At 56.2% G+C, this 84,143-nt stretch carries 77 protein-coding genes, 1 rRNA gene, 2 pseudogenes and 1 riboswitch (1 of these 81 only partly in view); of the genes and pseudogenes, 52 read left to right on the top strand and 28 right to left on the bottom strand.

The window, feature by feature from the left end; all coding sequences use genetic code 11:
* Positions 1-6 precede the first annotated feature (6 nt).
* Positions 7-123: ribosomal RNA gene (gene rrf / locus O9H32_RS24165) — 5S ribosomal RNA — on the top strand.
* 294 nt (positions 124-417) lie between these two features.
* Here the strand turns inward: rrf and O9H32_RS24160 are convergent.
* The 3 genes from O9H32_RS24160 to O9H32_RS24150 all read right to left on the bottom strand — a co-directional run bounded on the left by O9H32_RS24160 (position 418) and on the right by O9H32_RS24150 (position 3,210).
* Positions 418-1,446 carry an LLM class flavin-dependent oxidoreductase gene (locus tag O9H32_RS24160; protein WP_269868680.1) on the bottom strand — a complete coding sequence of 343 codons (1,029 nt, stop codon included), beginning with the start codon at positions 1,444-1,446 and terminating at the stop codon, positions 418-420.
* Positions 1,447-1,654: 208 nt separating this feature from the next.
* Positions 1,655-2,857 carry an MFS transporter gene (locus O9H32_RS24155; RefSeq protein ID WP_269868679.1) on the bottom strand — a complete coding sequence of 401 codons (1,203 nt, stop codon included), beginning with the start codon at positions 2,855-2,857 and terminating at the stop codon, positions 1,655-1,657.
* Between the two features lie 71 nt (positions 2,858-2,928).
* The gene (locus O9H32_RS24150; RefSeq protein WP_269868678.1) at positions 2,929-3,210 is read right to left on the bottom strand and encodes an ArsR/SmtB family transcription factor; all 282 of its coding nucleotides are present in this window, start codon (positions 3,208-3,210) and stop codon (positions 2,929-2,931) included.
* Positions 3,211-3,515: 305 nt separating this feature from the next.
* Between O9H32_RS24150 and trhA the strand changes: the two genes are divergently transcribed.
* The 6 genes from trhA to O9H32_RS24120 all read left to right on the top strand — a co-directional run bounded on the left by trhA (position 3,516) and on the right by O9H32_RS24120 (position 7,368).
* Positions 3,516-4,163: a PAQR family membrane homeostasis protein TrhA gene (gene trhA / locus O9H32_RS24145; protein ID WP_269868677.1), complete on the top strand. Its 648-nt coding sequence runs from the start codon at positions 3,516-3,518 to the stop codon at positions 4,161-4,163.
* Positions 4,164-4,333: 170 nt separating this feature from the next.
* Positions 4,334-4,798 carry a hypothetical protein gene (locus O9H32_RS24140; RefSeq protein WP_269868676.1) on the top strand — a complete coding sequence of 155 codons (465 nt, stop codon included), beginning with the start codon at positions 4,334-4,336 and terminating at the stop codon, positions 4,796-4,798.
* A gap of 235 nt (positions 4,799-5,033) precedes the next feature.
* Positions 5,034-5,225, top strand: coding sequence for a hypothetical protein (locus tag O9H32_RS24135; protein WP_269868675.1), 192 nt, complete (start codon positions 5,034-5,036; stop codon positions 5,223-5,225).
* Positions 5,222-5,380 (top strand): hypothetical protein, encoded by a 159-nt coding sequence (locus tag O9H32_RS24130; protein WP_269868674.1) that lies wholly within the window; start codon positions 5,222-5,224, stop codon positions 5,378-5,380. The genes O9H32_RS24135 and O9H32_RS24130 overlap by 4 nt, the downstream gene beginning before the upstream one ends.
* Before the next feature lie 273 nt (positions 5,381-5,653).
* On the top strand, positions 5,654-6,685 hold the full coding sequence (locus tag O9H32_RS24125) for a hypothetical protein (RefSeq protein ID WP_269868673.1): 1,032 nt from the start codon (positions 5,654-5,656) through the stop codon (positions 6,683-6,685).
* Positions 6,686-6,723: 38 nt separating this feature from the next.
* Positions 6,724-7,368 carry a carbohydrate-binding family 9-like protein gene (locus O9H32_RS24120; RefSeq protein ID WP_269868672.1) on the top strand — a complete coding sequence of 215 codons (645 nt, stop codon included), beginning with the start codon at positions 6,724-6,726 and terminating at the stop codon, positions 7,366-7,368.
* A gap of 72 nt (positions 7,369-7,440) precedes the next feature.
* Here the strand turns inward: O9H32_RS24120 and O9H32_RS24115 are convergent, their stop codons facing one another.
* Complete coding sequence (locus O9H32_RS24115) at positions 7,441-7,572, bottom strand: hypothetical protein (protein WP_269868671.1); 132 nt, start codon at positions 7,570-7,572, stop codon at positions 7,441-7,443.
* 306 nt (positions 7,573-7,878) lie between these two features.
* Here O9H32_RS24115 and O9H32_RS24110 point away from each other — a divergent pair, with 306 nt between their 5' ends.
* The 9 genes from O9H32_RS24110 to O9H32_RS24070 all read left to right on the top strand — a co-directional run bounded on the left by O9H32_RS24110 (position 7,879) and on the right by O9H32_RS24070 (position 18,505).
* On the top strand, positions 7,879-8,259 hold the full coding sequence (locus O9H32_RS24110) for a glyoxalase superfamily protein (protein ID WP_269868670.1): 381 nt from the start codon (positions 7,879-7,881) through the stop codon (positions 8,257-8,259).
* Positions 8,260-8,479: 220 nt separating this feature from the next.
* Positions 8,480-9,319, top strand: a complete 840-nt coding sequence (locus O9H32_RS24105; RefSeq protein ID WP_269868669.1) for a MerR family transcriptional regulator — start codon at positions 8,480-8,482, stop codon at positions 9,317-9,319.
* Positions 9,316-10,086, top strand: a complete 771-nt coding sequence (locus O9H32_RS24100) for an SDR family oxidoreductase (RefSeq protein ID WP_269868668.1) — start codon at positions 9,316-9,318, stop codon at positions 10,084-10,086. Before O9H32_RS24105 ends, O9H32_RS24100 begins: the two co-directional genes overlap by 4 nt.
* A 351-nt stretch (positions 10,087-10,437) precedes the next feature.
* Positions 10,438-12,732: an AraC family transcriptional regulator gene (locus O9H32_RS24095; RefSeq protein ID WP_269868667.1), complete on the top strand. Its 2,295-nt coding sequence runs from the start codon at positions 10,438-10,440 to the stop codon at positions 12,730-12,732.
* A gap of 55 nt (positions 12,733-12,787) precedes the next feature.
* Positions 12,788-14,299, top strand: coding sequence for an extracellular solute-binding protein (locus tag O9H32_RS24090; RefSeq protein ID WP_269868666.1), 1,512 nt, complete (start codon positions 12,788-12,790; stop codon positions 14,297-14,299).
* 566 nt (positions 14,300-14,865) lie between these two features.
* Positions 14,866-15,672, top strand: a complete 807-nt coding sequence (locus tag O9H32_RS24085; protein ID WP_269868665.1) for a DeoR/GlpR family DNA-binding transcription regulator — start codon at positions 14,866-14,868, stop codon at positions 15,670-15,672.
* Positions 15,673-15,675: 3 nt separating this feature from the next.
* Positions 15,676-16,617, top strand: a complete 942-nt coding sequence (pfkB, locus tag O9H32_RS24080; RefSeq protein ID WP_269868664.1) for a 1-phosphofructokinase — start codon at positions 15,676-15,678, stop codon at positions 16,615-16,617.
* A gap of 27 nt (positions 16,618-16,644) precedes the next feature.
* Positions 16,645-18,030 (top strand): PTS fructose transporter subunit IIC, encoded by a 1,386-nt coding sequence (locus O9H32_RS24075; RefSeq protein WP_269868663.1) that lies wholly within the window; start codon positions 16,645-16,647, stop codon positions 18,028-18,030.
* A 25-nt stretch (positions 18,031-18,055) separates the two neighbouring features.
* Positions 18,056-18,505, top strand: a complete 450-nt coding sequence (locus tag O9H32_RS24070) for a PTS sugar transporter subunit IIA (protein WP_269868662.1) — start codon at positions 18,056-18,058, stop codon at positions 18,503-18,505.
* A gap of 67 nt (positions 18,506-18,572) precedes the next feature.
* On the opposite strand, the gene O9H32_RS24065 is transcribed toward O9H32_RS24070, so the two are convergent.
* A complete protein-coding gene (locus O9H32_RS24065; RefSeq protein WP_269868661.1) occupies positions 18,573-18,920 on the bottom strand; it encodes a helix-turn-helix transcriptional regulator in 348 nt (115 codons plus the stop codon).
* A 29-nt stretch (positions 18,921-18,949) separates the two neighbouring features.
* On the bottom strand, positions 18,950-20,626 hold the full coding sequence (locus O9H32_RS24060; protein ID WP_269868660.1) for a rhamnogalacturonan acetylesterase: 1,677 nt from the start codon (positions 20,624-20,626) through the stop codon (positions 18,950-18,952).
* 366 nt (positions 20,627-20,992) lie between these two features.
* On the opposite strand from O9H32_RS24060, the gene O9H32_RS24055 reads away from it, so the two are divergent.
* On the top strand, positions 20,993-22,369 hold the full coding sequence (locus tag O9H32_RS24055; protein ID WP_269868659.1) for an aldehyde dehydrogenase: 1,377 nt from the start codon (positions 20,993-20,995) through the stop codon (positions 22,367-22,369).
* Positions 22,370-22,618: 249 nt separating this feature from the next.
* On the opposite strand, the gene O9H32_RS24050 is transcribed toward O9H32_RS24055, so the two are convergent.
* Positions 22,619-23,284, bottom strand: coding sequence for a glycoside hydrolase family 73 protein (locus tag O9H32_RS24050; RefSeq protein WP_269868658.1), 666 nt, complete (start codon positions 23,282-23,284; stop codon positions 22,619-22,621).
* Between the two features lie 512 nt (positions 23,285-23,796).
* Between O9H32_RS24050 and O9H32_RS24045 the strand changes: the two genes are divergently transcribed.
* Positions 23,797-25,311, top strand: a complete 1,515-nt coding sequence (locus tag O9H32_RS24045) for an extracellular solute-binding protein (protein ID WP_269868657.1) — start codon at positions 23,797-23,799, stop codon at positions 25,309-25,311.
* A gap of 247 nt (positions 25,312-25,558) precedes the next feature.
* Here O9H32_RS24045 and O9H32_RS24040 read toward each other — a convergent pair whose 3' ends face one another.
* The gene (locus O9H32_RS24040) at positions 25,559-27,205 is read right to left on the bottom strand and encodes a hypothetical protein (RefSeq protein WP_269868656.1); all 1,647 of its coding nucleotides are present in this window, start codon (positions 27,203-27,205) and stop codon (positions 25,559-25,561) included.
* Between the two features lie 213 nt (positions 27,206-27,418).
* Here O9H32_RS24040 and O9H32_RS24035 point away from each other — a divergent pair, with 213 nt between their 5' ends.
* Positions 27,419-27,736 carry a hypothetical protein gene (locus O9H32_RS24035; RefSeq protein WP_269868655.1) on the top strand — a complete coding sequence of 106 codons (318 nt, stop codon included), beginning with the start codon at positions 27,419-27,421 and terminating at the stop codon, positions 27,734-27,736.
* A 214-nt stretch (positions 27,737-27,950) separates the two neighbouring features.
* Here O9H32_RS24035 and O9H32_RS24030 read toward each other — a convergent pair whose 3' ends face one another.
* The 3 genes from O9H32_RS24030 to O9H32_RS24020 are packed head-to-tail and all read right to left on the bottom strand — an operon-like array spanning position 27,951 to position 32,366.
* Complete coding sequence (locus tag O9H32_RS24030) at positions 27,951-28,937, bottom strand: sugar ABC transporter substrate-binding protein (protein WP_269868654.1); 987 nt, start codon at positions 28,935-28,937, stop codon at positions 27,951-27,953.
* On the bottom strand, positions 28,921-30,561 hold the full coding sequence (locus tag O9H32_RS24025) for a response regulator (protein ID WP_269868653.1): 1,641 nt from the start codon (positions 30,559-30,561) through the stop codon (positions 28,921-28,923). The genes O9H32_RS24030 and O9H32_RS24025 overlap by 17 nt, the downstream gene beginning before the upstream one ends.
* Before the next feature lie 8 nt (positions 30,562-30,569).
* The gene (locus tag O9H32_RS24020) at positions 30,570-32,366 is read right to left on the bottom strand and encodes a cache domain-containing sensor histidine kinase (RefSeq protein ID WP_269868652.1); all 1,797 of its coding nucleotides are present in this window, start codon (positions 32,364-32,366) and stop codon (positions 30,570-30,572) included.
* Positions 32,367-32,644: 278 nt separating this feature from the next.
* On the opposite strand from O9H32_RS24020, the gene O9H32_RS24015 reads away from it, so the two are divergent.
* The 4 genes from O9H32_RS24015 to yjfF all read left to right on the top strand — a co-directional run bounded on the left by O9H32_RS24015 (position 32,645) and on the right by yjfF (position 37,427).
* The gene (locus O9H32_RS24015) at positions 32,645-33,694 is read left to right on the top strand and encodes an ABC transporter substrate-binding protein (RefSeq protein WP_269868651.1); all 1,050 of its coding nucleotides are present in this window, start codon (positions 32,645-32,647) and stop codon (positions 33,692-33,694) included.
* Positions 33,695-33,913: 219 nt separating this feature from the next.
* Positions 33,914-35,431: a sugar ABC transporter ATP-binding protein gene (locus O9H32_RS24010; RefSeq protein WP_269868650.1), complete on the top strand. Its 1,518-nt coding sequence runs from the start codon at positions 33,914-33,916 to the stop codon at positions 35,429-35,431.
* A 5-nt stretch (positions 35,432-35,436) separates the two neighbouring features.
* Positions 35,437-36,453, top strand: a complete 1,017-nt coding sequence (locus O9H32_RS24005) for an ABC transporter permease (protein ID WP_269868649.1) — start codon at positions 35,437-35,439, stop codon at positions 36,451-36,453.
* Positions 36,450-37,427, top strand: a complete 978-nt coding sequence (gene yjfF, locus O9H32_RS24000; RefSeq protein WP_269868648.1) for a galactofuranose ABC transporter, permease protein YjfF — start codon at positions 36,450-36,452, stop codon at positions 37,425-37,427. Before O9H32_RS24005 ends, yjfF begins: the two co-directional genes overlap by 4 nt.
* Before the next feature lie 230 nt (positions 37,428-37,657).
* On the opposite strand, the gene O9H32_RS23995 is transcribed toward yjfF, so the two are convergent.
* Positions 37,658-38,227: a DJ-1/PfpI family protein gene (locus tag O9H32_RS23995; protein WP_269868647.1), complete on the bottom strand. Its 570-nt coding sequence runs from the start codon at positions 38,225-38,227 to the stop codon at positions 37,658-37,660.
* Positions 38,228-38,758: 531 nt separating this feature from the next.
* On the opposite strand from O9H32_RS23995, the gene O9H32_RS23990 reads away from it, so the two are divergent.
* From O9H32_RS23990 to O9H32_RS23965, 7 genes and pseudogenes are all read left to right on the top strand, one after another.
* The gene (locus O9H32_RS23990; protein WP_269868646.1) at positions 38,759-40,420 is read left to right on the top strand and encodes an asparagine synthase-related protein; all 1,662 of its coding nucleotides are present in this window, start codon (positions 38,759-38,761) and stop codon (positions 40,418-40,420) included.
* Positions 40,421-40,432: 12 nt separating this feature from the next.
* Complete coding sequence (locus O9H32_RS23985) at positions 40,433-41,653, top strand: MFS transporter (protein ID WP_269868645.1); 1,221 nt, start codon at positions 40,433-40,435, stop codon at positions 41,651-41,653.
* 113 nt (positions 41,654-41,766) lie between these two features.
* Positions 41,767-41,880: pseudogene (locus O9H32_RS32950) on the top strand (hypothetical protein); the annotation flags it as partial.
* Between the two features lie 19 nt (positions 41,881-41,899).
* Entirely contained in the window at positions 41,900-42,049 is a 150-nt protein-coding gene (locus O9H32_RS23980; RefSeq protein WP_269868644.1) for a hypothetical protein, read from the top strand.
* Positions 42,050-42,099: 50 nt separating this feature from the next.
* Positions 42,100-42,468 (top strand): hypothetical protein, encoded by a 369-nt coding sequence (locus O9H32_RS23975; RefSeq protein WP_269868643.1) that lies wholly within the window; start codon positions 42,100-42,102, stop codon positions 42,466-42,468.
* 219 nt (positions 42,469-42,687) lie between these two features.
* A complete protein-coding gene (locus tag O9H32_RS23970; RefSeq protein ID WP_269868642.1) occupies positions 42,688-43,389 on the top strand; it encodes a YesU family protein in 702 nt (233 codons plus the stop codon).
* Positions 43,390-43,527: 138 nt separating this feature from the next.
* Entirely contained in the window at positions 43,528-44,151 is a 624-nt protein-coding gene (locus tag O9H32_RS23965) for a CBO0543 family protein (RefSeq protein ID WP_269868641.1), read from the top strand.
* Positions 44,152-44,227: 76 nt separating this feature from the next.
* Here the strand turns inward: O9H32_RS23965 and O9H32_RS23960 are convergent, their stop codons facing one another.
* A complete protein-coding gene (locus O9H32_RS23960) occupies positions 44,228-45,250 on the bottom strand; it encodes a Gfo/Idh/MocA family protein (RefSeq protein ID WP_269868640.1) in 1,023 nt (340 codons plus the stop codon).
* A 306-nt stretch (positions 45,251-45,556) separates the two neighbouring features.
* On the opposite strand from O9H32_RS23960, the gene O9H32_RS23955 reads away from it, so the two are divergent.
* Together O9H32_RS23955 and O9H32_RS23950 are read left to right on the top strand one after the other, a co-directional pair.
* Positions 45,557-45,862 carry a DUF5658 family protein gene (locus O9H32_RS23955; RefSeq protein ID WP_269868639.1) on the top strand — a complete coding sequence of 102 codons (306 nt, stop codon included), beginning with the start codon at positions 45,557-45,559 and terminating at the stop codon, positions 45,860-45,862.
* A gap of 246 nt (positions 45,863-46,108) precedes the next feature.
* Entirely contained in the window at positions 46,109-48,769 is a 2,661-nt protein-coding gene (locus O9H32_RS23950; RefSeq protein WP_269868638.1) for a metallophosphoesterase, read from the top strand.
* Positions 48,770-48,853: 84 nt separating this feature from the next.
* On the opposite strand, the gene O9H32_RS23945 is transcribed toward O9H32_RS23950, so the two are convergent.
* A complete protein-coding gene (locus O9H32_RS23945; protein ID WP_269868637.1) occupies positions 48,854-49,738 on the bottom strand; it encodes a LysR family transcriptional regulator in 885 nt (294 codons plus the stop codon).
* 169 nt (positions 49,739-49,907) lie between these two features.
* Here O9H32_RS23945 and O9H32_RS23940 point away from each other — a divergent pair, with 169 nt between their 5' ends.
* The 4 genes from O9H32_RS23940 to O9H32_RS23925 all read left to right on the top strand — a co-directional run bounded on the left by O9H32_RS23940 (position 49,908) and on the right by O9H32_RS23925 (position 54,044).
* Positions 49,908-50,825: an NADP-dependent oxidoreductase gene (locus O9H32_RS23940; protein ID WP_269868636.1), complete on the top strand. Its 918-nt coding sequence runs from the start codon at positions 49,908-49,910 to the stop codon at positions 50,823-50,825.
* 830 nt (positions 50,826-51,655) lie between these two features.
* On the top strand, positions 51,656-52,051 hold the full coding sequence (locus O9H32_RS23935) for a hypothetical protein (RefSeq protein ID WP_269868635.1): 396 nt from the start codon (positions 51,656-51,658) through the stop codon (positions 52,049-52,051).
* Positions 52,052-52,302: 251 nt separating this feature from the next.
* Positions 52,303-52,854 (top strand): dihydrofolate reductase family protein, encoded by a 552-nt coding sequence (locus O9H32_RS23930; RefSeq protein ID WP_269868634.1) that lies wholly within the window; start codon positions 52,303-52,305, stop codon positions 52,852-52,854.
* A 47-nt stretch (positions 52,855-52,901) separates the two neighbouring features.
* Positions 52,902-54,044: a flagellar hook assembly protein FlgD gene (locus tag O9H32_RS23925; protein ID WP_269868633.1), complete on the top strand. Its 1,143-nt coding sequence runs from the start codon at positions 52,902-52,904 to the stop codon at positions 54,042-54,044.
* Positions 54,045-54,200: 156 nt separating this feature from the next.
* Here O9H32_RS23925 and O9H32_RS23920 read toward each other — a convergent pair whose 3' ends face one another.
* Positions 54,201-55,256, bottom strand: a complete 1,056-nt coding sequence (locus tag O9H32_RS23920) for a phosphatidylinositol-specific phospholipase C/glycerophosphodiester phosphodiesterase family protein (RefSeq protein WP_269868632.1) — start codon at positions 55,254-55,256, stop codon at positions 54,201-54,203.
* A 271-nt stretch (positions 55,257-55,527) separates the two neighbouring features.
* Between O9H32_RS23920 and O9H32_RS23915 the strand changes: the two genes are divergently transcribed.
* From O9H32_RS23915 to O9H32_RS23895, 5 genes are all read left to right on the top strand, one after another.
* On the top strand, positions 55,528-56,583 hold the full coding sequence (locus O9H32_RS23915) for a metallophosphoesterase family protein (RefSeq protein WP_269868631.1): 1,056 nt from the start codon (positions 55,528-55,530) through the stop codon (positions 56,581-56,583).
* A gap of 39 nt (positions 56,584-56,622) precedes the next feature.
* Positions 56,623-57,186 carry a hypothetical protein gene (locus tag O9H32_RS23910; RefSeq protein WP_269868630.1) on the top strand — a complete coding sequence of 188 codons (564 nt, stop codon included), beginning with the start codon at positions 56,623-56,625 and terminating at the stop codon, positions 57,184-57,186.
* 149 nt (positions 57,187-57,335) lie between these two features.
* Positions 57,336-57,809 carry a hypothetical protein gene (locus O9H32_RS23905; RefSeq protein WP_269868629.1) on the top strand — a complete coding sequence of 158 codons (474 nt, stop codon included), beginning with the start codon at positions 57,336-57,338 and terminating at the stop codon, positions 57,807-57,809.
* Between the two features lie 43 nt (positions 57,810-57,852).
* Entirely contained in the window at positions 57,853-59,667 is a 1,815-nt protein-coding gene (locus O9H32_RS23900) for a hypothetical protein (protein WP_269868628.1), read from the top strand.
* Positions 59,664-60,161 (top strand): hypothetical protein, encoded by a 498-nt coding sequence (locus O9H32_RS23895; RefSeq protein ID WP_269868627.1) that lies wholly within the window; start codon positions 59,664-59,666, stop codon positions 60,159-60,161. The genes O9H32_RS23900 and O9H32_RS23895 overlap by 4 nt, the downstream gene beginning before the upstream one ends.
* Positions 60,162-60,283: 122 nt before the next feature.
* On the opposite strand, the gene O9H32_RS23890 is transcribed toward O9H32_RS23895, so the two are convergent.
* The 3 genes from O9H32_RS23890 to O9H32_RS23880 are packed head-to-tail and all read right to left on the bottom strand — an operon-like array spanning position 60,284 to position 62,867.
* Positions 60,284-61,132, bottom strand: coding sequence for a MetQ/NlpA family ABC transporter substrate-binding protein (locus tag O9H32_RS23890; protein ID WP_269868626.1), 849 nt, complete (start codon positions 61,130-61,132; stop codon positions 60,284-60,286).
* Between the two features lie 57 nt (positions 61,133-61,189).
* On the bottom strand, positions 61,190-61,855 hold the full coding sequence (locus O9H32_RS23885) for a methionine ABC transporter permease (protein ID WP_269868625.1): 666 nt from the start codon (positions 61,853-61,855) through the stop codon (positions 61,190-61,192).
* On the bottom strand, positions 61,848-62,867 hold the full coding sequence (locus O9H32_RS23880) for a methionine ABC transporter ATP-binding protein (RefSeq protein WP_269868624.1): 1,020 nt from the start codon (positions 62,865-62,867) through the stop codon (positions 61,848-61,850). The genes O9H32_RS23885 and O9H32_RS23880 overlap by 8 nt, the downstream gene beginning before the upstream one ends.
* 220 nt (positions 62,868-63,087) lie before the next feature.
* Positions 63,088-63,232: riboswitch (SAM riboswitch) on the bottom strand.
* A gap of 420 nt (positions 63,233-63,652) precedes the next feature.
* Here O9H32_RS23880 and rbsK point away from each other — a divergent pair.
* A complete protein-coding gene (rbsK, locus tag O9H32_RS23875) occupies positions 63,653-64,561 on the top strand; it encodes a ribokinase (protein ID WP_269868623.1) in 909 nt (302 codons plus the stop codon).
* Between the two features lie 63 nt (positions 64,562-64,624).
* Here rbsK and O9H32_RS23870 read toward each other — a convergent pair whose 3' ends face one another.
* A complete protein-coding gene (locus tag O9H32_RS23870; RefSeq protein WP_269868622.1) occupies positions 64,625-65,041 on the bottom strand; it encodes a TIR domain-containing protein in 417 nt (138 codons plus the stop codon).
* Between the two features lie 315 nt (positions 65,042-65,356).
* Here O9H32_RS23870 and O9H32_RS23865 point away from each other — a divergent pair, with 315 nt between their 5' ends.
* The 4 genes from O9H32_RS23865 to O9H32_RS23850 all read left to right on the top strand — a co-directional run bounded on the left by O9H32_RS23865 (position 65,357) and on the right by O9H32_RS23850 (position 70,993).
* Positions 65,357-65,935 carry a TetR/AcrR family transcriptional regulator gene (locus O9H32_RS23865; RefSeq protein WP_269868621.1) on the top strand — a complete coding sequence of 193 codons (579 nt, stop codon included), beginning with the start codon at positions 65,357-65,359 and terminating at the stop codon, positions 65,933-65,935.
* 227 nt (positions 65,936-66,162) lie between these two features.
* Positions 66,163-69,348, top strand: a complete 3,186-nt coding sequence (locus O9H32_RS23860) for a bifunctional cytochrome P450/NADPH--P450 reductase (protein WP_269868620.1) — start codon at positions 66,163-66,165, stop codon at positions 69,346-69,348.
* 323 nt (positions 69,349-69,671) lie between these two features.
* On the top strand, positions 69,672-70,124 hold the full coding sequence (locus O9H32_RS23855) for a nuclear transport factor 2 family protein (protein WP_269868619.1): 453 nt from the start codon (positions 69,672-69,674) through the stop codon (positions 70,122-70,124).
* The gene (locus O9H32_RS23850) at positions 70,121-70,993 is read left to right on the top strand and encodes an NmrA family NAD(P)-binding protein (protein WP_269868618.1); all 873 of its coding nucleotides are present in this window, start codon (positions 70,121-70,123) and stop codon (positions 70,991-70,993) included. The genes O9H32_RS23855 and O9H32_RS23850 overlap by 4 nt, the downstream gene beginning before the upstream one ends.
* Before the next feature lie 100 nt (positions 70,994-71,093).
* Here the strand turns inward: O9H32_RS23850 and O9H32_RS23845 are convergent, their stop codons facing one another.
* The 4 genes and pseudogenes from O9H32_RS23845 to O9H32_RS32945 form a co-directional block, all read right to left on the bottom strand.
* Positions 71,094-71,696 carry a TetR/AcrR family transcriptional regulator gene (locus O9H32_RS23845; protein WP_269868617.1) on the bottom strand — a complete coding sequence of 201 codons (603 nt, stop codon included), beginning with the start codon at positions 71,694-71,696 and terminating at the stop codon, positions 71,094-71,096.
* Positions 71,697-72,797: 1,101 nt separating this feature from the next.
* On the bottom strand, positions 72,798-73,460 hold the full coding sequence (locus tag O9H32_RS23840) for an NADPH-dependent F420 reductase (RefSeq protein ID WP_269868616.1): 663 nt from the start codon (positions 73,458-73,460) through the stop codon (positions 72,798-72,800).
* Positions 73,461-73,604: 144 nt separating this feature from the next.
* Positions 73,605-74,144: a sensor histidine kinase gene (locus O9H32_RS23835; protein WP_269868615.1), complete on the bottom strand. Its 540-nt coding sequence runs from the start codon at positions 74,142-74,144 to the stop codon at positions 73,605-73,607.
* 12 nt (positions 74,145-74,156) lie between these two features.
* Positions 74,157-74,213 (bottom strand): annotated as a pseudogene (locus O9H32_RS32945) (hypothetical protein); the annotation flags it as partial.
* A gap of 12 nt (positions 74,214-74,225) precedes the next feature.
* On the opposite strand from O9H32_RS32945, the gene O9H32_RS23830 reads away from it, so the two are divergent.
* Positions 74,226-74,438, top strand: coding sequence for a hypothetical protein (locus O9H32_RS23830; RefSeq protein ID WP_269868614.1), 213 nt, complete (start codon positions 74,226-74,228; stop codon positions 74,436-74,438).
* 964 nt (positions 74,439-75,402) lie between these two features.
* Here O9H32_RS23830 and O9H32_RS23825 read toward each other — a convergent pair.
* From O9H32_RS23825 to O9H32_RS23815, 3 genes are all read right to left on the bottom strand, one after another.
* Entirely contained in the window at positions 75,403-75,996 is a 594-nt protein-coding gene (locus O9H32_RS23825) for a YdeI/OmpD-associated family protein (protein WP_269868613.1), read from the bottom strand.
* A gap of 62 nt (positions 75,997-76,058) precedes the next feature.
* Complete coding sequence (locus tag O9H32_RS23820; RefSeq protein ID WP_269868612.1) at positions 76,059-76,826, bottom strand: isocitrate lyase/PEP mutase family protein; 768 nt, start codon at positions 76,824-76,826, stop codon at positions 76,059-76,061.
* Between the two features lie 234 nt (positions 76,827-77,060).
* On the bottom strand, positions 77,061-78,410 hold the full coding sequence (locus tag O9H32_RS23815) for an aminotransferase-like domain-containing protein (protein WP_269868686.1): 1,350 nt from the start codon (positions 78,408-78,410) through the stop codon (positions 77,061-77,063).
* Between the two features lie 146 nt (positions 78,411-78,556).
* Between O9H32_RS23815 and O9H32_RS23810 the strand changes: the two genes are divergently transcribed.
* Together O9H32_RS23810 and O9H32_RS23805 are read left to right on the top strand one after the other, a co-directional pair.
* Positions 78,557-79,477: a DMT family transporter gene (locus O9H32_RS23810; protein WP_269868611.1), complete on the top strand. Its 921-nt coding sequence runs from the start codon at positions 78,557-78,559 to the stop codon at positions 79,475-79,477.
* Positions 79,474-80,355, top strand: coding sequence for an NAD-dependent epimerase/dehydratase family protein (locus O9H32_RS23805; RefSeq protein ID WP_269868610.1), 882 nt, complete (start codon positions 79,474-79,476; stop codon positions 80,353-80,355). The genes O9H32_RS23810 and O9H32_RS23805 overlap by 4 nt, the downstream gene beginning before the upstream one ends.
* Positions 80,356-80,359: 4 nt before the next feature.
* Here the strand turns inward: O9H32_RS23805 and O9H32_RS23800 are convergent, their stop codons facing one another.
* Positions 80,360-81,034 (bottom strand): hypothetical protein, encoded by a 675-nt coding sequence (locus O9H32_RS23800; RefSeq protein WP_269868609.1) that lies wholly within the window; start codon positions 81,032-81,034, stop codon positions 80,360-80,362.
* Positions 80,992-81,228: a copper amine oxidase N-terminal domain-containing protein gene (locus tag O9H32_RS23795; RefSeq protein ID WP_269868685.1), complete on the bottom strand. Its 237-nt coding sequence runs from the start codon at positions 81,226-81,228 to the stop codon at positions 80,992-80,994. The genes O9H32_RS23800 and O9H32_RS23795 overlap by 43 nt, the downstream gene beginning before the upstream one ends.
* 325 nt (positions 81,229-81,553) lie before the next feature.
* On the opposite strand from O9H32_RS23795, the gene O9H32_RS23790 reads away from it, so the two are divergent.
* The 3 genes from O9H32_RS23790 to O9H32_RS23780 all read left to right on the top strand — a co-directional run.
* Complete coding sequence (locus O9H32_RS23790) at positions 81,554-82,144, top strand: GNAT family N-acetyltransferase (protein ID WP_269868608.1); 591 nt, start codon at positions 81,554-81,556, stop codon at positions 82,142-82,144.
* A 124-nt stretch (positions 82,145-82,268) separates the two neighbouring features.
* Complete coding sequence (locus tag O9H32_RS23785) at positions 82,269-83,135, top strand: helix-turn-helix transcriptional regulator (RefSeq protein ID WP_269868607.1); 867 nt, start codon at positions 82,269-82,271, stop codon at positions 83,133-83,135.
* 199 nt (positions 83,136-83,334) lie between these two features.
* Positions 83,335-84,143, top strand: the 5' end (the start) of a protein-coding gene (locus O9H32_RS23780; RefSeq protein ID WP_269868606.1) for a GDSL-type esterase/lipase family protein. It continues 1,309 nt past the right edge of the window; the window shows 809 of its 2,118 coding nt (coding positions 1-809); its start codon is at positions 83,335-83,337; the stop codon falls past the right edge of the window.

Raw genomic sequence — 84,143 nt, 5'->3', positions numbered from 1 at the left:
AAACCGTTTGGTGATGATGGCGGAAGGGAACCACGCGTACCCATCCCGAACACGAACGTTAAGCCTTCCAGCGTCGATGGTACTTGGACCGCAGGGTCCTGGGAGAGTAGAACGTCGCCAAGCCAAATGAAAGTCTACCGTCAGGTGGGCTTTTTTTTGTTAACCCGGTGGGCCTGGGAAGGGCTGATCTCTATGCAATTGAAAGGTTAACAGACGACTCTGTCAGCCTGCCTCTGAGAGGGGGTCCCACGGATCTGATGAGGCTCAAGGAAGAACGATGGAACCTAGGCGCATGGAATCGGAGTTAGCTGGGAGTTATTGTATTGTTCGTCCCTCGCGAAAGCTCCAAAACCGTATTAAAAAGCCAAGCGAATGCAGCCCGGGGGCTGGTTCACTTGGCTTTTGTTATATTGCCGCTTACTGACCTTTAACGGCCTCGGCTAGCAGCTGGTAGGAGCGCAGGCGGGCCTGATGATCGTATACCTGGCCGGTGACGATAAGTTCGTCCGCACCGGTTTCCTGGAGGAACCGCGGGAGTTTCTCGCGAATCGTTGCTTTGCTGCCCGCAATGGAGTAGCCGAGCTGCTTGAGCACAATGGCTTTCTCCTGCTCGTTCCACAGCGTATCCATGCTGTCCACTGGAGGGTTCAACTGCCCGGTACGGCCTCTAATGATGTTGAGGAAGGCCTGCTGGTGCGAGGTCGCGAGACGCTGGGCTTCTTCGTCAGTATCAGCAGCCACGATGTTCATGCCGACGATGACATAAGGTTTGTCGAGCACGGGCGACGGACGGAAGTTGCTCCGATACAGATCGAGCGCGGGCAGCAGATACTCAGGGGCGAAGTGACTCGCAAAAGCGAATGGCAGCCCGAGCTGGCCGGCAAGCTGGGCACTGAAGCCGCTGGAGCCGAGCAGGTAGATTGGGATGTCGAGGCCTTCCCCTGGTACGGCACGCACGCCCATCGGACGGGAGTCGGAATCCCCGCTGAGATACGCACGGAGCTCGCTGAGCTGCTCGGGGAAGTCGCTTCCGTCGCTTCCTAGTCCACGGCGAAGCGCACGGGCTGTATATTGGTCCGAGCCCGGAGCACGGCCAAGGCCCAAGTCGATCCGGCCCGGGTACATGGATTCGAGGGTGCCGAATTGCTCGGCGATCATCAGCGGCGCGTGGTTCGGCAGCATGATGCCGCCGGAGCCGACACGGATCTTCTCGGTGCCCCCGGCGACGTAGCCGATGACTACAGAGGTAGCCGAGCTGGCAATCCCGGGCATGCTATGGTGCTCAGCGAGCCAGTAACGGTGATAGCCCCACTGCTCCGCGTGGCGAGCCAAGTCTAGGGTGTGGCGGAATGTATCGGCCGCGGTACTGCCGGAGATGATGGGAGCCAGATCTAGGACGGACAGGGTGACTTGGTGCAGCAGGTCGTTTGTATGGTTGTCGATCATTGATGCTTCTACCTCCTAAGGTCATTGCAAACTGGGAATAGGGAGGCAGACCTGCCGGTAAAGGAGGGCTGCCCATAGGATTGGATGCCTGCAACTGTTACTATTATAATAACAGAAATTGCAGGCAAACGACAACCCTTAGGATAGCCTGCTTACCGTGAGATGATTCAACGCCACGCGAGAGTAGGCATAGGGCCTGCGCTTCCGGTCAGGTTCCCGCTTTTTGCAGCGCGATCTCTTGTGACTCCTGACGGGAGGCGCTAGAGGAACGAGTCCTACGGAGGGAAGCGGCGGCCATGAGGGCTGCGACGGCTACGCCGGCAGCACCAATCCAGGAGATGGCTGCGAGGGACGCCTGCTGGACAACGATCCCGCCGATCCCCGCCCCCGCGGCCATGGCCAACTGCAGTACGGAAGAGTTCAGGCTCAGCATAATCCCGGAAGCCTGAGGGGCGAGCAGGATCAGATTATACTGCTGGGTAGGGCCCGACGACCAGGCGGAGAAGGCCCACAGCATCAGCAGGGGGAACATCGCGGCGGGGGAGTGGGCGGCAAATGACAGGGCGAGGAGGGCAAGGGTATGGAGCAGCATCCCTCCAACGAGCGTCCGGGAAACGCCCCACCGGTCCGTACCGTAGCCGCCAAGCTTCGAACCGAGCAGGCTGGCAATGCCGAAGGCGAACAGGCCGGCACTGACTCCTTGCTCGCTCATGCCGGTAACGGTGAGGAGGAAGGGGGAGATGTACGTGTACGTGATCGAATATCCGGCGATCCAGAAGAAAGTGATAAGGAGGGCGGCGGCAATCTTCGGCTGCTTCAAGAGGGCGATCTGATCCCGAACGGGTACGGGCTGTTCACCTTCCGTCCGAGGAATGATCCAGGCTATAGCTAGCATGGCAAGAAGACCGAGAACACCGATGCCTCCGAAGATCATCTGCCAATCGTAAGCCGAGGCGATGACTCTTCCAAGAGGAACCCCGACGATCAGGGAGGTACTGAAGCCCATCACGAGTGTAGCGATGGCACTGCCCTGTTTATCGGGCGGAGCGAGCTTGGAGGCTACGGTGAGGGCGGTAACGACGAATACGCCGGTACTGAGAGCGAGGATGATACGAGATCCGATAAGGAAGGAATAGCCGGAAAGCGTGACGGCGAGCAGATTGCCGATGATGAACATGGCCAGGGAATAAAGCAGCAGCTTTCTGCGTTCCATCCTTGCCAAGGCTGCCATAATGACCGGTGTGCCGAAGGCATAGGCGAGTGAGAAGACCGTAATGAGCTGGCCGGCCGCGGAGACCGAGACACCGATATCCGCCGCCACCTTATCCAAAATGCCGGCAATAATGTTCTCCGACGTACCGACCAGAAAGCTGGCCACAGCGAGCAGATAAATTTTCCATGTATTTGACATAATGATCCTGGCTCCTTTCATATCCTTTATATTTTATATTTCTAAAAATACAGAAATAGTAAACAAAAAAATTATTGCAGCAGGTAAGGGGCGTATTTGGCCGCCATATTTCTGTTGACACTGTAATAGATGAATGTGCCGTCCTTGCGGAGATCGAGCAGTCCGCAGTCCGTCAGCTGCTTAAGGTGATGGGAAAGCGTCGAACCGGCAATGGATTCAAGTTTGCTCTTAATATCGGTGCAGCACAAATTCTTCTCCTCCGTGAGGAGCATGGCAATCCGCAGGCGGGTCGGCTCTCCGAGCGCTTTGTATACTTTGACGGCTTCACGCAGTTCTGCATTCTCTTGGACCATGAGGCGATCACCCTTGTTGTAATTTGATGTTTCTATAATTATGGAAATTAACTTACCACAAATTCCCTTGGATGTAAACCTGATTTTTCCAAGTAAGGGGGGAGTATTTGTCTGTTTCGGGGGAGGTAAGGCGGTGTCGCTTTATTTCTCGGGCGGATTCGGGAACGAGCGCTGGACTTCTTAGGGCCTTCCACCGCCTGGATCCACCTTTGCGAATGCTTCCCAACCTGCCCGGGAATCCTAGGAGGGATTGCCATCCGAATCGATTGCACAAGATCGGCAGGAAACGGAAGGAGGGGGATCCAATGGACCTTATGAGGCTCAAGGAAGAGCGGTGGAATGCATGGACGCATGGCATCGGAACACTGCTCAGCGCCGTAGGGCTGCTGCTGTTGGTAGAGCGGGCTGGAGTCTACCGCCATGCTGCTTATACAGTATCGAGCACCGTGTACGGGGCCTCGTTCATCTTGCTGTACATCTCCTCCACGCTGCTGCACAGCGCGCGCTCGGCGCGGTGGATCGAGAGGTTCGAACGGCTCGATCATGCGGCAATTTTCATTGCGATGGCCGGGTCCTATACGCCATTCCTGGTCTATGCCTTCCCTGGGCTGCCGGGCTATGCGATGCTGACCCTTGTCTGGGGGCTGGCCTTGACGGGCATCGGGCTCGTACGCTGGATCATCCGCCGCTTCATGCCCTGGGGCATGATCTACTACCTGCTGCTGGGCTGGCTCATCGTCTTCCTGATCGGGCCGCTGCAGAGCCTGCTGCCGCCTCAGGGCCTTGCATGGCTGCTCGCAGGCGGAATCCTCTACAGTACAGGGATCCTGTTCTTCGTCTGGCGATCTCTCCGATACCACCATGCTGTCTGGCATCTCTTCGTGCTGGCCGGCAGCGGCTGCCATTTCATTACGGTCTATGCCTACCTGGTTCCTGCAGCCCCGTCGCACTAAGAAAGAGTTGAAGCGAAGCTCTCCCGGCAGGAGGGCTTTTTTTGATAGGCTCCTGGGGGAATGGTAAGTTCTTGTGATGCAGGGTGTTTAGCAGCTATCCTTTCTTGGGTAAAAAAGGGTAACCGAAGCTCGTCCCTGAAGGGACAGCCAATCATGAAGGAGTGTTCCCTATGAGTATTCAAAGCCGCAATCCATCGTCTTCGTTCACGAAGCCATTTGCCCATGTGCATACGATCCTGACCGGACACGGATTCGACGAAGTGGCGGGTAAGGAGAACTCGTTCTACGAGCTGCCGATTCGTGTGGAAGGGGAGGAGAAGGGCTATCCGTTCCGGGTATACACCCGCCGGGCGGAGAACAATCAACTGGAGGTTGATCTCAGCCAAGCCCAATTTGCCGGTGAGGGCCAAGTGCCGGAGGCCGCATCCGCCCAAGCGGATAAGCTGCTGGGCACCCTCCGCGAGAAGCTGCAGGGCGAGTCCTACAAGAACGAGTCCACACCGATCGACGAAGCCCAGAACGGCCGGATGACGAGCAATGAGGAAGAAGTGAAGCAGCTCGGCAAGGCGATGTCGGATTACCCGACGAACAAAGAAGTGCGGGAGAGCGGCATGGTGCCGGATCCGATCCAATAAATAGAGGGCTGGAGATGGGAAGACTGCCTGTCCGGAAGCCCCCCGTCCAACGGGTACGTCATTGATCCTCCGGGATGAGTGACGTACCCTTTTGCTATGTCCGCCTACGATCACAGAAACCGGAAAAGTCATCGATCATCCGTTCACCCTGAAGTTTCCCTTCTCCAAGCATACAAACCATTGTCGCCAGCTTGAATCCGAAGGCTGTCAAAACGGCTGGAGATTGAGCTTCAACGTGAAAGAAGTGAAAGTCACCCCGGATACGACCAGCGTGACGCATTCGCTGGAGCAGTTCACTCCGAGCCAGCTCGTCGAGAAGCAGAAGCAGGAGCAGGAGTTCATCTACACGAAGGCTGCAGTGCACGAAGACCAGGGCCATCTCTTGGAGCGCCTGAGCGGCGAAGGGAAACGAAGGGCAGCCGGTTGAGAAATGAACGTTCATTATGCCAGCGCAGCGGGCCAGACGAAATACCTCATCTTGAAACCTTTCAAAACCAACAATGGGGATTTCCCGAAGGAATTGAGCAGAGCCAGCTGGTGGAGGGGCTTGATCTGCGTATCGACCTCCCTGAAAACGAATAAACAGCATTGAATGGATGAGGGGACTCCTGTGAGAAGGAGTTCTCTTTATTTGGGTTGATGATCGATCGCAGCTGCGGCGGCAGTCGGGTTCCCTGCGTCTCGGCCGGCTGCATTGCCTATGGGCCTCTTTGGAGTTAGTTGCATTCACACCATTCCTGGAGGAGGTCCGCCAGCTCGGCGGGATCGGGATAGCATTATTCCGTGACCTATTGTAAGTTTTATTATATCGTTACTAATGTCTGAAATTATAGAATCGGGGGGAGCAGGCAAGAGATGTTCAAACTAAGATTAGCTGTATGGACAGCGGCAGCGATGATATTCCTGTCCGTATCCACGTATTCGCACGCCGAACCGGAGGAGGGGACTCCGCCAAGCAGCATGCCGTGCCTTACCTTGTTCGACGAGTTTAAGCTGTATAAGAGCGAGAGGACAGGAAGCAGCGAGGTCATCGGATCACTCAGCGGAAACCAGACGGTTCAGCTGGCTCCGGTGGAGGCGGAACGGCTGGCGGGCCTATCCACGATGAGCAAAGTGCATGTAGTGACTTGGCTTGGCACCGCGTGGATCAACCTCAAAGAAGGTTCGTATAAGTACGGAGAGCTGGAGAGGAAGACCGAGACCTTGACCCTGCTTCAGCCGGAAACGGCGCTGTACGACTCGCCGCTGGCCGAAACGGCGTACAAACTGGCTCCGCAGCAGGTGGAAGCGGTGGCCTCGATGCCCGTATGCGACCCGTTCTATGCCTGTTGGTCGCAAGATAAGTGGTACTTAATCCGCACCTCCTGGCTCGGTGAGAAATGGATTCAGCCCTATCATTATGCAGAGAAGTATCAAGGGCGGACGGTGGAAGGGTATATCAGCATTGAAGAGGAGAGCGCCGTCTATTCATACCCCGAGGATGAGCCGCTGACTGGCGAGCCTAAGGTGCGTCCGCAGATCGTGAAATTCGTCGCCAAATATGTAACGACGGGGCGAATGGTTCCTCCGACTCTATGGTACCAGATCGATACACCGCAGGGGCTTCGCTGGATCTGCATGGGCTCCGAACATGGGCTGGGCTTTGAGAACATAGAGCCCGTCGATCTCAAGATCGACATGCCGGCCCCCTTCCATTACTACAGGTCCCCTTCTCCTTATGAAGAGCCTTCCGCAGCCCAGGAACCGCAGATCGTCCATGCCCTTGGTCGTCTCGGGGACTGGTACTTTGTTCTGACGGGGGATCAGGGTAGATGGATCAATCCAGTGATCAATCCGGATAAGGAGCCGGCAGTGCGGACAACCGGGGATCTCGGAGAGAACACTTAGCACCGCGCTGGATCCAGACGGAGAGAGGAGGCTGCAAGATGGTTGGTATTTCCTCGGGATACGCCAAGGTCTACCGGGCAAGGTTCGTTCCGCCAGAGGAGCACGGTAAGGGGAACGGACTGACGCTGCCTTGGCCCTGCATAGAGAGGGCGGGCTTGGTCGATGCGGTGACCGGGCTGCCGCCTGCCGAGCGGACAGAGATAAGCGTATGCTGGAATCCGGACCATGTCTATGTCCGGTTCTATTGCCAGGACCGGTATACGAAGTCAAGCTATACGCAGCGCGACGAGCCGTTGTACGAGCAGGATGTGGTCGAGCTGTTTATCGACGAGCAGGGCGAAGGGACCGAATATTTGGAGATTGAAGTGAGTCCGAATAATGTCATCTTCGATGCCATGATCCGCCACGACGGAATCGACCTCATGCTGGAGTGCAATACGGCGTGGAATATGGAGGGTCTGGTGACTTCCGTGTACCGCGAAGCCGAGGACCGGCTTGTATATGACATCCGGCTGCCGGCAGGAGCCTTCCTTCATCCACTGACGGCAGGGACCCGGTGGAGAGTCAATTTCTACCGGATCGACGAACAGCCGGACGGCAGACGGGAGTATCAGGCATGGAGTCCGACGGGAGCTGCCCAGTTTCACCGTCCGCTAGCCTTTGGCTGGCTGGTGCTGGGGTAGGCAGCAGCCCGGGCCTCCCTGTCAGCTGCGGAGTTTGGCTCATGGTTGTGCCCAGGCCGCCAGGGTATTCCGTCAGGTCCGGTTTCTTTTCTCGTAAGCTTTGACCAACCGGACCCACCAATACAGTGTAATCCAAGGTAAGATAACAGCCGATAATCGAATGGCCAGCTGAAAAAACTGGTCGAGCGCGATGGAAATCATCATACCGCCTCCTCTCATCATTCACGGGGGAAGGTTCTAGAGCCGCGTCTGCATAAGCTGATACAATAGATGATGCCAATGCAATAGATTAATTGATACAATAGATACAGCAGTACGTTGTACGGGATCAAAAACACGGGCAGCTCTGTGATGAATGGGTGCCGTTCCACATTGTATAAACGCGGTTCGGCTGCCGGATGTTACATTTATAAAACGGGAACTGGCCGAGGCACTACTAGGAGCCGAGGGGTATGGGGACCGTGAGCTGCCGAGAAGTGGATTCGACCATTCCGAGGGAGGAGCTCGAACATGACGGCGTACAAAGGAATCATTCCCCTGCTGCGAAGCTTCGACGAGGGAAAGGCCAAAGAATTCTATGCAGATTACCTGGGGGGCCGGGTGGACTGGGAACACCGTTTTGAAATGGAGAACCGTGAGAGCCCACTCTACATGCAGGTTTCCCTGGGGGATGTCCGTCTGCATCTAACCGAGCACTATGGAGACTGCTGTCCCGGGGCCTCGGTCCGGTTGGAAGTCGGGGACCTGGAAGTGCTCCACCGGAGGCTGCTGGGCCAAGCATACGCCTATTCCCGCCCCGGCATGGAGACGACTCCGTGGGGAACGCGGGAGGTTCGGGTGACCGATCCCTTTGGGAACCGGATCACCTTTTATGAAGAGCTGCCGGAGTAGGCGCCTATCACGAGTAAAGAGGCACAGGCTGGTCCTAACGGGCCGGATGTGCCTTTTTGGCGTACCCGGAGAAGGGGGCCCCGCAGGACCATAAATCCGGGTTGGGGTTATTTTTGCGAATCAGGGAATTGCCATTGACTCTCCCCTATAGGGGAAGGTATATAGTCAGTTCAGAGGCCTCGATATAACAGCAAAGGAGAACGGGAAGGGATGTGCGCGCATGTTCAAAATCAGTGATTTCTCCAAGCTCAGCCGGGTGTCCGTCAAGACGCTGAGGTATTATGACCAGATCGGTCTGCTGGAGCCTGCCCATACGGACAGGGATTCCGGATACCGTTATTATACCGCGGACCAGCTGTACCGCCTGCACCGTATATTGGCATTCAAGGATCTGGGGTTCACGCTGGAGCAGATCGGACCGATGCTGGATGAAGTATCCTGCGAGGAGATTAACGGCATGCTGCGGCTGAAGCAGGCGGAGCTGCAGCAGAAGGTGCTGGAGGAGCAGGCAAGGCTGGCAAGGATCGAAGCGCGGGTGCAGCAGATCCGCCTGGAGGAAGGGCAGGCGCCGGTAAGCGATCCGGTGGTCAAGACGGTCGAAGCCGAGCTTGCCGCCACCATTCGGGCACGGGTGCCGAGGTCCCATATCGGCCTGCTGGCCGAGGAGGCACGGCGGCATGTGAGAGGGCAGGGCCTGAAGCCCGGTACCCTGGTCATCCAGTGGCACGATTGGGGCCTGCCGGACGACCGGGTGGACATCGAAGTCGGCGTACTGCTCCCGCGGAGAATCGGAGCGAGCGGAACGCTGAACGTGGCATCCCTGCCGGAGATGCCGCTGGTGGCGTCGCTCCTGCACCGCTGCGACCCCCGGAGCGTATGCCGCGCCTCCTCGCAGCTCGCCGGCTGGATCGAAACGAACGGCTACCGGATTGCGGGCGATCTCCCGCAGCGGGAATTGTTCTTCCCAGAAGAGGAGTCAGCAGAAGAGGGCGGGCTGAGGCATGCGGAGCTGCTGATTCCTGTGGAACGGATCGACTATGAAGGAGGAGAAAGCAGATGAGCGGGTTGGCATTGAAAGGAAAAGCGGCCCTGGTGACGGGAGCGAGCCGGGGAATCGGCAGAGCGATTGCGGAGCGGCTGGCCCGGGACGGAGCAGTCGTTGCGGTCCATTACGGCAGCAGGCGGGAGGCCGCGGAGGAAGTCGCTGCCGGCATCAAGGCGCAGGGCGGGACCGCATTCACGGTCGGAGCGGATCTTGGGAGCCTGCAGGGCGTAGAAGGTCTGTGGACGGAGCTGGAGGCGAAGCTGGCGGAGCTTACGGGCGAAGCCCGGTTCGATATCCTGGTCAATAACGCTGGCATCGGGCTGCGGGGAAGGATCGGCGAGACGACCGAGAGCATGTTCGACGAGATGATGGCGGTGAATGTCAAAGCGCCGTTCTTCCTGATCCAGGGGGCGCTGCCCCGCATGCGCGACGGAGGCCGGATTATTAATATCTCGTCCGGCGTCACCCGGATCGCCTACCCCGAACTCACGGCATACAACATGACCAAGGGGGCGCTCGATACGCTGACGCTGACCTTGGCGAAGGACCTCGGTCCCCGGGGAATTACGGTCAATGCCATCATGCCGGGCATCGTAGATACCGAGATCAACGCCGGCTGGCTGCATGAGCCCGCAGCTTGGCAGTTCGCCTCGGAGATGTCGGCCCTGGGACGGGTGGGCGAGCCGGACGATATTGCGGATATCGCCGGATTCCTCGCTTCGGGCGACAGCCGCTGGGTGACGGGCCAGAGGGTGGACGCAACCGGTGGCTCGCATTTGTAAGCAGGGCTGGCAAGCCCGGATAGAAGTGAAGAAGCTCCTGGAAAGGGGCTTTTTCACTTGCCTATGTAAGTCGAAGGGAAGGGGGCTATGCCTGCCATCCTTGGCTGCATGTAACAAGCTCCCCGAGCTCGGTTCGTTGTGTTCCCCGGCTGACACAGCGACGCGCGGGGCTGTTCTCCTGGGCCAATCGCGGCGCTAGAGCTTGGCATTGGCCCTCAATGGTTGAGCCGTGCGGAGGACGGCACAGAGTTGGAACTAACGAAACCTAGTTATTTTATGGTATAGTATAACAATAAAGAGTTTGGGGAAAGAAAAGTCAGAATGCCAGAGTCATCGGGGGAGGGGCATCCATTGGCGAATTATTTAAAGCGCTTACTTCTATTCAGTTTCCTGCTCGGCACGCTTCCCGTCCTGGTTACGGGGTGGCTGTCCTATTCGGCGGCTTCCAGGGACATGGAAGAGAAAGTGAAGGAGGAGGGGGGGCATGTGCTGCTCCAGACGCAGATGCGGGTGGAGCAGGTGCTGAAGACCCTTGAGCTGTCGGCCATTCAATTCGTGAATTCCCCCGAATTCGTGGCTACGGCGAACCGGAAGCTGAGCGAAGAGAACTACGAAGAGATCCGTACGCTCTCCAAAGGGCTCTACCAGCTTCAGACGCTGACCGGCATCAACGATGCGTACCTGATCAATTTCAGGAACGATTGGCTGGTGAACTACCGGCTGTTCCGGACGCTCACTTCCGAGCCTCAGCGAGAGCGCTTTCTTGCTTATGCAGGCCATCCGGACAGCCTCTTCTGGGTCACTCCGGGACAAACGGATGCCCGGTCCGAGGAAGAGCGGGAGGCGGCGGACGGAGAGCCGATGATCCGCATGGTGCTCAAGATCCCTACGGTACCGGCAGTGAGGCCGGAGCAAATGCTCGTGATCGAACTCCCGGAGGGGGATATCGAAACGCTCCTTGGCGCGGGCGAAGGGTTCGGCACGCATTATGTGCTGGATCCGGGACGGGCTGAAGTCGTCGTCGGACAGGTGCCCGAAGGGGCGGCCGGGCGCAATTCCCTCATCGTACAGAAGGTGCTGGCGGGAGGTGCGGAGCAGGGATTCTTCCGGATGGAGGATGGGAACGGGGCGGAGCTTGGCGTGTCCTACCGCAAGTCGGCTTATAATAACTGGATCTACACCTCGGTCGTCTCCATGAAAGAGATGGGGGCTGCCTCGCGCAAAATTGCGGTGATTACGGGGCTGGTCTGTCTCGCCGTTGCCGCGGTGGTAGCCGTGCTGGCATTCTACGGAAGCCGGCGCATGTACACGCCGATCCGGCGGCTGTTCGATGCCACGCGAGCCATGGGGGGCGAAGGGGAGGCCGCGGCCGCACTGGACGAGTTCTCGTATATCGAGAGTCGGCTGCGGGACTTGTCGCTGACGGGGCGGGAGCTTCGGGATCAGCTCTCGAAGCATGCCGGTCAGCTCAAGGAACTGTACATGCTGAAGCTGTTCACCGGACAGACAGGTGAGAAAGATTACCATTATCAAGCGGAAAAATACGGATTTCCGTCGGGCTGGCATCGCTTGACCGTGCTCACGCTGCAGATCGATTCGCTTCGGGAAACCCGGTACAGGGAAGAGGATCAGGATCTGCTTTTGTTCGCAATCGGTAACATGGTCGGCGAACTGCTGCCGGAGCCGCAGTGCTTCCGCCCGGTTGTGCTCGACTCCTCCCAGGTAACTCTGCTGGCGAGCGCGCTGGAGGATCCCCAGGAGCTGAAGAACCAGGTGCACGGCATGGCGGAGGATATCCGGAGCAAGGTGGGCGAGTATCTGGGACTGAAGGTGAGCATCGGCATCTCCCGGCCGTTCGAGCGGATCGGGGAGACGGTGGAGGCTTACTCCGAGTCGCTGTACGCCCTGCGCAGCCGGCTCAGCCTAGGCAGCGATATCGTCGTGCATTACGGGGACATCGGGACGGGCGGGGGACTCAGCGCAGCCGGATCGCACCATCTCAGGCTGCTGGAGGACCAGATCGTCCACGCGCTGAAGATGAACCCCGAGCGGGTGCCCGATTTGTTCGAGGAGTATATGTGCTCCGTAGCGGACAAGGGCATGGGCTTCGGCGAGCATGCCGCCGTGATGATCCAGCTGGTGGCCAAGGTCTACGGCCTGGTGCAAGAGCAGGGGAACACGGTGGAGCATGTCTGCGGTCCCCGGGCTTCGATGGAAGTGTTCCTGAAGCTCCATACGCTGGAGCAGCTGAAGTCCTGGTTCACAGACGACCTGCTCGGACCAGCGGCGTCCCACCTCAATACCCAGGCGGATTCGCAGCACACGGATATCGCGGGCAGGATGCTGCGCATGATCCAGGAGCAGTACGATGAAGACTTGTCGCTCGATTCCTGCGCGTCGGCATTGAATTTCCATCCGGTCTATCTCAGCCGCGTCTTCAAGAAAGAGACCGGCGTCAATTTCAGCGAATATCTCATGGAATACCGGATGAAGGTGGCCAGACAGATGCTCGAGGAGTCGAATATCCGCATATCCGATATTGCGGATAAACTGCGGTATACGAACACGTCGGCCTTCATCCGGGTCTTCCGCAAGGTCGTCGGCATGACGCCGGGCAAATACCGGGAGCAGTGCGGGGGCAGGTAAGGCCGGCCTCAGCGGCCGGGGCGAAGCCGGGTAACGGAGGAAGAGGAGGATGCGAATGGCCGAAGGACAACGAAGGGCCGCGGGACTGGCGGCATGCTGCACCGTACTGCTGCTGGCAGGCTGCAGCGGCAAGGAGCATGGGAGCGGGGCGGAGGGGGCCCAGGCGGAACGCTTCCGGGTTACGATCGCGGCGGCCCAAGTAGGAGAAGCGCTGGCGGACGGCAACATCGTGGAACAGGAGATGGAAGCCTATACCGGTACACGCCTGGAGATTCAGTGGATCCCCAGCACGGCTTACGATGATAAGGTGAGCGTGATGATCGCATCGGGCAAGCTGCCGATGATGCTGCGGCTGAAGTCGACGTCGGAATCGGTACGGGCGATCCAGTCGGGGCTCTTCTGGGAGATTGGGCCTTACTTGAAGTCGTACGGCAACTTGTCGGAGCTTAGTCCGCAGTATTATGACAATATCCGGGTGGATGGCAAGCTCTACGGCATTCCGCTGTTCCGGGATATGGCCCGTTCGGCGGTCGTCTACCGGAAGGATTGGCTGGACAAGCTGGGCTTGGAGCCGCCCGCCTCGATCGAGGACTGGTATGAGCTCTGCCGCGCCATGGCGCAGGGGGATCCCGACGGGAACGGGCTGAACGACACATACGGCCTCATTCTGGGCAAAAAATATAACGATGGCTCCGCGGCTATCACGACGCGGATCGCCGTATCGCTCGGGGCGCCGAACAAATGGGGGGTGAATGAACAGGGGCAGTTCACGCCCGAGTTCATGACGGAGCCTTATCGGGATGTGCTGCGGCTGCTGCGGCGGCTCTACGCCGAGAGGCTGGTCAACCGGGACTTCGCCGTACTCGATGACGACGAGGCCGAGAAGCAGTATGACACCGGGCGCGGCGGTCTGCGGGTCGGCGTGGCGCAGAATGCCAAGGGCATGCAGGACCGGCTGGCCGCCTCGGGCATCAAGGGGGAGTACGATCTCGCCCCGATGACCGGGCCGTCGGGCATCCGGGCCACCGCCGAGCCGGGGAATAATGGCTTCTATGTGTTCCCTAAGTCTTCCGTGGCGGCCGAGGAAGATCTGAAGAAGGTCCTCGGCTTCATCGACCGGATGCTCGATGAAGAGATGGCGACGCTGCAGCTGCGCGGGGTGGAAGGAAGGCATTTTGTCCGCATAGAGGGCGGAAGTGCCATCTATAAGGACTTTGACCTCTTCCAGAAGGAGGTCAAGCCTTACCGCGACACATTCTTCAATCTGGAGGGCTATAAGGGGCTTCCCCTCAAGGATACGCCGCTCGGAGAGAAGGGCAAGCGGATTCCGAAGGAGAGCCTGGCTGCCGCCGTACGGAACCCGGCATCGGGTCTGCAGTCGAAGACCTATACGGAACGGGGCAAAGAACTGGAGGAGAGAATCGGCGATGCCCAGACGAAATTCATCATGGGGAAGATCGACGAGGCGGGCTGGCAGGCGGAGGTCGATGCCTGGCTGCAGGCAGGCGGCGGGCAGATGATCCGGGAATATGAGGAAGCCTACGCGAAGACCTCGCAGGCCCGCTGAAAAAGGGATAGGCTAGCTTGGGAAGGGCTCTCCGGGAGGAGGGCTTTTTTTTGATATCGCGCGCCTAGCCAAGCTAGACACAACGAGCCGGTGCAAGTCCGGTCGAGGTAAGAGCCAAGTCGCCTCGTAGCTGACCGGCAGCTGGTGGAGAGACCCTAAGGCTGAAGCCCTGTGACAAAATAACCCTGCAAAGGGAGCGAGCAAAAGGGCAGGCCGTAACATGAAGTGAATCCTGCCGCATCGTCCAAAAGCACCTGCAAAGGACAAGAAGGAGCCGAGCCCCGGGTATCTGGGTGGAGGTCATGGAACGCGTGAAGACCTTGGAATCGCAGCGCGGAAGAACCTTCCGGCGCAAGGGGAGCGGCATGTCGGGAATGTTGTGTCTGGAATCCGGAATGGGATGGCAGGCTTGCAGAGGAGTAGCCTCTATAATGCTCATATGTGATAGAACATGATGTAAAAAGATAGTTGACAACGATTACAAAAAGGATATAATCAAATTCAAGCAAACATAATCATAAATGAGCAAAGTGTGATCATAGAATGGGAGCAAGCGTGCAGAAGAGGTGACAGAGTACATGTTCGGAGAAGAACGAAAGACGAAGATTATGGAGCGATTGGAACTCGAGGAACGGGTCGATGTCGTGGAGCTGAGCCAGAAGCTTGAAGTCTCGGAATCTACGGTACGCCGGGATCTCCGCGAGCTCGAAGAGGCCGGGCTGCTGAAGCGCACGCACGGGGGCGCGGTCTCGAACAAGATCGCCTTGAAGAACGGCGTGAATCTGGAGCCGAGCTTCCGCGAGAAGGAAGTACAGTACCAGCGGGAGAAACAGGCGATCGCGCGCAAAGCGGCGGAGCTGATCCGCGAAGGAGACACCGTGCTGCTCGACTCGGGGACGACCACCTTGTATTTGCTGCAGGAATTGAAAGCGTTTCGACAACTGACGGTTGTCACGAACGCGGTGATCTCCCCCCTGCATCTCGACCACCATCCCGGGATCGAGCTCATCTTCCTGGGGGGCACGTTCCGGCCCCAGACCCAGTCGATGGTCGGACTGTTCACGGAGCAGAGTCTGGATCTCATCCGGGTCGATAAGTGCTTCATCGCCACCAACGGCGTGAATCTGGAGCAGGGACTGACGACGCCGACGATGGCAGAAGCGGCGATCAAGCGCAAGATGATCTCCTGCGCGCAGGAAGTGGTGCTAGTCACGGATTCGTCGAAGTTCGGACGGTCGCATTTTGCCAAGTTCGCCGGGCTCGATCAGATCCATACGTGCATCACGGACGGGGGCATCCCCCAGAATGATATCCAAAGCCTGCAGGACCGTGGAATCACGGTAGTGACGGCAGATACGGATAGGACGGAGTAGGGAATGAACAAAGAGAGAGTATTGACGGTAACGCTCAATCCGTCGCTGGATAAGACGATCGTACTACCCGAGCTGCGGGTCGGTTCGTTGAACCGGACAGCGGGCATACGGCTGGATCCGGGAGGCAAGGGGATTAACGTAGCGCGGCTGCTGCACGAGTTCGGCACCGGGGTCACCGCTGCCGGCTGGTGCGGGGGAGCCGAAGGCGAAGAGCTGATGAGGTATCTGAAGCGGGACGGCATTCCGGCGAGCTTCACCTCTGCGGTGGGCGCGACGCGGACGAACCTGAAGATCGTGGACAGCTCGAAAGAGCTCACCACGGAGATTAACGAACCGGGACCCGAAGTAACGGAAGCGGAGCTGGCGGCGTTCATCCGGGAATTCAGAGTCCTGCTGCACGACGTCTCGTATCTTGTGCTTGGCGGAAGCATTCCACCGGGAGTTCCTCCCACGGTCTATGCCCTGCTTACTGCCATCGCCCACGAGCACGGAGTGAAGACGGTGCTGGATGCGGACGGCGAAGCCTTGAGCGAAGGACTGCAAGCGGTACCCTTCGCGGTAAAGCCGAACATCCATGAACTGGAGAGGCTGCTTGGCCGGACGCTGGCGTCGGAGTCGGAGATCGCCGGCGCCGCCCGGGAGCTGCTCGGCCGGGGCGTCTCGCTCGTCATCGTGTCGATGGGCGAATCGGGCTCCCTGGTCGTCGGAGCGGAGGAGGCTTACCGGGTGACCCCCTTCCCGATCACGGCGAAGAGTACGGTCGGCGCGGGGGACTCGATGGTCGCCTGCCTCGTGTACTGCCTGCTTCAAGGCAAGACGCTGAAGGAAATCGCAGCCTGGACGTCTGCGGCCGGTACGCTGACCGCATCGAAGGAAGGCACACAGCTGTGTACGCTGGCTGAGGTGCAGGAACAGGTACATCTCGTAGAAGTGCATCCCTTGTAAGGCTACAATGTGACTGGAGGAACAACCATGGAGAAGAAACTATTGGCCGTAACGGCTTGCCCTACCGGGATCGCCCATACCTATATGTCCGCGGAAGCGCTGGAGCAGGCGGCGGGGGCCAGAGGCATCCTGCTCAAGGTGGAGAAGCGCGGGGCGATGGGGATCGAAGACGGCTTGACGGATGAAGAAATCAGAGACGCCCACGCCGTCATCATTGCGGCAGACACGGATGTGCAGGAGGCGCGGTTCGCGGGCAAAGCGATCGTGAAGGTAGCGGTAGCCGAAGCGATCAAGAATCCGAACGGGCTGCTCGACCAGGCGCTCGCGAAGGAAGCGAAGCCGGCAGCGGCAGACGCGATCGCCCAGGTGGAGCAGGCCAAAGCCGAGCGGAGCAAGCAGCGCTCTGGGGTCTACAAGCACCTGATGACCGGTGTCTCGAATATGCTGCCGCTTGTGGTGGCCGGCGGTCTGATCATTGCGCTGTCGTTCGTGTTCGGCATCGAAGCGTTCAAGCAGGAGGGGACGCTGGCAGCGGCACTGATGAGTATCGGCAGCGGGGCGGCCTTCACCCTGATGGTGCCGATCCTCTCCGGCTTCATTGCCTTCTCGATTGCCGACCGGGTCGGCTTGGCGCCGGGTCTGGTCGGCGGCATGCTCGCTTCGCAGCTTGGCGCGGGCTTCCTCGGCGGCATCATCTCCGGCTTCCTGGCCGGTTATATCGCCCAGGGCCTGAAGCAGTACCTCAAGCTGCCGAAGAACTTCGAGGGCCTGAAGCCGATTCTGCTCATCCCGCTGCTCTCCACGCTGACCGTCGGTCTGCTCATGGTCTATGTCATCGGCAGCCCGCTTAAGGCGGTCATGGACGCTCTGACGGCTTGGCTGACGGGCATGGGCTCGACGAACGCCATTCTGCTCGGTCTGATTCTCGGCGCGATGATGGCCTTCGATATGGGAGGCCCGGTGAACAAATCGGCCTACACCTTCGCGATCGGGCTGCTCGGCAGCTCCGTCTACGCGCCAATGGCGGCGGTCATGGCCGCTGGTATGACCGCTCCGCTCGGGCTGTGGCTCGCGACGATGCTCGCGCCGAACAAGTACACGAAGGAAGAACGGGAAGCGGGCAAGGCGGCTTCCATCCTCGGGATCTCGTTCATCACCGAAGGTGCCATTCCGTTCGCTGCGGGCGACCCGCTGCGCGTCATTCCAAGCATTGTGGCCGGTTCGGCGGTCACCGGGGCGCTGTCGATGGCGCTGGGCGTTACGCTGAAGGCGCCGCATGGCGGAATCTTCGTCATGGCGATCCCGCACGCTGTCGAGCATGTGATGTTCTACGCACTGGCCATTGCGGCTGGCATGGTAGTCACCGCCGTAACCGTGAACCTGCTCAAATCCAATAAAACGACCACAGCCTAAGGGCTTCCTAAGGAGAGAATAGAAGATGAATATTGCAAGCATTCTGCGCACCGAAACGATTGACCTTGCTATGACGGCAGCTACCAAAGAAGAGGCCATTGCGAAAATGGCCGCCCTGGTCGGCGGTGCGGGATTCCTCAGCGACCAAGAACAGTACGTGAAGGATGTGCTTATCCGCGAGAGCAGCTCGTCGACCGGGATCGGCTTCGGCGTAGCGATTCCGCACGGCAAATCGGCCGGCGTGAAGTCGCCGCTGCTGGCCTTCGCCAAGTTCACGGAGCCGGTCGAATGGGCGTCGATGGACGGCAGCCCGGTGACGATGGCGTTCCTGATCGGCGTGCCGGTCGAGCAGGCCGGGCAGGAGCATCTCAAGATTCTGACGACGCTGGCGCGCAAGCTCATTCATGAGTCGTTCCGCCAGACACTCATGGAGGCATCTTCCGCGGAAGACGTGCTGCAGGCGCTGGATTTTTAATAGCTGTGTTCGGGAAGGTCTGCGGCCGGTGGCTGCAGGCCTTTTGCTTGTTTTACTGCAGACCGGCCTACTCCATCATGAGGCGTGTGCGGTATTGCTTGGGGGATTCGCCCCTTTGTTTTCTGAACATTTTGGAGAACAAAAGAGGATCCTCGTAGCCGACGGAGCGGGAAATGTCACCAATAGAAAGCTCCCTCTGCTTCATAAGCTCACACGCTTTCTGCATTCGGTAATGAACCAGATAAGACTGAATGCTGGAGTGGCTGTGATCCTTAAACAAGGAGCACAGATAGCTTCGGTTCAATCCAACAAATTCGGCTATGTCGGTAACCGATATGTGATTTATTAAGGAAAATCCCCTCCTTATGCAGCAGCTTGCACAAAGAAATGATGGTACACAAAAGGCGCCTCCCATGGAAGCGCCTAATGCGGACAGTCCGTCCTCTACTTGATAAATGCCGCCATGCCAAGCTTCAAATCCCGGATCCCCTCGGTGACGAGGCGGGCGATCTGCACGGCCCCCTCTTCCTTGAAATGCGTGTTGTCCTGCACGCCGTTCGGGAAGTTCGGATACTGGCCGGGTTCAAGCCACAGGAACAGCGCTTTGGTCTCCTCGATGCCCACGGTGTTGTAATATTCGATGCTGCGGGCATTGAGGTCGATCAACTGCACATGCTGCTCTTCGGCCACCTGCTTCATGGCCGCGTAATGATCAGGGAAGTCGTTCTTGAAGAGGCCGTTCTCGTCCCAGCTGCGGCGTCCGACCGGGGTGACGAGCACCGGTGTTGCACCGCGCTGCTTCGCACCGACGATGTACATGGTCAAGTATTCCTTGTACGTCGTATAAGGGGCGGCATAACGCTCGGGATTGGACGATGCGTCGTTGTGTCCGAACTGCACGAACAGGTAGTCGCCCGGCCGGATCTCGTTCAAGATAGAGTCGAGGCGCCCATCATTCACGAAGCTCCGGGAGCTGCGGCCGCCGATGGCCCGGTTGGCGAACAGGACGCCATCCGTGAAGTATTCGCCGATCTTCTGCCCCCAGCCGGCTTGGGGATAGAACCGGGAGTTATAGGTCTGTACGGTGGAATCGCCGGCCAGGTAAGCCGTAGGCTTGTCCCCCTGAACCCGGCTCGGCCGCTTCTTGACGACGAGAGAGTTCAGTCTCGGCACGGCGCCGAGAATTTCGATGCTGAGCTGCCCGTCGATCACGGCCACATTGAAGGTGGAAGTGCTGAACTCACCTGCCGCGGCAGCGAGAGCCTTGGCTCTGTAGATGCCTTCTGCTTTGACATCGACGAGATTGGGCTCGGTCTGGTCGCCTGAGATCAGGCTGACTTCATAATCCCCATTGGGCAGGTCGAGCAGGAAGGGAATACCGCTGGCGCCGAGGTAATCGCCCCGCAGCGCATCCGGCGCACCGCGGTCAGCGCCGTAGGTCACCTTCGTGACGTCCGAGAAGCCGTAGCCCTTGGCCGGGCTGTAAGCGGACTTATCCGTTACGGGCGTATACCCCCGCTCAACCGCGCCCGGGCCGAAGTCGAACTTGTACACACGGGAGATCTCCAGGGCATTGATCCGGGGTGCCGAACCGCCGAACTCCAGGTCGAGCTTGCGGTCATTCACTGCGGCTGTGAGGGTCATCTGGTCGAACTGCCCGGCGGCGGCCGTAAGGCTGGCCGTGACGGAGCCTTCCGCGGTAACGGTCGTGGACGAAGCCTCGGTGCTGTCGCCCGAGAGGATCGTCACCTGGTATTCGCCGTTCGGCACATCGGCGCGCAGCGGGGTCTTCGGCACGCAGAAGTCTCCGCGGAGCGCATCGGGCTCGCCTCTGTCGTGGCCGGTGACCTTCTTGGGATTCAGGAAGCCGTAGCCTCCTGAAGAAGACTTATACGACGTCGACGGCAGAAGCTTCGAGTAGCCTGGGGCGACCGGACCGGGGCCGCAGTCGAGCAGAAGCGCGGACCGGGCCGCGGAGGAACCGGAATGGCCGCTGCCTGCGGCTTCTGCCGCACTTGCGGTCGGCAGCCCGGTCTGCAGGCTGCCGGCTCCGAACGCCGCGCCGAGCAGGACGGCGGTGACAGTTTTGAATAATTTATGCTGTGCAATCATGGCGAACATAAGAAGGAGGCTCCTCTCAGAATGGGGGTGGGCGGTAAACATCAGCGCTTCATCTCTCATGATGTAAGCGCATGCAATAGCGGTGGGTTCGGCTCCCTCCTTTGCCATAAGAATGAGTATCAGGTTCATGCGGCTTATCCCTACGGAATCTACTGTAATGGAAATGACGGGAGAGGGGAGTATAAAAAACAGTGTTTTTTCGCCAAAAATCAGGGAATATGTGGAACATGTGGCGGGGAATTGTAAGTGGGGGGCTTCTATGTGGTGGTTCATGCCGCTTGCGGGGCATCGGAACAGGGGGAGGTTTGACGAGGGGAGCCCCCTCGGATAAGGTAAGGGAAGAAGAAGTGAAGTGAGGTGAGAGGGATGGAGAAGGATCGGATCGGATCCGTGATCGCACAGCAAAAGGAATATTTCAACCGGGGCGAAACCCGTCCCCTGCCTGTCCGGCTGGCGCAGCTTGAAGCGCTCCGGCAGGCGGTGAAACGGTATGAGCCGGATATCATCGCCGCGCTGAAGGCGGACCTCGGCAAGTCGGAGCTCGAGGCCTATTCCACGGAAGTCGGCTTCCTGCTCGAGGAGATCCGCTTCGTGAGCAAGCGGCTTAAGGGGTGGGCGAAGCCGAGGAAGGTCCGGACGGCCCTTACGCATATCGGTTCCCGGGGCGTGATTGTCCCGGACCCCTACGGCGCAGCCCTCATCATCGCGCCGTGGAACTATCCGTTCCAGCTGGCGCTCTCGCCGCTGGTCGGTGCGATTGCAGCCGGCAATACGGCCGTGCTCAAGCCCTCCGAGCTGACGCCGGCCGTATCGGCGCTGCTCGCCCGGCTCGTGGCGGAGACGTTCCCGCCGGGCTGCGTCGCCGTGATCGAGGGCGGCGTGGAGGAGACGACGGAGCTGCTGCGGCAGAAGTTCGATTATATCTTCTTCACGGGCAGCGTGCCGGTCGGTCGCATCGTGATGGAAGCCGCCGCGAAGCAGCTCATTCCCGTCACGCTGGAGCTCGGGGGCAAGAGCCCCTGCATTGTGCACCGCGATGCGAAGCTGGAGCTGGCGGCGAAGCGGATCGCGTTCGGCAAGTTCACCAACAGCGGACAAACCTGCATTGCGCCCGACTATCTGCTCGTGCACGAGGAGGTCAAGGACGAGTTCCTCCGCCATCTGCACGGCGCGGTGGAGCAGTTCTATGGCAAGGACCCGGTACACCATCCGGACTACGGCCGGATTGTCTCGAAGCGGCATTATGACCGGCTCACGGGATTTCTTGGCGACGGGCATACGGTATTCGGCGGCCAGGCTAATGAGGAGACACTGCGCATTGCGCCTACGGTGCTCGACGGGGTAAATCCGGAAGCGCCCGTGATGCAGGAGGAGATCTTCGGTCCCATCCTCCCCGTGCTGACCTATAGGGAGATCGGGGAGACGGTCGCGGCCGTGAATGCGAAGCCGAAGCCGCTCGCCTTGTATCTCTTCTCGGAGGATGCCGCCATCCAGCGGGAGGTCGTGGAGAAGATTGCGTTCGGCGGAGGCTGTATCAACGATACGCTGATGCACATTGCCACGCCTTATCTGCCTTTTGGCGGGGTAGGGGAGAGCGGGATAGGGAGCTATCACGGCGAGAGCAGCTTCCAGGCATTCTCCCACTACAAGAGCGTACTGAAGCAGACGACCTTGTTCGATATTGCTTTCCGGTACCCTTCGGCGAAGAACGGGCTGAAGCTCATGCGGAGGCTGATGAAGTAACGAACGCATGGAGCTTGTCCCATGCCCATACATCCGTGATACACGGCTTCGCCGTCCTTTAAGGACGACGCGCGTTATAAGAAATACAAAGGTTAGAGGATCGAGCTCTGGTGAGAGATAAATTCTAGTATTTCAAAAAGTCTGCCGGCCCGTACAGGCTTTGGCAGACTTTTTTGAACAGGTGAAACGTTGTTCCCGTATGTGCGTCCAATTCTTTTCGCTGTCTCTTCCGCTGAACATGCGCCCCCCTTACACCTTCACGCCGCTCTGCCGGGCCAGGATGACGGCATTCAGCCAAGTCAGCTCCGTCAAGGTGAGCTGTTTGTTGTAAGCTTTCTGCGGCCAGGTCGTATCGGTAATGACGCCCTGGTCGAGCAGTCCCTGCAGGGCATCCCCAAGCTGTTTCCACTGCCAGTCATGCTGCAATCTCATCGGTATCCATCCCCCTTCTTCCGCTGCCTGAACGTCCCACTCCTGCAGCCCATACTGCTCGATGATCTGAATCAGCTTGTTCGCATACTGCGGATCGGTCGCATAGCCCGCGCTCTGCAGCGCCCTTGCGGTTCCCTTGTAGTCCAGCGCCCGTGAGCGGGCAAAGACGCCTGCCCTGGTATAGGTGGGATTCTCCAGCAGGAACTCGCTGTGGTCGCGGATGCTCTCAGCCCAGCTCCCGTAGACACGGAAGCTGTCGACAATTTGTCTCCACTCGCCGTTGATATACTCGCTGGTCGTCTGATTGGCGCTGTTCGCCGATCCTTTGGCCTTGATGCCGAACAGGTTGTTGCCCGCGGCATACGCGCCGTATCCGCTCTCCAGAGCGGCTTGGGCGAGCGTGATCGAGGCCAGCACGCCATGTTCTATCTGCTCCGCGGCAGCTGCCGGGCCTAGCAGAGCGAAGAATTCCTGCGGCTTCATTCTCCTCACCCCCTTGGTTGTGCAATGAAGCTGCCTTACTCTATCAGGATATGCAGGGACCGTCCTATTGGAAACAGCGGGTATGCGCATGCTTCCTCGAGTCATGCATCCTCTTGCCAGAAGGCGAGGGAGGATCGGCCGGAGCGCAGGTGATTCCACCGATAATCATTAGGATGGTACCTGCTTGTAACGATGCGGGCTGGAGGGACGGTGTTCACTTCTTATCGCTGAAGCGGAGCGGACCGCAGAGCAGAAGGGCGATAGACCGTGGAGGATGTGTGTGCGAAACTCACGTTATCCGGGCCGCCAAGAATGCGGCTGCGTTATCATTATGGAATCCCGGGCACGATAACGCATAATCATTCCCTCAGGTCCGCTGCCGGAAGCGCGGCCTGCCGCGGGTATACGCCAAGATATAATCCAGGGATTATGGATGTAATTCTGCACAGCGTTTACTATAAGAGACAGACAGACCCGGAAGCTAACCGTGAATCAGAGAGGAAGAGAGAGATATGACAACACAGCGTTTCAAACAAATTAGCGTGATCTGTGCGCTTACGTTAGCAGCTTCGGTATTCGCAGGCTGCGCCAATAAAAAGGATGAGGGTGCCGCGGCAGGCAAGGGAGCCGCTGACACGGGACCGGTCAAGATCACCATGATGGCCAACCTGCAGACGCCGGAGGTTCCATCCGATAAGATCGAGAAAGTGCTCGAAGAAAAGACGAACTCCCAGCTCGAAATCTCTTGGATTCCGGATGGTTCCTACGATGAGAAGTTCCAGGCTTCCTTCGCAACAGGTACGCTGCCGCAGGTGGTCTATCTCAAGAACCAGGCTTCCTTCATTCTCATGAGAGATGCGATGAAGGACGGCCAATTCTGGGAGGTCGGCCCTTACCTCAAGGATTATCCGAATCTGAAGAGCCTAAACCAGGAGACGCTCAATAATACGGCGGTCGCAGGCAAAATCTACTCGCTGTACCAAGAGAAGCAGCCGGCCCGTACCGGGATTATTTACCGTAAGGACTGGGCGGACAAGCTGGGCCTCGCGGCACCGCAGACCGCAGATGACATCTATAATATGCTGAAGAAATTCAAGGAATCCGACGTGGCCGGCAAAGGGAACACCATTCCGCTTGCCGACCGCAGCGATCTTGTATACGGCGCTTTCAAGACGGTCTCCATGTACTTCGGCACACCGAACAACTGGGGTGTAGTGGACGGCAAGCTCACACCTGAATTCGATACCAAAGGTTACATGGATACGATGAAATTCTTCCAGAAGCTGCACAAGGAAGGTCTGATCAACCAGGACTTCCTTGTAACGAGCAAGACCGACCAGCAGAACCTCGTATATTCGGGCAAATCGGGGATGTACATCGGGACGATGGGCGACGTGAAAACGATGTATGACAAGACGATCAAGAACGTACCGGGTGCCCAGTTTGACGTAACCAACGAAATCAAAGGCATCGACGGCAAGAATGTCGCTTGGGGCCTGCCGGGCTACGGCACAGTTGTCGTGTTCCCAAAATCGTCCGTCAAAGACGAGAACGAGCTGAAGCGTATTCTCGGCGTCATGGACAAATTCTACTCGCCGGAAGTGGCAGACCTGCTCCGTTATGGTCTCAAGGATGAGCACTATACCCTGGTGGACGGCAAAGTGGTGCCTAAGCCGGATCCGAAGCTGATCGAGAAGGAAGTCAGGCCTTACCTGAATATCGGCTTCTACGAAACAACGAACATCACGCCTTCCCAATATGCGCTTCCGGCTCACGAGAAAGCGAACACGCTCTCGATTGCGGCGGAGAAGTTCATGGTACAGGACCCGACGGCGGCGCTGGATTCTCCGACGTATAACTCGACGGGCTCCAGACTGCAGGATATCATCAAGGACGCTACGTACCAGTTCATCCTGGGCAAAATCGACGAGGCCGGCTTCCAGACGGCAGTGGCCAAGTGGAAGAAAGATGGCGGCCAGAAGATTATTGACGAGTACAACGAGCAGTACAAGAACGGCGGCAAGTAAGGAACGAGCGGCAGAATGACTGAGAATTTATTCAGTCATCCAATTGGAATGATCCCATGATTCCTACGGGTGCACAGGGGCATCCCCACTGTTATACAGCTCATCTCCTGGGAAAGCGTCCGTCATTTCCATACCAAACAGCGGCAGACCATGACTTGACAACAAGTCATGGTCTGCCGCTGTTTTTTTTGTCCGGCCTAGAACTCTAACACCTAAGCTGCTTAGGTTGCGTCTCTTGGAGAACGCCTTACTTGTTCACCGTCAGATTCGTCACTTTACTTGCCGTCACCACCAGCTCTTCCGTGTCCACATACTGCACTTGCACCCGGTCACCCGGTTGAAGGAAGCCGGCGTAGGGATACTGCGATTCCAGGACCACGAACACCTTGTCGGAGTTCTCCATCATCCACTTGACCCTCAGATCCGCCCCTTCGGAGGCATGGAATACGCGGACTATGCTGCCTTGGATCTCCTTCTGCTGCGCCGCGTTGGTCGGATCGGTCTGGCCGGATCCGGAGGAGACGAGCAGGTTCTTGTAGGAACCGAAGGCCGTGCTCTTGATCTTGTGGTGGGCCAGAATCTGCGGATTCCGGGCGTTGACCAGCGCGAGCTCGCGGAGCAGGCCGTTGCCGTCGATCACCGGGACGAACCAGGTGTCCTCGCCATAGATGTTATACAGCGTGGGACTCGTTCCGACCCACTGGTCTTTGAGGAATGTTTTGTTGACGCTGTTAATGGCCGCATTGCCGTTCGCCAGCCCGCTGGAGGAGACGTTCTTGCCACCGTAGTAAGTGAATTTCCCGGTCCTCGCGTTGATGAGAGAGTAGCCCACAAGGGACTTCGAGGTTTCATCCAGCGTCGTATGGTCGGTGAACCACGACATGTTCCCATCCTGGTCGAAGACCGCGACGACCTCGTCTCCGTCTTCCCAGGTGGTCGGCATGTGGAGGTCTCTTTTGCCGATGAGGGAATTCAGGAACCCGTGCTTGTATTTGCCGAAGTAAGTGTTGTAGGCGTCAGCGATAGCCACGGGCACGACCTGGTCCACGAAGGCCGGCACCCGGTCCATCGGATACTGCTCCACGGCGCCGCTCTCGGGGTCCACGAGGAATACGCCGTCGACGAGGGAAACTTGGCGGAACTTCTCATAATGCCCATAGGGCACTACATAGACCGGCGCTCCGTTGTCCTTGGGTTCGAAGGAAGCCTCGTACAGCACGGCATAAGGATAGTTCGCCCGGATGTGCCTGTAAATATTGCCCGAGAAATACCCGCTGGGTACATATTTCATCTCGTATCCCGACAGCAGCTCGGCAGGCGCGTTCTCGTCCTCCGCCGAAATTTTGACGTAGGCGGTGACGGCTCCCGCATTAATAGATTTGAAAAATCCGTTGTACTCGATCGGCGCGACCCAGACGAGCTCGTCATCGATCTTCTGGATGCTGTAATCCCCCATCTGGTAGAAGCTGAAGTTAGGCACCTGCCCGAGCATCTTATCGCCCTTGTATTTGGCGTAGGCTTTGGGGACCGAGGGAATATGCTTGATATCGATCTGTTCCATCTTCGCGTCCTTGACTTCCGCCTGTGCCGCCGCGAATTTATCATCTGCCGTGCCAATAGGGTAGAGGAAAACCATGAACAGCCAAGCGGCCATCAGGAGAGCCCCCGCCGCGCGTTCCCAGCGGCCCAGCGCCTTGGATGCATTCCCGGCGGGAATGAGGCCGGAGAGCAGAAGCAGCAGACCGAGCCAGAAGCCGCCCGTCTTGAAATAAGCGCTGAACGTGTGGTCGAGAATCTGCCACCAGAGATACAGCCAGGTGAGCCCGGCCGCCACGGCGACTATGCTGAGCAGTCTCCGTAAGGGGTTCGTGAACAAACTGTACAGTAATTTCATTAAGGGCCTCCCATATGCAGGAATCGGTATTTGATCCATGTAAAGGGATATACGTTGCCCAGGGTTCTTTTGTTTCTAAAAAAACGATGCAGCATGACAGGAAGCGGGACGTATAACGGATAAAATAGGGTCGGCTGGGCATCATGAGGGGATAAACGGTCTGTCGTCCGGGAAGGACGGTACGATTCATGACAAGGAAAGAGGAGGTTCGTCATGCTGAATTTAAAGGAGCTGGAGGAGCTTCACGCGGATATTCAGTCGGTTCATGAGGTCGTACAGAGTTTGAAGGCCCGGGTAGACGGCAAGGAGATCGGCATCCGCATCTGCCGGAACGCCGGCGGGCGCTACTTTTACGAGCTCAGCCACACGTACCGTGGGGCGGATGCGGCCGATCCCGCAGCAGCGGTGGTCAACTCCTTCTTTTCGGCCGAAGAAGCGGCGAAGGGGGCTCTGCGCTCGGCAGTTCTCTATTACCGCAGTACGGATGAAGGCGGACGGTGGCACCGCAACGAGTCGTTCCTGCTGCAATAAACTCTGTCGGACGCACAGAAGGGGACAGCAGGGCTTCCGGCAGCTCCATGGAAGCCGTGGTGAGCATAGATCCGTTGCGATACAGCAAGGTACGGCCACCGTCGTGTTCAAGCGAAGCCTCCCGGAACCTCCTGGCAAGTCCAGGTTCAGCCGCCCAGCAATGCCATACCGAAAGGCCCAGCCCCATCCTGCGAAGAAAGGGGCTGGGCTGCGTTTATTTCCACCCTTCGGCGTCCTTCACGTTCTCCGGCGTGACGACCAGGGTACCGGTTTCCTCGAACTCGGGGATCTCGAGTCCCCGGCTTGCCTGCAGCAGGCGGGTGACGATCAGGCGTCCCCATGTATGCTCCTGGCGGGAGAGTGCGGCAGACATCTGCCCGTTCTTGATGCCCTCGATGATCTTCGGCATGAGGTCGAAGGTGACTGCCGTTTGGTGAAGGCCCATGGCCTTCCAGACGAGGATCGAGGCCGGCCCCGAGACCGAATCGAGACCGATGAAGGCGTCGAAGTGCGGATGAGCTTCGATCATCTCTTCGAGCTGCTGGACGGCCAGATCCTCGGAGCCTTCATTCGCCCGGGTCTCCAGCACCTGGATATCCGTGTGCGAATGCAGATAATCGATCAGGCCATGCAGCCGCTGCTGCTGGCTCAGCATGCTCTCCATCCCGACGCCGACGAAGACCATGCCGCGGCCCTTCAGCATCCGGTCGATGGCGGCGCCCATCCGCTGGCCGGCGAGCGTGTTGTCGCTGCCGATGAAAGCGAGCCGCTTGCTCAGCGGGGCGTCCGAATCGAAGCAGACGACGGGGATACCGGCCTCGACGGCTTTGTCGATATAAGGCGTCAGCGTCTCGGCATCGACGGGGTCGATCGCGATGCCGTCGACCTTCTGCTTGATCGTCATCTCGAGCATGCGGATTTGCTGCTCGAGGTGGGCTTCATCGGGCGCTTTGACGAGCAGCGTCACGCCGGCTTCCTTGGCTGCCGCTTCGGTACTCTCCGTGATCCATTCGAAGTAAGGATGGCTCATCGGGTAGATCACGGCGAACGTCTTGGGTCCGCCGGCCGGGACCTGCTGCTGCTCCTGCACGGCGGGCGGCGGTTCGCTGGCCCAGGGCCGCATGCCGCGGCAGGAGACGAGCACCAGCGTCATCGCCGCGGCCAGCGAGAGGACGAGACCGAGCTTACGGGAGAGCTGCATGCCGGCCTCCTTCCCCGGCTGGCGCCGCGGGAGCCTGATTCCTGCGGAATTCCTTGGTCGTCATGCCGGTCGACTTCTTGAACAGGTTGGAGAAATAATGGGAGTCCTGGTATCCGACCTGGTAAGCGATCTCATAGGACTTCGCATGGGTGCAGCGCAGCAGCTCCATGGCCTTGCCGATCCGAAGGCCGGTCAAATATTCGGTGATCGTCTGCCCGGTCTCGCTGCTGAAGACCGAGGAAATATAGCTCGGACTCATGCTCACATGCTCGGCGATATGCTGGAGCGACAGCTCGGAGAGGCTGTAGTTCGAATGCATGTAATCCTTCACCCTGCGGATCAGGCCGCTGTACTTGTCGGCATTGCCGTCGCGAACCTGCAGGAAGACGCCGATCAGATCCTCCAGATAGCGGTAAGCCTCCTCGGCCCGCTGGATGAGACCGACCTGGCTCTGCAGCGCTTGGAGCATGTCTTCGATACGTTCATGCTCCGGATAGCTTTCCCGGGCGAGCTGGGATACCGTGGCCGTCATATCGTGAAGCAGATAGTAATAATAGAAAGAACGGCTGCCGTCCCAGCCTGACAGGCAGCCGGCATAGTCCCGCACGAAGGAGGGAATCTCTGCAGGAGCCCCGAGCTTCAAGAAGCGGATGAACGGGCTGCGGTCCAAATAGCGCAGAGGCCCGCCTTCTTCGCTTCCTTCCGGCCCTCCCGCAGCGGCGCCCTGCAGGCTGCCGCCGGGTGGCAGCTGCCCCTTCTTGTTCTCCTCCGCCTCCTGGAAGGAGGCGTACAGTCCCTGCAGCCGGTCCCGGGTGCTCCCGAGCCCGAAACGCACATGGGCGGAGAACAAGGACCGCGCCTCTTCGGCCAGAGGTTTCAGCAGCTGCTCTTCCAGCGCCTGGAGCTGCTCGGCCCGGTCCCCTTTGAGGATCCACACCGTTTCTTTCTTGCTGCGCTTGAAAGAGAGATAAGCAGCCTGCTCCCCGAAGCGGCGGTGGAGGAGCTCTTCGAGCCTCCGGGAGGATTCCACGGCTTCGGCAGCATCCGCGGCGGGCTCCTCTTGTTCGCTGAGGACGACCGCATAGAACTTCGAGACGAGATCCAGCTGCAGCTTCGCCGCCGTCTGCATCGCCTCCGAGGTGGAGACGAGCCCGCTGCACAGGTCGCTGAGCAGCTTCTCCTTGCTGTGCCGGACCCCGTCGCTGACGCGCTGCTTCAGGCGTTCCATCTCCTGGCGCTCCCGCTCTTCGCAGTCGATCAGGGCGCTCACGTCCTGGAGCAGCTTGACGAGATCGGCGGCGGAGACGGGCTTCAGGCAGTATTCGGTCACCCCGGTGCGCAGCGCCTCGCGAGCATATTCGAACTCGTCATGCCCGCTCAGGATGATGATCTTCATGGATGGGAACCGCTCGCGAAGGATACGGCTGAGCTCCAGGCCGTCCATGAACGGCATTTTGATGTCAGTGATGACAATATCCGGCTTCGTCTCTTCGATCAGGGGCAGAGCCAGCTCGCCGTCCGGGGCGTCCCCGCTGTATTCGAAGCCTTCCTCGTTCCAGGCTATGCGGTCCCGGATGCCTTCACGGATCACGATTTCATCATCCACCAGAAATACTTTTCTCATCGGGTCGTTTACCTCCAAGCGGCGGGAATCCGCACCGAAATGCAGGATCCTGCGCCGTATTCGCTTTCGATGCTGAGACCGTAAGGGGCACCATAGTGCAGCCGGATGCGCTGGTGGACATTGAGCAGACCGAACCCGCCGGAGGCAGTGTCCGTAGATGTATCCTCTTCGGCCTGCCCCCGCGCGAGCTGATCCCGCAGCTCTTCGAGCCTCGCCTCGGGGATGCCTGCGCCGTTATCTGTGACCATGATCCGGATATCCCCGTCCTCTGTGAAACCGCCGGTGATCCGGATCCGTCCCCGTCCGCGCTTGTTCTTGATGCCGTGGTACAGGGCGTTCTCGACGAGAGGCTGAAGGGTCATTTTGACGATAGGATACGGATTCAGCTCCTCTGGCAGATCCACCTCATAATCGAGAATATCGCGGTAGCGCATCTGCTGGATCACGAGATAGTTCGCCACATGGTCGAGCTCGCTCTTGATGTGGATCTGGTCGCGCCCCTTGCTGAGCGTGATGCGGAAGAACTGCGAGAGCGCCTTCACCAGGGCGATCACCTCGTCGTGTTTGCGGGTCTCCGCCATCCACATGATCGACTCCAGCGTATTATAGAGAAAATGCGGGTTGATCTGCGCCTGGAGCGTCCGCAGCTCCGCCTTCTTGATCTGCTCCTGCTCCAGCAGGCTCCGCTCCAGCAGCTGTTTGATCTGGCCCAGCATAATATTGAAGGAACGTCCCAGGTCCGCGATCTCGTCGGTGCCGGTATTGCGCGCCTTCGCATCCAGGTTGCCCGAGGCCGCCTGGCGCATCTTATTCTTGAGATACTGGACGGGGCGGATGAGCCGGTTCGTCAGGAAGAAATACAGGGAGACGGTGAACAGGATATTGAACAGCAGGGAGTATAAGGTGAGGCTCTTGATCTCATCGGCATCCCGCATGATCTCCTTCAGGGGAGCGCGGCCAACGATGCTCCATCCGGTCATCTCGGAGCGGGTGTGCACGAAGAAGAGCGGATCGCCGGAGGAACGGTCTGTCCGGCTGCCCTTCGCGGTATCCGGCATATATGCCAGGGCCGCGGGATCGATGCCCTCCACCCGGGACGGCAGGAAGATCGGGTTGCCCTGTTCGTCCACGACATAGAAGAAGCCGGTCTCCCCAATCCGGGTCGTGTTGCAGAAATTCTCGACCGTCCGGTCATCCATATCGATCAGGATGAAGCCGATGATCTCATGGGTCACCCGCTGGGTCACCGCCTTGGCTATGGAGATGACCCGGCGCCCCTCATAATCGGAGCCGTCCATCCGGTCCTCAGGCCTGGCCGCCTGGGGAGGAATGATCAGGGTCTGCTCCGGATTGTTCAGCAGCGTCAGGAAGTGGGGATTCTTCAGCGGATCGATATCCATCTGGAAGACTCCCTTTTTCTCCGAGATGCCCTTGCCGTACGTATTGACCATCGAGATGTTGACGATCTGCTCCCCAAGCTTGTAGGTCTCCCGGTAGAGCTCGAAGGTATGCAGAATCTCTTTGGCGTCCCCATACGTCTCGCTCTGGGTGGTCAGGAAGCGGAGTACCGGCGGACTCTTGCGGATCTGCAGGAAGCTTGTCGTATCCTGGAACAGAATATCAATATCACGGCGCAGCCCTTCGGCAATCAAGGCATTCGCCGCGTTGCTGTGCTCGGATACGGTCTGGTATGACTTCATATAAGAGATGAGTCCTTCCCCGATCAGGGGGATCATGGTAAGCAGCACGAAGATGGTAAGCAGCTTGGCCCGCAGGCTGGAGGTAATGCGCTGGACAAGGATCATGGGGGCAACCTTCTTCATTTTAAATGTATACGGTTTCAACTCAGTGTATCTCCATCATACCAAATATGAGGGGGGTTCACCATGTCGCGGAGCGGCCTCCCAAAAAATTTATACAAACACCTTAAGGAATTCCAATAAAAGGGGGACCGCAGCGGCAGATCCTCAAAATATTGAAAGAAACGCGAGAGAGAATCCATTCCTTGGCGGAAGAAAGCGTTTTATAATAAGCCTACACCACAAAGAACTGGTGACTGCAGACAAGGGGAGAGGATTAATCCATGAAACATTTCGCCAAAACGGGCGCCGTCCTGATGATGTCGGCGGTCCTGATGCTTACAGCAGCCTGCGGAGGCGGCGGTGCCAAGCCGGCAGCCGGGGACGCGAAGGGCGGGGCGGCAGCAGAGACGAATACGTCCACCGCCCAGAAGGACGGGGATAAGAAGCTCACGATGGGCTTCGCCCAGGTCGGTGCGGAGAGCGGCTGGAGAACGGCCAACACCAAGTCCATCCAGGAATCCGCGAAGGAAGCCGGTGTCGAGCTGAAATTCTCCGATGCGCAGCAGAAGCAGGAGAACCAGATCAAGGCGATCCGGTCCTACATCGCACAGAAGGTGGATGTTATCGCCTTCTCGCCAGTCGTGGAATCCGGCTGGGAGACCGTATTGAAGGAAGCGAAGGACGCGGGCATCCCGGTCATCCTGACCGACCGTGCCGTAGACGTTAAGGACACTTCGCTCTACGTCTCGTTCATCGGTTCGGACTTCGTGGAAGAGGGCCGCAAGGCGGGCAAGTGGCTCGTGGACAAGGCGAAGGATGCCAAGGAGCCGATGAACATCGTCGAGCTGCAGGGTACGACGGGCTCCGCACCGGCGATCGACCGCAAGAAGGGCTTCGAGGAAGTCATCAAGGAGAACGCCAACCTCAAGATCGTCAAGTCCCAGACCGGCGACTTCACCCGTACGAAGGGCAAAGAAGTCATGGAGGCGTTCCTGAAGTCCTCCAAGTCCGAGAACAAGCCGATCCACGTGGTCTATGCCCATAACGACGATATGGCGCTCGGTGCGGTCCAGGCGATCGAAGAGTTCGGCCTGAAGCCGGGCAAGGACATCCTGGTTATCTCCGTCGACGGCATCAAGGACGCATTCGTGGCCATGAAGGACGGCAAAATCAACGTGGTCGTCGAGTGCAACCCGCTCCTCGGGCCTCAGCTGATGCAGGCGGCCAAAGATGTGGCAGCCGGCAAATCGCTGCCGAAGCGGATCGTCACGAAGGAAGGCGTTTTCCCGCAAGAGACCGCGGAGAAAGAGCTGCCGAACCGCAAATACTAAGAGTTTGGTGTGGTACAGCGGCCTCGCGGAAAGCCATACTGCTGGGCCATGCTGCAGAACAATGACCAAGAATAGGCCTGGCGCCAGGGAAAGCCGCTTGCTTCGGTGACAAGTTCCGTGCCGCGGCAAGCGGCTTTTCCCTATAGGACGACGCAGGTTATACAGAGAGACGAATGGAGGTCCGGCGAGCCGGACCGGAGAGGAAGGGAGAGAAGCCATATGATACCCGCATCCACACCTGCACTCGAAATGAAAGATATCGTCAAGAATTTCCCGGGCGTCAAGGCGCTCTCGGGAGCCCGGCTGCGGCTGTTCCCCGGCGAGGTGCATGCCCTTATGGGAGAGAACGGCGCCGGCAAATCGACCCTGATCAAAGTACTGACTGGCGTCTACCCGATCGACGGGGGAAGCGTGAGCCTGGAAGGACAGGCGATCACCGTAGGCGGTCCGCTCGAAGCGCAGCGCCTCGGGATCTCTACCGTTTATCAGGAGGTGAATCTGTGCCCGAACCTGTCGGTGGCGGAGAATATCCTCATCGGCCGGGAGCCGAAGCGCTGGGGGAGGATCGATTGGAAGGAAACGAACCGGCGCGCGGCCGGGCTCATGGACCGGCTGAATGTGAAGATCGATGTGACGAAGCCGCTGAATGCTTATTCCGTGGCGGTGCAGCAGATGGTGGCAATCGCCCGTTCCCTGCTCATCGACGCCAAAGTATTGATCCTGGACGAACCGACATCTTCGCTCGATGCGAACGAAGTCAAAGAATTGTTCCAGGTCATGCGCAAGCTGAAGTCTGAGGGGCTGGCCATCCTGTTCGTCACCCACTTCCTTGACCAGGTCTACGAGATTACCGACCGGATCACGATTCTGCGGGGCGGGGAGTTCGTCGGGGAATACCTCACGAAGGATTTGCCCCGGATCGAGCTCGTCGCGAAGATGATCGGCAAGGATCTGGAGGCATTGGAGACGATGCCGAAGACGGAAGGGGTAGGAGCGAAGCGGCAGGGGGAACGCAAGACGCTGCTGCACGCGGCCGGTACGGGCCGCAAGGGATCGATCCAGCCGTTCGATCTGGAGGTCAAGGAAGGCGAAGTCGTATCGCTGGCCGGACTGCTCGGTTCGGGACGCTCGGAGGCGGCCCGCCTCCTGTTCGGAGCCGACAAGCCTGACCACGGGGAGATCCGTATCGCGGAGAAGCGGGTGCCAATGTCCTCGCCGAGACAGGCGATCGACAGCGGAGTGGCCTTCTGCTCCGAGAACCGCAAGACGGAGGGGATCATTCCGGACCTCACAGTCCGCGAGAATATCGTACTCGCCCTTCAGGCTTCGATGGGTGCCTTCCGGTACATCTCCCGCAAGAGGCAAGATGAGATCGCTGAAGAGTATATCCGCAAGCTCAATATCAATCCGCCGCATCCCGAGCACCTGGTGAAGAATCTCAGCGGCGGCAACCAGCAGAAGGTCCTGCTCGCCCGCTGGCTGCTGACCCAGCCGAAGCTGCTCATTCTCGATGAGCCTACGCGGGGGATCGACATCGGCGCCAAGGCCGAGATCCAGAAGCTGATCCTCTCGCTCTGCGAGAAAGGGATGTCGATCGTCTTCATCTCCTCCGAGCTCGAGGAAGTGCTGAGGGTCAGCCATAAGATCGCCGTTCTGCGCGACCGCGTGAAGGTGGCGGAGATCATCAACGAGGATATTAGTCAGCAGCATATCATGCAGGCCATTGCGGGGGGGTAACACGAATGAAACGACTAACTTGGCCGCTCGTTACGCTGGCCTTGCTCTTGCTTATCAATGTAATCCATAAGCCCGATTTCTTCTCGATCTCGATGGTCGACGGGCATCTGTTCGGCAGTCTGATCGACATTCTCAACCGTGCCGCTCCGCTCATTCTGGTGGCTATCGGGATGACGCTTGTCATCGCCACCAAAGGCATCGATCTGTCGGTCGGTTCCGTCATCGCCATCTCCGGCGCGCTGGCCTGCCTGATGATCTCCAAGGGAGAGGACGCCTCCGCCATGAGCGCCGTCCTGATCGCGGTGGGGGCCGCCTTGCTCGTATCCGTCGCATCAGGCCTCTGGAACGGGCTGCTCGTCGGCGGGATCGGTATCCAGCCGATCGTTGCGACCCTCATCCTGATGGTAGCCGGCCGGGGGATCGCCCAGCTTGTGACAGATGGACAGATCATTACGATCTCGTCCAAACCGTATTCCTTCATCGGGGCAGGGTACCTGGCAGGCCTTCCTTTCTCGATCTTCATCGCTGCCTTCGTCCTGCTGGTATCCGTCTTGCTCACCCGGCGTACGGCGCTCGGCCTGTTCATCGAATCGGTCGGCTGCAATCCCGAGGCGAGCCGTCTGGCGGGGATCCGGGCCACCTTCGTCGTCTTCCTCGTGTACATGTTCTGCGGACTCTGCGCAGGGATCGCCGGATTGATCCTCAGCTCCAACGTCTCGAGCGCCGACGGCAACAACGCGGGCCTCTGGTATGAGCTCGATGCGATCCTGGCGGTCGTCATCGGCGGCACGTCGCTGAACGGCGGCCGGTTCTATCTGGCAGGCACCGTTCTCGGGGCGCTGATCATCCAGACGCTTACCACGACGATCTACTCGCTCGGCGTCCCGCCCGAGATCACACTAGTGGTCAAAGCCGTCGTCGTCCTGCTGGTGTGCCTCGTCGGCTCCGAGCAGTTCCGCAAAAAATGGAAGAAGGACAAGGCCGCAGGCAAAGTGTCTTCGAAGAAGGAGGTAGCGGCATGAATCGCAAGCTTAGAATCGGGGGCCAATTCGTTCCGGCTCTCGTCACCATGGGGTTGTTCTGCCTGATGTTCCTGGCGGCTTCGGCCAAATATACCGGCTTCTTCTCGGCGCAGGTGTTCCTGAATCTGCTCATCGACAACGCCTTCCTTATCATCACGGCCGTCGGCATGACCTTCGTGATCATCTCCGGGGGCATCGACCTCTCGGTCGGTTCCGTAATCGCGCTGACAACCATGATCTCTGCCAGCCTCGTCGAGCATCACGGATGGTCCCCGTTCGTGGTCATTCCCCTGGTACTCGTAATCGGGTCCTTGTTCGGATGGGCGATGGGTTACATCATCCACGAATACCAGATCCAGCCGTTCATCGTTACCCTGGCCGGCATGTTCCTGGCCCGCGGTCTGTGCTACGTGATCTCGATCGAGACGATCACGATTACCAACGAGACGTACACCGCTATCTCGCAGGCCAAAGTCCCGCTGCCGGGCGGCAACTATGTATCGGTCTCGGTGGTTCTTGCCCTGCTGGTTGTGGGTCTGGCCATCTATCTCGCGCATTACACCAAGTTCGGCCGCAATACCTATGCGATCGGCGGCAGCGAGTCCTCCGCCCTCCTGATGGGCTTGCCTGTCGGCCGCACCAAAATTCTCGTCTACACGTTCAGCGGCTTCTGCTCCGCGATGGCCGGTGTCGTGTTCACGTTCTACATGCTGTCGGGCTACGGACTGCATGCCGTGGGCCTGGAGCTCGATACGATCGCTGCCGTCGTGATCGGCGGCACGCTTCTGACCGGCGGGGTCGGGTACATCGCCGGTACCTTGTTCGGCGTGCTGATCCAGGGCGTCATCCAGACCATTATCATGTTCGAAGGCACGCTGAGCTCCTGGTGGACGAAGATCGCGATTGGCGTCCTCCTGTTCCTCTTCATTCTGCTCCAGCGGGTGCTCGTCTCCCGGAAGGCTAAGGCAGCTTAGAGCAAGTCCGGCAAGCCTCGTATGCAAGAATGTGATCACCATGTTTCAGGGCAGCTTCCTGTGGGGGGCTGTCCTTTTGGCTATATAAGAGAAAAAGGCAAAGCGGAGGCGGTTTTCTGGCACCAAAGCGAAAAAAGACTAAACCGAAACACATGTCTCACTCACCGGTATTTAATTATTTTAAGAATCCGAGCGGCCCCACCCATGTTTTTTATCGATGATTTTAAAGGTCATCTGTTCAAAATATCGTTATACAACTGTTCTTGCTCATCAATGTTTTGGTAGATCCCTAAATATGCAAATATTTCAAAAGAGAAATCTATAAAAGCCCTTCCTTTGGCTGTAATTACATGCCCATCTGTTATAACACGACAATTAATAAAGGTTTGGCGTGGAAATGGATCTTCAACACCAAGTATCCTGATTCTATCTAAGGAACAAGATGTGGTGAACTTTCTGTTATTTAATATTCCAGATCTGCCCAGATACTGGGGACCGTTGCAAATAGCAGCTAACATTTTTTGCTCGCGGTCGAGTTTAACTAAAAGCTGTGTTAACAAATCCGATTGTGTATTTATAGGCCCTCCAGGGAGGATTAAACCTTCAATATCATCCAGTTGTAATGCTTCTTTCACTGATAAATTTGGTTTATAGATTAATCCTGATTCACTCTTTACCTGTTCAATTCTATTTCCAACCGTAACTACTTCCCTTTTTCCTATATTTTTAATTTTATGTAATACTAGAGTTATTTCGAAATCAGCAAAGTTTTCTGAGATAAAGCAAATAACTTTTTTCAAATATAATTCCCTCCTCAATTTTGTGCAGGCTAAAATGATTCTTCCCCTCCTATTTCACCCCCCCCCCCCTTTTCATTCAGTGGTACCCTACTCCCTACGTTAACTTAAAGATAGCCCCTTTTCTATCTCTTTTTTTCTCTTAAATAGGAAGATCTAATATAATGATTGCTCTGATAATTGCAGCACGCTTGTTATCAAAGTTTCTATGGTAACAATTCACCACTTACCATTTCTCAATTTTTAATCCATTTATTACCATATTCAAGGAATATAAGATAATGATTATTTACGTAATCAATCCATAAAAGGTAATATTGCATTGTTTTTCTTTTTATTTACAAAAATAAAAATTGGAGAGGAATTTCTGCTATGAATTTTTTGTTTTGTAAGGTAAACACAGACCAAAGCTTTTACGAACGTTTTTCTTTTCTAGACGATGATCAAGAACACATTACGTCGAATACATACTCCAGCTCGAAAATTGAAATTGAATCATATCGGATCTCTATGAATAAGAGTCAGAATAAATCGGTGAAAACCTATGATCATATTGTAGTTTCAATTTTAGGAGAATTTCATAACTTAAAGCAGAAAAATAACAGTATTAACGATGATTTAGATCTGATAGCAAGTATTTATATTAACAAAGGAGTTATGGAATTAAGTCGTAAGTTAGATGGTTTCTTTACAATCCTTATTTATGACAAAAACATAAATAAAGTATTTGTAATTCAAGATCAACATACTTCACTAAATCATTTGTACTACTATCATGATAATGAATCTCTTTTTTTATCTACTGATGTAAAGGAATTATTTAGAAGAACAAAAGTAGTTCCTAAAGTAAATAAAGACATTTTGCCTACCTATCTTCACTATGCATTTGTTCCAGGAAACCAAACATTATTTGATAACATTTACAAGCTGCCTACTGAAACCCTACTCGAGTATACATATCAAACAAATTCGTTAGCGCTTTTACCAAATTATATAATGCAAGAAAAAGCCACCCTAAATGAAATAGATACCGAAAAAAAATTAGTAGAATTATTTGACGAAGTTTTACTTTCTCGTATTGAAGAAATAGACACTAAACAATTTGCAGTTATGTTTAGTGGAGGCTATGATTCTAACTTCCTTTTATCACGTCTATTAAAATACAAGCCTGAGTCAGAAATTAAGCTATTCTCTTACGGATCAACAAGTACAAAATCTGAAATACACAATATCCGTAGAATAATAGACATTTATAAAAATTTGGGTTACAAGCTTACACTTCATGACTACACTGTTAAAGCAGAAGACATCCATAATTTACCAAAGATGATGTTTTCACTAGGGGAACCCATCTCAGAACCTGGGGTCATTTTTCAAGCATCCTTAGCTGAAGTCCTCAAAGAAAATAATATAGATGTAGTAATTGGCGGCGATGCTAATGATCAAGTTTATGACAGAAAGTTATATTATGAGATGGTTCATAAATTAGTTGAGCCAAAAGCCATCTATGACTATCCAAAGTATGGACGTTTACGGTTAGGTGAAATAGATCGAATTTTTACATACAAATTTTTCACGGATATTGAGATTTCATGGTTATTAAACAGCAATCACCGCTTTACAACAATGCAATTAAGCCTAGAAAATTACTCTACTGTTTTCACCAACTATTTTTTAACTAAACGATTAATAGTTAAGCATTATGGGGTAACTCCGAGATTACCATTCCTTGGAAGTAAATACACTGACTTTATTGATGCTCAATTAGAAGAAAAGGACCTAATTTTTAAAAATTTACATGTTAAAGTATCTAACGATATGATACCCAAAGAGATTAGCCAAGAACTTGTAAAAGCCACAGAATCAACCTCTCCCTATTCATATATATTTTTAGAAGATAAAGAAACTCGGCAAAAACTGTTTAGTCTGATTCTCAACTCCGAAGTAAGTCGTGAGTACTTTAATTTGTCCTCTATTAAAATGATTTTAGATGGTTTTAATTTTGCAATAGAAAATGGACAAACTTCAGGAGATTATTATAAAGCATCCGTTCTATCTTGCAGGATCTTTACTATAATAGGATTCTTAGTTTGGCATAGTATTTTTATTTCAACTGACAAATACTTATGCAAATTAGAGTGCAATGTTAATTTGTTTGAGCTATTAGGAGAGCCAACTCCTGTAACCATAAATTAAAAAGATATGAGGATGAAAACATTGAGGCCAATAAAAAATAAAGAATTAGCAATTGTTTTAGCTATAGTGTCTATTTTTTTTATGTGTACTAATATGTATCCATCTTTCGTTCCAATATTGATTACACAATGGGGAGGAAATTATAATTCCGTTGGCATTATAATGACTATAGCGAGTCTTGCTCCTCTGTTAACTGCAATTCCAGCAGGTTTTGCTGTGAAAAAATGGGGATTGCGAGTTCCTCTATTTGTATCAAGTATGATAAGTGCACTTTCTTGTTTTATGTTATTTCTTTTTCCTTCTATAATACAATTAGTTATCATGCTATCTGTATTGAAAGTTGCTGAGATTTTCTTTACTGTAGGACTTCAAACTAAAGTAGCAAATTTAAGTAATAAGCTAAATAATGACATGGACAAAAACTATAGCTGGTTTATGGTTTACGCATCCGTTGGTTCATTAATTGGCCCTATTGTTGGTGGATTTTTAGTTGACTATCGTAGTTATAATATGATTTGGATTTTTCTTTCTATTATTTTAGTTGGATTATCATTTTTTTCGTTGTATTTACATGATGAAAAAAATGAGTCAAAAGATAATAGCTCTAAACCGAAATTGAGTATGCAAGATATTAAGAAAGTACTCAATTGGAGAATATCTATTGGTATACTTGTGGGTTCTGGTGTACTATTTGCCCATGGCGCGAGATTTTTGTTCTTACCAATATATCTACAAAATATAGGATACACACTGACTACTATAGGATTCATTATGGCAGCCCGTTCATTAGCGGCTATAGCGAGTAGGTCCATACTTGAACTGGTTATAAAAATTTGTCGTGGACGATCAGGAGCCCTAGTACTCTGTTCGATTGTCTTGGCTATATCAATCGCAATTATCCCGATTAGCAGCAACTTCACGTTGCAACTTATCAATTCGGTAATTATCGGGCTTGCAATGGGAATAGCAATACCACTCAGTAACACAGTAGTTGCTGACAGTGCCGATCCTGAAGAACGATCTGTTACTATAGGGATAAGTCAAACTGTGAATAGAATAGGCCAATTATTGAGCCCAGTTGTATTTGGCGTGTTCTCACAAAATCTTGGTGTTAACTCGTCCTTTTACTTAGGTGGAACACTTTTATTCATTATCTCACTGTTGGTTTCATACCTACTGATGATGGGAAGCAACAAGATATTAATAGAGAAACAAAGAGGGGTGAAATCTTAGTCTTTTTTGGACAAACTAACATACTAAAAATCTGCTTGAATTAATTGTAACATCAATTTATAACTCAATTCCGTACCCTGCGAACTTCAAAAATAGTGAATTTAAATGGAGTCATGAACGATCTACGCCTAGTTGACAATGTCGACCAGTTAGTGCCTGCGGACACGCAGTGTAACATCACCGCAGGCGAAGCCGCCGTCATGCTCCTGGTCCTTGACATTCTTAGTGGAAGGCAGCCTTTCATACATGTCGAGAGATGGGCCGCACGTCAACAATGTGAGCGCATCGACGCTGGAAGCAGCCTTGGCCTCCGGCGCTTATCTGCATACCTGTGCTCCGAACCAGCTGAAGGTTGTGAAAGCGGCATTGGAATCCGCCGACCTGCTTTATCGGTAAAGAAGTCGTTGCTGTTCTGGCTTATTGCCATCGCAGCAGGAGTGTTTGAAATGACCATCGCAGTGATGGAGATCCTCTCCAGGGAATCGGGCCCGGGAAGCGGTATATTCATCGCCGCAGGACTCAGAACGTTGATCTTTGCCGCACTTGTATACCTGATTGTGAAGATGTACCGTGGCAGAAACTGGGCGCGCGCTGCCTTGGCCACCATTCTTGGAGGCATGGGAACGATCTCCTTGGTGATGGATCCGGTGAGATGGATTGTGGAAGGAAACTCTGTGGCGCAAGCGCTGGATGGCATGTCTGCATACTCCATGATGTTTGGAGTCAGCCGGCTGGTTCATCTGGCTTCCGTTATCGCGGCGATGGTACTCATGTTTCGGCCGGCCGCCAATCGATATTACCGAGCAGCTGCTTGAGCTTACGGCGAACGAAAAAGCGCGGGGGTATGGATGGGCCCCGGGTCTGCCACATGAGGCCGAACCAGCCAACGACATATTCACAATACGCCCCCATGGCTGCAAACCGAACGGGTAGTTCGCATGGCCCTTATGCAAGAATGTCGTATTGAAGGCAGGCAGGGGAAGGTGTAAGGTGGGAGATGGGAATCATAGGATAAAGCTGAGGAGGAGAATCGGATGGACATCGGTTTGAACCGGTATAAGCAGGGGGAACTGCTCTATGCCAACAAGCTGGAGAGCCCGGCGGATGTTGAAGACTTCCGGATGGAAGGGCCGGGGGTGCTCTCCTTCCCGAACGGCGCCATGCGGATGGAAAGCCGGCTGGATCCCTCTGCAGGGCAGAACGCGAACTTCGTGCTGTGGTGTCCGGTAGAGTTCCCGGATTCCTTCGTCATCCGGTGGGACTTCCGCCCGATCCGCGAGCCGGGGCTGTGCATGCTCTTCTTCGCGGCCGCAGGAGGGGCAGGGGAGGATCTCTTCGATCCCGGCCTGGCTCTGCGCAGCGGCCCGTACAACCAGTATCACAGCGGAGATATCAATGCCTATCATATTGCCTACTTCCGCCGGGCGCTGCCGGACGAGCGGGCACTGCATGTCTGCAATCTGCGCAAGAGCCGGGGCATGCACCTGGTCGCCCAGGGGGCGGACCCGATTCCCGGTGTCGCCGAGGTGCGGAGCACATACCGGATCGAGCTGGTGAAGACGGGAGGAGACATCCGTTTCATGATCCAGGGTCTGCCCGTGCTGAACTGGATCGACGACGGGGAGACGCTGGGTCCGGTCCTCGGCCCGGGCCGGATCGGGTTCCGGCAGCTCGTGCCGCTCATCGCGGAGTATGCGAACCTGGAGGTCTACGCCCTGGAACCTGCAGGGGGCTAACGGAGCGGGAGAATGCCGCATGCATCGTTTCGGCGGATAACGCTGCCGTCCGGCTAAGCCATCCCTTTGAGTGCATAATATTTCCACGACTGCCGATGCTAAGAACAAACACAGCCGGCGGGGGTGGAAGGGACCCAGATGGAGGATTGGACGGCCTACGAGGCCAAGGGAAGAGAACTGGTTGCTTTATTGGCACAGAACCATATAGAGAAGTGGCTGCATTACGGGGTTAACACGTTCCGCTGGTGGCTTCTTGTCGGATTGCTGATGGTTCCCTGGCTGATCTGGGTAAAATTCGCAGACCGGCGATGGCTTCCGGAGTCGATGCTTGCGGGAGCTATGGTCATTATCATTACGCTGCTGTTCGATTGGACCGGCTATTATCTGAACTTCTGGGATTATCCTGTTGAGCTTCTGCCAGCGGTCCCCGGAGGCCTCGCTTTTGACTTATCGGTGCTGCCTGTCCCTTATATGCTGATGTACCTTTATTTGCCGTCTTGGCGCTCTTATCTGCTCGGCTTGCTCTTCATGACCGTGGTGTATGCCTTCATAGGAGAACCGCTGGCCATAGGGCTGGATCTGGTATCCTATATCGAATGGAAGAACGTATACTCTGTAGGCTACTACGTCGTGACGGGCGTCTTCACCAAGGCCGCCGTCGATACCGTGATGGCCTTCTCTAGAGGTACGGAGCGCGGCAGGCCTCTGCGTCCGCAGAGCGGGAGGGGCTGGGCCTTTCGGCGAAGCCGTTCCAAAGTATAATAAAGGCCGGTCCCCCAGCTGCTGCGGGGGGACCGGCCTTTATTTAGTGAGGCTGTATGGCTGAGGCTGCATGGCGCTAAGGGTGCAGCATCACTTTTTGCCCTTTGGCCGCACTCTCGAGTGCGCCGAAGACCATCGCCATGCTGTGCAGGTTGTCGCTGCAGGCCGTCTCCGCCGGGCGTCCTTCCGTAAGGGCCAGGAACATTTCGTCGAGGCAGCCGAAGTGGTGCTCGCGCCCCTGCCAGCTCTCTTGCGCTTCGATGCGGCGGTAGGTATTCAGGAACGGCTGCGGCTCGGCCGGTTCCGCGATCTCGCAGTAAGGCGCGGATTTGCCGTCCCACAAGGCGGTCCCGAGCTCGCCGGTGATCCGCCAGTCCGCCTCCCACGAGGTGGGCGCGCCCTCGGCGCACCACGACCCGCGGTAGCAGAAGACGGAGCCGTCCGACATCTCGAAGATACAGACGGCCGCCGCATTCCCCTGGTACCACGAGCCAGGAGGATTGAATTCCTGGCAATACACGGACAGGGCATGGGCTCCGGTCAGGAATCGCGCCTGGTCGAAGGTGTGGATCGCCATGTCGAGCACCAGCGGACTCTCCATCGCATCACGGAAGCCGCCGAAGTGCGGCCCTAGGAAGAAGTCGGCGTTCACGAAACCGGGCCGCCCGATCGTGCCGTCCACCAAGAGCGAGCGGAAGTCGCGGATGTCCTTCAGGTAACGCCGGTTCTGCATGACCGCGTACTGTAAGCCGCGGCTCTCCGCGAGCCGGGCCATCGCACGGGCCTCCTCCATCGTGCTGCCCATCGGCTTCTCGCTCATCACGTGGCAGCCGTGTTCGAGCGCGGCGGATACCACTTGGACCCGGCTGGCCGGTATGGTCACATCGAATACGAGATGGGCATCCGAATGCTGCAGCGCCTCCGTAATATCCGTGTAGACCGGGCACGAAAGCCCGAATTCGGCAGCCATCTTGCGGGCCGTTTCTTCATACAGGTCAACAAGGGCCACGATCTCGGCATCTTTACGCTCCAGCGCATATTTGACCCAGGTCTTGGCCATGCCGCCGCAGCCTGCCACAATGATTCGATAAGGGGACACGGTCCCGCCTCCTTTATGCCGCAGCCGTTTGGTAAAGCGCTTGCGCTGCGGATATGTAATTCCTATGATAACCCGTAAAGCCCTGAGATGCTCTACTCAATCCTGCACAATTCATATACGATTGTGTTTCTAAGAGAATATTAAATACAGTCAGACAGAACTGCATCATATATCCGATCTTCAGTCCCGATAGTAAGCCTCATCTTACATTAACAGGTGATTCTTCGCAGGAAGTGTGTTACAATTTGTATACAGATACATTCTGTATCAGACTCACATTCCCACTATGCAAAGGAGAGAATGCCGGTGACTCGGTGGCTTATGATCTTCCTCGTAGCGGCCGGCGCGGCCGATGCCTTCATGACCGACTTTGGACTGCAGGCGCAAATGATCGAAGAGGCCAATCCTCTGATGCGTTTTTTATATGAGAACGCATATCTGCTTTTCTATCTCGTCAAGATCGGGCTGCCTGTACTGCTCTTCATACTCATGCGCCGGGTGAAGCGTACTTATATCCAGCGGCTGCTGATCGTACCTGCCGTTGTGTACGCGGGGGTGCTCGTCCTTCATTCCTTCTGGTTCTCCGCTTTTCTCCTTATGACTTTTACTTGAGGCCTCGGACCGGCTGGTGTTATCCGGTAAGTGTGGATTACATGGCAGCCCCTTACATACTGCGTTGACGTTTAAGCCCCGGCATACCTACCGAGGGGCTTTTTTCATATGGATGAGCTTATTTCACCAAGGCTGTGCGGCCAAGGTTTCGCCCGGGGGGCCGTTAGGGATGAGAGCCGGCGTGGTATTATACTATATAGACTGGCGGAACAGGGTTGGAATGTCGAGCGGAAGGGAGGCTAATTCATGGCAGTGACGGAGCAACAGCCCCGGCCGGAACCGGCGAAGGGAGCCAAGCGGTGGCCTTGGGTGGTCCTCACGGCTGCACTGCTGATAGCGGCTGTTCTAGCTGCGTTAACATTCGGAAGCAGTCCCCGGACATGGCTGACGCTGCCTGCAGACAGCTCCTCCGGATACACCCTCTCGCTGGATGAGGGCGATACCGTGCAGGGCACGAAGATCCTGCTCGCGGCGGCTCCGGATACGAAGACGCCCCCGCGCCTGAAGATCGACGGCAGGGAGGTGCCGGTCATACCGGTGATGAAGCGGGACGCGGTGATGACCTTTGAGGCGGAAGGACTGCAGGGGGCGGAGGGGTACCGCAGCAGCATTTGGGTGAACGGGCAGCTTGTCCATACGCTGGACGGCACGGCGGAACAATTCACCCGGCTGACGGTCCCCATACCGGCTTCCGCTTTGAAGGAAGGGGTCAATGAGGTCATTCTCCGCTCTGGAAGCAAGGGAGCTCCCGAAGAGACGGGCGGCGAGCGAGACCAGTGGAAGTTCCGCGGGCTGACCTTCACCCTCGCCGACGGGACCATGCTGGAAGATCCGGATTACAAGACTTCGGCTGTATATACCGTTGGCGATCCCGCCCCGAAGAAGCCTGAGGGGGACCCGGTGCAGAAGGTGCTGCATTTTGTGGTCAAGGAAGAAAAGTACCGCAGCGTCTTCTATGTGTGGGATACACGGGCAGCGGCGGAAGGGACTCACGAGGTCGAACTGCGGGCAGCGAGGAATTGGGGCTTCGGGCCGAGCCGGCAAGTGAACGTAAGGGTGGATAACACCCCGCCGAATCTTGAGGTGGTATCGCCCGTCGATGCAAGGATATACAAGAACAAAGTCAGCGTCTCCGTCCGTTCGGCCGACGAGGGATCGGCGGATGCACCTTCGCTGGTGGCGAAGCTGGACGGCCAGGTGATCGAGGTGCCATCGGTGCTGGAGACAGCCGGCCTCCGTGCCGGGGAGCATAAGCTAGTCGTCACCGCATCCGATAAGGCGGGCAACGAAACCGAGAAGGCCGTAAGCTTCCTCGTGCAGGACGAGATGCCCTATGCGCCGGCGGCGCCCATGCCGGCAGACAAGGCCGTTGTTCCCGGAGATGCGGTACAACTCAGCGTCCAAGTGGGAGATGCCGCGAACGACCCGCTTCACGTGGAGTTCTATAAGGCCGAGCGGTTCGATCTGAGCCAGCCGGGGCTGCACACGGCCTATCTGCATGCGGCCGACCGGGAGCCGCCTCCCGAGAAGGAGCCGCCGGGCGAGAAGGCGCTGACCGTGACGGAGCGAAGCCTCGTATCCGCTCAGGACGGAGCATACCTGGTCAGCAGCGACAAGGAACGGTTTCCGTATCACCGCTTCTCCTTTGAAGTAGGAGACCAGCTGCCCGTCGATTCCGAGATCGTGTGGAAGGGGCATTCGCTGCCGGACCGGCTGGTCACTCTCTACGCATGGAATTACGGCAAGTCGGTCTGGGAGGATCTCGCTTCCGGTAAGGGCACCGAGGATTTTACGCTGCGGGGCCGGATCGTACCGGCGGAGATGGTGAGGGAAGGCCGGGTCGAAGTCTTGGTGCAGGACCGCATTCCGACGCCGGGCGAGTACGATTTTGCCTTCGTGTGGATGAGCGACACGCAGTATTATTCGGAGACGTATCCGAAGATCTACGACACCATGACCCGCTGGACGGTAGACCATTGGACGCAGCGCAAATTCAGCTATCTCATCCATACCGGCGATATCGTCAACAACTGGAACAGCAAGAAGGAATGGGAGAATGCCGACGCGTCGATGAAAATTCTGGATGATGCCAAGATCCCCTATGGCGTGCTGGCTGGGAACCACGATGTGTCTTACGGAGGCGAATACGACGAATACGGGAAGTACTTCGGCGCGGAGCGCTTCCGCCATCAGCCTACCTTCGGGGCCGACCTCGACAACAACCGGGAGCATTACGATCTCGTGAGTGCCAAGGGCCATGACTTCGTGATCCTGTATCTCGGATGGCTCATTGACCAGAAAGGATTCGACTGGGCGAATGCCGTGCTGAAGAAATATGCGGACCGCAACGCCATCATAGCGGTACACGAATATCTCAAGCCGAGCAAGCACTACTTCGGCCAAGGACAGAGCATCTGGGATAAGCTCGTGCTGCCGAATCCTAACGTGGTCATGGTGCTAGGAGGCCATAACCCTGGTGCCGCCCATAATGTGAAGAAGGTGGGCGACCGTACCGTGCTCGAGATGCTCAGCGATTATCAGAACGGGCCCGAGGGCGGACAGGGCTTCATGCGGTTTCTCCAGTTCGATCTGGAGCGCGAGCGGCTGCTCGTGAACACATTCTCTCCTTATCTGAATAAGTGGAACTTCTTCAAGCCGGAACTCGACGAGCTTGAATTCCCGCTGAAGCTAAAGCCCATCGACAAGCAGGTGGCCACCGATTATATCGGCGTCTATGCCCGCACGAACGTCATGATCGGCGAAACGGACAAGGTGCCCAGCGGCAGCCGTGCCGTGGTGCCGTATCCGGGTCTGCAGCCTGGCGGCACGTATGCCTGGTATGCTGCGGCGAAGGACGAGTTCGGCGGCGTAAGCAAATCCGATGTCTGGACGTTCCAAGCGAAGTGAGGACGGGGAGGGGGTTGCGCCGTACCCCCTTTATACGAAGATAACTCTCCAATGCGCAATGCGGAGGGTTATTTTTTTGCATGTTTAACTGTCCGCCGCACCATTGCGCTCAAAATACTCGACGACAAAATCACTGAAATGACGCGCTGCCTTGGAGAGGTAGCGCTTGTTATGCCATACGATCTGGAAATGGCGCCGGCAAACGGGATATTCGATGGACAGCAGATGAAGCCGGGAATTCGCTCCTCCGCAATTACCGACCAGCGCCACGCCGAGTCCCGAGGCGACCAATTTGGCAATGGAGGAAGGTTCGTCTACCCTGCAGACGAAATGGGGCGATATCCCCGCCGTCCGGAAGAAATCCTCATTCATGATTTGAAAATGATACCCTTCCTTATAGCCGATAAACGGTTCATCCGCCACCTCTTCTAAGCGGACACTCGGCAGCCCCGCGAGACGGTGCGCCGGAGGAACGGCCAGATAAACTTCTTCGTTCAGTACGGATACCGCGCTGAAATCCGGCCGTTGCATAGGCAGGGGGGGGAAGCAGATATCCACCTCGCCGGCTTCAATGAGATGTGCCATCTTCTGCATCGATGCTTGCGTGATCCGGAAGTTGACCTTCGGGTGAAGGGCGAGGAACTGGCTGAGCGGTTCTGACAAACGGTCCAGAGTCGACGCCGCCAAATGAATGCTCCCCTGCTCCAGTCCCGCGAGATCGGAGACTTCCTTCTGTCCCTCTTCCAATAGGGCGAGCGCGGCCTCTACTTTATGCAAGAATGCCTTGCCGAAGGCATTGAGCCGGATCTGCCTGCCGTCCCGGTCAAATAGAGGTACCCCCACATCCTTCTCCAGACGGGCGATTGTCTTGCTGAGGGCGGGCTGGGCGATCCGCAGCTCCTGCGCCGCTCTCGTCATATGCTCGAGTTTGGCTACCGTACAAAAATACTTCAGCTGCAGCAGCTCCATCTTCCGGCCTCCTTATATACTCAAGGGAATGAATGATATAGAGTAAGATGTATTTTTATTTATCAATTATCCGATCTACACTATATCTATGCAAGCGGAATTTGGTCGGCTTCATGATGGTTCCGGCCAGGTGACAAAGGAAATCCGAACCACTAAGGAGGACGAGGGCATGAGGGCAGCGGCATTTGCTTCGTATGGAGGACCGGAAGTGATGAGGGTGATGGAGTTTGCGGATCCGCAGGCAGGCCCGGGCCAAGTCAGGGTCCGCGTGAAGGCCGCTGGCGTGCAGCATTACGACTGTGCGGTGCGAGGCGGCTGGACGCCGGCTTATGGGATGGCGGTGACTCTTCCGCAAATTCCGGGCAATGAATTCGCAGGCATCGTGGATCAGATCGGAGAGGGGGTAACCGGCTTCTCTATAGGCAGCGAAGTGCTTGGCTTCGCCCTGCTGAACTGCTACGCCGAATATGTGGTCGTGAGCCCCGGCCAAATCGTGAGCAAGCCGGGGACCCTGTCCTGGGAGGAAGCAGGCGGGTTGACCGGTAACGGGCAGGGGGCTTACATCGCCTTGAAGGCGATCGGTATCGAACCGGGAGACACCGTTCTGATCAACGGCGCGGCCGGATCGCTGGGCGCTTTCGCGGTACAGCTGGCGAAGGAGTGGGGAGCCGGTACGGTCATCGGCACCGCCAGCGAAAGCAACCACGACTATATCCGTTCGCTGGGTGCCCTGCCGATGACGTATGAGGAAGGATTGGCCGGACGGATCCGGGCGATCGCCCCGGACGGCGTCCACGCCGCTTTCGATACGGCGGGAGGCGAAGGGCTCCGGGCGGCGGTGGAGCTGGTGCGGGATAAGATGCGTATCTGCACCTACTTTGCCTATGACCTCGCGGAGGAGCTTGGCCTGCGCGTCGTCCGGGGCGAACGCTCGGCGGCCCGCCTCGCAGAACTGGTGGAGCTGCATACCAAGGGCAAGCTCCACATCCATATCAGGCAGGTCTTCCCGTTGAACCGGGCGGAGGATGCGCACCAGGCTATCGAAACCCGGCACGGCCGCGGGAAAATTGTTCTTAGCATCGATTGAATCCAGTCAAGGGAGCATAGCAACGCCTCCTAAGGTGAGTTCTGAGGGCTTCAACTCAGTCCCTACTCATCCTAGCGAGGCGTCTATTTTTATTGAAATGGATTCTACTGACGCGGGGAAGTGCAGAAAAAATAACCCCAATGTGATTTGGGTTAACGCAGGGAAGGATAAGTTGTCTTGTTTTTAAATTATGTATCCTAACGATAAGAGTGCTTGGTTTTGTAGTATAACACTACCTTACCAAATACCCAATATTTCTAAAAATGGTTTGTAGTCTAGCAAATACCCGGCTATTAGTCCATGCCTAAACGAAACGGCTCACGTACACTGAACCATCTTATAGGGAGGTGTCGCTGTTGAGTTGTCTGGGTAGTAAGAAACGGTGTAAAAAGAAGTCATCCGTAACCGTAATTGTGTGCCATCCAAAAAGGGAAAAAAAGAAACGTTGTCCTCGGGTTATTAAAAAAATTGTAAAGTGTCCCCCTCCTAACGGACGGCAATTACTTCGGGGACTTGCGGGAGCAATTGCACAAGCGGGACCCCAAGGACTTGCAGGAGCACTTGGACCCCAGGGACTAGCAGGGCTTGTAGGAGCGATTGGCTCACTTGGACCTCAAGGGCTTGCAGGAGCACTTGGACCCCAGGGACTTGCAGGACTTGTAGGAGCGATTGGCTCACTTGGACCTGAAGGGCTTGCAGGAGCGCTTGGACCCCAAGGAATAGCAGGACTGGCAGGAGCAATTGGCGCAGCTGGATTGGCAGGACCAGCAGGACCAGCAGGACCCGCGGGACCCGCAGGTGGGGTATTAGGCTATGCAGATTTTTTTGCCTTGATGCCTCCTGATAACTCAGCAACGGTTGCTGTCGGCACGGATGTAAGTTTTCCGCAAGACGGTCCAATTAGCGGGACTGCAATTACCCGTCTCACTGCCAGCTCCTTTAACTTGGCTGCCATTGGCACTTATCAGGTTCTGTTCCAGGTGAATGTAAACCAAGCGGGTCAACTGATGCTAACACTAAATGGCGCTGACCTCGATTATACGGTGGTCGGGCGTGCAACAGGAACTTCTCAAATCGTAGGATTGGCTCTTGTCCGAACATCGGTCATTAATTCTGTACTCACAGTTCGCAATCCCGCCGGCAATTCTACGGCACTCACGATCACTCCACTAGCTGGAGGAACAAGGCCAGATTCCGCCCACCTTGTTATTACGCAGATTGCATAAAAAACAGAGATGCTTTCCGGGACAAACGGAGAACGATAGTTGAACCAGTCAAGGGAGCAGATCCATCGAGTGGTGTCTGTTCCCTTGGGCATGTAGTATTGGGCATGTTGCCATAGAAATCCATAGGATGCTATGGTAAATACAGGGTATTCGTCGTACCATATGGAAATGGTCATTAAGATACATAACGAACGATGTCGGACCTGTGGTTAATGGGGATGTTAAACGCATAACAAGGAGAGGAGACTTGTATGGCTTCATTGGTGTATCACATTGCCGTTTCCCTGGATTATTTCATAGCGGACCAGCCTATGGTCGATGGCCAACTGGACAGGACGTATTTTCTCTTTGAGGGCGATCATGTGCCGGATTATTTATCCGACATTCAGCACTATACGGCCGTGTTAATGGGGGGCAAAACCTACGAGTTTGGATTCCAATTCGGTGCCAAACCCGGTGAACCCGGATATCAGGGAATCAAGCACTACATCTTCTCGAACACCCTAGATTTCGAATCCAACGCGGATGTGGAACTGGTTAGAGGGGATGCGGCAGCTTATATCGAGAACCTCAAAAGGGAAACGGAAGGGATCTTGTGGCTTTGCGGGGGAGGACAGCTGGCAGGCTCGCTGATCGAACGGAAGCTCATTGACCAGTTGGTATTGAAAGTGAATCCGATCCTGGCTGGCTCCGGCGTACCGCTGTTCGGTGACGTCAAACCCCGTTTAAGGCTGGAGCTTACCGATATGAAACGGTATGAGAGCGGGGTTATCAAACCAACCTATAACATCATTTATTCTTAAATGAAATTCCACCATGAGAGTGAGATTAATCAGGCAGGTGACCGTGAATGAAGAACTTCTCCATAGGACTGCTGGTTGGTATTGGCGTAACCGCAGCAACGGGTGTTTGGGCATCCAACTCCATTCAAGCTACTTTGTTCCCGTCCATACTCCATTTTCACGTGAACGGTACAACGACAACGATCGACGGAACAGGGGAGAACGGGATTCTCAACTACAACAATAAAGCGTATGTTCCTCTTCGTTTATTCTCGGAGAGTATCGGGGCGACCGTCGATTACCGGGAATCCAGTACCACGGATGCTGCTAAGCATCAGGTGGATGTCATTCGGGAGGATGACCAGAACTTCAAGGTGAAGGACCCCGGTGGATTCGTCAGCTTGGGCAGTGTCGATATGAATTTGGTCCCTGTCTTATCGGAGAATGGGGATCCTTACTATAGTACGGTGACAGGTATTATACGAATCAATCAAGATCTGTCGGTTTCACATAAGAAAATACAGCTATCGATCCAAACGAAAGAGAACCAATATAAATCCACTCAAGTGGACATCTCCAACCCGGAAAACAAACCTCTGAAAGAAGGAGACATTCGGATCTTTACGGCGTATTATCAGGACCTGCACCTCACTAAAAAGGAGAGCATAGCCGGCGCATCCCTGAACGTGATTACGGAGGATAGCGGTACGTGGATCGAACGCCAAGATGGCATCCAACCCGGATCGGGCAGCGGGATCAGACAGCCGTTTCACATCATCGCAAGCGCAAGCAATCCTCCGTGGGTCTTGGCCAGAGATCCGGAGGGAGGGACATTGAAGTATAAATCGGGTGAACCCATTGGCCTTAGTTTCCGTGTGCAAGCGGCTCTATGGGGCAAACCTGTCTTCTTACGCGAACCTTGGCACGTCTCGGTGGAAGTAAAGGATACCAAGTCGAACAAGGTGGTATGGAGCGGGGATATGCCTGCCCTTCCGGCAAGCGAATATACAACGTATAAGAAGACAGCTCAGCTGGAGTATTTCTGGGATCAGAGGGACCTGGCAGGCAGCCCTGTCCCTCCAGGCTCCTATCATGTGGATTTCAAGAGTGCTGCTCCCCTCAAATATTCAGATACGGCACAAGGTAATTTGCAGACTCAGCAGGATCCTCCGCGTTTTTATCCATTCGATTTTACGATTGAGAGTAAATGAAGAAGGATGGGATGTTGGGGGGACTTCGGTAGATAACGCAAAAAAGGAGGCAGCGGCAGTTTAGGACGAAACTCTTATGTCCTAATCTGCCGCTGCCTCTTTATTTGGACTAGCCCTAACACTCACAAGCTGGCTGTCCTGCTGATGTACTGCATCTTACTGCGCAGCATCGGTCTTCTCAGCCGGCACGAAGATCTCGCTGATCATCTCGATGAACGTATCCAGCACGTTGCCTTGGGCCGGATCTTCCTCTTCGAGCGTCTCCTGCCCGGCAGGAAGGGCTCCCGCTGCTGCCGCATAGCTGGCCTGCCGTACTTCGCCCTGCTGGGCGGAAGCAACAGGAACCGGCGTAATTCCGACATCCTTGTAGGAGAGGAAGTCCGTGTACACGCCGTTCACGCCCATATCGAGGAATGCTTTGACCTCATCCGGTTTGTTCAGGGAATGTACGTAAGCGACGGCGCCCGCTTCCTTGAGATCGGCGATGAATTCGGGTGTTGCCCTCTCGGACGGCATGGCTACTACGCGGATGCCATGGGATTGTACATACTCGACGATCTCATCGGGCTTCAGCTCAGAGAGGTACAGGGAGTAGATGTAATTCGGGAAAGGGATGATGTCCCTGGCCTGTTGAATCATCGAGGGAGTATACAGCTCGGGCACGATCCGGTTGATGAGCTTCGGATCCACTTTGTTCACGGCGTTGCGGATCAGTGTAAACTGCTGCTGCACCAAGGCGGGATCCGTCTCTTTGGTATCGGTCACGAGATACACGTCGGGATATCGCTTCAGCAGGGAAGCGACGTCGTCAATAGATAGCGGCGTGTACTTGCGCAGAATCGGATAGCTCTTGAATTCGGACATCGTCAGCGGGACATCGCGTTTCTCTGCGGGAATATCCTGCTTGAATTTATCCGCCAGATAAGGAAGCCAGTCGTGGCGCGCGGCGAGCTGTCCGTCTTCGGTCAGCGTGAAGTCCGCTTCGAACACCCGCTGCCCCTTCGCATAGTTCTCCTGGAACGCCTCCAGGCTGTTCGTATAATCGACCCCGTCAATGCCGCCCATTGCGTGGGCGATCAGGGAATATTCCGTCCATTCAGGCTTCGGCTGCTCTGCGGCCGATACAGCGGGCACGGATAAGGGGAATAGGAAAGCGCCGGCCAGCAGGATCGGTGCTGCTTGTTTTAGTATGCGGTTCTTCATCATCATCATCTCCGCCTCTCTCAGAAGTCATTTTATCTCTTTAGGGCTGCTCTGCTCCCCCTATTTGCTTCATACTTCATTCTTTCTTTATACCATAAGGTTCTGCTGGAGGGAGCATTTTGTAGGGGTTGCTTACTGACTACTTACCCACGAATGTGACAGATTGCTTACAAAATCGATGAAACCTGTAAAAAATGAGTGAAAGCCCATGCTGGACTTTCGGGTAATGAATGGCATATAATAGGACCACTTTTTGGACCGGAAGAACAGGAGGCACGCGATGAGAAGCAGAATCATGCACCACGCTGAGGGTACAGGGAACGGTAACAAGCGGCTTGCTTGCCTGCTGCTGCTGACGGCCGCCGTGCTCCTGCCCGGCTGCGGGTGGGGCAAACCGGCGGCCGGTACCGGGCCCACGGCTGCAGGAGATTCCGCTGCTCCAGGCGGCGGGCAGGCAGGGGCGGCCGGTACGGTGCCGGCGGCGGCGGACGAATTCCGTTTTGTCGTCATGGGTGACAGCAGGGGCTCGTCGAACGGGACGAACGAAGCTACGCTGCGCGCCCTGCTGGAGAAGGTGAAGGCGCTGAAGCCTGCACCGGATTTGATTCTGTTCACGGGAGACCAGGTGACCGGTGGCTCCACGGTGGCCAGGCAGCTGGCGGATTGGAAGAACATCGCCGACGATTATTGGCCGGTCACCTCCATCTACCCGGCGCTCGGCAACCACGAGCATGACGAGAAGGTGTTCAGCTCCGCCTTCCCCCATCTTCCGAAGGAACAACTCCCTGGGTATGGCCGGACCGTGTATTCCTTCGACCATGGCAATGCCAGGTTCATCACGCTGAACTCGGACCGGACGAACCCGCAGGGCCAGTACGTCATCGATGATGCGCAGCTCGCCTATCTGGAAGCGCAGCTGAAGGGAGCCGGAGCGAAGCACCGCTTCGTTCAGTTCCATGTGCCGGCCTATCCGGTCGGCGCCCACCTGGGCAGCTCACTGGACGCAGCCCCGGAATCGCGGGACAAGCTGTGGGCGCTGCTCGACCGCTACCGCGTAACGGCAGTGCTCGTCGGACATGAGCATAACTACAACCGGCGCAAGGTGGACGGATCGTTCAGCGGCAGCGGGTACACGTTCCATAACGAGATCTACCAGCTTACTATAGGAGGGGCCGGAGCGCCACTGTATACGGGCAGCCAGGAGAACAAAGGCGTCGTTACCGGGCCCAAAGCCAGCTACCATTATATGGTCGTCGATGTGGAGGGCGGCCGGGCGAAGTTCCAGGCGTACGATCTTCAGGAGAACCGGATCGATGAATTCACGGTCGACCGCTGACAGCAGGGTCGAAGCCAGGGGAGAGGGGATCCACGGAATATGAACAATCAGCCGCCGTTCCGCGATCTGGCGATAGCCCAGGGGTTCACCGCCGTGCTGCTGTTCCTGCTGGTGCCGGCCGCGAATCTGTTCGGTCCGGGTTACCATAAGCTTGCCGGGACGCTCCACGGGTTGGCGGCTTCCCTGACGATGCTCATGGCAACGTATACATGGCACGCCTATTATGGTTATGCCAGGGGCCGCGGGGCCGGACGGGGCAAGCTCGCGCTGCGGCTCTGGATGACGAACGGGCTCAGCCTGCTTACCATCGTAACCGCCAACTGGCTGTATATCGGTTACCAGAGCCCGGAAGGGGCGTCGGAATGGTTCAAGCTCCACCTTCCGGCAGCCCATTGGGTGATCATGGAATATAAGGAGTTCGTCTCGCTGCTGACCCTCCCCTGCGGACTGGCCGCCTCCGTGCTGCTGCACCGGCTGGGAGGGAGAAGAGAGGCAGGAGAAGGAATCCGGTTCGTGATCGGAATGCTGCTCACTATGCTGTGGGTCTGCATGCTGATCGGGTTCGCTTCGGGCCTTATTCTCGCGAAGTGGAAGCTGGTGTAACGGGAGAGGCCTTGCAGCAGGATATGCAGGAAGAGGAGCGAAGGGACGGGCCTGGGAGTTTATCCTCCCGCCGCCTCGACAGAGGATCGGTACCGGATCCCGCAGCTCCTTTGTTGAGACGGCGAATAGGGAGGAAAGGAGGGAATTCCATGAGGGAAAGCACAGAAGGGACACCGCGGGATGAGAGGCCGGAAGAGCTTGGCGCATGCTGGGGGGAGAACGCTCCGGCGGACCACTCGGGCTGGACTCATGAGGCGAGCGCGGACGGGAGGCTCCCGGCCAAAAGCGGAGAAGCCGTAGCCGCCATGCTCGCCGTCCTCGTGGGCATGGCAGTATTGACGGCTGCGCATTGGTGGAGTGCGGCGGACCCGGCGGCTGCCCAGCCCAAGCTGTTGAAGCTGGCCTCGCGGGTGCCGGGGGGGCTGCGGATCGGCCCCTATGCAGGTAAGGAAGCGGCTGGGCTGCTGGCTTGGCTAGGCTCCTGGGCGATCCTGTTCCTGCTGCTGAGGAGGCATGAATTGCCTCTGAAGCCATGGGCCTATGGGTTCGCGTGCACGTTCATAGTGCTGCTTCTGCTGCTGTGGCCGCCGGTCTATCATCGGATCTATGGATGGCCGGCCTAATAACTCAGGACGAATCCAGCCGAGCGGAGAGGAGGTCAGGAGGATGAAGGAAGTGGAACGGGGAAGGGCCAGAGGCTGGACGGATCGGAGGCCGGGGGAACCTGGGCGGCGTCAGGAAGCTGCCAGGCTAGGTATGTCGGGTGAAGCATCTTATGTGCAAGAAAGCAGCCGTGGGCCGGCTGTTCACCGCCAAGGCGAGCAGAGCCCGCTGAATCAAGAGGAGGGCGTGCCGGCTTCCGGGATGGAGCAAGCCCACGTATCGGCTGCTGGAATCAGGAGAGAGCGGGGGGGCGAAGGCCTCCCATCGGAGAGCCGCTCTCCGGAGAGAAGTCCGGGCAGGACTTCCGCCAAGCCGCAGCCTGCCCGTGCTTCCTCACAGAGGCGCCGCCCTCCGGCGCTGCTGCCGGTAACGCTGCTGCTGTTCCTGTTCTTCGGCCTGCTGGCCGGTACGCTGCTGTCGTCCGAGCCTCCGGTCACCGGGAGGGCGGAGCTGCAGCCGCAGACCGGCGAAGAACGCTCCTGGCAGGCTGCTTACAGTCCCGGTACCTCCGTCACGGGGGAACAGCCGCCCGTGTCAGGAGAGCTCCGGCAGCTGCAGGCCTCCCTGCCGCCGGATCTGCTCTTCCTTGCGGGTCCCGCAAGACTGGCCGGAGGGGGAACAGCGCCCAGAACGTTCTTTCCTATAGCGGACGGAAGCGGAGGTACGCCGGACAGCGGGAAGACCGGGCCCGCGTTCCCTCATATTCCTGAAGAGCAGCTGCCGGGCTATGGGCGGACGGCTTACTTCGTCGATTACGGCGGAGCCCGGTTCTGGTTCCTGAACGCCGCGAAGCTGGCGCAGGAGCCGCAGCTGCAGCTCGCTTGGCTGCAGCGTACCGCAGCCGAGAACCGCCAGCTGCACGGCATCGTGCTGCTGGCGGAAGAGCCGGCGGCGCCGGAGGCTTGGCAGGCCTTCACGGCCGCCGGCGCGGAGCTCGTGCTCGCCGGCGGCCGGCTCTGGGCGTCAGCCGCTGCGGTGCAGACGCCGCCGCCGGAGGGCTACCGCGCTGCGCCCAGCCGCCCGGGCTGGGCCGAGTGGGCCCCGCCCCTCGCGGAGCAGGAGGAAGCCCCGGGCTTCCTCCTGCTCGAGGGGCAGGGCCCGCGGCTGCGCGTCAGCCTGCCGGGCCGCGTCAGCCTGCCGGGCCGCGGCGGCCCGGGCCCGGCCGCGGCGCTTGCGCTAGACGCCTCGGCGCTCGGCGGCGACGCGGCAGCCGAGCGGGCCGTCGTGCCGATCGGCGCAGTGTGGCGCTACCGCCCCGGCGGACGCGATCTGCCCGCGGTCGTGCCCGAAGGGCTCGACCCGGCAGGCGAGCATCCGTCCGCCGGGGGAGTGCCGCTGCCCGCCGCCGATTGGCGAGGCGCCGGCTTCGACGCCGCCGGCTGGGCCGCCGGCCGGGCGCCGCTCGGCCGCTCCCGCGATGCCGCCCGGCAGCGGGGCATTGCCACCGGCCTGCCCGCAGCCCCTTCGCCGGCATATTACTTCCGCCATGCGTTCGAACTGCGCGAGGCGCCGCGAGAAGGCCAAGAGTGGACGCTCCATGCCGCCTACGAAGACGGGATCGCCGTCTATCTCAATGGCGTGGAGATCGCCCGGGATTCCATCCGGGAAGGGCTGATCGACGACCGGACGCTCGGCATGCCCCATCCGGGCGGGATCTTCGAATCGTTCCCGCTCGAGGGATACCGCGATCTGCTCGTGCAGGGGACCAATACGCTTGCTGCCGAAGTGCACGGCAGCCACCCGGATACGCCGGAGCTGTGGTTCGACCTCAGCCTGACGGTGCGGGAGCGGCCGGCGGCAGAAGGGGGCGCGCCATGAGCCTTACGCGTATGGCCGAAGGCATGGCAAAGGCTATTCGCCGTTTAAGGCGATGGCCTGTCCTGCCCGGTCTTCGACGCCTGCGGCCCGGCGAGCAGGCAGCCCGCCTTCGACGCCTGAGGCCCGGCGAGCAGGCAGCCCGCCTTAGGCGCCTGCGGTACGGCCTCCTGGCCGCCTGCCTTCTCCTGGGCAGCTGCGGCCCGGCAGGCGAACGTCCCGCTACGCCTGGGCTGCTCGCCGGGCTGACCTTTGCCAAGAGTCACATCCTGCTCGAGAACGGGAACGATTTTGTGTGGAATGGCGTGACTATCACGCTCAACGGACGGTACGTCTACCGGACGGATAGCATGCCGAGGGGCACCTCGGCCCTGCCTTTCGATGAATTCCGGGACCGCGACGGCCATTCCTTTGACCGTTCGCGGATGACACCGCACGACTTGGTCATCGATGCTGCCGCGGGCTTCGACGGCCAGCCGGGGCGATACGAATGGTAGGCAGGGGACGACATGCTTCAACCGTTGCCCGCTGCCGCTCTGCCGGCCGTACACACCAAAAAAGGCTGCGCGCCTGCTCTCGTGAGCTCGGCGGCAGCCTTTTGCCTATGCCAATCTATCTCTTACTTGAACGCCGGAACGACAGCGCCTTGGTACTTCTCTTCGATGAACTTGCGGGCTTCCGGCGAGTTCAGCGCCTTCGCGAGCTTCTGGATCGCTTCCGAATCCTTGTTGTCCGGACGGGCTACGAGCAGGTTCACGTAAGGCGAGTTGCTGTCCTCGATGAAGAGGGCGTCTTTGGTCGGGTTGAGCTTCGCTTCGAGCGCATAGTTCGTGTTGATCAGGGCCAGGTCGACTTCAGGGAGTACGCGAGGCAGCATAGCCGCTTCGAGTTCTCGGATCTTCAGGTTCTTCTTGTTCTCGACGATGTCCTTCACGGTACCGGAGATGCCGGCGCCGTCCTTGAGCTTGATCAGACCGTTCTTCTCGAGCAGCGCCAGGGCCCGTCCGGAGTTGGAAGGGTCGTTCGGGATGGCTACGGTTGCGCCGTCTTTCAGCTCGTCAGCCTTCTTGATCTTCTGGGAGTAGGCGCCGAACGGCTCGATGTGAACGCCGACGACTTTGACGAGATCCATCTTCTTCGACTTGTTCTGGTCATCGAGGTAAGGCATGTGCTGGAAGAAGTTCGCATCGAGCTGCTTTTCGAATACCTGCACGTTCGGCTGGACATAGTCTGTGAACTCTTTTACTTCCAGGTTCACGCCTTCGGCTTTCAGCTTGTCCTTCAGGGAGTTCAGGATTTCGGCATGAGGGACAGCGGTAGCGCCGACCTTCAACGTGACTGCTTGCTTGGCAGGAGCTGCGCCGCCGGCGTTGTCGGCCGGAGCGGTTGGGGCCGCTTCTTTCTTGCCGCAGGCGGCAAGCGAGAAGGCCATAACCAGGGATAGGGCGATCGTTAACGGTTTGTTCATAGTAGAAACCCTCCAGTAATGTAGTGTGGTGTTCGATTGGATGTATGTCAAAAATCCTTACTTGCGCTGAAATCTCCGGACGAGCCGGTCGCCGAGCGATTGTAGGATTTGAACCAACACGAGCAGAATGACGACGGTGACGACCATGACCGGCGTGTTGAACCGCTGATAGCCGTAGCGGATCGCGAGGTCCCCGAGGCCGCCGCCGCCGACGACCCCGGACATGGCCGTATAAGAGACGAGCGTGACTGCCGTGATCGTGATCGCGGCGATCAGGCCCGGACGGGCTTCGGGCAGCAGGACGCGGGTGACGATCTGTCCGGACGTCGCCCCCATGGACTGGGCGGCTTCGATCACGCCCCGGTCGACTTCACGCAGCGCCGTCTCCACGAGTCTCGCGAAGAACGGGGCGGAAGCGATGACGAGCGGGGGAATCGACCCCGGCACGCCGATCGAAGTGCCGACGATGACGCGCGTCAGCGGGATGACGAGGATCATCAGGATGATGAACGGCACGGATCGCAGCACATTGACCACGAACGACAGCAGGAGGTAGAACGTGCTCTGCTGCATGAGCTGGCCGCGCGAAGTCAGGAACAGCAGGATGCCGAGCGGCAGGCCGATGATCACGGTGAAGAGTGTCGACAGGCCCAGCATCGTCAAGGTATCATAAGTGGCAAGAGAAATATCTTCCCAGACGATATCTTTCAAGAACTCAGCCATGCTGCATCACCTCCACATCGAGTCCGCGTCCCCGAAGGGCTGCGACGGCCGCATCGGCTTCCGCTCCAGCACCGCGCAGCTCCAGCAAGAGCTGGCCGTACGGCGTCTCCTTCAAGCGGGATACGGTACCCTGGAGAATGACGAACGGCACGTTCGTCTCCTTCATCGTTTCGAAGAGCACCGGCTCGTACGTCATCTCGCCGAGGAAGGTCACGCGGATGCGGGTTCTGCCGCTGCCGCCCGTTGCGGTCTCAGGCAGCGCCGTCTCGGGATCCTCGGCGAGCTGGGCGACGAATTCGCGCGTGGTCGGATGCTGAGGCTTCAGGAACACGTCCGTTACCGAACCCATCTCGACGATATGTCCGCCGTCGATGACGGCGACGCGGTCGCAGATCGTCCGGATGACGTGCATCTCATGGGTGATGAGCACGATCGTGATATGCAGCTGCCGGTTAATGTCGAGCAGCAGCGAGAGGATCGAGTTCGTCGTCTGCGGATCGAGCGCCGATGTCGCTTCGTCGCAGAGCAGCACCTTCGGATTCGTAGCCAGGGCGCGGGCAATGCCGACGCGCTGCTTTTGTCCGCCGGACAGCTGCGAAGGGAATTTGTGCTCGTGTCCGCTTAGCCCCACGAGTCCGACGAGCTCTTGCACGCGCTGCTTGATCTCGGCCTCGGGCCGCTTGCCGAGGCGCAGCGGGAAGGAGATATTGTCGGCCACGGTGCTCGACGAGAGCAGATGGAAGTGCTGGAAGATCATGCCGATCGACCGGCGCTCTTCCTGCAGACGGCGGGTGCCGAGCTTCGTCATCTCGACGCCGTCGATGATGACCGTGCCGCCGGTCGGCTTCTCGAGCAGGTTGATCATACGGATCAAGGTGCTCTTGCCCGCGCCGGAATGTCCGATAATGCCGAAGATCTCGCCTTTGTTCACGGTCAGGTCGACCTTCTGCAGCGCTGTAACGGTGCTGCGTCCGCTTGTGTATTGCTTCGATACGCCTTGCAGTTGAATCATGATGGGCTTCACCTCCGGGAAAATACGCAATAAAAAACCCGTACGTTCGTAAGCAACCGGGCAGCGGCCAAGGCCGTCCGCCGGAATTGCAGCGAGGTACAGGTTTATGAAGTCACACTGTGCCCTCTCATCTGTCAGAATCCAGCGGGGCATGCTGCGGCCACAGCGCAGGGAAGCGCAGCTTGCCGTCATGGCCTGCTCCGGAAGGATGTACAAGCAAGTGCCATCCGCCGGGCTGTATTCTGAAGGAATTGGCACCAGACTTCCTTGGAGTCAGGAACAAGCTTGCCGCTTGTCACTTTATCCATACAGGAACGGTTGCCGGGCTTCATCGGGCCTTATCCCTCCGCCTCTCTTGATAAGAAGTGAACCGCTATGAAATTAGCATGAGCATGAAATAATAGGCAAATCATTTAACCCTGGGTCATATACTAGGGCCTTAAAACGATCTTTATCATATAGAAAAAGAGCGGTGAAGTCAACAGGTGCGTGTGTGCCGGGAGGTTAGTAATGTTTCCCACACTTTAAGAGAGAGGGAAACTCTAGGATATAGCTCTTCTATTTACCAGAATGGTCTGGTAGAGTCCGCTTGGATAATCACCCTGTCATGACAAGGGAGGAGAAAGTGAGCAGCTGGGAATGCAGCCTCACCGCTCAGCATGAATCGACGGTAGATGCCGCTGCTGCCGGGGTAATCATAAGGGACAGCGGAGGATCATGTACTGCCGGGGTTCGATCAGGGTTAGTACATATATAGAATCTTAACATAAAGGAGCGGGATGAATATGAAACGTCCTCGGATTGCTGTGGTAGGGAGCTTGAATATGGATATTGTAGTATCGATGCCGCGGATGCCGCAGAAGGGGGAGACCGTACAAGGGACGGATATCCACTATATTCCGGGAGGCAAAGGGGCGAATCAGGCGGTGGGATGCGCCCGGCTGGGAGCGGAGGTGTCGATGATCGGAGCTGCGGGCAGCGACCGGTTCGGCAGCGAGATGCTGGAGCGGCTCCGGAGGGAAGGGATAGACGTGAGCGGCGTGCTTAAGGCTGAGGGAGCGACGGGAACGGCGACGATACTGCACACTTCCGAAGATAACTGTATCGTCGTCGTGCCGGGAGCCAACGCCTGCTGCACGGCCGAGCATGTGGAGCGGCACAAGGAGCGGATCGAATCGGCGGACGTACTGCTCGTCCAGCTGGAAGTGCCGCTGGAGACGGTGCACCGCGCACTCGAGATTGCCCGGCAGGCCGGTGTACGCACGGTGTTGAATCCCGCTCCGGCCAAGGTGCTCCCGGCGCCGCTTCTGTCGCTCACGGATATCCTGACGCCCAACGAAAGCGAATTCGCTCTGCTCAGCGGGGAGCAGGATACTGCCGAAGAGGTGCTTCGCCGGGTGATGGCCGCTTGGCAGCAGGACTACGGCCATCAGGTGATTCTCACGCGCGGCCGCCTCGGCAGCTCTTGGCTGGATGAAGGGGAAGCGCTGCAGAGCGCGCCGGCTCTTCCTGTGGAGACGGTCGATACGACCGGAGCGGGCGATGCCTTCAATGCCGCGCTGTGCTGGGGCCTCGCTTCCGGCTGGGAGCTGCAGCGTGCGGCGGATTTTGCGTGCAGGGCAGCTTCGGTATCGGTCACCCGGTTCGGTGCGCAGGACGGCATGCCCCGCTTGGAGGAAGTACCTGAGCGGTAGAGGGAACGGTGTAATCTGAAGCTTCGGCAGCGCGGGTCCAGCTCGAGAAGGAGAAGCTCGCGGTCAGCACAGCTCCGTAATGGCTCCGATCATCTCCTGCGGATGAAACGGGACGAGCCGGTCGGCATGTCCTTTGACAATGAGGGAGGTCGTCTCGGGCGCGAAGGGCTGCACGCCGATAATCGGTTTATGGAGTTCGTTGCTGCCGATAATGAGCTCCTTGTTCACCCAGCGGTTATATTCGGCGTACACGCCGCACATGATGAGGATGGCGTCGGTATGCCGGATCTTGCTCCGGATGGCCTCGTACAGCAGGCGTTCATCCATCGCTGCGGCGGATTGCGTATCGAGTGAGGCGGTGCGGAATCGGAAGCCATCCGCAGATTGCAGAAGACGGAGCAGTTCGCCGCCAGTGCCGCGATAATTCCAGGTATGGCTGAGATATAGGGTATAGACCCGGTTCGTATCAGGGGCGGGCATGGGCGGATCCCTCCAGACTAGGGCAAGATGGACAGGCGGGCAGGCGGCCGCAAGACCAAAAGGAGCCCATGGTGACAGGCTCCTCCGGTTTGCTGCATATGCGGTTAAGCCATCTGTTAATGATTGCGGTTACTTGTACAAGTTATGGAAGTAATTATACCGAAGGGCTTCGGCGATGTAAAGCGGTCCGTAGCTGAAATTGATTTTTGGCGCCTAGAGGTATATCCTAAATACAGGAAAAAAAGCACTAGGACGTGTTTCTTCCTCCGAAGCAATGGGTAAGGAAATACGGACTAGCAAATCCGGAAGGGGTGGATGAACGTTATCGGCGGCAAGCGGGAAAGTATTATGGGTGCGGCGCTGGAGCTCTTCGCCGAAGAAGGATTCGAAGCGACGACTGTGCCGATGATTGCCGACAAAGCGGTGGTAGGCGCAGGAACCATTTACCGATATTTCACCAATAAGGAGGCCCTGGGCAATGCCTTGTTCCAGGAGTGCGTCCGGCAGTTCTCGGAGGTCGTGCAGCGGGGATATCCGGTTGACGGCGGAAGCCGGGAACAATTCAGGCATATTTTCTCCCGGATGGTAGAGTTTGCCGGAGAGCAGGAGAGGGCATTCTATCTTCTGGAGACGCACAGGCATGCGAGGTATCTGAATGAGGAGAGCCATGAGGTGTTCCGGCAGATGATGGAGTTTCTCCGTGCGTATTTCAGGTCGGGCCGGGAGCGAGGGGAGATTCGTCCCATGCCGTCCGATGCGCTGATCGCCATCGTCTACGGCGCTTTTGCAGCACTGCACAAAGGAATACGCTCAGGCAAAATTCAAGAGGCTCCCGGATTGATCGACAGCGTAGAACAAGCCTGCTGGGATGCGATACGCTGGCATACGCAGTAGCAGAGAACCCATACCCGATGAAACTATAACTAGGCTATAACTATACATGACGCGGAATGAACGTTCATTCCGGAGGCGGACCATTTGGCATTTTGCATGTAAGGGCCCGCCGGATCTTATCACGGATGCAGCAGCGTAACGGTCCGTGGCAGCCGCCAAGGCGCAGAATCACGCCGTCCGTGCTCGCGCCCGGCCCTAATTTATTGAACCCAAGGAGGAGTCATTCCATGACGCAAACGAGTCAGATTCCGCAGCCCAAAACCTTCGGACCGCTCGGCAACCTGCCGAACCTGAATACAAAGGAACCCGTGCAGTCGATCGTCAAAATCGCGGATGAATTCGGTCCGATCTTCCAGCTGGACTTGCCGCGCGGCAAGTCCGTGTACATCTCCAGCCATGAGCTGGTGGCGGATGCCTGCGACGAATCGCGTTTCGATAAGTATGTGTGGGCGCCGCTGCAGAAAGTAAGGGCATTCGCCGGAGACGGCCTGTTCACGGCGGAGACGGAGGAGCCGAACTGGCAGAAGGCGCATGCGATTCTCCTGCCGAGCTTCTCCCAGCGCGCGATGCAGGGCTACCATGCGATGATGGTGGACCTGGCGGTCCAGCTCGTGCAGAAGTGGGCCCGGCTGAATCCAGATGAGAGCGTAGAGGTCGGCGAGGACATGACGCGCCTGACGCTCGATACGATCGGGCTCTGCGGCTTCAATTACCGCTTCAACAGCTTCTACCGGGAGCAGCCGCATCCGTTCATCACCTCGATGGTGCGTGCGCTCGACGAAGCGATGAGCCAATTGCAGCGGCTGGGGCTGCAGGATAAGCTCATGGTGATCTCCAAGCGGCAGTACAAGCATGATATCCAGACGATGTTCGGGCTCGTGGACAAGATCATCGCCGAGCGCAAAGAGCACGGATCCCAGGATGGGGAGGACCTGCTCGCACACATGCTGAACGGCCGCGACCCGCAGACGGGCGAGGCGCTCGACGACGAGAATATCCGCTACCAGATTATCACGTTCCTGATCGCGGGCCACGAGACGACGAGCGGGCTGCTCACGTTCGCCCTGTACTTCCTCCTGAAGAATCCCGAGAAGCTGGCGAAGGCTTACGAGGAGGTGGACCGGGTCCTGACCGATCCGCTGCCGACCTATGCCCAGGTACGGGAGCTGAAGTACATCCGGATGATTCTGAACGAAGCGCTGCGCCTGTGGCCTACCGCTCCAGCATTCGCGCTGACCGCCAAGGAAGACACGATGCTCGGCGGCCGGTACCCGATGAAGAAGGGCGAGAGCGTATCGGTCCTGATCCCGAAGCTCCACCGCGATCCTTCCGTCTGGGGCGACGATGCCGAAGCGTTCATTCCGGAGCGGTTCGAGGACCCTTCCAGCATCCCGCACCATGCCTACAAGCCGTTCGGCAACGGGCAGCGGGCCTGCATCGGGCAGCAGTTCGCCCTGCATGAAGCGGTGCTCGTGCTGGGGATGGTGCTCCGCCACTTCGAGATTATCGACCATACGAATTATCAGCTGAAGATCAAAGAGACGCTGACGCTCAAGCCGGAAGGCTTCACGATGCGCGTACGCTCGCGGATTGAGCCGCTGGCCGTGGTCATGCCGGGCAAGGAAGCGGCGTCGCGGCAGGAGAAGCGGCAGCCGGCAGCCGAGGCTTCGCCGGTGCAGCAGCACAATACCCCGCTGCTCGTGCTCTACGGCTCGAACCTCGGCACCGCCGAAGGGATCGCCCGCGAGCTCGCCGATGCGGCCCGCTACCAGGGCTTCCGCAGCGAGACCGCGCCGCTGGACGAGTATGTCGGCAGCCTGCCGAAGGAGGGAGCGGTCTTCATCGTGACCGCCTCGTACAACGGCAATCCGCCGGACAACGCGCGCGCCTTCGTGCAGTGGCTCGAGCAGGCGGAGCCGGGGGCGCTCGAAGGCGTCCGCTATACGGTCTTCGGCTGCGGCGACCACAACTGGGCGAGCACCTACCAGCAGGTGCCGCGCAAGATTGACGGGCTGCTTGCCGCCAAGGGGGCAGAGCGCCTGACTCTACTCGGCGAAGGCGACGTCAGCGACGACTTCGAGCAGCAGCTCGAAGACTGGCGTGGTGCCCTGTGGCCGCAGGTGATGGAGACATTCGGCCTGTCCTTGAACGAGAACGCCGGCAAGGAGCGCAGCTCCCTTACGGTGCAGTTCGTCAGCGGCCTGATCGGCACGCCGCTGGCCGAGTCGTACGACGCGCTGCAGACGACCGTTGCGGAGAACCGCGAGCTGCAGGGCGAAGGCAGCGACCGCAGCACACGGCACCTCGAGATCGTGCTGCCCGAAGAGGTGAGCTACCGCGAGGGCGATCATCTCGGCGTGCTCCCGCTGAACCCGAAGGAGCTCGTGGGGCGGGTGCTCCGCCGCTACGGGCTGCAGGGCAGCGACCATCTCGTGCTCGCCGCCACCGGCCGCAGCGCCGCCCATCTGCCGCTGGACCGGCCGGTACGGCTCTCCGATCTCCTCAGCCACAGCGTGGAGCTGCAGGAGCCGGCCACCCGGGCCCAGCTGCGCGAGCTGGCTGCCTTCACGGTGTGTCCGCCGCATAAGCGGGAGCTGGAGGCGCTGCTGCAGGAGGAGGCGTACAAGACCGAGGTGCTGCGCAAGCGTCTGACGATGCTGGAGCTGCTGGAGCAGTATCCGGCCTGCGAGCTGCCGTTCGAGCGCTTCCTCGAGCTGCTGCCGCCGCTGAAGGCCCGCTACTACTCGATCTCGAGCTCGCCTCGCGTGCTCGGAGACCGTGTCAGCATCACGGTCAGCGTCGTCCGCGGCCCGGCCTGGAGCGGCCGGGGGGAATACCGCGGCGTCGCGTCGAATTACCTCGCCGAACGGAAGCCGGGCGATCCGGTCGTCGTGTTCGTCCGCTCGCCGGAATCGGGCTTCGAGCTGCCGCAGGACCCGGCCACGCCGGTCATCATGGTCGGCCCGGGCACCGGTGTCGCGCCGTTCCGCGGCTTCCTGCAGGCGCGCCGCGCCCAGAAGGCGGAAGGGGTTCAGCTCGGCGAAGCCCATCTGTACTTCGGCTGCCGCAACCCGCAGCACGACTACCTGTATCAGGAGGAGCTCGGGCAGGCGGAGAAGGACGGTCTGGTCGTGCTCCATACGGCCTGCTCCCGTGTGGAAGGGCAGGAGAAAACCTATGTGCAGGACCTCATGAAGGGCGACGCGTCCCTGCTGATCGGACTGCTCGACCGGGGCGGCAAGCTCTACATCTGCGGCGACGGCAGCCGGATGGCGCCGGATGTCGAGGCAGCGCTGCGCGGCGCCTACCGCGAAGTGCACGGTGCTGGCGAGCAGGAGGCGGCCGACTGGCTCGAGAGGCTGCAGCGCGATGGGCGCTATGCCAAGGACGTGTGGGCGGGTACAGCCGGTTGAGGTAACGGCATCGCCTAACGTGAACGCAGGATTGCAAAAGACCCCACAGCTTCGGGAAGAGGCTGCGGGGTCTTTTCTGTGCCGTCCTGCATTAAGCGGTCCTTCCGTACCCGGTCTGCTCAGCGTTCAGGGAACTAGACGCTTGACGTAGCCATATCTGATTTTGCCGCCGTACATCGGATGATAGGCCTCCGGGCATCCAACGCGCTCAGAAGAAGCACTTCCTTCCTCTCGTCATTTTCCAGACCAAATAGTCAAAAAAATACTTGACTGAATGGTCTGGAATTAGTAGGATGAAAGCATATCAGAAAGGAAAGGAATGGATGAACATGAAGCCAAAGGATGCTATGACAGTGCGGGGAACCGAAGGGTCGATGCAGGAAATCGTTCGTGTATTTATGGAGTCACTGCTTGAATGGGATATCGGCCGGTGGGTGGATCTTTTTCATGAGGATGCCGTCTTCGAATTTCCCTACGCCCCGGCTGCGATGACCCGGCTGCTGAACGGCAGAGCCGCCATTCAGGACTATATTCGTGAATTTCCAAACCTGCTGGTCATCCACGATTTCAGCGAGCCGGTGTTTCACCCGTCTTCCGACCCGGAGCAGGGCGTAGTGGAATTCGGGTGCCGGGGGGAGAGCGTGCAGAGCGGGAAGCCATACCATCAGAGCTACATCTCAGTCATTCGGCTGAAAGAAGGCCGGATCATCCACTATAAAGACTACTGGAATCCGCTTGTTGTGCTGGAGGCTATGGGAGGAGGGGACGGGCAATGATTCTAGTAACAGGAGCAGCGGGCAAGACGGGCAGCCGGGTGGCTAAACGGTTGGAGGAGCTGGGCTATCGTGTCCGTACGGCGGGGAGAAGCAGGGGACAGGGTGCTGGGCAGGCGGTAGAGCACGTGTACTTCGATTGGAATGATGCCGGCACATATGAAGCGGCCCTTCAAGGAGTGGAGGCCGTATACCTGGTAGGGCCGCCGATGGTAATGGAGCCGGCCAAGGTGATGCTCCCGTTCCTGGAGATGGCATGGGCAGCAGGGGTACGCCGGGCCGTGCTGCTCAGCAGCGCTTCGGTACCGGAAGGAGGGCCGGTATTCGGGAAGGTCCACCGGATACTCCGGGAACGCGCGCCCGAGTGGGCGGTGCTCCAGCCGTCCTACTTCATGCAGAACTTCTCGGAGGGCCACCATGGAGCGGCAATTCGGCAAGGCGGGGATCTGGTGACGGCTGCCGGGGCGGGCAAGGTCGCTTTCGTGGATGCGGACGACATAGCAGAGGTCGCCGTACGTGCACTTACGGACCCTGAGCCTCATAATACCGCGCATGTGATTACCGGACCGGAAGCATTGACCTACGCGGAAGCGGCGGAGATCCTCTCCCGCAGGGAAGGCCGGCCTATCCGGCATATCTCCATAAGCCCGGCCGAGCTGCAGTCAAGGTGGGTTGAGCTCGGGATGGCGGAGGATTACGCCGGATTCATGGCCAGCCTCGATGAAGGCATCCGCGACCGCGGCACGGAGAGCCGGGTAACGGACACCGTGGAGCGGATCACCGGCCGCCGGCCCGCTTCGCTGGAGGCCTTCCTGTCCCAGGCTGCCGGGAAGCCGGAAGGAAGTGAATCTGGCCGCACGGCTGCCGTCTAAGAAGCACCAAAAAGCAGCACTACTGCATCGAGACGTGCAGTGTGCTGCTTTTTGGTAAATGGTTCACGTATGAAGGATGCCCTGGAATCAGCCCGTCGGATTAACGGCCGGAATCCAGAACGCAGAGAGTGATCTTGGCGATATCCCGAAGCGTCGCCGTGCCGGCTCCCGAACGGGCCGTGAATACCAGCGCCATGCGCGTGTGGTGCAAATAACGGGCGAGGGAGCGCAGCTTGTCGTCCGGGTAGGCGTCCATTGGCAGCTCGCCCTGTTCCCGTGCCCGAAGAAGGGCCCGGTAATGCGCCTCCTCGAGCAGCGAGGTGCTCGCATCTACGATCCGGGCGATCTCCGGGTCATGCGGCGCTTGTTCGACGGCGCTGTTGACGATGTAGCATTCTTTGAACCGCTCGGGCTCCTGCAGCACATCGACTGTCTGTTCGAACAGGACGGACAGCGCCTCCCGAACGGAGGGGGATTCGTCGAGCAGGCGTACGACCTCGCTGTTTTTTTCATCAATATACCTGCGGAGAGCCGAGACGAACAGCCCCTGCTTCGTTCCGTATGTATCATAAAGGCTCTGCCGGGCGATCCCGAGCTGGTCCAGCAGCTGCTGCAGCGAAGTTCCTTCATACCCGTACTGGCCGAACACTTTCATTGCTTTATATAGGGTCTGCGTCGTATCGAATTCTTTGTTCCTGCCCACTAAGCGTCCCTCCTCATTCTATCATTGTAGCTATGTACGTCCGGCTCTTCAAGATGATCGAGGAGGTGCAGATAGCATTTTGTTAAAATCCCGTGGGTGAAGGAGGTGACCCGTCCCGCTTAAAGTCCCGCCACGATCCACGAAGACGGCTTGATTACTGGCAAACGTCATCCCCGCCATACAAAATGAAACCTGGGATACTTACTCTTCTGGGGAGCATATTCATTCCTGACTATTTGGGGGTGATATCCGTTCCAACGATGGGAATCCAGAGTGATTTTGGAAATGTGCTTCTTCATTGAGCAGCATGATTTCCTCCAGATCCATCAAGTCCAGCTTCTTGTTGTTCAACAAACGATAATCTATAAATCTTCAAAGCCTGCAACTAAAAAAATCAGAGAACAGACAATCAGTATATGTACAATGCTAAGAAGTACATGGACAAGCATCGCTTTCCATTCAAGCCTGGGTCGCGTAAAGCTATTATTGTATAATCTGGCAGCGATATAGAGGGAGTAAGAAATGAATAAGGATTGTAACAGCCATTTAGAAACAGTGAAAAACGCCGGGGTATTATTTATATTGGGCAGTAAGAGTTGAACGCCAGTTATATTGCTCATAACTAGTAAACAAATCATGATAAACCATGCTGAAAAGTGAATCGGCAGAGCCATTACCATATGGTTACGAATAGTGACCATCTGTACCCCCAGTAATTGTATTTCCTCATAGCTGAGAGGATCGGCTTATGCATGTAGAAGCACATATGGACAGAAAACACTGCAAGAGATAAGGGGGAGATATAATTACTTATGCTTCCATAATTATAAATATATGATAAATACTATATCACAAATAAGGATGAGAGTGAATTTGTACATACGGAATACACCGCAGTCACTCTAACCGAATGAAGCAGCCAGCCCCGTGTTCTTTATGCGGAAGGGTGTTACCATTCGTGCCAAATGGACTGGTTGATTCGCAGTTAGGAATCTTCGCACAAATATAAAACCCTAGGATAACTTCAAAGAAGTTATCCTAGGGTTATGTGAGAAATGGCTGGGGGCTCACCGTGCTGCGAAGAGCCAGGTAATTCTCCGCTTACTGCGTTGATTGGGCAAGAGAGGCTTCCTTGATCCCAAATAATTGAAGCGAAATATAAGGATAGGTTCCGTACCGGACGGCAAGCTCCAATTCGAGCAGCGTGAAACGTTCAATCGTCCGGTTATTGGCGAGTTTCCCCGCATGAATGAAACGGAATGGAAGCGGGCTGAACCGCTCCATGAATTGATGTACAGCCTCTTCATCATCCCCGGTGACGAGCACATCGCTTTTTTGATTTTGAAATACGGGGTTCTCGAACACGCTGAAGAACGTATTTTTAAAGGCTCCTACCACTTTGGAATCTGGCAGTAAAGACTGCAGGCGTTCGGCAGAAGATTCCCCCCAGGCCGTTGTGAATCCGCTGAAGTCGCTGTTGAAGGGGTTGGAGATATCGACTACGATTTTATGCTTCAGCTGATCTCTATTGGCCGCTGCCCAATCCATTAATGCCGCTGCGGGGAAAGCGGGAATGATGATATCGGCCTGAAGCGCCTCGTCATAAGAGCCGGTCACGACCCGATCCAGTTGGAAGCTTTTGGCCAGCTCCGCCGCCTCTGCGGGATTGCGCGAACCCCAGAACACTTGACCCTCTACATATGCTGCTGCTTGCTTCACCAAAGCCTTCCCCATATTTCCAGTTCCCAGTACGCTGATTTTCATGATCATCACTCCTTCTTTGAATTGACTTTAGCTTATCAAAGAAGAAGGGTCCCCAGAAGTTCCGTAATATCGTACCCATCCCACTTTTGGTTTCGGCAGGGACAGCTACGAGTGAATGGGGAGCTCGGCGTAGAAAGCGACTTCCTACTCCTTCCCGTTCTTGGCATAGATGCGCCCCATATGCTGATCCATGATCGTCCGGGCAATCGCGAGTCCGAGGCCATAGCCCCCTTGGCTGCGGACTCGGGACGGATCAGTGCGGTAGAACCGGTCGAAGATCCGCTGCAGCTGCTCCTCCGGAATCGGGTCCCCCGTGTTCGTCACCTTCAGTACGATGCTCTGCTGGCGCTTCTTCAGCGTAAGACCGACAGACCCGTTAGGGTGCGTGTACTTCAGCACATTGTCGAGCAGGATCATCACCACCTGCTTGTACTGCTCGATGCTGCCGCGGGCGGTCAGGCCGGGCTCGATCTCGTAGGAGAGCCGGATATCGCGCTCGAAGATGACGGCTTCCATCGTAAGCACCACCTGCTCGACAGCATCGCTTGCCTCGAAGGGCACAGACAGCACCTCGGTACCGGTCTGATCGATCTGGGCGAGATAGAGCAGGTCATTGGTCAGCTTCGCTATCCGCTCCGATTCTGACTTAATATAAGTGATCCACTTGGATTGATTCCGCGCCACAGTGATTTTGAGATCGTCCTTGCTGGTAATCCCGTTGTTATAATTTCCCTGGACGGTCAGGGAACCGCTGCCGTTGACGGCATGAGAGGCGCGCCGGCTGCCGAGGCTGTGAAGACTACGGCTGCCGCCGAAACGGAAAGCGGCAAAGCCATCAAAGCCGGAGGCTTGATCAGCATAGCGACGACATGGCTCAATGAGTCCGGGGTCACGACGGCGAGCACCGGCGGTCCGGGCCGAATGGGTGGCGGAGGCCCTGGCGGGAACCGGGTTCGGCCAGAGCAGGGAACTCCTTAATAGCAGGGAACAGGAAAGCGCTAGTAGCGAATAGACATGCATACTCCATTAGAAAAGACGGAAGCCCATTGTACCGGCAGCCGTCTTTTTCGTGTCTTATTGAATGGACGTTCCGTTAGCTTGAGTGGGGTTTTTAGATCATTTCGAGGGAGTTCAATGACCTGCTTGGTTCCAATTGGCCCAGGAGAGATAGATAGAAATCACGGCTACTATGAGGAATAGGGCAGAAATTCCAGGGCTTCTCCGGAATTTGATGCCGTACGTTAAGAAAAAAAGGGCTGCGGCTAATTTTGCGGCGCTTCGGTAATAACCATGGTCCGAAATAAATGAACTGCTAAGTACGATCGAAATAAGCAAAGTTGAGGAGATAAGAATCTTAAACCACAGAGGTTCCCGTAAGAACTGCTTATACATCACTTTCATCCTAAGTATCATGTTGGTCCAGTCTCCTAATAGGCCACTTTTCTACTAACCTTTCTCGCTAGTTTGAAAACAATTACAAAAACCAACTCAATCGGTAGATTATTGTCATTCCAATAAACAATATAACTAATGCTGGAATCAATGAAAACCTGAGAATGAGTTTAATCTTATTGGCCCCATAAAGCGTAAGGAATATAAGAAGAGTGATGACGTAGCAACAAGCCGAGAAAGGAAACGAAGGATTTAACAAGTATATAATTGTATCCATGATATGTTCCCCATCGGGAGAGTTACCCAGCAAAATCCATCCTCTAACAAGCTCTAATAAACACATCAAAGGGATTAAAATCACTATATAGACTAATGTAATAATGAAAGTTAAAAATATCATTGATTGCTCTCTCATCTGCTGCATCCGATTCATCGGTGCTCCTCCATCCCGTTCATACAGTAGACGATGGGTAAGTGTGAAGTGTTACGTTATCAGCCATAAGCATAGAAGGGGCAGCCGAGCGTGTCTGGTCAGCCGCCACCGAATGTACTAATCATGTAATCCTTTTCCATCCAGAATTTGCTGCATACTTTTGTCAACCCTCGACTCTCGGGTTTTGGATTGTTTGGGTGCTGAAAAATGAAGAAGGTAGGCTCTTTGCCGTCCTGGCGTCAATGCTTCAAAGGCAGCTTTCAAGGCAGGGATTTCATTAAATTTATTTTGAAGCTCTTCAGGAATGATGAAGTCCGTATTCTTTTTAAAACTCACTTCTAAACCGGCTTTTTCAACTTCAATCGCTTCATAAATATAGGCTTTTAAAATAGGTTCCATTTCGACTATTTCTTGAACATGGGTGAACCGAATCTGGCGCCCCGCCTGTACATTCTCCGTTTGTTGGATTAGAATCCCATGCGTATCCTGTAACAAGGCACCTTTGTGAAACAGAAGCGCACAATAATTTTTAAATCCATGGATTAACACGATGTTTTTATCCTGGAACGTGTAACAAGGATGCATCCATTTAAAGTCTTCGGTCAGCTCACAGTCAAGAACAATAGCTCTCAACGTCTCATATTCTGCCTTCCACTTCTTGGATTTATTGAAAAATCCATCAATTTTAGGATTCATTCTACGAATTGTCATCAAGGACCCCCCCGCACCCATTCATCGCTTCAGCTGACAGTCCAGAGTGATCACTCTCACGATTATTCGAATAAGATTGAGGTATTACGAGCATCAAGCATCTCTACCGCACATTGCTCCAGTAATGCATTCATTTTGCGATACAATGATCCTCCTAAACTTAACCGTCTGACTCCCAGTTCCCGCAGCTTGACATGATCAGCAAGGCCAGGAAGTGCGATTACATTGAGTGGGGCAGTCGTGCAGGATGCGATCGTTTTGATTTCTTCTTCATCCATTAGCCTGGGGACGAAGATCCCGGATGCACCGCTCTCCACATATTCTTTCGACCGAGTCCGTGTTTCGTTGAGCGGGTCTAGATTCAGAAGATAGGCGTCGATCCGTGCGTTGATGAAAAAATGGCCAAAACCGTTATGATCTAAGGCACTTCTTATTTTGGCAAGAAGTTGGCATTGATCCGAGAGCGGCTTCAGCCCCGTCCCACCTTTCATCGAATCCTCGATGTTGATTCCGGAAGCCCCAAGATCAGCCACCTTCAATACGTTGCTCACAATCGTCTCATCGTTATGTCCATAGCCCGTCTCTATGTCCGCTGTGACGGGAATCTGTACATGATCAACGATCCGTTGAATCACGGACAGCTGCTGATCGAAACCGATCGCTTCTCCGTCCGCATACCCCAGACTGGCGGCAATCCCCCAGCTCGTTGTACCGATCGCTTTGAAGCCCGCTTTCTCGAGAACTAGTGCAGAGGGCAAATCCCATGCGTTTCCTAGCACTAACAGTTCATCCGATTCGTGCAGCTTTTGAAACCGTTCGATGTTGCTCACATTCATTTCCTCCCTGAGGTAAATCGTTTAGGACACCCAATACTACCAAGAATAATACCACATATTGGGACTCAACTGACCTTTATTTGAGTGACCGGAATATTCCTCGTTGCTTCACTCCTTTCAGGTCCTCTATACTTTGGCTTGGAGTTGCCAACGATTCGTGCTTGGCATCCCAATTTGAAGGCAAATCTATTCTGTAGGCCGAGTAAGTATGCTATATGAAAATGAAGTCTACGTTAAGTGCCGCTTCATCCTCTTGATTTCGTTCATCAAGAGCTTGACTCCTTCTTCGATGCGCTCTTCTTCCGCCCTGGCAATGCTTATCTTAAGAAGTGGGCGCTTCTCAAAGCCTTCTGCGAAAAAAGGATCGAGCGGCTTCAGTACGATATTCTTTTTTTGCAATCGGTTCACCAGAGTGGGAATATGCAGCGGTACCGAAAACGCGATATGGGTATGTGAACCGGATGAGACGGACACATGATGCGCGAAATCCGTATCATTGTAGATGTCAAGCGCCCGGTTCAGGCGAAACAGACGTTCGCGGTAAGAAGCAGATATCTGTTGCTTGCGCCTCTCGAACATCCCATTCTGTATGTAAATTTCTAGCGTGGCCTGGGACAGCATCGAACTGTCGAGATCGGATAGCTGCTTGTACAAGCCGAAGGTGTCCTGAAGCTCCGGAGGAAGAACCGCCGCGCCAATCCGCAAACCAGGGAACAGCATCTTTGAGAAGCTGTTCAAATAAATGACTCGCGACGAAGCGTACGCGTAAATTGGATCGGACTTCGGATCCGTCTCCAGATCGGCCAAATAATCGTCTTCCGCCACGTATACGTCGTAGCGCTCGGCTAGCTCGGCTATCGCTTTCTTGGTCGATTCCGGGTAAGACGTGCCGAGCGGATTGTGGAAGCGGGGCATGGTATAGAACATCTTAATGTCTCCCGTTCGGAACAAATGCTCCAGCTTGTCCAGATCGATACCTTGCTCCGTCCTGGCGATACCCTGGAGCGGAACGCGGTGCGTTACCAGCAGCCGAATCATCATATGATAGCTGGGCTGCTCCAGCAGAACCGCTCGCTTCCCATTCGGAAACGGCATCGTGCACAGGATCGATAGCGCCTGCTGCATGCCCGAAGTGATCGTGATCCGTTCGGGGCGGACGAACACCTGGCGGTCCGCTAGTCGCTTGCTTATCACATTCAGCAGCGTAGGAAGTCCCTGCGACATACCGTAGGTAAACAAATCGCTCCGGTACATATCAATCGCTCTATTCAGGCAGTGCTGGAAATCCACATACGGAAAAAGCTCCGGGTCGGGAGAAGGGGCCGAAAAATCCAACACGGCCCGCTCCCGTGCCTGCTCCGCGCCGGGCTTTGGCACAACCGCATAATAACCGCTCTGCGGAACCGTATAGACGAGATGGCGCCGTTCCAGCTCCGCGTAAGCCCGGATCACGGTGCTCTTGCTGCAGGCAAAGCGCAAGGACATGTCGCGGATGGACGGCAGCCTCTGGCCTCCGCGAATCGTTCCGACTTCAAGCTGCCGCTCAATTTCTTTCATTAGTTCGACATATTTCCTGATGGCTGTGTCCCCCTTTTCTTGTCGTACCAACAAAGATTGTACCGGTACAGTTTGGGTGGAAATTTATTGAAACCGGGCCGTCCGTCCTTCATACTTGATCTTAAAGTCGGCCGGCTTTTTGGAACCAAGTGAAAGGAGGACTGGGATTGGTAAGTCAGCGCCCAGTTTATTTACTTGCTTTATTATACGCGCTCATTATCGGATTTTCCTTCCTGTTTACGAAGCTTGCTCTGCAGGTTGCGGATCCGGTCGACACGCTTGCAATACGATTTACGATTGCGTTCTTCGCAATTTCCGTTCCAGTGCTGGCAGGCTGGATCAAGCTGAGGCTGAGCCGCAGCTTGTGGCGCCTTATTCCGTTAGGGCTCCTGTACCCAACCGCTTTCTTTGGATTTCAGGCTGTCGGACTAACGTACACGACGTCGTCGGAAGCCGCTATTTTTCAAGCGACTTCGCCCATCTTTACGCTAGCCCTGGCTTCGTTGCTGCTCCGCGAAAGCACCACTTGGATTCAAAAGGCGGTGGTTCTGTTCTCCGTCGGCGGGGTGATCTATATCGCGGTCATGAGCGGGGCATCGATAGAGAGTACAAATGCATGGGGGATGGTGTGGCTGCTCGTATCAACCGTTGCCTTATCGCTGTACAGCGTGCTTGCCCGATTGCACCGCGAGGGGTATACGGCGTTTGAAATGAGCTACGTAATGATGCTAACCGGTTGCTTCGCCTTCAATACGCTTGCGATCGTCCGGCATACGCTTGCCGGAACCATGAATACATTGCTGGCGCCTTTGGAGGAACCGACCTTTCTCTTGTCGATTCTGTATATCGGACTGATGTCATCTATGCTATCTTCGGTTATGTCCAATTATCTATTGTCGCGAATCGAAGCTTACAAGATGAGCCTGTTCGTGAATCTCGGCACGCTGCTGTCGGTTGCAGCCGGAGTTGTCTTTCTGCGCGAAAAGTTGGAATATTTCCACATTGTCGGTGCGGTGCTCATCATCGGTGGCGTACTTGGGGTTTACTCCCGACCGAAAAAACAAGTAATGGAGGTTGAGTCGAGATGAAAATTGTAGTAGCTGGAGCGAGCGGTGTCGTCGGACAGGCGCTCATTCCCATTCTTATTCAAGAGGGGCATGATGTCGTCGGGTTCACGCGAAACCCGAATATCGCATCCGAATTGAAAAAAGGGGGTATAGAGCCCGTTATTCTAGATGTGTTTAACCGGGAAGCTGTATTCTCCGCACTGCAGGAAACAAAACCGGATGCCGTGATTCACCAACTCACCTCGTTAAGCGCTAGAAACTTCTCTGACAACGCCAGAATCCGAAAAGAAGGGACGCGTAATCTCGTGGATGCGTCACTTGCGGCAGACGTTGGCAAAATGATCGTCCAAAGCATTTCGTGGGCTTACGCACCGGGCGATGGGCCGGCTGCGGAAGACAGCCCGCTTGATCTGGATGCCGCGCCTCCGCGGAGCACAACGATCGAAGGTGTCCGCGCACTGGAAAGCGCCGCTTCCGAAATGCCGGAACATGTCATTCTGCGCTACGGCTTAATTTATGGAAACCGAACGTGGTACGCCCCCGATGGCTATATGGCTGAGCAGGCGCGGCAGCGGCTGCTGCCAGCGACGGGAGGGATTAGTTCCTTCGTGCATGTCGATGATGCAGCACTAGCCGCGGCATATGCGTTGAGCTGGCCTTCCGGATGCTACAATATCGTCGACGACGAGCCGGCTGCCGGAACCGATTGGCTGCCTGTCTTCGCTGATGCTGTAGGCGCGCCACAACCGGACGTTCAACAAGGACACGCGGCCTGGGAGCGCGGGGCCCGTAACGGCAAAGCGCTTCGGCACGGCTGGAAGCCGCGCTACTCCTCGTGGCGTGATGGATTCAGGCTCGCACTCGGACCGGCCTTATCGCAAGACTCGCCACTCAATTGACACACTACTTTAAATGTATTTGTTTCTGCCCGTCTTTTGTATGAAAAATTACTGTCTTCTCATCTACCCATCTCGGGTCCCCGGCGCCTAAAGCTTTAATGGCATCGGGGGTTTCCTTACGATCAAAAACAACGATTCGAAAAAAATCCCCGTCCCCAATCTTCCTCATAAGTAGAGTACCAAAGAGACCTTTTTGATAAAATTCATAAAAATGGTTACTTTCGCCAAGAACCGCCGTTCTATACTTAATTGTGAGGGTTTCGGTCCCCTTGGGTGAATGAAGTGATATGCTATTCCACTCAAATATTAAAGAGGTAATATAGGTAATAGACCACAAAAAAAACAATAAAATTGTACCAACGAATGGGACCCATAAAAATTGTTTTTTTAAAACTATGAACAAAAATGCAAAGAGAATAGTATGCATTAACAACGGAATGCTCCAATCCACAATAACAAAATAATAATAATTTAATCTAAGGACAATTAATGATACATCCACGATTAAAAATGCAATAAGGAGAATCAGAAATCTCCTGCTTATGTTTGTTCGCATATTGATCTTTTCGTGAACCATATAAACTAAGCTCCTTTCAAGGCCTCGATACTTTTGCTTTGGAGTTGCCATGTCAACGATTAGTGCTTGGCATCCCAATGTCGCTGAGCTTCGAGTCGCCATTGGTTTACTTCCTTCTCCGAAGGTTCAGACTTTGTTCCATCACTTTGGATTAGGATTAGCCGGGATTCAGGCACCCACTTAACCGAAGCTCCAAAAGCTTCCGAAACAAACCTGACCGGAATATAGGTGCTGGAATCGATCAGTTGGGCCGGAACTTCCAAAGCTTCATAGATCTGACCCTCCTTATTTGACATGCCACTCATTTCCATATTTATTCCATACTTAAAAACGAAGCCTGCTGTTTAAATGTTTCTCTGCCCCCAGATATTCCGCCGATTAAGTATGGACCCGTGTTTGGGGATAAAGGGGGCTTACTTGATATCGCACCCTCTCCTGATATAACCCTGCTTGGATATATCATAACAATGCCGATTGCTGCAGACTAAACTTGCTTCAAGCTTATACCGTTCTCTGATAAGTGGACTGGTGAAAAAACAGTGAATTGGCGCTTTTGAATTGTCGATTTATTCTGTATCCTAATGTACTAATCGTACTGAACAACGAAAAGGAGAAAAGCCGATGAAAGTTGAACCCGTTATATTACAAGGAGTAAAAATAGCCCTTGTTCCCATGGAAGCTTCCCATATTGCCCCGCTTTACGAAGCATTGAACGATCCGGACATATGGACCTACTCCCCTCCAGGTATGCGGAATATGGACGATATGAAAACTTATGTGGAGTCAGCTCTAGAGGAACGGGCCAGAGGACTTGCTATGCCTTTTGTCATTCGCGACATGGAGACCGATCGCATCGTAGGAACGACCAGGTTTGCCGACATTTCCACCCAACATAGACACCTGGAAATCGGCTGGACAGCTCTTGCCCGAGACGTGTGGAGAACCCGTGTTAACACCGAGTGCAAATACTTGCTGCTTCGACATTGTTTTGAAACGCTGGGTACGGTTCGGGTACAGCTTAAAGCCGATTCCCGCAACACCCGTTCATTAAGGGCAATGGAGCGTATAGGCGCAATGTCGGAAGGGATACTCCGAAGTCATCGGATTTTGAGTGATGGCTACATCAGAGACTCGGCTTACTACAGCTTTATTGTTTCAGAATGGCCGGATGTAAAGACGAGGCTGGAGAGTATGCTTGCCGATCAGAGCTAAAGCTTCATGGTGTACGCTGCCTTCCCCCATGGGATGGCTTTTTTTGATTCTCCCCTCCTATGAATCTTGGTTTATACTATGTACATCTTAATCCAACCCGTTGTCGTTTGGAGGAATGATGTCCATGAAAGGTGATTTTGAGGTATCCATCTCCAAGATCGTGACTCCATTTAACTTCCTCAAGTACCATTATCACGATTACTACGAAGTGTACTACCTAATGTCCGGGGAAAGGCACTTCTATATAGAAAGCCAGTGCTATGGCATCGAGAAAGGGGCGCTGGTGTTCATCCATAAGAATGTCCTGCATAAAACCATGGCCGCCCGCGAACCGGAGCATGAACGGTTTGTCGTTTATTTTACCGATGCTTATATCCATTCCCTGCTCACCGAGCAGCCGGACCTGCTGCTTCCATTCGCCGATCCCCACCGGGTGATTCAGCTCAATCTGCAGGAGCAGGCCTTCCTGGAAAATATCATCCTGCAGATGATTAGCGAATATTCGGAGCCGGACCGGAGGGGGAGGGACTTCTATTTCAAGACCCTGCTCGCCCAGCTGCTGTTATTCGCTGTACGCAAAGTGCCGGACGGCCTGGAACAGGCCGTGAAGCCCATCCACCAATCGATCCAGGAGATTGTCCATCACTGCAATGAACATTTCCGGGACCCCCTGACGCTGAACGAGCTGGCAAGGGACTTCTTTTTGTCCCCCTCCTATGTGGGACGTATGCTGAAGAAGTATACCGGATTCTCCTTTCCCGAGTATCTGAATACCCTGCGCATTCGCGAAGCCCAACGGCTGCTCAGAGAAAGCAGTCTAAAAATGATCGAGATCGCGCAGCAGGTCGGGTACGTCAACATCACCCATTTCAACAAGAATTTCAAGCTCATCACGAGAATGTCCCCGCTGCAGTACAGGAAAATGACGCTGAATATGGATGGTGTCACGTTGAAGCATAAGCCTGAATTTCTGGAGAAGCACAGAACATAGGGGAGCTTCGGGAGTGCGGAAATAGCAAAGTTTTAGAAATTGGCAAATTTGGTGGTCGAATAGGGAACGCTGCCTTTGCTATGATGCTGTACAGCATAGGAAATAAACTTACTGCTGCCAAGGAGGCTGGAATGGAGGAATTGCGAAGTATTGTATCCGGTTACATCACTAGCATGAACAGAGAAAGGAAGTGCAGCTAATGAAAAAGGTCTGGAAAATCGCTCTATGCTCTCTTCTGCTGACAGCCGTTTTTAGTCCTGTTCACAGCAAAACAGGCGCGGCAGCGTCCATCACAGGTACGGAGAAAGGGGGCGCGCCGGCGCGGGGTGAGAATTCCAATTCCTACAAGTTCAACTTTACGAGCCAGCCCAGATCCGGGTATCGCTCTGTCCTCTACGATGTGTATAACGGTGCGCCGCTGTATGACGCATCCATCGGTTATGGCTTTGTTAAAGAGACGAGTGCCCTGCCCTCCAGGGAAGTGCATACGGCCTCTATCACCTCCGATGGAGCGGGGTTTTATATAACGGAGCCTGCTTTCTATGCGGAGCCGAAGTTTGAGAAGGACCATTATAACAATTACGGTATGGCGTTCCGGATCGAGGCTCCTCCCGGTGCGTACAGCGTGTATGTAAAAACCACTTCGGATGCGGCGGACACCACGGTATCGGTGTCGGGCATGCAGACGAGCCGGCTGCTGAAGGGCGGATTCTGGGATGCGGCCAAGCTCGTGCCCATGAAGTATACCGCTGCTGCGAGCGGCAAAGAATGGACTTATACGTATGTCAACGGCCGGGACTACCTGGATATCGAGATTGAACCGAATAAGGTCAACACGCCTGTCGGCATTGAGGAGATTGTGCTGCAGCCGATCCCGCAGCAGCGGCGTGCGGCCGGAAGTCTTCCGACGATCTTCACCCTTGGGGATTCCACAGTCAAATCCTATACCTTCGACGAAGCGCCGATGAGCGGCTGGGGGCAAATCATCGACACGATGTTTGACCGGCG

Source organism: Paenibacillus caseinilyticus, from assembly GCF_027533645.1.
GTDB classification, from domain to species: domain Bacteria; phylum Bacillota; class Bacilli; order Paenibacillales; family NBRC-103111; genus Paenibacillus_G; species Paenibacillus_G caseinilyticus.
This window is presented reverse-complemented; position numbering and strand designations above follow the sequence as displayed.

What these genes read in the sequence shown, in the direction of transcription:
- O9H32_RS23925 (WP_269868633.1), top strand. Translation starts at nt 52,902, where the DNA reads ATGAAGAACTTCTCCATAGGACTGCTGGTTGGTATTGGCGTAACCGCA.
- O9H32_RS23965 (WP_269868641.1), top strand. Translation starts at nt 43,528, where the DNA reads ATGGAGGATTGGACGGCCTACGAGGCCAAGGGAAGAGAACTGGTTGCT.
- O9H32_RS24120 (WP_269868672.1), top strand. Translation starts at nt 6,724, where the DNA reads ATGGTTGGTATTTCCTCGGGATACGCCAAGGTCTACCGGGCAAGGTTC.
- O9H32_RS23855 (WP_269868619.1), top strand. Translation starts at nt 69,672, where the DNA reads ATGAACATGAAGCCAAAGGATGCTATGACAGTGCGGGGAACCGAAGGG.
- O9H32_RS24035 (WP_269868655.1), top strand. Translation starts at nt 27,419, where the DNA reads ATGCTGAATTTAAAGGAGCTGGAGGAGCTTCACGCGGATATTCAGTCG.
- yjfF (WP_269868648.1), top strand. Translation starts at nt 36,450, where the DNA reads ATGAATCGCAAGCTTAGAATCGGGGGCCAATTCGTTCCGGCTCTCGTC.
- O9H32_RS23950 (WP_269868638.1), top strand. Translation starts at nt 46,109, where the DNA reads ATGGCAGTGACGGAGCAACAGCCCCGGCCGGAACCGGCGAAGGGAGCC.
- O9H32_RS23870 (WP_269868622.1), bottom strand. Translation starts at nt 65,041, where the DNA reads ATGCCCGCCCCTGATACGAACCGGGTCTATACCCTATATCTCAGCCAT.
- O9H32_RS23900 (WP_269868628.1), top strand. Translation starts at nt 57,853, where the DNA reads ATGAAGGAAGTGGAACGGGGAAGGGCCAGAGGCTGGACGGATCGGAGG.
- O9H32_RS24010 (WP_269868650.1), top strand. Translation starts at nt 33,914, where the DNA reads ATGATACCCGCATCCACACCTGCACTCGAAATGAAAGATATCGTCAAG.
- O9H32_RS23975 (WP_269868643.1), top strand. Translation starts at nt 42,100, where the DNA reads ATGACCATCGCAGTGATGGAGATCCTCTCCAGGGAATCGGGCCCGGGA.
- O9H32_RS24070 (WP_269868662.1), top strand. Translation starts at nt 18,056, where the DNA reads ATGAATATTGCAAGCATTCTGCGCACCGAAACGATTGACCTTGCTATG.
- O9H32_RS24075 (WP_269868663.1), top strand. Translation starts at nt 16,645, where the DNA reads ATGGAGAAGAAACTATTGGCCGTAACGGCTTGCCCTACCGGGATCGCC.
- O9H32_RS24105 (WP_269868669.1), top strand. Translation starts at nt 8,480, where the DNA reads ATGTTCAAAATCAGTGATTTCTCCAAGCTCAGCCGGGTGTCCGTCAAG.
- O9H32_RS23940 (WP_269868636.1), top strand. Translation starts at nt 49,908, where the DNA reads ATGAGGGCAGCGGCATTTGCTTCGTATGGAGGACCGGAAGTGATGAGG.
- O9H32_RS23885 (WP_269868625.1), bottom strand. Translation starts at nt 61,855, where the DNA reads ATGGCTGAGTTCTTGAAAGATATCGTCTGGGAAGATATTTCTCTTGCC.
- O9H32_RS23985 (WP_269868645.1), top strand. Translation starts at nt 40,433, where the DNA reads ATGAAAACATTGAGGCCAATAAAAAATAAAGAATTAGCAATTGTTTTA.
- O9H32_RS24100 (WP_269868668.1), top strand. Translation starts at nt 9,316, where the DNA reads ATGAGCGGGTTGGCATTGAAAGGAAAAGCGGCCCTGGTGACGGGAGCG.
- O9H32_RS24110 (WP_269868670.1), top strand. Translation starts at nt 7,879, where the DNA reads ATGACGGCGTACAAAGGAATCATTCCCCTGCTGCGAAGCTTCGACGAG.
- O9H32_RS24045 (WP_269868657.1), top strand. Translation starts at nt 23,797, where the DNA reads ATGACAACACAGCGTTTCAAACAAATTAGCGTGATCTGTGCGCTTACG.
- O9H32_RS23790 (WP_269868608.1), top strand. Translation starts at nt 81,554, where the DNA reads ATGAAAGTTGAACCCGTTATATTACAAGGAGTAAAAATAGCCCTTGTT.
- O9H32_RS24155 (WP_269868679.1), bottom strand. Translation starts at nt 2,857, where the DNA reads ATGTCAAATACATGGAAAATTTATCTGCTCGCTGTGGCCAGCTTTCTG.
- O9H32_RS24055 (WP_269868659.1), top strand. Translation starts at nt 20,993, where the DNA reads ATGGAGAAGGATCGGATCGGATCCGTGATCGCACAGCAAAAGGAATAT.
- O9H32_RS23785 (WP_269868607.1), top strand. Translation starts at nt 82,269, where the DNA reads ATGAAAGGTGATTTTGAGGTATCCATCTCCAAGATCGTGACTCCATTT.
- O9H32_RS24015 (WP_269868651.1), top strand. Translation starts at nt 32,645, where the DNA reads ATGAAACATTTCGCCAAAACGGGCGCCGTCCTGATGATGTCGGCGGTC.
- O9H32_RS23800 (WP_269868609.1), bottom strand. Translation starts at nt 81,034, where the DNA reads ATGGCGACTCGAAGCTCAGCGACATTGGGATGCCAAGCACTAATCGTT.
- O9H32_RS24030 (WP_269868654.1), bottom strand. Translation starts at nt 28,937, where the DNA reads ATGCAGCTCTCCCGTAAGCTCGGTCTCGTCCTCTCGCTGGCCGCGGCG.
- O9H32_RS23980 (WP_269868644.1), top strand. Translation starts at nt 41,900, where the DNA reads ATGTCGAGAGATGGGCCGCACGTCAACAATGTGAGCGCATCGACGCTG.
- O9H32_RS24115 (WP_269868671.1), bottom strand. Translation starts at nt 7,572, where the DNA reads ATGATGATTTCCATCGCGCTCGACCAGTTTTTTCAGCTGGCCATTCGA.
- O9H32_RS23945 (WP_269868637.1), bottom strand. Translation starts at nt 49,738, where the DNA reads ATGGAGCTGCTGCAGCTGAAGTATTTTTGTACGGTAGCCAAACTCGAG.
- O9H32_RS24040 (WP_269868656.1), bottom strand. Translation starts at nt 27,205, where the DNA reads ATGAAATTACTGTACAGTTTGTTCACGAACCCCTTACGGAGACTGCTC.
- pfkB (WP_269868664.1), top strand. Translation starts at nt 15,676, where the DNA reads ATGAACAAAGAGAGAGTATTGACGGTAACGCTCAATCCGTCGCTGGAT.
- O9H32_RS23880 (WP_269868624.1), bottom strand. Translation starts at nt 62,867, where the DNA reads ATGATTCAACTGCAAGGCGTATCGAAGCAATACACAAGCGGACGCAGC.
- O9H32_RS23825 (WP_269868613.1), bottom strand. Translation starts at nt 75,996, where the DNA reads ATGACAATTCGTAGAATGAATCCTAAAATTGATGGATTTTTCAATAAA.
- O9H32_RS24020 (WP_269868652.1), bottom strand. Translation starts at nt 32,366, where the DNA reads ATGATCCTTGTCCAGCGCATTACCTCCAGCCTGCGGGCCAAGCTGCTT.
- O9H32_RS24025 (WP_269868653.1), bottom strand. Translation starts at nt 30,561, where the DNA reads ATGAGAAAAGTATTTCTGGTGGATGATGAAATCGTGATCCGTGAAGGC.
- O9H32_RS23850 (WP_269868618.1), top strand. Translation starts at nt 70,121, where the DNA reads ATGATTCTAGTAACAGGAGCAGCGGGCAAGACGGGCAGCCGGGTGGCT.
- O9H32_RS23805 (WP_269868610.1), top strand. Translation starts at nt 79,474, where the DNA reads ATGAAAATTGTAGTAGCTGGAGCGAGCGGTGTCGTCGGACAGGCGCTC.
- O9H32_RS24005 (WP_269868649.1), top strand. Translation starts at nt 35,437, where the DNA reads ATGAAACGACTAACTTGGCCGCTCGTTACGCTGGCCTTGCTCTTGCTT.
- trhA (WP_269868677.1), top strand. Translation starts at nt 3,516, where the DNA reads ATGGACCTTATGAGGCTCAAGGAAGAGCGGTGGAATGCATGGACGCAT.
- rbsK (WP_269868623.1), top strand. Translation starts at nt 63,653, where the DNA reads ATGAAACGTCCTCGGATTGCTGTGGTAGGGAGCTTGAATATGGATATT.
- O9H32_RS23860 (WP_269868620.1), top strand. Translation starts at nt 66,163, where the DNA reads ATGACGCAAACGAGTCAGATTCCGCAGCCCAAAACCTTCGGACCGCTC.
- O9H32_RS23930 (WP_269868634.1), top strand. Translation starts at nt 52,303, where the DNA reads ATGGCTTCATTGGTGTATCACATTGCCGTTTCCCTGGATTATTTCATA.
- O9H32_RS24060 (WP_269868660.1), bottom strand. Translation starts at nt 20,626, where the DNA reads ATGTTCGCCATGATTGCACAGCATAAATTATTCAAAACTGTCACCGCC.
- O9H32_RS23865 (WP_269868621.1), top strand. Translation starts at nt 65,357, where the DNA reads ATGAACGTTATCGGCGGCAAGCGGGAAAGTATTATGGGTGCGGCGCTG.
- O9H32_RS23795 (WP_269868685.1), bottom strand. Translation starts at nt 81,228, where the DNA reads ATGTCAAATAAGGAGGGTCAGATCTATGAAGCTTTGGAAGTTCCGGCC.
- O9H32_RS23915 (WP_269868631.1), top strand. Translation starts at nt 55,528, where the DNA reads ATGAGAAGCAGAATCATGCACCACGCTGAGGGTACAGGGAACGGTAAC.
- O9H32_RS23895 (WP_269868627.1), top strand. Translation starts at nt 59,664, where the DNA reads ATGAGCCTTACGCGTATGGCCGAAGGCATGGCAAAGGCTATTCGCCGT.
- O9H32_RS23970 (WP_269868642.1), top strand. Translation starts at nt 42,688, where the DNA reads ATGGACATCGGTTTGAACCGGTATAAGCAGGGGGAACTGCTCTATGCC.
- O9H32_RS23840 (WP_269868616.1), bottom strand. Translation starts at nt 73,460, where the DNA reads ATGAAAATCAGCGTACTGGGAACTGGAAATATGGGGAAGGCTTTGGTG.
- O9H32_RS24090 (WP_269868666.1), top strand. Translation starts at nt 12,788, where the DNA reads ATGGCCGAAGGACAACGAAGGGCCGCGGGACTGGCGGCATGCTGCACC.
- O9H32_RS23905 (WP_269868629.1), top strand. Translation starts at nt 57,336, where the DNA reads ATGAGGGAAAGCACAGAAGGGACACCGCGGGATGAGAGGCCGGAAGAG.
- O9H32_RS24050 (WP_269868658.1), bottom strand. Translation starts at nt 23,284, where the DNA reads ATGAAGCCGCAGGAATTCTTCGCTCTGCTAGGCCCGGCAGCTGCCGCG.
- O9H32_RS23830 (WP_269868614.1), top strand. Translation starts at nt 74,226, where the DNA reads ATGAGAGGCGCGCCGGCTGCCGAGGCTGTGAAGACTACGGCTGCCGCC.
- O9H32_RS23890 (WP_269868626.1), bottom strand. Translation starts at nt 61,132, where the DNA reads ATGAACAAACCGTTAACGATCGCCCTATCCCTGGTTATGGCCTTCTCG.
- O9H32_RS23910 (WP_269868630.1), top strand. Translation starts at nt 56,623, where the DNA reads ATGAACAATCAGCCGCCGTTCCGCGATCTGGCGATAGCCCAGGGGTTC.
- O9H32_RS24140 (WP_269868676.1), top strand. Translation starts at nt 4,334, where the DNA reads ATGAGTATTCAAAGCCGCAATCCATCGTCTTCGTTCACGAAGCCATTT.
- O9H32_RS24150 (WP_269868678.1), bottom strand. Translation starts at nt 3,210, where the DNA reads ATGGTCCAAGAGAATGCAGAACTGCGTGAAGCCGTCAAAGTATACAAA.
- O9H32_RS24125 (WP_269868673.1), top strand. Translation starts at nt 5,654, where the DNA reads ATGTTCAAACTAAGATTAGCTGTATGGACAGCGGCAGCGATGATATTC.
- O9H32_RS23920 (WP_269868632.1), bottom strand. Translation starts at nt 55,256, where the DNA reads ATGATGATGATGAAGAACCGCATACTAAAACAAGCAGCACCGATCCTG.
- O9H32_RS24065 (WP_269868661.1), bottom strand. Translation starts at nt 18,920, where the DNA reads ATGGGAGGCGCCTTTTGTGTACCATCATTTCTTTGTGCAAGCTGCTGC.
- O9H32_RS24160 (WP_269868680.1), bottom strand. Translation starts at nt 1,446, where the DNA reads ATGATCGACAACCATACAAACGACCTGCTGCACCAAGTCACCCTGTCC.